The 115,343-nt window shown below is 64.7% G+C and carries 94 protein-coding genes and 1 riboswitch (1 of these 95 running past the window's edge); of the genes, 40 read left to right on the top strand and 54 right to left on the bottom strand.

Going from position 1 to position 115,343, the window contains the following annotated elements:
* Window positions 1-674, top strand: partial view of a 2-methylaconitate cis-trans isomerase PrpF gene (prpF, locus tag HV675_RS06050; RefSeq protein ID WP_175109902.1) — the 3' portion only. It extends 505 nt beyond the left edge of the window; only the last 674 of its 1,179 coding nucleotides appear in the window; its start codon lies off the left edge, out of view; the stop codon is at window positions 672-674.
* Here prpF and HV675_RS06045 read toward each other — a convergent pair.
* The 3 genes from HV675_RS06045 to serC all read right to left on the bottom strand — a co-directional run bounded on the left by HV675_RS06045 (window position 658) and on the right by serC (window position 3,426).
* Window positions 658-1,197 carry an ArsI/CadI family heavy metal resistance metalloenzyme gene (locus HV675_RS06045; RefSeq protein ID WP_175109900.1) on the bottom strand — a complete coding sequence of 180 codons (540 nt, stop codon included), beginning with the start codon at window positions 1,195-1,197 and terminating at the stop codon, window positions 658-660. The genes prpF and HV675_RS06045 overlap by 17 nt on opposite strands.
* A 20-nt stretch (window positions 1,198-1,217) precedes the next feature.
* Window positions 1,218-2,030, bottom strand: coding sequence for a class I SAM-dependent methyltransferase (locus tag HV675_RS06040; RefSeq protein ID WP_175109899.1), 813 nt, complete (start codon window positions 2,028-2,030; stop codon window positions 1,218-1,220).
* A gap of 298 nt (window positions 2,031-2,328) precedes the next feature.
* A complete protein-coding gene (gene serC / locus HV675_RS06035; protein ID WP_175109897.1) occupies window positions 2,329-3,426 on the bottom strand; it encodes a 3-phosphoserine/phosphohydroxythreonine transaminase in 1,098 nt (365 codons plus the stop codon).
* 417 nt (window positions 3,427-3,843) lie between these two features.
* Between serC and HV675_RS06030 the strand changes: the two genes are divergently transcribed.
* Window positions 3,844-5,283, top strand: a complete 1,440-nt coding sequence (locus tag HV675_RS06030; protein WP_175109895.1) for an ATP-grasp domain-containing protein — start codon at window positions 3,844-3,846, stop codon at window positions 5,281-5,283.
* A gap of 53 nt (window positions 5,284-5,336) precedes the next feature.
* Here HV675_RS06030 and HV675_RS06025 read toward each other — a convergent pair whose 3' ends face one another.
* Window positions 5,337-6,668: an MFS transporter gene (locus HV675_RS06025; RefSeq protein WP_175109894.1), complete on the bottom strand. Its 1,332-nt coding sequence runs from the start codon at window positions 6,666-6,668 to the stop codon at window positions 5,337-5,339.
* A gap of 212 nt (window positions 6,669-6,880) precedes the next feature.
* On the bottom strand, window positions 6,881-7,972 hold the full coding sequence (locus HV675_RS06020) for a tartrate dehydrogenase (RefSeq protein ID WP_175109892.1): 1,092 nt from the start codon (window positions 7,970-7,972) through the stop codon (window positions 6,881-6,883).
* A 149-nt stretch (window positions 7,973-8,121) separates the two neighbouring features.
* Here HV675_RS06020 and HV675_RS06015 point away from each other — a divergent pair, with 149 nt between their 5' ends.
* Window positions 8,122-9,042, top strand: a complete 921-nt coding sequence (locus HV675_RS06015; RefSeq protein ID WP_175109890.1) for a LysR family transcriptional regulator — start codon at window positions 8,122-8,124, stop codon at window positions 9,040-9,042.
* Window positions 9,043-9,197: 155 nt separating this feature from the next.
* Here the strand turns inward: HV675_RS06015 and HV675_RS06010 are convergent, their stop codons facing one another.
* Window positions 9,198-9,878 carry a FadR/GntR family transcriptional regulator gene (locus HV675_RS06010; RefSeq protein ID WP_377700465.1) on the bottom strand — a complete coding sequence of 227 codons (681 nt, stop codon included), beginning with the start codon at window positions 9,876-9,878 and terminating at the stop codon, window positions 9,198-9,200.
* Between the two features lie 308 nt (window positions 9,879-10,186).
* Here HV675_RS06010 and dgoD point away from each other — a divergent pair, with 308 nt between their 5' ends.
* The 3 genes from dgoD (at window position 10,187) to HV675_RS05995 (ending at window position 12,182) form a co-directional block, all read left to right on the top strand.
* Window positions 10,187-11,335: a galactonate dehydratase gene (dgoD, locus tag HV675_RS06005; RefSeq protein ID WP_175109888.1), complete on the top strand. Its 1,149-nt coding sequence runs from the start codon at window positions 10,187-10,189 to the stop codon at window positions 11,333-11,335.
* Between the two features lie 291 nt (window positions 11,336-11,626).
* Entirely contained in the window at window positions 11,627-11,929 is a 303-nt protein-coding gene (locus tag HV675_RS06000) for a hypothetical protein (RefSeq protein WP_175109886.1), read from the top strand.
* A 55-nt stretch (window positions 11,930-11,984) separates the two neighbouring features.
* Window positions 11,985-12,182 carry a YodC family protein gene (locus HV675_RS05995; RefSeq protein ID WP_175109885.1) on the top strand — a complete coding sequence of 66 codons (198 nt, stop codon included), beginning with the start codon at window positions 11,985-11,987 and terminating at the stop codon, window positions 12,180-12,182.
* Window positions 12,183-12,213: 31 nt separating this feature from the next.
* Here the strand turns inward: HV675_RS05995 and HV675_RS05990 are convergent, their stop codons facing one another.
* On the bottom strand, window positions 12,214-13,143 hold the full coding sequence (locus tag HV675_RS05990) for a CopD family protein (protein WP_175109884.1): 930 nt from the start codon (window positions 13,141-13,143) through the stop codon (window positions 12,214-12,216).
* A gap of 462 nt (window positions 13,144-13,605) precedes the next feature.
* Between HV675_RS05990 and HV675_RS05985 the strand changes: the two genes are divergently transcribed.
* From HV675_RS05985 to HV675_RS05970, 4 genes are all read left to right on the top strand, one after another.
* A complete protein-coding gene (locus HV675_RS05985; RefSeq protein ID WP_175109883.1) occupies window positions 13,606-14,337 on the top strand; it encodes a c-type cytochrome in 732 nt (243 codons plus the stop codon).
* 21 nt (window positions 14,338-14,358) lie between these two features.
* A complete protein-coding gene (locus HV675_RS05980; RefSeq protein WP_175109881.1) occupies window positions 14,359-15,657 on the top strand; it encodes a c-type cytochrome in 1,299 nt (432 codons plus the stop codon).
* A 138-nt stretch (window positions 15,658-15,795) separates the two neighbouring features.
* Complete coding sequence (trhA, locus tag HV675_RS05975) at window positions 15,796-16,416, top strand: PAQR family membrane homeostasis protein TrhA (protein ID WP_175109879.1); 621 nt, start codon at window positions 15,796-15,798, stop codon at window positions 16,414-16,416.
* Window positions 16,417-16,605: 189 nt separating this feature from the next.
* Window positions 16,606-18,228: a DEAD/DEAH box helicase gene (locus HV675_RS05970; RefSeq protein ID WP_175109875.1), complete on the top strand. Its 1,623-nt coding sequence runs from the start codon at window positions 16,606-16,608 to the stop codon at window positions 18,226-18,228.
* 81 nt (window positions 18,229-18,309) lie between these two features.
* Here HV675_RS05970 and HV675_RS05965 read toward each other — a convergent pair whose 3' ends face one another.
* Both HV675_RS05965 and HV675_RS05960 read right to left on the bottom strand, forming a co-directional pair.
* The gene (locus HV675_RS05965) at window positions 18,310-18,837 is read right to left on the bottom strand and encodes a hypothetical protein (protein WP_175109874.1); all 528 of its coding nucleotides are present in this window, start codon (window positions 18,835-18,837) and stop codon (window positions 18,310-18,312) included.
* 231 nt (window positions 18,838-19,068) lie between these two features.
* Window positions 19,069-19,896: a ferritin-like domain-containing protein gene (locus HV675_RS05960; protein WP_175109873.1), complete on the bottom strand. Its 828-nt coding sequence runs from the start codon at window positions 19,894-19,896 to the stop codon at window positions 19,069-19,071.
* Between the two features lie 443 nt (window positions 19,897-20,339).
* Between HV675_RS05960 and HV675_RS05955 the strand changes: the two genes are divergently transcribed.
* Both HV675_RS05955 and HV675_RS05950 read left to right on the top strand, forming a co-directional pair.
* On the top strand, window positions 20,340-21,119 hold the full coding sequence (locus HV675_RS05955) for a DeoR/GlpR family DNA-binding transcription regulator (RefSeq protein ID WP_175109872.1): 780 nt from the start codon (window positions 20,340-20,342) through the stop codon (window positions 21,117-21,119).
* Between the two features lie 316 nt (window positions 21,120-21,435).
* Window positions 21,436-21,633: a hypothetical protein gene (locus HV675_RS05950; protein WP_175109871.1), complete on the top strand. Its 198-nt coding sequence runs from the start codon at window positions 21,436-21,438 to the stop codon at window positions 21,631-21,633.
* A gap of 164 nt (window positions 21,634-21,797) precedes the next feature.
* Here HV675_RS05950 and HV675_RS05945 read toward each other — a convergent pair whose 3' ends face one another.
* The gene (locus tag HV675_RS05945) at window positions 21,798-22,175 is read right to left on the bottom strand and encodes a hypothetical protein (RefSeq protein WP_175109869.1); all 378 of its coding nucleotides are present in this window, start codon (window positions 22,173-22,175) and stop codon (window positions 21,798-21,800) included.
* Window positions 22,176-22,421: 246 nt separating this feature from the next.
* Here HV675_RS05945 and glpD point away from each other — a divergent pair, with 246 nt between their 5' ends.
* The 3 genes from glpD (at window position 22,422) to HV675_RS05930 (ending at window position 26,484) form a co-directional block, all read left to right on the top strand.
* A complete protein-coding gene (gene glpD / locus HV675_RS05940; protein WP_175109867.1) occupies window positions 22,422-23,987 on the top strand; it encodes a glycerol-3-phosphate dehydrogenase in 1,566 nt (521 codons plus the stop codon).
* Between the two features lie 180 nt (window positions 23,988-24,167).
* Window positions 24,168-25,670 carry a glycerol kinase GlpK gene (gene glpK, locus HV675_RS05935; protein ID WP_175109865.1) on the top strand — a complete coding sequence of 501 codons (1,503 nt, stop codon included), beginning with the start codon at window positions 24,168-24,170 and terminating at the stop codon, window positions 25,668-25,670.
* Between the two features lie 127 nt (window positions 25,671-25,797).
* Window positions 25,798-26,484 carry an HAD family hydrolase gene (locus tag HV675_RS05930; RefSeq protein ID WP_175109864.1) on the top strand — a complete coding sequence of 229 codons (687 nt, stop codon included), beginning with the start codon at window positions 25,798-25,800 and terminating at the stop codon, window positions 26,482-26,484.
* A gap of 86 nt (window positions 26,485-26,570) precedes the next feature.
* On the opposite strand, the gene ribB is transcribed toward HV675_RS05930, so the two are convergent.
* From ribB to HV675_RS05910, 4 genes are all read right to left on the bottom strand, one after another.
* Window positions 26,571-27,314, bottom strand: a complete 744-nt coding sequence (ribB, locus tag HV675_RS05925) for a 3,4-dihydroxy-2-butanone-4-phosphate synthase (RefSeq protein WP_175109863.1) — start codon at window positions 27,312-27,314, stop codon at window positions 26,571-26,573.
* 232 nt (window positions 27,315-27,546) lie between these two features.
* Window positions 27,547-27,748: riboswitch (FMN riboswitch) on the bottom strand.
* A gap of 66 nt (window positions 27,749-27,814) precedes the next feature.
* Window positions 27,815-28,585, bottom strand: a complete 771-nt coding sequence (locus tag HV675_RS05920) for a helix-turn-helix domain-containing protein (RefSeq protein ID WP_175109862.1) — start codon at window positions 28,583-28,585, stop codon at window positions 27,815-27,817.
* 125 nt (window positions 28,586-28,710) lie between these two features.
* Window positions 28,711-29,883 carry an MFS transporter gene (locus HV675_RS05915; RefSeq protein WP_175109861.1) on the bottom strand — a complete coding sequence of 391 codons (1,173 nt, stop codon included), beginning with the start codon at window positions 29,881-29,883 and terminating at the stop codon, window positions 28,711-28,713.
* Between the two features lie 75 nt (window positions 29,884-29,958).
* A complete protein-coding gene (locus HV675_RS05910) occupies window positions 29,959-30,363 on the bottom strand; it encodes a VOC family protein (protein WP_175109860.1) in 405 nt (134 codons plus the stop codon).
* Between the two features lie 109 nt (window positions 30,364-30,472).
* On the opposite strand from HV675_RS05910, the gene HV675_RS05905 reads away from it, so the two are divergent.
* From HV675_RS05905 to HV675_RS05850, 12 genes are all read left to right on the top strand, one after another.
* Complete coding sequence (locus HV675_RS05905) at window positions 30,473-31,432, top strand: LysR family transcriptional regulator (protein ID WP_175109859.1); 960 nt, start codon at window positions 30,473-30,475, stop codon at window positions 31,430-31,432.
* Window positions 31,433-31,770: 338 nt separating this feature from the next.
* Window positions 31,771-33,147, top strand: a complete 1,377-nt coding sequence (gene miaB, locus HV675_RS05900; protein WP_175109858.1) for a tRNA (N6-isopentenyl adenosine(37)-C2)-methylthiotransferase MiaB — start codon at window positions 31,771-31,773, stop codon at window positions 33,145-33,147.
* 50 nt (window positions 33,148-33,197) lie between these two features.
* Window positions 33,198-34,292 (top strand): PhoH family protein, encoded by a 1,095-nt coding sequence (locus tag HV675_RS05895; protein WP_175109857.1) that lies wholly within the window; start codon window positions 33,198-33,200, stop codon window positions 34,290-34,292.
* 60 nt (window positions 34,293-34,352) lie between these two features.
* A complete protein-coding gene (gene ybeY, locus HV675_RS05890) occupies window positions 34,353-34,868 on the top strand; it encodes an rRNA maturation RNase YbeY (RefSeq protein WP_175109856.1) in 516 nt (171 codons plus the stop codon).
* Window positions 34,868-35,662, top strand: coding sequence for a gamma-glutamylcyclotransferase (locus HV675_RS05885; RefSeq protein WP_377700464.1), 795 nt, complete (start codon window positions 34,868-34,870; stop codon window positions 35,660-35,662). Before ybeY ends, HV675_RS05885 begins: the two co-directional genes overlap by 1 nt.
* A 329-nt stretch (window positions 35,663-35,991) precedes the next feature.
* The gene (locus HV675_RS05880; protein WP_175109855.1) at window positions 35,992-36,888 is read left to right on the top strand and encodes a CorC family transporter; all 897 of its coding nucleotides are present in this window, start codon (window positions 35,992-35,994) and stop codon (window positions 36,886-36,888) included.
* Window positions 36,889-36,919: 31 nt separating this feature from the next.
* Window positions 36,920-38,722 carry an apolipoprotein N-acyltransferase gene (gene lnt / locus HV675_RS05875; protein ID WP_175109854.1) on the top strand — a complete coding sequence of 601 codons (1,803 nt, stop codon included), beginning with the start codon at window positions 36,920-36,922 and terminating at the stop codon, window positions 38,720-38,722.
* Window positions 38,723-38,990: 268 nt separating this feature from the next.
* Window positions 38,991-39,998 carry a glycine--tRNA ligase subunit alpha gene (glyQ, locus tag HV675_RS05870; RefSeq protein ID WP_175109853.1) on the top strand — a complete coding sequence of 336 codons (1,008 nt, stop codon included), beginning with the start codon at window positions 38,991-38,993 and terminating at the stop codon, window positions 39,996-39,998.
* A gap of 14 nt (window positions 39,999-40,012) precedes the next feature.
* Window positions 40,013-42,124: a glycine--tRNA ligase subunit beta gene (gene glyS / locus HV675_RS05865; protein WP_175109852.1), complete on the top strand. Its 2,112-nt coding sequence runs from the start codon at window positions 40,013-40,015 to the stop codon at window positions 42,122-42,124.
* Between the two features lie 11 nt (window positions 42,125-42,135).
* Entirely contained in the window at window positions 42,136-42,693 is a 558-nt protein-coding gene (gene gmhB / locus HV675_RS05860; RefSeq protein ID WP_175109851.1) for a D-glycero-beta-D-manno-heptose 1,7-bisphosphate 7-phosphatase, read from the top strand.
* A 40-nt stretch (window positions 42,694-42,733) separates the two neighbouring features.
* Window positions 42,734-43,492: a lysophospholipid acyltransferase family protein gene (locus tag HV675_RS05855; RefSeq protein ID WP_175109850.1), complete on the top strand. Its 759-nt coding sequence runs from the start codon at window positions 42,734-42,736 to the stop codon at window positions 43,490-43,492.
* A 56-nt stretch (window positions 43,493-43,548) separates the two neighbouring features.
* Window positions 43,549-44,406 (top strand): M48 family metallopeptidase, encoded by an 858-nt coding sequence (locus HV675_RS05850; protein ID WP_175109849.1) that lies wholly within the window; start codon window positions 43,549-43,551, stop codon window positions 44,404-44,406.
* A gap of 332 nt (window positions 44,407-44,738) precedes the next feature.
* Here HV675_RS05850 and gloA read toward each other — a convergent pair whose 3' ends face one another.
* The 7 genes from gloA to HV675_RS05815 all read right to left on the bottom strand — a co-directional run bounded on the left by gloA (window position 44,739) and on the right by HV675_RS05815 (window position 55,686).
* Complete coding sequence (gene gloA / locus HV675_RS05845; protein WP_175109848.1) at window positions 44,739-45,125, bottom strand: lactoylglutathione lyase; 387 nt, start codon at window positions 45,123-45,125, stop codon at window positions 44,739-44,741.
* 151 nt (window positions 45,126-45,276) lie between these two features.
* The gene (locus tag HV675_RS05840) at window positions 45,277-46,407 is read right to left on the bottom strand and encodes a porin (RefSeq protein WP_175109847.1); all 1,131 of its coding nucleotides are present in this window, start codon (window positions 46,405-46,407) and stop codon (window positions 45,277-45,279) included.
* 401 nt (window positions 46,408-46,808) lie between these two features.
* Window positions 46,809-49,760 (bottom strand): YadA family autotransporter adhesin, encoded by a 2,952-nt coding sequence (locus HV675_RS05835; RefSeq protein WP_175109846.1) that lies wholly within the window; start codon window positions 49,758-49,760, stop codon window positions 46,809-46,811.
* A gap of 178 nt (window positions 49,761-49,938) precedes the next feature.
* On the bottom strand, window positions 49,939-50,829 hold the full coding sequence (gene rsmA / locus HV675_RS05830) for a 16S rRNA (adenine(1518)-N(6)/adenine(1519)-N(6))-dimethyltransferase RsmA (protein ID WP_175109845.1): 891 nt from the start codon (window positions 50,827-50,829) through the stop codon (window positions 49,939-49,941).
* A gap of 20 nt (window positions 50,830-50,849) precedes the next feature.
* Window positions 50,850-51,848 (bottom strand): 4-hydroxythreonine-4-phosphate dehydrogenase PdxA, encoded by a 999-nt coding sequence (pdxA, locus tag HV675_RS05825; protein WP_175109844.1) that lies wholly within the window; start codon window positions 51,846-51,848, stop codon window positions 50,850-50,852.
* 17 nt (window positions 51,849-51,865) lie between these two features.
* Window positions 51,866-53,239 (bottom strand): peptidylprolyl isomerase, encoded by a 1,374-nt coding sequence (locus HV675_RS05820; RefSeq protein ID WP_175109843.1) that lies wholly within the window; start codon window positions 53,237-53,239, stop codon window positions 51,866-51,868.
* 80 nt (window positions 53,240-53,319) lie between these two features.
* Window positions 53,320-55,686, bottom strand: a complete 2,367-nt coding sequence (locus tag HV675_RS05815) for an LPS-assembly protein LptD (RefSeq protein ID WP_175109842.1) — start codon at window positions 55,684-55,686, stop codon at window positions 53,320-53,322.
* A gap of 237 nt (window positions 55,687-55,923) precedes the next feature.
* Between HV675_RS05815 and HV675_RS05810 the strand changes: the two genes are divergently transcribed.
* Window positions 55,924-57,069 (top strand): aminoglycoside phosphotransferase family protein, encoded by a 1,146-nt coding sequence (locus HV675_RS05810; protein WP_175109841.1) that lies wholly within the window; start codon window positions 55,924-55,926, stop codon window positions 57,067-57,069.
* Between the two features lie 3 nt (window positions 57,070-57,072).
* On the top strand, window positions 57,073-57,801 hold the full coding sequence (gene murU, locus HV675_RS05805) for an N-acetylmuramate alpha-1-phosphate uridylyltransferase MurU (RefSeq protein WP_175109840.1): 729 nt from the start codon (window positions 57,073-57,075) through the stop codon (window positions 57,799-57,801).
* 267 nt (window positions 57,802-58,068) lie between these two features.
* On the opposite strand, the gene HV675_RS05800 is transcribed toward murU, so the two are convergent.
* Window positions 58,069-60,000: an ABCB family ABC transporter ATP-binding protein/permease gene (locus tag HV675_RS05800; RefSeq protein WP_175109839.1), complete on the bottom strand. Its 1,932-nt coding sequence runs from the start codon at window positions 59,998-60,000 to the stop codon at window positions 58,069-58,071.
* A gap of 231 nt (window positions 60,001-60,231) precedes the next feature.
* On the opposite strand from HV675_RS05800, the gene HV675_RS05795 reads away from it, so the two are divergent.
* Window positions 60,232-60,627, top strand: a complete 396-nt coding sequence (locus HV675_RS05795) for an acyl-CoA thioesterase (RefSeq protein ID WP_175109838.1) — start codon at window positions 60,232-60,234, stop codon at window positions 60,625-60,627.
* A gap of 22 nt (window positions 60,628-60,649) precedes the next feature.
* Here HV675_RS05795 and HV675_RS05790 read toward each other — a convergent pair whose 3' ends face one another.
* On the bottom strand, window positions 60,650-63,850 hold the full coding sequence (locus HV675_RS05790) for a sensor domain-containing protein (protein WP_175109837.1): 3,201 nt from the start codon (window positions 63,848-63,850) through the stop codon (window positions 60,650-60,652).
* 198 nt (window positions 63,851-64,048) lie between these two features.
* Window positions 64,049-64,525: a nitrate reductase associated protein gene (locus HV675_RS05785; protein WP_175109836.1), complete on the bottom strand. Its 477-nt coding sequence runs from the start codon at window positions 64,523-64,525 to the stop codon at window positions 64,049-64,051.
* 236 nt (window positions 64,526-64,761) lie between these two features.
* On the opposite strand from HV675_RS05785, the gene fdhD reads away from it, so the two are divergent.
* Window positions 64,762-65,598, top strand: coding sequence for a formate dehydrogenase accessory sulfurtransferase FdhD (gene fdhD, locus HV675_RS05780; RefSeq protein WP_175109835.1), 837 nt, complete (start codon window positions 64,762-64,764; stop codon window positions 65,596-65,598).
* A gap of 69 nt (window positions 65,599-65,667) precedes the next feature.
* Here fdhD and HV675_RS05775 read toward each other — a convergent pair whose 3' ends face one another.
* The 17 genes from HV675_RS05775 to HV675_RS05695 all read right to left on the bottom strand — a co-directional run bounded on the left by HV675_RS05775 (window position 65,668) and on the right by HV675_RS05695 (window position 87,560).
* Entirely contained in the window at window positions 65,668-66,432 is a 765-nt protein-coding gene (locus tag HV675_RS05775; RefSeq protein ID WP_175109834.1) for an enoyl-CoA hydratase, read from the bottom strand.
* Window positions 66,433-66,670: 238 nt separating this feature from the next.
* Complete coding sequence (locus tag HV675_RS05770) at window positions 66,671-67,873, bottom strand: acetyl-CoA C-acyltransferase (protein WP_175109833.1); 1,203 nt, start codon at window positions 67,871-67,873, stop codon at window positions 66,671-66,673.
* 23 nt (window positions 67,874-67,896) lie between these two features.
* A complete protein-coding gene (locus HV675_RS05765) occupies window positions 67,897-70,335 on the bottom strand; it encodes a 3-hydroxyacyl-CoA dehydrogenase/enoyl-CoA hydratase family protein (RefSeq protein WP_175109832.1) in 2,439 nt (812 codons plus the stop codon).
* Window positions 70,336-70,459: 124 nt separating this feature from the next.
* A complete protein-coding gene (locus tag HV675_RS05760) occupies window positions 70,460-72,253 on the bottom strand; it encodes an acyl-CoA dehydrogenase C-terminal domain-containing protein (protein ID WP_175109831.1) in 1,794 nt (597 codons plus the stop codon).
* 59 nt (window positions 72,254-72,312) lie between these two features.
* A complete protein-coding gene (locus HV675_RS05755; RefSeq protein WP_175109830.1) occupies window positions 72,313-72,918 on the bottom strand; it encodes a TetR/AcrR family transcriptional regulator in 606 nt (201 codons plus the stop codon).
* A 250-nt stretch (window positions 72,919-73,168) separates the two neighbouring features.
* Window positions 73,169-74,425 (bottom strand): phospholipase D-like domain-containing protein, encoded by a 1,257-nt coding sequence (locus tag HV675_RS05750; RefSeq protein ID WP_175109829.1) that lies wholly within the window; start codon window positions 74,423-74,425, stop codon window positions 73,169-73,171.
* Window positions 74,422-74,910, bottom strand: coding sequence for a dihydroneopterin triphosphate diphosphatase (gene nudB / locus HV675_RS05745; RefSeq protein WP_175109828.1), 489 nt, complete (start codon window positions 74,908-74,910; stop codon window positions 74,422-74,424). The genes HV675_RS05750 and nudB overlap by 4 nt, the downstream gene beginning before the upstream one ends.
* Before the next feature lie 196 nt (window positions 74,911-75,106).
* Window positions 75,107-76,909 carry an aspartate--tRNA ligase gene (aspS, locus tag HV675_RS05740; RefSeq protein ID WP_175109827.1) on the bottom strand — a complete coding sequence of 601 codons (1,803 nt, stop codon included), beginning with the start codon at window positions 76,907-76,909 and terminating at the stop codon, window positions 75,107-75,109.
* A gap of 64 nt (window positions 76,910-76,973) precedes the next feature.
* Window positions 76,974-77,633 carry a DUF502 domain-containing protein gene (locus HV675_RS05735; RefSeq protein WP_175109826.1) on the bottom strand — a complete coding sequence of 220 codons (660 nt, stop codon included), beginning with the start codon at window positions 77,631-77,633 and terminating at the stop codon, window positions 76,974-76,976.
* 83 nt (window positions 77,634-77,716) lie between these two features.
* On the bottom strand, window positions 77,717-78,094 hold the full coding sequence (locus HV675_RS05730) for an FmdB family zinc ribbon protein (protein WP_175109825.1): 378 nt from the start codon (window positions 78,092-78,094) through the stop codon (window positions 77,717-77,719).
* Window positions 78,095-78,250: 156 nt separating this feature from the next.
* Complete coding sequence (gene ubiB, locus HV675_RS05725; protein ID WP_175109824.1) at window positions 78,251-79,828, bottom strand: ubiquinone biosynthesis regulatory protein kinase UbiB; 1,578 nt, start codon at window positions 79,826-79,828, stop codon at window positions 78,251-78,253.
* Between the two features lie 15 nt (window positions 79,829-79,843).
* Window positions 79,844-80,488 carry a ubiquinone biosynthesis accessory factor UbiJ gene (locus HV675_RS05720; RefSeq protein ID WP_175109823.1) on the bottom strand — a complete coding sequence of 215 codons (645 nt, stop codon included), beginning with the start codon at window positions 80,486-80,488 and terminating at the stop codon, window positions 79,844-79,846.
* A 178-nt stretch (window positions 80,489-80,666) separates the two neighbouring features.
* Window positions 80,667-81,668: a Tim44 domain-containing protein gene (locus HV675_RS05715; RefSeq protein ID WP_175109822.1), complete on the bottom strand. Its 1,002-nt coding sequence runs from the start codon at window positions 81,666-81,668 to the stop codon at window positions 80,667-80,669.
* 37 nt (window positions 81,669-81,705) lie between these two features.
* Window positions 81,706-82,437 carry a bifunctional demethylmenaquinone methyltransferase/2-methoxy-6-polyprenyl-1,4-benzoquinol methylase UbiE gene (gene ubiE / locus HV675_RS05710; protein ID WP_175109821.1) on the bottom strand — a complete coding sequence of 244 codons (732 nt, stop codon included), beginning with the start codon at window positions 82,435-82,437 and terminating at the stop codon, window positions 81,706-81,708.
* A gap of 87 nt (window positions 82,438-82,524) precedes the next feature.
* Entirely contained in the window at window positions 82,525-82,944 is a 420-nt protein-coding gene (locus tag HV675_RS05705; RefSeq protein ID WP_175109820.1) for a gamma-butyrobetaine hydroxylase family protein, read from the bottom strand.
* Window positions 82,945-82,951: 7 nt separating this feature from the next.
* Window positions 82,952-83,380 carry an HIT family protein gene (locus HV675_RS05700; protein WP_175109819.1) on the bottom strand — a complete coding sequence of 143 codons (429 nt, stop codon included), beginning with the start codon at window positions 83,378-83,380 and terminating at the stop codon, window positions 82,952-82,954.
* 34 nt (window positions 83,381-83,414) lie between these two features.
* Window positions 83,415-87,560: a DUF3683 domain-containing protein gene (locus tag HV675_RS05695; protein ID WP_175109818.1), complete on the bottom strand. Its 4,146-nt coding sequence runs from the start codon at window positions 87,558-87,560 to the stop codon at window positions 83,415-83,417.
* Between the two features lie 660 nt (window positions 87,561-88,220).
* Here HV675_RS05695 and ilvA point away from each other — a divergent pair.
* The 4 genes from ilvA to HV675_RS05675 all read left to right on the top strand — a co-directional run bounded on the left by ilvA (window position 88,221) and on the right by HV675_RS05675 (window position 92,889).
* Window positions 88,221-89,744, top strand: a complete 1,524-nt coding sequence (gene ilvA / locus HV675_RS05690; protein ID WP_175109817.1) for a threonine ammonia-lyase, biosynthetic — start codon at window positions 88,221-88,223, stop codon at window positions 89,742-89,744.
* 48 nt (window positions 89,745-89,792) lie between these two features.
* Window positions 89,793-90,695: a 5'-nucleotidase gene (locus tag HV675_RS05685; RefSeq protein ID WP_175109816.1), complete on the top strand. Its 903-nt coding sequence runs from the start codon at window positions 89,793-89,795 to the stop codon at window positions 90,693-90,695.
* Window positions 90,692-91,516: an NADPH-dependent 7-cyano-7-deazaguanine reductase QueF gene (gene queF, locus HV675_RS05680; protein ID WP_175109815.1), complete on the top strand. Its 825-nt coding sequence runs from the start codon at window positions 90,692-90,694 to the stop codon at window positions 91,514-91,516. The genes HV675_RS05685 and queF overlap by 4 nt, the downstream gene beginning before the upstream one ends.
* 164 nt (window positions 91,517-91,680) lie before the next feature.
* Complete coding sequence (locus HV675_RS05675; RefSeq protein ID WP_246270109.1) at window positions 91,681-92,889, top strand: cytochrome P450; 1,209 nt, start codon at window positions 91,681-91,683, stop codon at window positions 92,887-92,889.
* A 244-nt stretch (window positions 92,890-93,133) separates the two neighbouring features.
* On the opposite strand, the gene HV675_RS05670 is transcribed toward HV675_RS05675, so the two are convergent.
* The gene (locus HV675_RS05670) at window positions 93,134-94,294 is read right to left on the bottom strand and encodes an NAD-dependent formate dehydrogenase (protein ID WP_175109814.1); all 1,161 of its coding nucleotides are present in this window, start codon (window positions 94,292-94,294) and stop codon (window positions 93,134-93,136) included.
* A 291-nt stretch (window positions 94,295-94,585) separates the two neighbouring features.
* Between HV675_RS05670 and HV675_RS05665 the strand changes: the two genes are divergently transcribed.
* Complete coding sequence (locus HV675_RS05665) at window positions 94,586-95,524, top strand: AraC family transcriptional regulator (RefSeq protein ID WP_175109813.1); 939 nt, start codon at window positions 94,586-94,588, stop codon at window positions 95,522-95,524.
* Between the two features lie 184 nt (window positions 95,525-95,708).
* On the opposite strand, the gene HV675_RS05660 is transcribed toward HV675_RS05665, so the two are convergent.
* From HV675_RS05660 to HV675_RS05650, 3 genes are read right to left on the bottom strand one after another with little or no spacing between them, the layout of a single operon-like run.
* Window positions 95,709-96,095, bottom strand: a complete 387-nt coding sequence (locus HV675_RS05660; protein ID WP_175109812.1) for a RidA family protein — start codon at window positions 96,093-96,095, stop codon at window positions 95,709-95,711.
* A 32-nt stretch (window positions 96,096-96,127) separates the two neighbouring features.
* The gene (locus HV675_RS05655) at window positions 96,128-97,627 is read right to left on the bottom strand and encodes an N-acyl-D-amino-acid deacylase family protein (RefSeq protein ID WP_175109811.1); all 1,500 of its coding nucleotides are present in this window, start codon (window positions 97,625-97,627) and stop codon (window positions 96,128-96,130) included.
* Window positions 97,628-97,630: 3 nt separating this feature from the next.
* Window positions 97,631-98,521, bottom strand: a complete 891-nt coding sequence (locus tag HV675_RS05650) for a MurR/RpiR family transcriptional regulator (RefSeq protein WP_175109810.1) — start codon at window positions 98,519-98,521, stop codon at window positions 97,631-97,633.
* 184 nt (window positions 98,522-98,705) lie between these two features.
* Here HV675_RS05650 and HV675_RS05645 point away from each other — a divergent pair, with 184 nt between their 5' ends.
* Window positions 98,706-99,983, top strand: a complete 1,278-nt coding sequence (locus HV675_RS05645) for an amino acid deaminase (RefSeq protein ID WP_175109809.1) — start codon at window positions 98,706-98,708, stop codon at window positions 99,981-99,983.
* A gap of 126 nt (window positions 99,984-100,109) precedes the next feature.
* Here the strand turns inward: HV675_RS05645 and HV675_RS05640 are convergent, their stop codons facing one another.
* Together HV675_RS05640 and HV675_RS05635 are read right to left on the bottom strand one after the other, a co-directional pair.
* Window positions 100,110-100,574, bottom strand: coding sequence for a MarR family winged helix-turn-helix transcriptional regulator (locus tag HV675_RS05640; protein WP_175109808.1), 465 nt, complete (start codon window positions 100,572-100,574; stop codon window positions 100,110-100,112).
* A 36-nt stretch (window positions 100,575-100,610) separates the two neighbouring features.
* Window positions 100,611-102,206 (bottom strand): MFS transporter, encoded by a 1,596-nt coding sequence (locus HV675_RS05635; RefSeq protein ID WP_175109807.1) that lies wholly within the window; start codon window positions 102,204-102,206, stop codon window positions 100,611-100,613.
* Window positions 102,207-102,354: 148 nt separating this feature from the next.
* Here HV675_RS05635 and HV675_RS05630 point away from each other — a divergent pair, with 148 nt between their 5' ends.
* Window positions 102,355-103,188, top strand: a complete 834-nt coding sequence (locus HV675_RS05630; protein WP_175109806.1) for an EcsC family protein — start codon at window positions 102,355-102,357, stop codon at window positions 103,186-103,188.
* Here the strand turns inward: HV675_RS05630 and HV675_RS05625 are convergent.
* The 7 genes from HV675_RS05625 to HV675_RS05595 all read right to left on the bottom strand — a co-directional run bounded on the left by HV675_RS05625 (window position 103,158) and on the right by HV675_RS05595 (window position 112,195).
* Window positions 103,158-104,126: an alpha/beta hydrolase gene (locus tag HV675_RS05625; RefSeq protein ID WP_175109805.1), complete on the bottom strand. Its 969-nt coding sequence runs from the start codon at window positions 104,124-104,126 to the stop codon at window positions 103,158-103,160. The genes HV675_RS05630 and HV675_RS05625 overlap by 31 nt on opposite strands.
* Before the next feature lie 308 nt (window positions 104,127-104,434).
* On the bottom strand, window positions 104,435-104,869 hold the full coding sequence (locus tag HV675_RS05620) for a CHRD domain-containing protein (protein ID WP_175109804.1): 435 nt from the start codon (window positions 104,867-104,869) through the stop codon (window positions 104,435-104,437).
* A gap of 96 nt (window positions 104,870-104,965) precedes the next feature.
* Window positions 104,966-108,868 carry an ATP-binding protein gene (locus HV675_RS05615; RefSeq protein ID WP_377700456.1) on the bottom strand — a complete coding sequence of 1,301 codons (3,903 nt, stop codon included), beginning with the start codon at window positions 108,866-108,868 and terminating at the stop codon, window positions 104,966-104,968.
* Window positions 108,869-108,897: 29 nt separating this feature from the next.
* Complete coding sequence (aqpZ, locus tag HV675_RS05610; protein WP_175109803.1) at window positions 108,898-109,650, bottom strand: aquaporin Z; 753 nt, start codon at window positions 109,648-109,650, stop codon at window positions 108,898-108,900.
* A gap of 241 nt (window positions 109,651-109,891) precedes the next feature.
* Complete coding sequence (locus HV675_RS05605) at window positions 109,892-110,533, bottom strand: response regulator (RefSeq protein ID WP_175109802.1); 642 nt, start codon at window positions 110,531-110,533, stop codon at window positions 109,892-109,894.
* A gap of 192 nt (window positions 110,534-110,725) precedes the next feature.
* Window positions 110,726-111,406 carry a response regulator gene (locus HV675_RS05600; RefSeq protein ID WP_175109801.1) on the bottom strand — a complete coding sequence of 227 codons (681 nt, stop codon included), beginning with the start codon at window positions 111,404-111,406 and terminating at the stop codon, window positions 110,726-110,728.
* Window positions 111,407-111,562: 156 nt separating this feature from the next.
* Complete coding sequence (locus HV675_RS05595; RefSeq protein WP_175109983.1) at window positions 111,563-112,195, bottom strand: response regulator; 633 nt, start codon at window positions 112,193-112,195, stop codon at window positions 111,563-111,565.
* An 877-nt stretch (window positions 112,196-113,072) separates the two neighbouring features.
* Here HV675_RS05595 and HV675_RS05590 point away from each other — a divergent pair.
* Together HV675_RS05590 and HV675_RS05585 are read left to right on the top strand one after the other, a co-directional pair.
* Complete coding sequence (locus tag HV675_RS05590; RefSeq protein WP_175109800.1) at window positions 113,073-113,996, top strand: hypothetical protein; 924 nt, start codon at window positions 113,073-113,075, stop codon at window positions 113,994-113,996.
* Between the two features lie 505 nt (window positions 113,997-114,501).
* A complete protein-coding gene (locus HV675_RS05585; RefSeq protein ID WP_175109981.1) occupies window positions 114,502-115,137 on the top strand; it encodes a c-type cytochrome in 636 nt (211 codons plus the stop codon).
* Window positions 115,138-115,343: the final 206 nt, after the last annotated feature.

Genomic DNA, 115,343 nt, shown 5'->3' with positions numbered 1-115,343 from the left:
TCGATCCGGCCGGCGACGCGGACCCCGATGCGCCGGACACCGGCATGTTCCCAACCGGCCGCGCGCTCGACACGCTCGATGTGCCCGGCATCGGCGCACTCGACATGACGATGATCAACGCCGGCAACCCGGCGATCTTTATCGATGCCGCGGCACTCGGCCTGACGGGCGCCGAATTGCAACGCGATGTCAACGGCCATGCCGCATTGCTCGAAAAAGCGGAAGCGATCCGCGCGCATGCCGCCGTGCGCATGGGCCTCGCACGCACTCCCGAAGAAGCGACGACGCAGCGCCCGCACACGCCGAAGCTCGCGTTCGTCGCGCGGCCGGCGAGTTATATCGCATCGAGCGGCAAGCCGGTCGATGCGGCGACGCTCGATCTCAACGCGCGCATCTTCTCGATGGGCAAGCTGCATCACGCGATGACCGGCACCGGCGCGATTGCAATCGCAGTCGCCGCGGCGATACCGGGCACGCTCGTTCACCGCGTCGCGCCCGGCGACGGCGGCACCGTGCGCTTCGGCCATCCGTCCGGCAGCCTCGCGGTCGGCGCGCAGGCTGCACAGAAGGACGGCAGTTGGATCGTGACGAAAGTGGTGATGAGCCGCAGCGCGCGGCGGCTGATGGAAGGCGTGGTGCTCGTGCCGGACGCCGTGTTCAGCGGCGGCGCCTGAACGCGATCGTGACCGCCGACTGCTGCTGCGGTGCGCAGCACGACGCGTTGCTGTTCGCCGCGGCAGGGCCGCCATCGGGATCGGTGTTCGTATCCGTATCAGCGGCATCCGCGGTGGCGGCGGCAGCGGCCGCGTCGTGCCGCGACTCGCCGTAGGTCGGCGCGGTGTTCAACGTGCGGAACGTTTCCCACGCGACGCCTTGCGGATCGACGGTCCACGATTTGTCGGAGATCGCATAGCAGCATTGCGTCGCCGTCTGTTCCTCGGCCGCAATCTCCGCGAGCGCGAAGCGATTGCGCATTTCGGTCAGTTCTTCTTCGGTTTCGACCTGAATGCCGAAATGATCGATACCCGAGCGCGCGAGGCGCTGCGAGATCGCAAAATTTACCGCGGGGTCGGTCAATTCCCACTTGCAGTAGTCCTGCTTGCGCACAGTCGGCTCGACGCCGCCAAACATCGCGCTATAAAAACGGATGCTCTCCGTCAGGTCTTCGACTGAAACGTGTATGTGCATACGCTTCATGGTTGTCGCTCCACAGCAGTTCAGGGCTTCGTCGCGCTCGCCAGCACGCACGGCAGCGGCAGGCTGATCTCGTCGCCGTTGCGATACGGCGCGCAGTCCTCGAGAACGGACTTTTCGATCGACGCGAGGGCTTGCGGCGTCTGCGCTTTCAGCAGCGCGCCCACTCGCACGCCACCATGCAACATCATGTGAAACGCGGTCTCGGGCGCGCGCGTGTGTAGCGTCTGACTCACTTCGACGACCAACGGTTCGACAAATCCCACCGCGCGTAACGAACGTTTGCACTCGCCCCCGTCGCTAAAGCGCGAAAACGGCGGCCCCGGCGGCAGCGGCACGTCCAGACGTCCATATGTTTCGACCGCCTTCAAAACCATCCCGAAACCGATCGCGCGGTCCGGCGGCGACCAGACGGTGAAGGCCAGCCTGCCGCCGCTCTTCAGTACGCGGAACCCCTCGGCGAGCGCCTTGTCCGGATCCGCGAAATGCAACAGGCCGAAGCTGATGCCGACCGCGTCGAAGCTCGCGTCGGCAAACGGCAGCGCATCCGCGCTGCCGCGCTGGAATTCGACATCGGGAAACGCGGCGGTTGCCTCGTCGATCATCGCCTGCGCGAAGTCGAGACCCACCGCCTTGGCGCCGCGCTGCGCGGCGAGACCCGCGACATAGCCCGGCCCGGTCGCGACATCGAGAAAACGCGTGCCCGCGCGAACGTCGAGCGCATCGAGCAATGCCCCGTTGGATTGCGTCGTCACTCCGCCGAAACGCGGTATGTACGCAGACGCGACCTGCTCCCATCCGTTGTGTTCGAAAATGGTGAAGTCGTCCTGGTTCATGCGGGTAGCGTCCTTCTGATGGGTGACATGGGCAGCCTGCGCCGCCGGTCATGATATGTGATCGTAAGGGGACGCGCGACACGCGTCCAGTCCGCGCCGGCCGGCGGAGCTTTTTGACAATTAACATTGGGAAAGATCGGCGCGCGTGTCGGACCCGAAGACGAATCGACTGACGCGAACCGGCCGCGCGATTGCGGCATTCGGGGCGCACCGATTATTGCGGGGTGTACCCGCAATCAAACGGCGTGCTAGTTAGCGTTCCGTGACATCAAGCTTGCACCGGATGCACGGAAAACGTTTAGACATGTTGCACAGTGAACTCATTCAACACATCGCAGAGCAGATCGACCGCCGCTTCGGAGACCGCGTTGTACAGCGATGCGCGCAAACCGCCCACCGAGCGGTGGCCTTCGAGACCGACGATGTTCTGTGCCCGCGCCGCAGCAATAAAGGCCTGATCAAGGCGTTTGTCACCGAACGTGAACGACACGTTCATATGCGAGCGCCAGCGCGCCTCCGCATGAACCGTCACTGCGTCGCCGAGCGCATCGAGTGTCGCGTAAAGCCGCTTCGCCTTGCTTTCGTTGACGCGCTGCATGGCTTGCAAACCGCCGATGTCGAAACGCAACCAGCGCGTGACCAGCATCAGCACATAAATGGCGAACACCGGCGGCGTGTTGTAATTCGAACTGTGCAGAACGTGAGTACGGAAATCGAGGATCGCAGGCAGTCCATCCGGAATGCGATCGAGCAGCGAGCGCTTGATCACCGCAACGGTGACGCCGGCCGGCCCGAGGTTCTTTTGCGCGTGCGCGTAGATCATCGAGTACGCGTCGGTGCTGATCGGTTTCGACAGGAAGTCCGACGACATGTCGGCGATCAGCGGCGCGGCGATCTCGCCGGCGCCGTATGCCGGGAACTGCAGACCTTCCACGGTTTCGTTCGACACGTAGTGCAGATACGCGGCCGACGGCGCGATGTCGAGCGCACGCAGGTCCGGCAACTGTTTGTAACCGGTCGTCCTGCCATCCCACGCCACATTGCGCTTCGTCACCTTCGCGGCCTCGACCGTCGCTTTCGCGCTCCAGTAGCCGGAGGTCACATACTCGGGCGGCGCGACGGCGCGGGCCGCGAAATTCATTGGAATGGTCGCGAACAGCAGGCTGCTGCCGCCTTGCAGAAACGTAATCGCGTAGTCGTTCGACACGCCGAGCAGATGCCGCAAGTTCAGTTCGGCCTCTTCGAGCACCGAGCGGAACCATTCGGACCGGTGGCTCATGCCGAGCACCGACATGCCGGTGTCCGGCAATTCGACGATCGCATCGCGGGTTTGCGCAAGCACGGTCTCGGGCAGCGCGCCGGGACCGCCGGAAAAATTCAAAGCGTTGGATTTCATGATCGATCCTGCAGACGCGCAACACGTGCAGCCGGGTGTCGGCGCAACGCGAGCCCGATTCGAGCCACTAGACGCTAGCCACGATACCAAGGTCGACCGCAACCCAAATCCGTGAACAAAGGGCCGATTTCATGCCTGTTCGCGCGAGCCCGCCGCACGCGCACGCCATAAGGTGACGGACGTTGCGAAAGGCCGCCCAGCCGTTTCTTACAGGCGTCTTGTGGACGTGGGCGCGCACCGACAGGTGCGCTTCAGGCGCACGCCGCGAAATTGAAAGCCGCTGTAAGCCATGCCATGCATGGCGTCGCGCACCCAGCAGGCGGCTTTCTTGCGCGCTACGGCTGCGCCGCGTTGCGTTGCGCGGTATGCACGATGCTTGTTGTAACCGGTGTTTCAACTGTATTCCGAAGGATCGATATGGCGCTCCCCGCGCAAGCCGCCGACGGCCTCACGCGTCAACCATCGGCCGCCAACAACCCAGACATGCAAAAGACGATCGCAATACTCGAGGCCGCGCTCGATGCAGACCCGCTGAACATGGGATTGCACGCGGCGCTCGCGGAAACATTGCGCGACGCCGGCAACGAAGGCGGCTACCTCGCGCATCACATCGCGGTGCAAACGTCCATCGCGATCACCACGTCGGCGAGCGAAGCCGGCGCGAGTGTCGAAGCCATCGAGGCGATACGCTCGGCGTTGCCGCTCTACAACCTCGCCACCGCGTATTCCATTCGCGGCGATTACGCGGCGGCAAAGCACTGGTTCGAGCACGCATTGACGATCGAACCGGACCTCGCCATCGCGCATCAGAATCTCGCGGCCGTGCTCGACTTTCTGAAAGAGCCCGACGCTGCGCAAACTCACCGCAGCCGCGCGTACAGCCTGCAGCGCGTATTCGTCGAAGCCGCGGAGCATGCGCCGCGCCGCGTGCTGATTCTGTGCGCGGGCCGCACGTCGGGCAATGTACCGTTCGACACGTTGCTGCCGGTGGACAGAAGCCACCGGATCAAATACGCGATCGACTACGCAAACGAAATCGAAGACTTTCAGCTGCCGCGCTACGACCTCGTGTTCAACGCGATCGGCGAGCCGGATGTCGCGCAGCCGCTGCTGAAGCGCCTCGAAACGTTCGCGCGCCACTGCGGCCGTCCGCTGCTGAATCAGCCTGCGGCGGTCATGAACACGCAGCGTCACCGGCTGCCCGAACTGCTCGCCGGTCTTGACGATGTGCTGGTCCCGCCTTGCATGCGTATCGACGTCCCGCCCGTGTCGCCCGACGACCTCGCCGCGCACCTCGATGAAGGACGGATCGGCTTTCCGCTATTGCTGCGGCCGCTCGCGAAGCACGGCGGCGAAGGCGTGTCGCTGCATCAATCGTTCGACACGCTGTGGCCCGCGGTTCAGGCGCTCGATGCGCCGTGCTATCTGACGATGTACCGCAACTATCGCAACGCGGATGGGCATTTCCGCAAGTACCGCAGCATCTTTGTGGACCGCGAGCCGTTTCCGTACCATCTCGCGATCGGCCCGCAATGGATGGTCCACTACTTCTCGGCGGAGATGACGCAGCACCCGTGGAAGCTCGACGAAGAGCGCCGCTTTCTGGAAGACCCGCGCACCGCGCTCGGCGAACGCGCGACACGCGCGCTTGCGGCCGTCGCGCGGCGGCTCGACCTCGACTATGCGGGCATCGACTACACGCTGCTCGACGACGGACGCGTGCTGGTGTTCGAAGCGAATGCCACGATGCTCGTGCATCGCGAAGCGACCGATGGTGCGCTCGCGCACAAGAACGCGTTTGTCGAGCGGATCGTTCAGGCATTCGAAGCGATGCAGGCCGCGCGCTTGCGCAACTAGCCGCTACTGCGTAAAAAGCGGCACGTGCTTCGATGCGCGTGCCGCCTGCGGTATTACAGTCCCGATCCGGTCACGGCCGCCGCACGTTCGCTGCGGCGATTCATCATCAGCGTCAGCACCGCGGACAACGCGACAAACGCGGCGACCACATAGAGCCCCGCCGCATAGCCGCCGGTCAGCGACTTCAGCCAGCCGATCACAAACGGCCCGACGAAGCCGCCGAGATTGCCGACCGAGTTGATCATCGCGATCCCGGCCGCGGCGCCCGCGCCCGACAGGAACGAAGACGGCATCGCCCACAGCGGCGCCTTCGCCGCGCTCACGCCGACGTTCACGATAATCAGCGCGAACACCACTTCGACCACCGTCTGCGAGATGCCCGCGAACGCGAGCCCGAGCGCCGCGGCGACGCACGGAATGATGACGTGCCACGCGCGCTCGTCCTTGCGGTCCGAATGACGCGCCCACAGCACCATGCCGAGCACCGCGAGCGCATTCGGAATGGCATTGAGCATGCCGGTGCCGAATGCGCTGAAGCCGAATTGACGAATGATCTGCGGCGCCCACAAGCCGAGCGTATACAGCCCCGCCGATGTGCCGAAGTAGATCATCGACATCACCAGCACGCGCGGATCGGCGAGCGCGCGCCACGCGCCCGCGGTGTGCCCCGCGTGACGGCCGCGCTCGCGGCTTTCCTCGCGCAGCGTACCGACCAGCCAGTCGCGTTCATCCGGCGCGAGCCACGGCGCCTGCTCCGGCTTGTCGATCAGCACCTTGAGCACCGCGAAGCCGAGCAGCACGGCCGGCACCGCTTCGATGATGAAGAGCCATTGCCAGTTCGCGAGGCCGCCCATGGTCGGCAGTTCCATCAGCGCGCCGGAGATCGGCGAGCCGAGCGCGCTCGACAGCGGCGCTGCCGCCATGAATGCGGCGGCGGCCACCGCGCGCTGCCGCGCGGGAAACCACTGGCTCAGGTAAAGAATGATGCCGGGGAAGAAGCCGGCTTCCGCGACGCCGAGCAGAAAGCGCAGCACGTAGAACGACGTGGCGCCGGTCACGAACGCGGACGCCGCCGACACGAGACCCCAGGTGATCATCACGCGCGCAATCCATAAGCGTGCGCCGACCTTGTTCAGGATCAGGTTCGACGGCACCTCGCACAGGAAATAGCCAAGGAAAAAGATACCGCCGCCAAGGCCGAACATCATCGGCGTGAGACCGATCGCCTTGTTCATCGATAGCGCGGCGAAGCCGACGTTCACGCGATCGAGAAAACTGACGAAGTAAAGCAGCATCACGAACGGCAGGATGCGCCAGGTGAGCTTGCGCACGACGCGCGCCTGTAATGCGTGCGCGTCACGTTCCCGCGTTTGCAGATCGGCCATGCCATGTCTCCGGTTGGCCGCGCCGTGGCCTCCGTGGGCCCGGCGCGATTATTTTTGGTGCTGAGGTGGAAATGCTCCTTGAGATGCGGTGTGCGCCGCTTGCGTCACTGCGGGATCGCAAACGGCGCGCGCGGGCGGACATCGTCTGTGCGATGTGCTGCTCCACGCGCGTCGCGTCAAAACGTCTACGGCGTGGTACGAGGCTGCGGCGGTCAGGCCGCCAGCGCCGGGCGCGCATGCGCGGCGATGTGCTGGCACACCGCGTCGGTCACTTGCGCGGTCGTCGCGTTGCCGCCGAGGTCGCCGGTGTGCAGCGACGGGTTCGCGGTCACCTGTTCGATCGCGTTCATCACGAGTTTCGCCGCGCCCGTTTCGCCGAGATGCTCGAGCATCATCACGACCGACCAGAAGGTGCCGACCGGGTTCGCGAGACCCTTGCCCATGATGTCGAACGCGGAGCCGTGAATCGGCTCGAACATCGACGGGTAGCGGCGTTCCGGATCGAGGTTCGCGGTCGGCGCGATGCCGAGGCTGCCCGCGAGCGCGGCGGCGAGATCGCTGAGGATGTCCGCGTGCAGATTGGTCGCGACGATCGTGTCGAGCGACGCGGGGCGGTTCACCATCCGCGCGGTCGCCGCGTCGACCAGTTCCTTGTCCCACTTCACATCCGGAAACTCGCGCGACACCTGCAGCGCGATCTCGTCCCACATCACCATCGCGTGACGCTGCGCGTTGCTCTTCGTGATCACCGTCAGCAACTTGCGCGGGCGCGATTGCGCGAGGCGGAACGCGAAACGCAGCACGCGTTCGACACCGGCGCGCGTCATGATCGACACATCGGTCGCGACTTCGATCGGATGTCCCTGGTGCGCACGGCCGCCGATGCCCGCGTATTCGCCCTCGGAGTTTTCACGCACGATCACCCAGTCGAGATCGGCGGGCTTGCAGCGCTTGAGCGGCGCGTCGATGCCGGGCAGGATGCGCGTCGGCCGCACGTTCGCGTACTGGTCGAAGCCCTGGCAGATTTTCAGGCGCAGGCCCCACAGCGTGATGTGATCGGGAATATGCGGATCGCCGGCCGAGCCGAACAGAATCGCGTCCTTGTCGCGCAGCGCGTCGAGGCCGTCGGCCGGCATCATCACGCCGTGCTGGCGGTAGTAGTCGCCGCCCCAGTCGAAGTTTTCGAACTCGAAGCGAAACGCGTCGCTGCGCGCGGCGAGCGCTTCGAGCGCCTGCCGGCCGGCGGGCACGACTTCCTTGCCGATGCCGTCGCCGGGAATGGTTGCGATGCGATAGGTCTTCATGCCGGGGTGTCTCCTACGAGTGGCGCAGCCGGACGGATGTGCGTGCGCTGTGTGATGAGGGGTAGATGCATCGTAGGGATTCGACGCCCGTTGCGCGCGCTGCTAGACTTAAACCACCTTTAACTGCAGGTTAACAATCCGGGGCGAACATGAGCGGCTCGGCACCACCCTCGGTACAACCGGCGGACCTCGCGTTTTTCTCCGTGCTCGCGGGGCGCGGCAGTCTCACGGCGACGGCGCGCGAGTTGGGCATCACCACGGCCGCCGTCAGCAAGCATCTCGCGCAGATGGAAGCGCGCGCCGGCGTCGCGCTCGTCAATCGCACGACGCGCCGCATGAGTCTCACCGCGGAAGGCGAGATCTATCTGACGCACGCGCGCCGCATTCTTGGCGAGATGGATGAACTGTCGCAGTTGTTAGGCGGTGCGCGCGCCGAACCGAGGGGCTTGTTGCGCGTGAACGCGACGCTCGGCTTCGGCCGCAGCCATGTCGCGCCGCTTATCTCGCGCTTTGTGCAACGCTTTCCGGAAGTGGACGTGCAGTTGCAGCTATCGGTGGATCCGCCGCCGATCAGCAGCGACACCTACGACGTGTGCATCCGTTTCGGCGAACCGCCCGATGCGCGCGTGATCGCGCGTCGTATCGCGCCGAACCGGCGACTGTTGTGCGCGGCCCCCGCGTATTTCAAGCGGCACAAGATGCCGAAAGTACCCGCCGATCTCGTGCATCACAACTGCATCGGCATTCGCCAGGGCGACGACGGTTACGGTATCTGGCGTTTGACGAGCGGCCGCGGCGCGACGCAGAAAACCGCCACGGTGCGCGTGCGCGGCAATCTGACCACCAACGACGGCGAGATTGCGGTGAAGTGGGCGCTCGACGGTCACGGCATTCTGATGCGCGCGGAGTGGGACATCGTCGACTATTTGCACAGCGGCGCGCTGGTGGCTGTGCTGCCCGAGTATCGAACGCCGGATGCGGATATCTTTGCGGTTTATGCGCCGCAGCATCAGATGTCGGCGCGGGTGCGGGTGTTTGTTGATTTCTTGACGGCGGAGATGGGGGCGTAGCGCATAGGTGGCGTGTGTGCCGTGCGGCGGCGGCATGTGGCATTCGTATCGTCTTCGCGTGGCGTTCTCATCGCCTTGTCGCGTCGCTGTTGCATCGCCGTTGCATCGCCGCGGCATCGCCATTGCATCGCATGAACGTCGCCGCCGACGTTACGTCACGCTTCGATCCGCCCTCGCGTCACACCGAGCAAGGCGGCCATCGCATCGCGCGCACGCGGCGCATTGCGATCGCGGATCGCTTCGAACACCGCCGTGTGTTCGTCGAGCGACGCATTGAACACATCGGCGCGTTTCGCATTGAGCCTCAACTGCGCTTCGAGCGTGCGCTCGATCAGTGTGCCGAGCGGAATCAGCAATTCGTTGCTGCATGCGGCAAGCACGCTCAGATGAAACTCGAGATCCGCGCGTACCCATTCGTCGACATTGCGTGCCGCGACCATCGCTGCGTGTGCGTCATCGAGCGCGGCAAACGACACATCGTTATGCGACGCGGCCGCGAGCCCCGCCGCATACGGCTCGATCATCTCGCGCATCTCTTGCAGTTTCAGCGCGAAATCGACTTGCGGCGCGACACGCGAGTACCAGTCGAGTACATCCGCGTCGAGCAGATTCCACGCATCCCTGGGCCGCACGCGCGTGCCGACGCGCGGCCGCGATTCGATCAGCCCTTTCGACGTCAGCGTGCGCAGCGCTTCGCGCAACACGGTGCGGCTCACGCCGAAACTCTCCATCAATTCGGCCTCGCGCGGCAGGATCGATTCCGGCGCGAAGTCGCCGCGCAGGATGGCGGTGGCCAGTTGATGGGTGACGCGGCCGTGCAGATCTTGCTGGATGATGGTTCTCCTGTTCGATGCCGCGTCGCTCCGGGGTTGGCGCTTTGGCGCCTGGCTGGAGTCGTGCGGAGAGTCGACCGGAGTCGGCGCTTTAGCGCCTGCTTCGGTCCTATGTCGCGCGAGTCCGGGTTAGCGCTTTGGCGGTTAACCGGACTCGCGCGGCGCGTTAAAAGCGTCGAGCTTCGAGCGTCCCAAATAATACTATTAATAGTATTTAAACGCGATTTTGTTGTAGCATGTGGCTCCCCGACCTTCGCGGTCCAACGCAACCCGGATTCGGCTTCGCCCGCCACACCCACAGGAGACGCACCATGAAAATCACCCGCATCGAAACCTTCATCGTCCCGCCGCGCTGGTGCTTCGTGAAGATCGAGACCGACGAAGGCATCGTCGGCTGGGGTGAGCCGGTCGTCGAAGGGCGCGCGCATACGGTCGCGGCGGCGGTCGACGAGCTGTCCGACTACCTCGTCGGCAAGGACCCGCGCCTGATCGAAGACCACTGGCAGGTGATGTACCGCGCCGGCTTCTACCGCGGCGGCCCGATCTCGATGAGCGCGATCGCCGGCGTCGACCAGGCGCTGTGGGACATCAAAGGCAAGTTTCACGGCGTGCCGGTGCACACGCTGCTCGGCGGCCAGGTGCGCGACAAAATCAAGGTCTATTCGTGGATCGGCGGCGACCGGCCGAGCGATGTCGCGAACAACGCGCGCGCGGTGGTCGAGCGCGGCTTCAAGGCCGTGAAGATGAACGGCTCCGAAGAACTGCAGATCATCGACACGTTCGACAAGGTTCAAGGCGTGATCGACAACGTCAGGGCCGTGCGTGAAGCGGTCGGGCCGAACGTCGGTATCGGCGTCGACTTCCACGGCCGCGTGCACAAGCCGATGGCGAAAGTGCTCGCGAAAGAACTCGATCCGTTCAAGCTGATGTTTATCGAGGAGCCGGTGCTGTCCGAGAACGTCGAGGCGCTGCGCGATATCGTGAACCAGACCAGCACGCCGATCGCGCTCGGCGAGCGCCTCTATTCGCGCTGGGACTTCAAGCACATTCTCGCGGGCGGCTACGTCGACATCATCCAGCCGGACGCGTCGCATGCGGGCGGCATCACCGAATGCCGCAAGATCGCGTCGATGGCCGAAGCGTACGACGTCGCGCTCGCGCTGCACTGCCCGCTCGGTCCGATCGCACTCGCCACCTGCCTGCAGCTCGACGCGGTCAGCTACAACGCGTTCATTCAAGAACAGAGCCTCGGCATTCACTACAACCAGGGCAACGACCTGCTCGACTACATCAGGAACCCGGAAGTCTTCAAGTACGAAGGCGGCTACGTGTCGATTCCGCAAGGCCCGGGCCTCGGCATCGAAGTGAACGAAGAGAAAGTGCGCGAGATGGCGAAGGTCGGCCACCGCTGGCGCAATCCGGTGTGGCGCCACACAGACGGCAGTGTCGCCGAATGGTAAGCACGGCAAGTTGAGTCCGCACTGAAGCAACGCTGTTCGAACGCCGCCCGCGAGGCGGCGTTTTCATTGGTGAAACGCGCAGTCCGCATTTTTCCGCGCGATGTTTCGCCGGCGTTACATTTTTGGCGTAACGGCCGTAACGCACGCGCTGCGACGCGCGCTTCGTCACGCGTCATGAGTTGCCGGGGCCTTGCCGCGCAACGCTTTGCGGCATGCTAGCGCAGCACGCGAACAATCTGGCTCGGTCTTTGCTGAATGGTCTTCGATACGACCATTCACAGACCGGGCATCATGACTGAATTCATTCCGGACTATCTGATCCGCCAGCAGGCCGCCGTCGGCGCGCTTGTCGTATTCGGCGTGCTGCGCGTGATTTTCGCGGCGCTCGCCTATGAACGCGGCTGGCGCATTGCCATCGTCGAACGTTGCTTCATCGGCGCTGGGGTGCTGTATTGCTTGCCACAGCTATTCGATCTGTTCACGTACGTGTATAACGCTCATGCCGCGTCCGCCGAACTCGAAGGCAAGGCCGCGGGTTGCGCGATCGCGCTGTTCTGCGCGCCGATACTGGGCCATCGGCTGGGCTTCGAATGAGGCTCAGGGTCGTGCGACAACTTCGACGCGATACAAAGAAGAATGAGGAGAGAGCGTGCCGCATACCACGCCGTACCGTCCTGGGGACGTCTTTACATTGAAATCCGGTGGCCGCCTGATGACGGCCACATGGGTCGGCCCGGTGGCGTTCGCGCCGGGCACCTGGTTGATCTGCGAATGGCTCGACGACGCGGGCAAGCCTCAGCAGGGCATGTTCGATGCGGTGACCCTCGAGCCTATCGTTCACGTTTGATACGAACACGGCGGCCGACACCGCTCGACGCTCACCCCAGCGTCGCAAAAGCCGGCGCGCTGTCGGCGAGCACCGCCGCGGCGGCAAAAACGCCGATCATCACCAGCGCTTCCAGATGAAGCAGATTCGCAAACGTGTGCGCGTCCATCGTCGATGCGGTCCGGCGTAGTCTCGGCAACGCGGAAAAGCGATTGAGCCCGCCGAGCACAAGCGCCAGCGCGACGAGCGCGAGCTTGAGCATCAGCACATGGCCCCACGTGCTCTGTTCGATCGCCGCAAGCGAAGCGCCGGAACCTCGCACCCCATTGAACGCACCCGTCAGCAGCACGAACAGTGCCGCAAAGAGCGACATGTTCGACACCTGCACCGCCGTGCGGATCAGCACACCGCGCGCGACCGACGCGCCGAGCGCCGGCAGCACCGAGAATCCCGCCGCGAGCACCAGCCCGCCCCACACCGTGGCGACCAGCACATGCACCGTATGCAGGCCGACCGCCGGCGACACGGGCCCCGCATCGGCCGCATGGCCCAGCGACGCCTTGCCCGCCGCAATCAGGATCACCGCGAGCCACAACAGCGCGTTGCGCAACATGCCGGTGTGACTCGCGAGCGACGTCAGCAGCAACAGCGCCGCGCCGCCGAACGCGACCGCCCACGCATGACCGACGTGCGTCTGCGCGAGCACGGTCGGCACGACGCCGAGCGCGGCCGGCAGACTCACTCCGCCAATCGTCGCCGACGCATACAGCAGCCAGCCTGCATCCGCGAGCAGCAGCACGATCGCGGCGACCTGCATCGACCGTTGCGCGCGCAACCATGCGGGCCGCGCCGGCGCGACGTTGGTCTGCGCATCTTTCGCGAGCCACGCGGCAAGCAGCGCCGTGCCGACCGCGAATGCAAACGCGACATTCATGAGCGCGGCCATCGCGACCTGCCCGAGCCAAAGTCCGTTCATGGTCATAGGAGGCTCGACGAACCGGCAGCGCGCACGAGGACCGCGCGGTGGAGTGACGGACAAACGCATATGCAAACGGACAGGCAGGCGGCAGCGTAGAGGGTCATCAAAGGCGGATTGAAAGGAAGCGGGAAAGAACGCGGCTGGCTGCACGTCGCGCCGTGGTCGGATAACATGCGGGGCGCCGCAAGAAAGGCGTCATCTTAAAGGAAGCGCGGTGCGCTGCCGAGACTTCGGCGGATCGCTTCGCGCTTTGCCTTGTCTGGCAAAGGTGACGGCAAAGGGCAAGCAACGTCTGCGAATAATGCGTCAAACTGTCGCACAGCATGGTTGGGGGCGTGAACTTTGCCCTATGTGGCAAATAGTCATCATCAATCATCGATGATAGAATGCTGCGTCGCCGCAGCGCCCGCTGCCCTTCCGTCGTTATACCGAGCCAGTTCGAAGCTCGGTCAGGTCCCCGATTTCATGGAGTTACGCGTGTCTTCAAGACGCATTTTCCGCCCGCTGCTCGCCCTTCTGTTGATTGGCAGTGCAGGCGTCTATAGCGCTGCGAAAGCGCAGACTCAAGCCAAAGCCCCGGATACGATGGAATCGCGCGTGCAGGGCTGCACCGCATGTCACGGCACGCATGGCCAGGGCACCGACAACGACTACTTCCCGCGTCTGGCGGGCAAACCGGCGGACTACCTGTACAACCAGTTGAAGAATTTCCGCGAAGGCCGCCGCAAGTACCCGCCGATGAACTACCTCGTCACGTATCTCTCGGACGACTACCTGCATCAGATCGCCACGTACTTCTCGCAGCAACGCCCGCCGTACCCCACGCCCAACAAGCCGACCGTGTCCGATTCGACGCTCGCGCGCGGCCGTCAGATCGTGCTGAACGGCGACGCCTCGAAGCAGATCCCCGCATGCGCGGCCTGCCACGGCAAGGCGCTGACCGGCATGGAACCGGCTATCCCGGGCCTCGTCGGCCTGCACTCCGACTACATCAGCGCGCAGCTCGGCGCGTGGCGCTCGGGCACGCGCCACGCGATCGACCCCGACTGCATGCACACCATCGCCACGCGTCTCACCGATGACGACGTGAACGCCGTCGCTGCGTGGCTGTCCACGCAGCAGGCTCCGCAAAACCCCGTGCCGGCTCCGGCCAACTCGTTGAAGACTCCGCTTGCCTGCGGCAGCGAACCGCAATAAGGCACCGGGAGAGACCATCAAATGAAACGCAAGTCCCTGTTCGCCCTTTCGGCTGTCGTCGTCGTTGCGGCCGCCGCGCTCGTTCCGGTCCTCTGGTCGGGCGGCGACAACCTGCACAACGGCGCCGCGATGGCGGCCACGCCGGCCGACCAGGCCGCGCTGATCAAGAAGGGCGAGTACCTCGCCCGCGCCGGCGACTGTATCGCGTGCCACACGGTACGCGGCGGCAAGGAATTCGCCGGCGGCCTGCCGATGGCCACGCCGTTCGGCACGATGTTCACGCCGAACATCACGCCGGATGACGAATACGGCCTCGGCAAGTGGACCTCGGACGACTTCTATCGCGCGCTGCATACCGGCCGTTCGAAGGACGGCAGCCTGCTGTATCCGGGCTTCCCGTTCACGAGCTACACGAAGGTGTCGCGCGCCGACTCGGACGCGATGTATGCGTACCTGCGTTCGGTTCCGCCGGTGCACGTGCCGAGCCGTCCGCACGAACTCAAATTCCCGTTCAACAACCGCAACCTGCTGATCGGCTGGCGCACGCTGTTCTTCCGTGAAGGCGAGTACAAGCCGGATCCGACCAAGTCGGTCGAGTGGAACCGCGGCGCGTACCTGATCGAAGGCCTCGGCCACTGCGGCATGTGCCACACGTCGATCAACGCGATGGGCGGCCCGGTGAACTCGGCGGCGTTCGCAGGCGGTCTGATCCCGCTGCAGAACTGGTACGCGCCGTCGCTCACGTCGAACAAGGAAGCGGGCCTCGGCGACTGGGACATCAAGGACATCTCCGACCTGCTGAAGACCGGCGTGTCGCAGCGCGGCGCGGTGTTCGGCCCGATGGCCGAAGTCGTGCACAACAGCCTGCAGTACATGACGGACGACGACATCCACGCGATGTCGACGTACCTGAAGACCATCCCGCAGAAGGACGAAGCGCCTGAGCATCTGCAGCTGGAAACCAGCGAACAGTTCGGCAGCGAACTGTTGAAGCAAGGTCAGAAGATCTACGCTGACAACTGCGCGAAGTGCCACGCAACAAACGGCCTCGGCATGCCGCCGGCGTTCCCGCCGCTGGCGAACAACCAGTCCATTCAGATGCCGTCGGCGGTCAACCCGATCCGTATGGTACTGAACGGCGGTTATCCGCCGAGCACGGGCGGCAATCAGAAGCCGTACGGTATGCCGCCGTTCGCACAAGCGCTGTCGAATCAGGAAGTGGCTGCGGTCGTGACGTACATCCGGATGTCGTGGGGTAACCACGGTACGCCGGTGTCGCCGCAACAGGTCAGCGAACTGCGCTCGGCGCCGCTCGACTAGGCGAAGCCGAACGTATCAGGGCGCGGCCATCGGAGAATCGCGGGCCGCGCCTTTTGTTTTTTGCCGGTTCATGCGGTACGTCCCGCGTGGGCCGGCCCATAAAGCGTTGTTTGCTTTGAGTGTTCGGGGAGAAGCGCCGTGCCAGTCGGCGAGCGTCTGAACTGCATCACCCACCTCGTCGGTGCGCTGTTGGCGGCGGCGGGGCTGGCGACGCTCGTCACGCTCGGCGCCCTCGACGACGATCCGTACAAAGTGGTCAGCTTCAGCGTCTATGGCGCGATACTGTTCGTGCTGTACGCAATCTCGACGCTCTATCACAGCGTGCGCGCGCCGCGCATCAAAAGCGTGCTGCAGAAGTGCGATCATGCGGCGATCTATCTGATGATTGCCGGCAGTTACACGCCATTTACACTGGTTACGTTGCGCGGGCCGTGGGGTTGGTCGCTATTCGGCGTAAGCTGGGGGTTGGCCGGGCTCGGCATCGTGCAGGAACTCACGCTCGGGCGACGCACTCGCAGCGTATCGATGGTGCTGTACGTATTGATGGGATGGCTCGCGCTCGTCGCCATCCGCCCGCTCGTCGAAGCATTGCCGGCAGCGGGCACCGCGTGGCTCGTCGCCGGCGGCATCATTTATAGCGCCGGCATCTACTTCTTCGTCAACGACGAGCGCATCCGGCACGGACATGGTATCTGGCACCTGTTCGTGCTCGCCGGCAGTCTGTGTCAATTCGTCAGTGTCGCGCGCTATGTTGCATGATAAGCGTTGCGATAGATGCAACTTAACGCCAGTCGACGTGTCTGCTTAGCGCGTTGATGCATTCGGCACGCACCGTGCGTGCCGCCGATTTTTACGCGAACGGCGTCGGCCGGGTTGCTGGATGAGCCCCGCCGGACGAGCCGGTTACGGTGCCACCACCGTTCGCCACATCCGCATTACAAAGAGCTTATGTCTTTTGATTCTCTCGGCTTGTCCGAACCGTTGGTCCGTGCTGTTCAAGAACTCGGCTATACGTCCCCTACCCCGATCCAGCTGCAAGCCATCCCTGCTGTGCTCAACGGCGGCGATCTGCTCGCCGGCGCGCAGACCGGCACCGGCAAAACCGCCGGTTTCACGCTGCCAATCCTGCAACGGCTGTCCACCAGTGCGTCGAATGCAGCGTCCGGCAAGCGTGTGGTCCGCGCGCTGATCCTCACGCCGACTCGCGAACTCGCCGCGCAGGTCGAGGAAAGCGTGCGTGCGTACAGCAAGTACGTGAAGATCAAGTCGACGGTGATGTTTGGCGGCGTCGGCATCAATCCGCAAATCGATGCGTTAAAGCGCGGTATCGATATCGTCGTCGCGACACCTGGGCGTCTGCTCGATCACATGCAGCAGAAGACCATCGACCTGTCGCACCTCGAGATTCTCGTGCTCGATGAAGCGGACCGCATGCTCGACATGGGCTTCATTCACGACATCAAGCGCGTGCTCGCGAAGCTGCCGCCGAAGCGGCAGAACCTGCTGTTCTCCGCCACCTTCTCCGATGAAATCAAGGCGCTCGCCGACAGCCTGCTCAACTCGCCGGCGCTGATTGAAGTCGCGCGCCGCAATACGACGGCCGAGACGGTCGCGCAGAAGGTGCACCCGGTCGATCGCGACCGCAAGCGCGAGATGCTCACGCATCTGATCAAGCAGCACAACTGGTTTCAGGTGCTGGTGTTCACACGCACCAAACATGGCGCGAACCGCCTTGCCGAACAGTTGACGAAGGACGACATCAGTGCGCTTGCGATTCATGGCAACAAGAGCCAGTCGGCACGCACGCGCGCGCTCAGCGAGTTCAAGGACGGTACGCTGCAGGTGCTGGTCGCGACCGATATCGCCGCGCGCGGCATCGATATCGACCAGTTGCCGCACGTGGTCAACTTCGACCTGCCGAACGTGCCGGAAGACTACGTGCACCGGATCGGCCGCACGGGCCGCGCGGGCGCGACGGGCGAAGCGTTGTCGCTGGTATGCGTCGACGAACTGCAGTTGCTGAAGGACATCGAGAAGCTGATCAAACGCACGGTGCCGCAGGAAGTGATTCCGGGCTTCGAGCCCGATCCGCATGCGCGGCCCGAGCCGATCCTGCGCCGCAGCCAGGGTGGCGGCGCGCGTCAGCCGCGTGAACCGCGCGAGGCTGGTGCGCGGCAAAACGCGCCGCGCCGCGAAGGCGGCGCGGGGGCGCAAAAGCAGAAGCAGAGCAAACCCGCCACTGCAAATGCGCAGCCGAACGGACAACATAAGCAGCCGCGCAATGCGCAGCAACAGGGCAGCGGCAAGCCGCACGCGCAGCAGCCGGCCAAGCCGCAAGGCGCACGGCCCGCGAATGCGCCCGCTCCGGCTCGCAAGGACAGCGTGCGCCATGACGCGACGCGCGCGCATGAAAAGCCGCGTTCAAGCACACATGACCACGCGGCCACGCACGCTCAGCGCAAGCAAGGCGGCAATCCGGGCGCGCTGCTCGGCGGCGCCAAGCCGCACGGCGATGCGCCGAAGGGGCCGAAGCGGCCGAATCCGGCGCGCGACACCCGGCGCGGCGACTGAACTTCGTTGAGCGACGGAACACAACGGTGATCGCAGCGGTGGTCGCGTCTCATACGCGATCGCCGCTCGAGCATCGCCTCGTCAGATGCGCCCGGCCGCTTTCTTCAGATACTCGACCTGCTGCGTCCAACGTTCGAGCGTCGCGTCCTTTCCCGCGGCGAGTTCGAACATGATGCCGCTCGTGAGTCGCGCGTAATTCACGCGCTGTGCCTCGCCGGTATCGATCGAACCGCTGAAGCACACGAGACCGCCCGATGCATCGCGGTCGTCATCCGCGACCGGCAACGGCTCGAACGCCATCTGCAGTTGATAGAACGCATCGTCGAACACGAAGGTGAGCGCGGCGCGCCGGTTCTCTGCGAGCGCACGCGCGGCGCGCGCCTGCGGCCACAGCGCGACGCACAGGCGGCGCGAGTCCGGTGCGTACAGTTCGCCGATCCCGAGCAGCGATGTCCGGAGATGCCCATTCGCGTCGGCTGTCACCAGCGACCCCGTAAAGCCTATCTTCGATGCGAGCGCCGTGCCATCGAAAAGCGCGCGCAAGGGGTCGGGCCATTCGTCGAATACGTTCAGTTCAAGGCCGCTTCTGGACGCTGCGGAATCGGTCATAGCAATCTCCATCGATGCGGACCCTGCGCGGGCCCATATGTGCCTGTAAGTGCTGATCCCTGCCAATGTGCCGACGTGCCGATGACACGTATCACGCACGCAGGTTAAACACTCGACGTAAGCGGGCCGCACAAGCAAATGGCCCGCTCGCGCGGGCCATTTGCTTGTGCGGCTAACGGCAAGTATGCCGCGTTACCGGTGTACGGAGTGAGCCAGGTCTCTCATCAACTCTCAACGAAAGAACACATGCTGCGCGATCTTCTCGAGCGGATAGTGCACGCCCGGCTGAATCCTGGCAGGCAGATCGAGTGGCTTGAGCAGCATCTTCACACACATCTCCGCCGACAGGTTGCGGCGCACCAGACTGCTCACGCGCGCGGCCCGTTCCCTGTTGTAGGCCGGATCGCCGACGCGCTCGGGGTAGCGGATCGCGAACACATGCCGCAATGCGATTTCCGAGTCTTCGTTCTTGATCTCCATCACGCGGCGCAACAGCGCGCCGAGAACAGCGAGCCGACCGTTGCCTTCGATCCTGTTGTACTTTTTAAAGTATTGGAAAAAGTGTTTGTAATGCCGGACCTCGTCGGTGCGGATATTGTCGGTGATCTGCTTGAGCACCGGTTCGTCCGAACACTTGCCGATCGCGCGATAAAGCGTCGCGGTGCCGGTCTCGACAACGCAACGCGCGACCATCTCGAGCGCGCGCGTCTTTTCGAATTCTTCGACGCCGCAGGTTTTCGAATACTCTTCGAAGAATTGACGGAACGCGGTGTCCCAGTCGAACTCGGGCCACACGTGCGCGATGTACATCTTCAGCGCACGGCCATGCTGCAGTTCCTCAGGCTCCCACTCGGTGTTCAGCCACGCGGAGACTTCCGGGTCGCCGTTGAAGAACGTGCTGAGGTTGCTTGTATAGAGGTCTGTACCGCTTTCGATAAACGAAGCCGCGCACAGCAGCAGCAGCAAATCCTCGTTCGCGACGGCGCGCTGGCGGTCGATCCGGCTCAGGTCGATATCTTCGATTCGCCAGGGCATGACATGGGTCGCTTTAGTGTGCATCGATTGTTCTCCCTAAACTGGATCGGATCGTTGAACGAAGCATGCCCCAACCACGAGCGCGCTGACCGGTCGACTTGCGTCTTTCTCCCAAAATGCACGACATCCTGAAGCAACAGTTTATTTTTTCTTTCATCTTAGCTGCAGATTCGCAAAATTGCAGAACACCCGAGCACAGACCATGCCGGGAGACTCGAGGTTCCTGTGATGAAACGGCCGATTGTGCAAATGCGTCATGACCGCAGTGCCGCATTCAATGCACGCGTCATCCGGATGCTTGTCCGGCCTCGCCATGCACACGTCAATCAGCACGCGTCAAGAATGGTAAAAGAACCTTGGCGGATCGCGGACGGAACCCCTGCGAATGGCTTATCCGCCGGACGCCTTACAATACGCGCAAGCCAACCCTTGCCCGCCGCGCCACCATGCGGACCGACCGACAAGCCATGACCCGAGACCCGCGCCTCACGCTAAACGCACGCCAACAGGAGCTGCTCGAGTGGGTGCAGCGCGACGGCTTCGTGACGGTGGACGACCTCGCCGCCCACTTCGACGTGACGCCGCAGACCATCCGGCGCGACGTCAACTGGCTCGCCGATATCAACTTGCTGCGCCGCTATCACGGCGGCGCAAGCCTGCCGACCAGCTCCGAAAACGTGTCGTACAGCGCGCGGCAACGAATGTTTCATGACGAGAAGCGCCGCATCGCAGCACTCGTCGCGACGCATATCCCCGATCAGGCGTCGCTGTTCATCAACCTCGGCACCACCACCGAAGAAGTGGCGCGCGCATTGAACCGGCATCGCGGCCTGCATGTGATCACCAACAATCTGAATGTCGCGAGCATGATGAGCGGCTATCCGGACTGCGAGGTGCTCGTGACGGGCGGCATCGTGCGGCCGTGGGACAAGGGCATCGTCGGCGAACTGGCGATCGACTTCATCCGGCAGTTCAAGGTGGACTTCGCGATTATCGGCACGTCGAGCATCGAGACCGACGGCACGCTGCGCGACTTCGATACGCGCGAAGTGCGCGTCGCCGAAGCGATCATCCAGCATTCGCGCACCGTGTTTCTCGCCGCCGATCATTCGAAGTTCGGCCGGCCGGCGCTGGTGCGCCAGGGCCATCTGGACCAGATCGACTCGCTCTTCACCGATCAGCCGCCCCCCGCCGACATGGTCGAAACCATCGCCACAGCGGGCACCCAGGTGTTCGTCGCCGGATAGCGGCGCTGCGCGTTGCGCGCTACGCGGCAGACGAACCATGCTGCGGCGCACGCGAAACCTGCAGTGAAATCGTGATACGAGCCGCTCGCGCCGACCGCCTGCGGCGCGCGCCGCTGTCAAATGGAAAATTTACTGGGGCCGATTTGGCGTTCCCGCGGCAGTTGACTAAACTCCAGTTCCCCGACGTGCTTATCGAGCGTGCCGGCCACGAAAGCTCAACCTCAAAGCCTGATCCCAAAAGGATCGCCGCCCGTACAGCAGGCCCTGCGGGAGCGGCGCGAAGGCAGCCCGAGTATGCTTGAAATGGAGAGAAACGATGCTGAGTCCGCATGAATTCGCCACATTGTTGCTCGTGAAAGACGCGCCGAACCAGGTCGACATGGAGCGCCAGGAACTCGACGCGCTGCTCGAACGGCAGCTCGTCCAACTCGAACAACTCGCGTCGGGCCGGCAGCAATGGCGCATCACCGAGAGCGGCGATTCCGCACTCAGAGCCATCAAGCGTTTTTCATAGATTCCCCGGCAATCTTGCCGGTCGCGGATTGGACCTGTCAGCGCGTTTGCAACGGACGCGCGAACGCACGGGTTCACGGACGGTCACGCGGCGCCCGCCTTTGAGGCCTGCCCGCCTGACCGTTTTCTTATGCGCGTTCTTCGCTGCGCCGTTCGCCGCCCCGCTCAACCGGTGCGCAGCGTCGGATCGACCGCCGAACGCCAGCTGAGCGCCTTCGCGCGCTGGTTGTTGAAGAACACCACCCAGAGATCGCGCACCTGCGGATCGCTGCTCGTGCCGTGCGCGGTGTACTGCTGCGCAATCGACTGCTGGAACGCGCAGTAATTCTCCTGCGACAACCCGCCGCGCTTATGCGCGACGTACGCATCGAACAGCGTCACATAGACGGACTGCGCGTCCTGCCCATAGTCGACCGCCTGCGGACTGCACATCTGCTGCAGCGCCTCGAACGACGGCGCGCCCGGCGACGTGCTCGTCAGACTCGGTGTGCTGACGCAACCCGCGACGAGCGCCGCGGCTCCGATTATCCAGATTCCACGCATCTTCTCTTCACCTCGAAATGGCTGGTGTCGTGAGTATCGTCCGACGCCGCCGAAGTTGCCACCAGCCTCGCACTCGCGTTCCGCCGTCGCCCACCTGCCGCGCGTGACGCGTGAAGCGATCACGCACTGCGTTGGCGGCGCGCGAACTTTACTTTTTCGAATGTGTTCGTTAGAGTTCGAAAACGAACACACAGTTTTCGATAAGCTTTCTTGAACCCTTCTTTCCACCAGAACGAGGGCCGGCCGGTGGCGCAAGACTCCCCTTTCGATCTGCTTGTCGTGGGCGGCGGCATCAACGGCGCGGGCATCGCGCGCGACGCGGCCGGGCGCGGGCTGTCGGTGCTGCTGTGCGAACAGGACGACCTCGCCGCGCACACATCGTCGGCCAGCACGAAGCTGATTCACGGCGGCCTGCGCTACCTCGAATACCGCGAGTTCGCGCTTGTGCGCAAAGCGCTGCAGGAACGCGAAACGCTGCTGCGCGCCGCACCGCACATCATGTGGCCGCTGCGCTTCGTGATGCCGCATATGCCGGATCTGCGGCCGGCGTGGCTGATTCGCGCGGGGCTCTTTCTGTACGATCATCTGGCGCGCCGCGAATTGTTGCCCGGCTCGCGCGGCGTCGATCTGCGCAGGCATCCGGCCGGCGCGCCGCTCATCGCGTCGATCCGGCGCGGCTTCGTCTACTCGGACGGCTGGGTCGACGATGCACGGCTCGTCGTGCTCAATGCGCTCGACGCGCGTGAACGCGGCGCGCGCGTGATGACCCGCACGAAGCTGGTCACAGCGGCGCGCGCGAATGGCCTCTGGCGCGCGCAGCTTGTGCGGTCGGACGGCACGACGCTCGGCGTGCAGGCCCGCGCCATCGCGAATGCCGCGGGACCGTGGGTCGGTCGACTGCTGCAAGACGCGATCGATCGCACCGCGCAGCACGACGCCCACCACGCGTCGAACTACGCGGTGCGGCTCGTCAAGGGCAGTCATATCGTCACGCGACGGCTCTTCGGGCACGACCACGCTTACATTTTTCAGAACCCCGACAAGCGCATCATCTTCGCGATTCCGTACGAGCGCGATTTCACGCTGATCGGCACGACCGATATCGAATACCACGGCGATCCGGCGCGCGTCGCGATCACCGCGGAAGAGACGCAGTACCTGTGCGATTCCATCAATCGCTATTTCAGGCAGCCGATTTCACCGCGCGACGTGTACTGGTCGTATGCGGGCGTGCGGCCGCTGCTCGAAGACGAAAGCGCCGAAAGCGCAAAAAACGCGTCCGCGGTCACGCGCGACTACCGGCTCGAACTGGATGCACCCGACGGCGCCGCGCCGCTGCTGTCGGTGTTCGGCGGCAAGATCACCACGTTTCGCAAGCTCGCTGAAGAAGCGCTCGACGACATCACGCGCGCGCTCGGCACGCCCGCGCCCGCGTGGACGGCCGGCGCGCCGCTGCCGGGCGGCGATATCGCGGATGCCGATTTCGACCGCTTTGCCGCGCAACTCGCGCAACGCTACACGTGGCTGCCGTCCGCGCTCGCGCATCGCTACGCGCGCGCATACGGCACGCGCGCGGAGCGTGTGATCGGCGAAGCGGGTTCGCTCGCCGACCTCGGGCATGCGTTCACGCCTGACCTGTACGAAGCCGAGCTGCGTTATCTGCGTGAAGTCGAATGGGCGCGGACCGCGTACGACGTGCTGTGGCGACGCACAAAGCTCGGCTTGCATGTCGAGCCTGACACGCGGGACGCGGTGTCGCGCGAGATCGATGCATGGTTCGCACGCGAGACGTCCGCACCGCAGCACCTATAACTCCAACGCACGCGAAAGCACACAAACGTACACAAGCGCCCACACGTGCACCCGCACGCCCGAACCCGCGCGCCACGGCCAACGGCACGCGTGCCACAATCGGGCACGCAGCGCACCGCACCGCAAGAACACCCGCGCCCGCGCCGACGATGCCGCGCACACACGGAGGAGAGACACGACATGCCAAACCAATACATCCTCGCGCTCGACCAGGGAACCACCAGCTCCCGCGCAATGCTGTTCGACCACAATGGCAATGTCGTCTCGCTCGCGCAGAAGGAGTTCGAACAGATCTATCCGCAGCCGGGCTGGGTCGAGCACAATCCGCAAGAAATCTGGTCGACCCAGGCGGGCGTCGCTGCGGAAGCCGTCACACGTGCGGGCGTCGGCGGTTCGGCGATTGCGGCGATCGGCATCACGAACCAGCGTGAGACGACCATCGTCTGGGACCGCGAAACCGGCCAGCCGGTGTACAACGCGATCGTCTGGCAGGACCACCGCACCGCCGACTTCTGCGACCAGTTGAAGGCGCAAGGTCTTGAAGCTACCGTGCGCGCGAAAACCGGCTTGCCGATCGACTCGTATTTCTCGGCCACGAAGATCCGCTGGATTCTCGACCACGTCGAAGGCGCGCGCGAAAAAGCGCGGCAAGGGCGGCTCGCGTTCGGCACCGTCGATAGCTGGCTCGTCTGGAACTTCACGAAGCGCGGCCTGCACATCACCGACGTCACCAACGCGTCGCGCACGATGCTCTTCAATATCCACACGCTGCAGTGGGACGACGAACTGCTCGCCGCACTCGATATTCCGCGCAGCATGCTGCCCGAGGTGCGGCCGTCATCCGAGGTATACGGGCGCGCGCAGAGCACCGTGTTCGCCTCGGGCATTCCGCTTGCCGGCATCGCCGGCGACCAGCATGCCGCCCTCTTCGGCCAGCTCTGCACGCAATCGGGCATGGTGAAGAACACCTACGGCACCGGCTGCTTCCTCGTGATGAACACCGGCAATCAGCCGATCGAATCGAACAACAACCTCGTCACGACGATCGCATGGCAGATCGGCGAACGCGTCGACTATGCGCTCGAAGGCAGCATTTTTATTGCGGGCGCGGTCGTGCAGTGGCTGCGCGACGGCCTCGGCCTGATTCGCAGCGCCGCGGAAATCGAAACGCTCGCGGGCGGCGTCGCGCATAGCGACGGCGTGTACCTGGTGCCCGCGTTCGCCGGGCTCGGCGCGCCGCACTGGAATGCACGCGCGCGCGGCACGCTGTTCGGCGTCACGCGCGGCACGACGTCCGCGCATATCGCGCGCGCGGCGCTCGATTCGATCGCGTATCAATCGCTCGATGTATTGAAAGCGATGGAGGCGGATTCAGGCATCCGCATCGGCGAACTGCGCGTCGACGGCGGCGCGAGTGCGAACAATCTGCTGATGCAGTTTCAGGCCGATCTGCTCGGCGTCGACGCGGTGCGGCCGCGGGTCGTCGAGACCACCGCGCTCGGCGCCGCGTATCTGGCTGGCCTCGCCGTCGGCTACTGGAAGGACGTCGACGCGCTGCAAAGCCAGTGGCAGCTCGAGCGCCGCTTCACGCCGGCGATGGCGCGGCCGGATGTCGATAGCTGCATCGCGGGCTGGCAGCGCGCCGTGCGCGCGTCGAAGGCGTGGGCAGACGATACGCACTGACGCCACACTCACGCCGCCCTCACCCGCATCGCAACGCCGCGCCAGCGCACCGCGTATCATGTCGTTTTCCTGTCCGGCGCCTGAATGCGCGCGGCGTCGCGCCGCTTGCCGCCTCTGCGTTCTCCGTATGATCGACCACCTCATCTGTGACTGCGACGGCGTGCTCGTCGATAGCGAAGTGATCGCCGATCGCGTGATGCACAGCACGCTATCCGCGATGTATCCGGACCTGTCGTTCGACGAAATCATCAAAACCGCGTTCGGCCAGAAGACGTCCCGCTTTCTCGAAAGCGTCGAAGCGGCGTTCGGCATCACGTTGCCCGCGAACTTCGTGAAGACTGTCGATCGCAACGTGGAAGCCGAATTGGCCCGCTCGTTGAGCGCGGTCAGCGGGGTGCGCGATGCGTTGCAACGCGTGCCGCTGCCGGCCGCGGTGGTATCGAACAGCCGGCTGGCGCGCGTCAGCGCGTCGCTGGAGCGCGCGGGTCTCACCGCGATTTTCGCGGAGCGGGTATTCAGCGCGGAACAGGTCGAGCGGCCCAAGCCGTTTCCGGACGTGTATCTGCACGCGGCGCAGACGCTTCGCGTCGCGCCCGCGCGATGCCTCGTGATCGAAGATAGCGTCGCGGGGCTCAGCGCGGCCCGCGCGGCCGGCATGAAGACGATCGCGTTCGTCGGCGCGAGCCATATTCCCGATGGCTACGCCGACGTGCTGCGCAAGATGGGCATCACGCGGATCATGCAGCATATGGACGAACTGCCCGCGCTCGTTGCCGCGGGAATGCAAGGCGCGTTCGGCGACGTGCAGTCGTAGCGCGCGGGTCTGCCTGTCCTCGCGCGCTGCTCGGCGCGTCTTTCAGCGCGTCTTTCAGCGCATCTCCCAGCGAGTCTCGGCCCGCCTCAGGCCGCCTCGGCCGACAACTCCCGCGCCGCCGCGAGCGTCTCGCGAAACTCGACCAGTTCGGCGATGGTCAGCATCGGCATCGCGTGCTGCGCGGCGAAACGCTCGACCTGCGCGCCGCGCATCATCGTCCCGTCGGCGTTCATCAGTTCGCACAGCACGCCGGCCGGCTTCAGGCCCGCGAGCGTCACGAGGTCGACTGTGCCTTCGGTATGGCCGCGCCGCGCGAGCACGCCGCCCGGCATCGCACGCAACGGGAACACATGGCCCGGCCGCACGATATCGGCAGGCTTCGCGCGCTCGGCAATCGCCGCGCGAATCGTCGTTACGCGGTCGGCGGCCGACACGCCGGTCGACACCCCGTCGCGCGCTTCGATCGACACCGTGAACGCGGTGCCGTTGCGGCTTTCGTTGTTCGATGTCATCGGCGGCAACTCGAGCGCGCGAATTCGCTCGTCGGGCAGACACAGGCAGACGATGCCGCTGCATTCGCGAATCAGCAGCGCCATCGTCCCGGCGGTCAGGCGTTCCGCGGCAACGATCAGGTCGGCTTCGTTCTCGCGGTCGTGATCGTCCTGCAGCACGACCGCGCGACCCTCGCGCAGCGCTTGCAGCGCAGCGGCGATACGCGGCGGGATGGCGTGACCGGCAAGCAACGGGAGATCGGCGAGCGCGTCATCGGCTCGAACCGCGGGCTCGGGGAAAGTGGAAACAGAAGCAGCTGGGATAGCAGTGAAGGACATGTGAAACGCTCCTCGCAAAGGTTCGGGCGAAAAACGTTTCAGGGCATTGCAAACAGACAAACGCATCCTGCCGGCGCATCACAATGCACATGCACCGCATCCGCAACCCGCCTGGAATGAAACCGGAACGCATCCAGGAACAAAGCCGGAAACAGATCCAGGAACAAGCATCAGACAAGCGCGGAACAAGCCACGAACAACCGGCACAGCAAGGACGAACAGATGACTATCTGCACATCTTCTTTCATCCGGACTCTGACCGTCGGCTCTGGCATCGCACCAGATCTGCTGACCTCACGCATGCTTCGAACCACCGACGACTATCGAAGACAGATGCGCAAGCGCTCGCGGGCTCGCAGCCGGCGCGCACTCGATACGTGCAACGCCGCCTGCATACCGCCGGTGGGGAATTTCGCCCCGCCCTGAAGACGTACTGATTGCCGGAACTCATTTTCCGGCGGGCCAAGCATACAACAACCGTCGCAATCGCGCTGAACGGTTCAATCCGGCCCATGCGCCGGTATATGCGCCTGCGCATGCGCAGGCAACTGCGCGGGCCCGAGCGCCGCTGAATGCGCAGCGGCAACAGCAGCCGGCACCCCGGCCGGCACCGCGATGTCCCAGCGCGGCGGTGTCTCCGGATTCACCGTCACACGAAACGCGCGCGCTTCGGTATCGCCCGGATTGCGCAGCGTATGCGGCTGGTCGGCATCGAACACGATCGCATCGCCGGTCGCGAGCAGCTGGCGCCGGCCATGTACGATCACCTCGAGCGTCCCTTCGCTCACGACCAGATTGGCCGTCGTGCCCGGCGCACGGAGCCTGCCCGGCTCCGTATGCAGCGGCGCGATACGCAACTCGTGAAACTCGGCGGCGACCGGTTCATCGTCGGGATAAAGCGCACGCGTCGCGAAGCGACCATTGGATGTCAGCAGCCTCGCCGCGCGCTCGGCCGGCAAATGCTCGAAGCCGTGCACCGCATAGCGCCGCAAAAACGCCGACACCGACACTTTCAACGCGCCGGCAATCTTGCACAGCACCTTGATGGACGGCACGCTGCGCGCCGATTCGATCTGCGCGAGCATCGCACGCGACACGCCCGACAAACGCGCCAGCGCATCGAGCGACAACTGCCGCTCCGCACGCAAGCGGGCGAGATTCACGCCGACTCGTTGCTCGAGCGCGCCGGCCGGTTCCGCGGCGGCGGCGTGCCCGTCAACTTCATCGGCATCGATGGTGGGATCGCGCACGAGCGCGAGCGGGGAATGCATGACGTGCCTCCTTGCGCGCCGCCGCGACGCGGCGCGAACTTCGATGGAGGCAAGCCTAGCATCGGCCTTTCGGGCGCCCAACCAAGATATCGTCACACCGATATCACGTTTGCGCGCGCATGCATCTAGCACGCTTTCGCGCGCGACCCGATGGTTGCGGGCGCATCGAGTCGCGCGGCAACCCACGTCAGCACCAGCGCCGCGACCGCGACTGCCGCCGCCACCCACGGCAACGTATCGAGCCCATACCCGTGGCCGATCGTGAGGCCGCCGAGCCACGCGCCCGCCGCGTTGCCGATATTGAATGCGCCGATATTCAGCGTCGACGCGAGATTCGGCGCGGCCGCCGCCTTCTCGACCACACGCATCTGCAGCGGCGGCACCGTCGCGAACGCCGCGATGCCCCATACAAATACCGTCACCGCCGCGGCGACCTGTGCATGACTGGTGTGCGCGAATACCGCCATCACAATCGCGAGCGCAGCGAGAATGCCCATCAGCGACGGCATCAGCGCGCGGTCCGCCAGCTTGCCGCCGATCGCGTTGCCCACCGTCAGGCCGACGCCGAACAGCACGAGGATCAGCGTCACGCCATGCGGCGTGAAGCCGCTCACCTGTTCGAGAATCGGCGCGATAAAGGTGAACACCACGAACACGCCGCCGAAGCCGAGCACCGTCATCGCGAGCGCGAGCCACACCTGCGGCTCCCGCAGCACGCGCACTTCGTGGCCGAGTCCGGCCGGTCCGGTGTCGTGGCGATTCGGCACGAGCGCGGTCACGCCGCCGAGCGACAGCACGCCGAGGCCGCTCACAATCCAGAATGCGACGCGCCAGCCGAACTGCTGACCGATAAACGTGCCGAACGGCACGCCGAGCACATTGGCAAGCGTGAGGCCGGTGAACATCAACGCAATCGCGCTCGCCCGCTTTTCCTGCGGCACCAGCGATGCGGCCACCACCGCGCCGATGCCGAAGAACGACCCGTGCGCGAACGACGTGACCACCCGCGCGACCATCAGCACACCGTAGCTGGGCGCGATCGCGCACAGCACATTGCCGACGATAAAGACGCCCATCAGCAATTGCAGCGCGATCTTGCGCGGCATGCGACTCGTGATCACCGCGAGCAGCGGCGCGCCGACCGCGACGCCGAGCGCGTAGCCGCTCACCAGCAGACCGGCCGACGGCAGCGACACCGACAGGTCGCGCGCCACATCGGGCAGCAGCCCCATGATCACGAATTCGGTCGTACCGATTGCGAATGCGCTGATCGCCAGCGCCAACAGCGGAATAGGCATGTTCAACAAACTCCAGATAGGGAATCGGTCTGATCGGAACCGCGCAGCGACACGCGTCGACGACGCGACAAGACGTTACGAAGACGCGTGCTGCGCGGCCGTCACGAATTCGATGACGACGCCCGGCGAGAGCGCGACGAACAGTTGAACTTCACCGGTGAGCGGCACGTCCGCGCGCTGATAGCCGACGCTCGCGGCGTCCATGCGCGCGATCAACGCGCGCCATGCGTCGCCGCTGTCGATGCGAAACGCGATGTGATCGATGCGCGGCACCGGCCGCCCGGAGACGTCGTCACCAGGCAAATGAGCAGGCAACGTCGCATCGACCAGATGAATGACCGGCCGCCCGGCCGCATACAGCCACGCGCCGCCGACACGAAACGGCGGACGCGCGCCTTCAGTCAAGCCGGCGACGTCGACGAAAAAGCGGCGTGCCGCGTCGAGGTCGGACGTGACGATGGTTGCGTGGTCGAGATTCATCGCTGCATCTCCGGGTTTTCACCAATGCGCGCATTGTCGCCGCAAAGTACGGTTTTGATAATTGACGTAGCATTTGAAGGATTTTCAAATATTTCTTGAAAGCGATGCGATGGACAATCTCGGAGATATCCGGCTCTTCGTCGAGGCCGCGCAGCTGGGCAGCCTGTCCGCCGCGGGGCGCAAGCTGGGCCTGACGCCCGCGGCGGCCAGCGCGCGTCTCGCGAAGCTCGAAAGCGGCCTGAAGGTGCGTCTGTTCGATCGCACCACGCGCCAGTTGCGGCTCACCGACGAAGGCCGCGTCTATCTGCAAGGCTGCCGCCAGGCGCTGAGCGCGCTCGACGACGCGCAAACCGCGCTGCAAGCGGGCCAGAACGTGGTGCGCGGCAAGGTGCGCATTGCCGCGACCTCCGATTTCGGCCGCAACCTGTTGATGCACTGGCTCGACGAATTCAACACGCTGTACCCGGACGTGACGTTCGGCCTCGCGCTGTCGGATGCGCTATCGAATCTTTTGCAGGAAGACATCGATCTGGCCATCCGCTTCGGCGTGCCGGCGGACAGTTCGCTGGTCGCGCGGCGGCTCGCACCGAATCCGCGGGTGGTGTGCGCATCGCCCGAGTACCTCGCGAAACACGGGCAGCCCGAGCATCCGCGCGACCTCGCGCGCTTTCACTGCATCGTGCTGTCCACTGCGTCGGGGCCGGTCAACGAATGGCGCTTTACGCGCGGCAATCAGACCGAGGTGTACACGGTGCCGCTCGACGCGGCGCGCGAGACCAATGACGGCGCGGTCGCGCGCGAATGGGCGCTGCGCGGTTACGGGATCGTCGTGAAATCGATGTGGGATGTGGAGGCGGATCTGCGCTCGGACGGCCTGCGCGTGCTGCTGCCGGGCTGGCGCTACCCGGATGCGCCGCTGCATGCGCTGTATCACCGCAACCGGTTCATGGCGCCGCGCGTGCGGGTGCTGCTCGATTTCCTCGCCGAGCGCTTTACGCGCACGCTCGCCGAACTCGAGGCGCGCTGCGGGTATCCGGATGCGCCGCGCGAGGCGGCCGGGTCCGGCTAGTCATCCCGCCGCGCATCCCACGGCGCATCCGAACACGCATCCCACCGCGCATCGCGCCCCATCCGCCGCGAGCGCTGCAAACCAACCCGACTTCCGCGGCAAAACCAGCGCCGGAAAAGGCGCGCAGCGAAAGGCTATAATGTTGGACTCCACCGCAAACACGCCCTTCATCCGTGCCCGCATCGACGCCTGTGGTCCGCACGTGCCGGATGGCGCCGCGGCGGCCGGCAGCACGTTCGCGCAGCAATCGGCCCGCATGCAGGCTTCCGCGCACGTTTGCGCCCCACATCGATTTGAACGACGCCCCCAGGTCAACTACTGCGAACGGCGAAACCCAGATGACCAAGAAAGTTTATGTAAAGACCTTCGGCTGCCAGATGAACGAGTACGACTCCGACAAGATGGTCGACGTGCTCGGCGCCGCTGAAGGCCTCGTGAAAACCGACTCCCCGGAAGACGCGGACGTCATTCTGTTCAATACCTGCTCGGTCCGCGAAAAAGCGCAGGAAAAAGTCTTCTCCGACCTCGGCCGTGTGCGCGAGCTGAAGGAAGCGAACCCGAACCTGCTGATCGGCGTCGGCGGTTGCGTCGCGAGCCAGGAAGGCGCGTCGATCGTTGCGCGCGCACCGTACGTCGACCTGGTGTTCGGCCCGCAGACGCTGCATCGCCTGCCGCAGATGATCGACGCGCGCCGCGCGAGCGGCCGCGCGCAAGTCGACATCTCGTTTCCCGAGATCGAGAAGTTCGACCACCTGCCGCCGGCGCGCGTCGAAGGCCCGAGCGCATTCGTGTCGATCATGGAAGGCTGCAGCAAGTACTGCAGCTATTGCGTCGTACCGTACACGCGCGGCGAAGAAGTGTCGCGGCCGCTCGACGACGTCCTCACCGAAGTCGCGGGCCTCGCGGACCAGGGCGTGCGCGAAGTGACGCTGCTCGGCCAGAACGTGAACGCTTATCGCGGTGCATTGACTGTCGGTTCATCCGACATCGCGGACTTCGCGACACTGATCGAATATGTCGCCGAGATTCCGGGCATCGAGCGGATCCGCTATACCACGTCGCATCCGAAGGAATTCACGCAGCGCCTGATCGACATGTACGCCAGGGTGCCGAAGCTCGTCGATCATCTGCATCTGCCGGTGCAGCACGGCTCCGACCGCATTCTGATGGCAATGAAGCGCGGCTACACGGTGCTCGAGTACAAGTCGGTCATCCGCCGGCTGCGCGCGATCCGCCCGAACCTGTCGCTGTCGACCGACATCATTGTCGGCTTCCCCGGCGAGACCGAGGACGATTTCGCGAAGACCATGGCGCTCGTGCACGAGATGAGCTACGACACCAGCTTCTCGTTTATCTACAGCCCACGGCCGGGCACGCCCGCCGCGAATCTGCACGACGACACGCCGCGCGAACTGAAGCTGCAACGGCTGCAACATTTGCAGGCGACCATCGAGGAGAACGTGGCGCGCATCAGCGACGCGATGGTCGGCAAGGTCGAGCGCATTCTGGTCGAACGGCCGGCGCGCAAGGACCCGACCACCGAGCTCGCCGGTCGCACCGAGAACAACCGCGTGGTGAATTTCCCGGCGCCGCTCGAATCGCATGCGCGGCTGATCGGCCAGATGATCGACGTGAAAATCGTCCGCGCGTACCCACATTCGTTGCGTGGCGAACTCGTGCTGACCCACGAGGACGCCCCCGAGACCACTCACTGAGCGACCGGTCACTCACCCGCGCCGCGCACCGACAGGATCGAACCATCGCCTTGAAGACCACTCAGCAACATCTGGAATTCACTGCCCCGCGCGACGACAATGCGCGGCTCGCCAACCTCTGCGGCCCGCTCGACGAAAATCTGCGGCAGATCGAACAGGCGCTCGACGTCACGCTGCAACGTCGCGGCCACCGGATCAGCATCCGCGGCCGCGGTGCGAAAATCGCGCTGAACGCGCTCGAAAATTTCTACAACAGCGCGCGCGACCCGCTGTCGGTCGACGATATCCAGCTTGCGCTCGTCGAGTCGCGTCATGCCGGCAGCGCCCCGAACAACGGCGGCCGCACGAACGGCAACGATGAACTCGACACGCGTTTTCGCGGCGACCCGGATCATCCGTTCGACGAACCGGCGCACGACGGCGGCGAAGACATCGAAGAACTCGGACCGAAGCTCTATACGCGCCGCGCGGATTTGCGCGGCCGCACGCCCGCGCAGCGCGACTACCTGAAGCAGATCATCTCGCACGACGTGACCTTCGGCATCGGGCCCGCGGGCACCGGCAAGACGTACCTCGCGGTCGCGTGCGCGGTCGATGCGCTCGAGCGCGATCAGGTGAAACGCATCGTGCTCACACGCCCCGCGGTCGAAGCCGGCGAACGGCTCGGCTTCCTGCCGGGCGACCTCGCGCAGAAGGTCGACCCTTACCTGCGGCCGCTCTACGACGCGCTGTACGACCTGCTCGGCTACGACAAGACCGCGAAGATGTTCGAGCGGCAGATGATCGAAATCGCGCCGCTCGCGTATATGCGCGGCCGTACGCTGAACCATGCGTTCATCATCCTCGACGAGGCGCAGAACACGACGCCCGAGCAGATGAAAATGTTCCTCACGCGGATCGGCTTCGGTTCGAAGGCCGTCGTGACCGGCGATACGACGCAGGTCGATTTACCGCGCGGGCACAAAAGCGGATTGATCGAAGCGCAGCAGGTGCTGTCGAACGTGCGTGGCATCGCGCTCACACGCTTTACGAGCGCGGACGTCGTGCGGCACCCGCTGGTGGCGCGCATCGTCGAAGCCTACGATGCGCACGCGCAGCTGATTGACGGCAACGGCCGCACCCAGACCGAAGGGAAAGCGCAGTGAATGCGCTGCAGTAAAGACTCGTGGTGAAGACCGGCAGTAAAGACTCGCAGTGAAAACCGAATGAATCGCGCGCCGAAACTTTCATTGAACCTGCAGTTCCCCGCCGCGAAGGCGTGGCCCGGGCACAAGACGCTGCTGCCGCGCGCCACCGTGGCGGGCTGGATCAAGGCGGCGCTGTTCGCCGACGCACAGCTGACCGTGCGCTTCGTCGACGCCGACGAAGGCCGTACGCTCAATCGCACGTATCGCGGCAAGGACTACGCGACCAACGTACTGACCTTCGCGTATGCGGAATCGGAAGACGATCCGGTCAGCGGCGATCTGATCCTGTGCTGCCCGGTCGTCGAACGGGAAGCAGCCGAGCAGCATAAACCGCTCGCCGCACACTATGCGCATCTGCTGGTTCACGGTACGCTGCATGCGCAAGGCTACGACCACGAAAACGACGCGGACGCGGAGGAAATGGAAGCAATCGAAAAAGAGGTGCTCGCCCGCCTCGGCTTTCCGGACCCTTACCAGAGCGACCGGGGCAACCAAGGTCACCAGACGTCCCAGGCTCCCCTGGATCGCGGGTAATCGTGACCGCGCGCGATCCCGACTCCTCACCGCTCAGGCCGCCCGGCTGCCTCGGCTATCCGCCGGCGCTCGGCGAATCGCGGTTGCTGTCGGACGACGAACTGCGCGCGTCGATGAACCGCGCACTCGACCGTTGGGACCGCGCGCGCGACCTGTGGCTGTTCGGTTATGGCTCGCTGATCTGGAACCCGGGGCTGCCGACCGCCGAAGCGGTCCGCTCGCGCGTGCACGGCTATCACCGCGGGCTCTACCTGTGGTCGCGCGTGAATCGCGGCACGCCCGAACAACCGGGGCTCGTGCTCGCGCTCGATCGCGGCGGCTCATGCAGCGGCATCGCATTTCGCCTGCCGGCCGACGGCGCGCTGCCGCATCTCGAAGCACTCTGGCGGCGTGAAATGGCGATGGGCTCGTACCGGCCCGCATGGCTGCCCTGTGCACTGACCGACGGCCGTCGCGTCGACGCGCTCGCATTCGTGATGCGCCGCGATGTGCCCAGTTACACCGGCAAGTTATCCGATGACGTGGTGAGCACCGTGTTCGACTGCGCGTGCGGCCGTTATGGCACGACGCTCGACTACGTGAGCCGCACCGTCGAAGCGCTGCGCAGGAGCGGCATGCCCGATCGCGCGCTCGAGGCGCTGCTTGCGCGCTGCAAGCGGCAAGCGGAGCAAGCGGGCGCGAAGCGCGACGAGACAGACGCACGGGACGCACCGGACGCACCGGACGCGCGCGGCGGCGAATCGAACCCACCCGCCGCCGGTGCACGCGGGAACGGACGCGGCACTGGACGCTGAACGCCGCACGCTGACCGTTCCTGACCACGCATTAAATTTCTTCACCTACGGCGACGGATTTATCCGTTAGGATAAAAAGACGGACCGCATCGTCCGCGTGCCGGACCGGCTTACCTGATCATTGTGCGGATAACTGCGCGGATAACTGCGCAGGCACCCGCGGCGAACAACCGCACCGGCTCACCGCCAGCAGCGAGCGAACGCCCGTGCGCAAACGCGCAGCCGTGCCGCCGCGGGCGGGCGTCCGGCGCGGTACACGGACCTGCCATGTGCGTGGTGTATCCTTAACACTCTGCAACAGCGCGCCGGGCTGAGCCGGGCGCACCACCATGAACGACACGTATCCCAGTCGACGATCCTCCAGCGACAAACCCACCGAAAAGCGCTCGCTGCTCGAGCGACTGACCGACTTCATCTCGCCCGAGCCCGATTCCCGCGGCGAACTCCTCGAAATCCTGCAGGACGCGCACGAACGCAACCTGATCGACGCCGATTCGCTTTCGATGATCGAAGGCGTGTTCCAGGTGTCGGAGCTTTCCGCGCGCGACATCATGGTGCCTCGCGCGCAGATGGACGCGATCAACATCGCGGATACGCCGGCCGACTTCATCCCGTTCATGCTCGAAAAGGCGCACTCGCGCTACCCGGTGTATGAAGGCAATCGCGACAACGTAATCGGCGTGCTGCTCGCGAAAGACCTGCTGCGCTACTACGCGGAAGAAGAATTCGACGTGCGCGGCATGCTGCGGCCCGCGGTGTTCATCCCCGAGTCCAAGCGCCTGAACGTGCTGCTGCACGATTTTCGCGTGAACCGTAATCACATTGCGATCGTCGTCGACGAATACGGCGGCGTCGCGGGGCTGATCACGATCGAAGACGTGCTCGAGCAGATCGTCGGCGACATCGAGGACGAATACGACTTCGACGAGGAAAGCGGCAATATCATCGCGTCGCCAGATGGACGCTACCGTGTGCGCGCGCTGACCGAAATCGAGCAGTTCAACGAAGAATTCGGCACGCATCTGTCCGACGAGGAAGTCGATACGATCGGCGGACTCGTCACGCATCACTTCGGGCGCGTGCCGCATCGCGGCGAGAAAGTGCGCCTCGGCGACCTGATCTTCGAAGTGCAGCGCGCCGACGCGCGGCAAATTCACATGCTGCTGGTGCGCAAGGATCCGCTCGCCGGACAGCGCGAGCGCGACGCGCAACACGTGCAGACCTGATCGCCCCACCGAACCACGCAACCGAAGAACAATGGCCGACCCGATCCCTTCCCGTCTGCGCCGCGGCGTGACGCCCGACGAAGCCGCAGCGGGCGGCCGCGTCTTGCCGCGCTGGCATTACCTCGCGGCGCTCGTCGCGGGCGCCGCCAATACGCTGTCGTTTGCGCCGACGCCGCACGGCGGCTGGCTCGAACTCGCGATTTTCGTGTTCTTCCATGCGCGGCTCACGCGCGCGACCGGCTGGAAGAGCGCCGCGCTGACCGGCTTTGCATTCGGCTTCGGCAACTACGTGACGGGCGTCTGGTGGCTGTACGTGAGCATGCACGACTACGGCGGCATGGCCGCGCCGCTCGCGGGCGCGGCGCTCGTGCTGTTCTCGATGTATCTCGCGCTCTATCCGGCATTGGCGGCCGGCGTGTGGTCGTTCTGCGCCGGCCATGCGCGCAACGGCAACGCCGGGCGGGCCGACGCGATGCCGTTCTCGCCGACCTGGCACGGCGCATTCGCGTTCGCGAGCGCGTGGGCGCTCGGCGAGTGGCTGCGCGGCACGATATTCACCGGCTTCCCGTGGCTCGCCAGCGGCTATGCGCAGGTCGACGGCCCGTTTGCCGGCTTTGCGCCGCTCGCCGGCGTGTACGGCGTCGGCTGGGTGCTCGCGTTGACGGCCGCGCTGCTCGCGCAGGCGCTGCTGCGCACGCGCGGCAACAGCAGCGGCAACGCGGCAAGCGCCGCGCTTGCCGCAACGGATACCGCAGCCAGCGTACGCAAGACGCGCAACGCGGGCGTCGTTGCGCCCGTCGCGATCGCCGTCGCGATGCTCGCCGCAGGCCTGCTGCTGCCGCTCGCGTCGTGGACGCAGCCGGCCAACGCGACGCTCAGCGTGCGCCTGCTGCAAGGCAACGTGAAGCAGGAAATGAAATTCGAACAGGCGGGCGTCACCGCGGCAATCAACGAGTATCAACGAATGATTACCTCGAAGCCCGCGGATCTCATCGTCACGCCCGAAACGGCGATACCGGTGCTCGCGCAGTACGTGCCGAACGCGTTCGCGGTCGCGGTGCGCGCGTTCGCCGATTCGACCGGCACCTCGATCCTGTTCGGCGCGATCGGCGGCACGATCACACCGGACGGCCGCATCGCCGACTACACGAACAGCGTGTTCGGCATCACGCCGAACACGCATGACGTGTATCGCTACGACAAGCATCATCTCGTGCCGTTCGGCGAATTCGTGCCGTGGGGCTTCCGCTGGTTCGTCAACCTGATGAACATCCCGCTGGGCGACTTTGCGCGCGGCGCGCCGGTGCAGAAACCGTTTTTCGTGCATAACCAGCCGGTGTCGGTCGACATCTGCTACGAAGATATCTTCGGCGAAGAGATCGCGCGCTCGGTGCGCGAGAACGCGACGCCGGCCGGCGTGCTGATCAACTCGACCAACCTCGCGTGGTTCGGCGATACGATCGCGCTCGACCAGCACCTGCAGATCGCGCGGATGCGTTCGCTCGAGACCGGCCGGCCGATGCTGCGTGCGACCAACACCGGCACGACCGCCGCGATCGATGCACACGGCAACATAATCGCGCGGCTGCCGCCGTTCACCGAAGGATCGATCGACGTGACGATTCAGGGCACGTCCGGCGAGACTCCTTATGTGACGAGCGGCAACAACACAGTGCTCGCGGTATCGCTGTTGCTGCTCGCGTTGGGTTTCGCATTCGGGCCGTCGCGCGCGGATCGCGGCGCGAAACGAAACCGGCGTGAAGCAGGCCGCAGTGACAGCAGCGCAGCCGCGGACGCGGACACCGGCGACGCGCGCGCCGACGGCCCACGCTAAAGAATCGACGCACACGCGAATCGACACACGCGGCCGCGCGAAACGGGGCGCGGCAGGCGGCCTGAATCACCAGTCCGGTACGCACCCGGATGAACCGCGGGCCGCAAGCGCCTGCCGAAAGTCTCAACGCCACGCCAATCCGGTAAAATTCAGGGTTTTAGCACCGGGCCGCGCAACGGCCCGCTGCCGGACCGGCGCCGATGTCAGCGCAGCCGTCTCCCGCGGCGGTTCGAATGCGCGCCGCACTCCCCCGCCGGAAAGGCACTTCATGCTCACGTTTCAGCAAATCATCCTGACGCTGCAGTCCTACTGGGACAAGCAGGGTTGCGCGCTGCTCCAGCCAATCGACATGGAAGTCGGCGCCGGCACCTCGCACGTCCATACGTTCCTCCGCGCGGTCGGCCCCGAGCCGTGGCGCGCGGCCTACGTGCAGCCGTCGCGGCGCCCGAAGGACGGCCGCTACGGCGAGAACCCGAACCGCCTGCAGCACTATTATCAATATCAGGTCGTGCTGAAGCCGGCGCCCGAAGACATTCTCGACCTGTACCTCGGCTCGCTCGAAGCGCTCGGCTTCGACCTGCAGCAAAACGACGTGCGCTTCGTCGAGGACGACTGGGAGAACCCGACGCTCGGCGCATGGGGGCTCGGCTGGGAAGTGTGGTTGAACGGCATGGAAGTCACGCAGTTCACGTACTTCCAGCAGGTCGGCGGCCTCGACTGCAAACCGGTGCTCGGCGAAATCACATACGGCCTCGAGCGCCTCGCGATGTATCTGCAAAAGGTCGAAAACGTCTACGACCTCGTCTGGACCGAGTGGGAAGAGCAAGGTCCGAACGGACCGGAAACGCGCCGCCTGTTTTACGGCGACGTGTACCACCAGAACGAGGTCGAGCAGTCGACGTATAACTTCGAGCACGCGAACGTCGAACTGCTGTTCACGTTCTTCAACAGCTACGAGGGCGAAGCGAAGCGGATGATGGAAGCGCAATTGCCGCTGCCCGCGTACGAACTCGTGCTGAAGGCCGCGCACACGTTCAATCTGCTCGATGCGCGCGGCGCGATCTCGGTTACCGAACGGGCGGCGTATATCGGCCGCATCCGCAATCTGTCGCGCCTCGTCGCACAGGCTTATTACGATTCGCGCGAGAAGCTCGGCTTCCCGATGCTCGGCAATCCGGTGCACGCGGTGCCCGGCCTCGAGACCGACGAACAGGAAGCCGCGAAGCCCGCATGGGCGCCGCCGCTGAAGATCGAGCCGACGTTCGATAAAGACTGACGAGACAAGAACACATGACGCAATCCCAACACGCCACCCTGCTCGTCGAACTGCTGACCGAGGAACTGCCGCCGAAAGCGCTCGCGCGTCTTGGCGACGCGTTCGCCGAAGGCATTGCGCAGCGCCTCGCGGCGCGCGATCTGATCGAAGGCGAGCTGTCGTTCGAAGGCCATGCCACGCCGCGGCGCCTCGCGGTCACCGTCCGCAATGTGCGCACCGTCGCGCCGGAAAAACACGTGCGCGAAAAGGTGCTGCCGGTATCGGTCGCGCTCGATGCGAACGGCCAGCCCACCGCACCGCTCGCGAAAAAGCTCGCCGCGCTCGGCTTTCCTGATTTTTCGGTCAGCGATCTCGAACGCGCGTCGGACGGCAAGGCCGACGCGTTTTTCCTGCGTTATGCGGCGCCCGGCGCGACGCTCGCGGACGGCCTGCAGGCCGCGCTCGACGAAACGCTCGCGAAGCTGCCCATTCCGAAGGTCATGACCTATCAGCGCCCGGACGGCACCAACGTGCAGTTCGTGCGCCCCGTGCACCGCCTCACCGTGCTGCATGACCACCAGATCGTGCCGGTCGCCGCATTCGGCATCGATGCGGACGACACCACGCTCGGCCACCGCTTCCTGTCCGAAGGCTTCGTGCAGATCCAGCACGCGGATGCATATGCGCAAACGCTGCGCGATCGGGGCCACGTGGTCGCGAGCTTCGCCGGCCGCAAGGAAGCGATCCGCTCGCAGCTGCTCGCGCAGGCGAACGGCGATCAGGTCGTGATGCCCGACGCGCTGCTCGACGAAGTGACGTCGCTGGTCGAATGGCCGGTGGTCTATGCGTGCCGTTTCGAGGACGAATTCCTGCAAGTGCCGCAGGAATGTCTGATCCTGACGATGCAGACCAACCAGAAGTACTTCGCGCTCACCGACGCAAACGGCAAGCTGCGCTCGCGCTTCCTGATCGTCTCGAACATCGCGACCGATACGCCGGACGACATCATCGAAGGCAACGAGCGCGTCGTGCGCCCGCGCCTCGCCGATGCGAAGTTCTTCTTCGAACAGGACAAGAAGAAGCCGCTCGCGGAGCGCGTGCCGCTGCTCGCGAACGTCGTCTATCACAACAAGCTCGGTACGGCGCTCGCGCGCGTCGAACGTATCGAAGCGCTCGCGGGCGAGATCGCCGCGCTGACGGGCGCCGACGTCGCGCTCGCAAAGCGCGCCGCGCGTCTTGCGAAGGCCGACCTGCTGACCGACATGGTCGGCGAGTTCCCCGAACTGCAGGGCACGATGGGCACGTACTACGCGCGCCACGACGGCGAGCCCGAAGAAGTTGCGCTCGCGTGCTCCGAGCACTACCAGCCGCGCTTTTCCGGCGACACGCTGCCGGCCACTGCGACCGGCACCACGGTTGCGCTCGCCGACAAGCTCGAAACGCTGGTCGGCATCTGGGGCATCGGCCTGCAGCCGACCGGCGAAAAAGACCCGTTCGCACTGCGCCGCCACGCACTCGGCGTGCTGCGCATCCTGATCGAAAAGCAGTTGCCGGTCGATCTGCTCGAATTGCTGCGCGCCGCGCACCGGCAGTTCGCCGGTGTGCCGAACGTTGCGGATTCAACGGCCGCGCTCTACGAGTTCTTTATGGACCGTCTGCGCGGCATGCTGCGCGAGCGCGGCTATGGCGCGCTCGAAGTCGACGCGGTGCTCGCGTTGAACCCGACGCGTCTGGACGACGTCGTCGCGCGCCTGAACGCCGTGCGCGAATTCGCGGCGCTCGCCGAAGCGGCCTCGCTCGCGGCCGCGAACAAGCGGATCTCGAACATCCTGAAGAAGTCCGACAGCGTCGCCACCGATGGCACGCGGGCAGTCGTGCAGGCCGCGCTGCTCGTCGAAAGCGCCGAACAGGCGTTGCATGCGCAGCTCGAGCAGGTCGCGCCGCGCGTGCAGTCGCAACTCGCGCTACGCGAGTACACCGGCGCGTTGTCCGCGCTCGCGGCGCTGCGCGAACCGGTCGACACGTTCTTCAACGACGTGATGGTCAACGCGGACGATCCGGCGCTGCGTGCGAACCGTCTCGCCCTGCTCGGCGCGTTGCACCAGCAGATGAACTGCGTCGCGGATATTTCGCGGCTCGCCGTCTGAGTACGCATACCATGGCTATCGCAAAGAAACTGGTGGTGCTCGATCGGGACGGCGTGATCAACGTCGATTCCGAAGCGTTTATCAAGTCGCCGGACGAATGGGTGGCGCTGCCCGGCAGTCTCGATGCGATCGCGCGGCTCAATCAGGCCGGCTATCGCGTCGCGATCGCAACGAACCAGTCCGGCATCGGGCGCGGCCTGTTCGACATGGCCGCGTTGAACGCGATGCACGAAAAGATGCACCGGATGGCGGCGACCGTCGGCGCGCGTATCGACGCGATCTTCTTCTGCCCGCACACGGCCGAAGACCAATGCGAATGCCGCAAACCGAAGCCCGGCATGCTGAAGATGATCGCCGAGCGCTACGACGTCGATCCGAAGGGCACGCCCGCGGTCGGCGATTCGCTGCGCGATCTGCAAGCGGCCGCCGCGCTCGGCTTCACGCCGCATCTGGTGCTAAGCGGCAAGGGCCGCCGGACCTTCGCCGCCGGCGGCTTGCCCGAAGGCACGCGCATCCACGACGACCTGCGCGCGTTCGCTTTGGACTTCCTTGCTGAAGAACAGGAGTGATGTGCAGGCTGCGCATCCTCGCTACCCGTTGAACTGACCGATGCGCTTTTTACGCTCACTGCTGCTATTGATTTTCTTCATCGTCTTCACGATTCCGTACGCGATCGCCTGCTTTATCGCGTTTCCATTCATGCAGGCGGACCGGCGCTACTGGATGGCGGTCGGCTGGTGCCACGTGGTGCTCGAGGTGCTGCGCCATCTGAACGGCATCGGCCACACGGTGCAAGGCCTCGAGAATCTGCCCGACGGACCGGCGGTGCTGCTGTCGAAGCATCAGTCCGCCTGGGAGACGGTCGCCTTTCCCGCGGTGATGCCGCGGCCGCTTTGCTACGTGTTCAAACGCGAACTGCTGTATGTGCCGTTTTTCGGCTGGGCGCTCGGCCTGCTGAAGATGGTTCACATCAACCGCAAAGAGGGCAAGCATGCTTTCGCTTCGGTAACGCGGCAGGGCAAGCAGCGCATGGAAGAAGGCGCGTGGGTCATCATGTTTCCCGAAGGCACGCGCACGCCGACCGGCAGACAGGGCAAGTACAAGACCGGCGGTTCGCGCTTCGCGGTCGCAACCGGCGCACCGGTCGTGCCGATCGCCCATAACGCCGGACGTGTGTGGCCGCGCAACTCGTTTATCAAATATCCGGGTATAGTCACGGTGTCGATCGGCAAGCCGATTGACACCCGCGGGCTCACGCCCGACGAAGTGAACATGCGCGTCGAAACATGGATCGAAGCCGAGATGCGCCGCATCGATCCCGCGGCATATGGCGCCGGGCACAATGCGCCTGCCGCCGCGCAAATCTGACGCGCGTACGCCGCCTCTTCGTCATCGAGACGGCGTTCTAGCGTGAAGCGAGTCCGATGCAGAAGTCTTCCAAACCGCAACCCGCTGCGGCGCTCGATAGCCGGCAACTCGATCTGCCACTCTTCGAAGAGCCTGGCGTATCCGATGCGCCGTCACCGCAGAAACCGGCGGTTCCCCTCGCGCCCGATGGTACGAAGCTGCGCCACATCACGCTGGGCGCGCAGTCGCTGTACTACCACCTGAAGCGCTCGTCGCGCCGCTCGATCGGCTTTGCGATCGACGGCACCGGTCTCACGATCACCGCGCCGCGCTGGGTCACGCTGACCGATATCGAAACGGCGATCACGGAAAAGCAGCGCTGGATTTTCGCGAAGCTCACCGAATGGCAATCGCGTGTCGAACAGCGCGCGTTGCCGCGTGTCGACTGGAAGGACGGTGCACAGGTGCCTTATCTCGGACAGCCGGTGCGGGTGTCGCTCGGCGCGCCGGACGGCACGCTGCGCTTCGATGAGGAACAGGCGCTGCTCGCGCTGCCGCTGCCGCTGCAGGCGGAGCCGCAGCAGATCAAAGACCGTGTGCAGGGCTGGCTGCAAAGCGAAGCGAAGCGCCTGTTCGGCGAACGCCTCGCGATCTATGCGGAGAAGCTCGGCGTCAATTACCGCGCGTATGCGCTGTCGTCGGCGGCGACGCGCTGGGGCAGCTGCTCGAGCGACGGCAAGATCCGCCTGAACTGGCGGCTGGTTCACTTCCCGCTGTCGATCATCGACTATGTCGTCGCGCACGAACTCGCGCATCTGCGCGAAATGAACCATAGCCCGCGCTTCTGGCAGACCGTCGAATCGATTTTCCCCGAGTTCCGCGAAGCGCGGCAAACGCTCAAGCACCATCCGCCGGAGCTGTTGCCGGCGCTTTGAAGCGGCGTGCGCGATTACGCCGGACTATGTGTCTGCTTGTGCCGCGCTTGTGCCGCGCTTGTGTCGGCTTACGCTCGATCGCTTGCCCCGCGCTTCCGCGCTTGATCACACGTGCTTGCTTGTGCCTGCTTGTGCCTGCTTGTGCCTGCTTGTGCCTGCTTGTGCCTGCTTGTGCCTGCTTGTGCCTGCTGGTGCCTGCTGGTGCGCGCTCATGCCTGATTACGCGCACAATCGCGTGCGCGTGAGCGGCGATGCAGGCAGATGCACGGCGCGGCGCAGCGCGCGCCTATGCCGCATGCCCGATACCCCGTTGCATGCCGCTCGCCAAGCCATCAAGACTTCTTCTGGATGAATTCGATCTTGTAGCCGTCCGGATCGGTGATGAACGCGATCACCGTCGTGCCGTGTTTCATCGGGCCGGCCTCGCGCACCACCGTGCCGCCCTGCGCCTTGATCTTTTCGCATGCGGCGTACGCGTCTTCGACTTCGATCGCGAGGTGGCCGAAAGCGCTGCCGAGGTCGTACGATTCCGTATCCCAGTTATGCGTCAATTCGATGACCGTGCCGTCACGCTCATCCGTATAGCCGACGAACGCCAGCGTGAACTTGCCGTCCGGATAGTCCTGGCGGCGCAGCACTTTCATGCCGAGCAACTCGGTGTAGAACTTGATCGAGCGGTCGAGATTGCCGACGCGAAGCATGGTGTGGAGAAAGCGCATCGTGAACTCCTGATTGCGTGATGTCGAGGACGTAAATGTACCGAAAAAACCGCATCCTCGCCGAGTGATGGGCTGACTTCGAGGTCGCTTCAGGTTCGCTTCACGTTCACTTCGGGGTCAACCTCGGACTCGCCCGGAACGCCCCCAAGCGCTAGAACAGATGCCGCAAGCCCGCCATCAAACCGATTTGCGTGCTCTTCTGCGCAAGCCCGACGGCATTCACACCCTGCAGTTGCGCGCCGATCAGGCCGCCGCGATACACCGCGTAATCGGCTTCCACATAGACGTCGGTGCGCTTCGAAAGGTTATAGTCGGCGACGAACTGGTACTGCCACGCCGAGCCGTCCTGCGCGGCGGTTTTACCGTCCTGCCAGGTGCGCCATACGTTGAGTGCGAGATGCCACGCGTCGTCGAGCGCCTGCGTGATGCCGCCGAGTATCATCCGGCGCCGCGAGAAATCGGTGTACTTGAGCGCAGTGAGCTGGGGCGCGCTAAACGGCCCGTTGGCGAAGTTCGAGAAGCCCGGATCGGCGCGATTGACGATATAACCGAGCGCGAAGCGCGTGCCGTCCCACACATAGGCGCCGCCAAAGGTCCACGCTTTCGCGGTGCTGCCGTTCAGCGAATCGTGCGACTCCTCGTACGCGCCGCCCAGGTTGAGCGGGCCGCCCTTCGGCGCATAAGCCGCCGCGGCGCCGTACTGCGAGCCGTACGACATGTGTCCGGCGACGCCGCCGAATGCATACGCGGTCGCCAAGGTCACGCCATTGAAGCGCGCCTGATACTGCACCTGGTTGCTGGTCCAGATGCCGCCCGACATGGTCACTTCCGGCTGGAAACTGAAGTCGTATGGAATCCACGGATTGCTGCCATAGCCGCCGATCGTGATGCCTTCGATCAGCACGTTCGGCTGCCGACCGAAGATCAGCCATCCATACGAAGCCGACTGCACGCCGACTTGCGCCTCGTTGATGAACGGCAACGTCAGGTCGCTCTGTCCGGAATTGATATAGAAGCGGTTTTCGAGCCTGAAAAACGTGGACCAGCCGCCGCCGAGGTCTTCGCTGCCCCTCAAACCCCAGCGGCTTTCGCTCAGGCCGCCGGTGCCGAGACCGAGCGTCGAATCGCCAGCCGTGTTCGTATGGGTCAAGTAGCGCACGCTTTCATCGACGATGCCATACAACGTGACGCTCGTTTGCGCATGCGACGGCGCCGCGGCCAGCGCCGATAGCAGTGCAGCCGGCAACAGCACGTAGGCGGTCCACCTGCTGGGCTTGGTCATGCCGTCTCCTTGTCGTACGGGACGTGCTTATGCGGGCTGAATCGGTCCTGTGTGGCGCAGCGCCTTCAAGGTCTTGCGCGCGGTTGCGCGTGAGTCGACAACGGGAATTCGCGAATGATGCCTGATGAAAGGCGGAAAGTGCGAAATATGTAAGGTGTGCGACGCGTGCGGGCGGACGGATGCAAACAGGGTTCCGTTTTGCCGCCGCTGTCCGATGAAATGCGAGGAGGGGAAGATAAAGTTTGGAGCGCGCACCCGGGCTTGTAAATGGAAAGCGCGCGCTCCGGAATTCAGCGGGTGGCATGTAGCCGATATGTGCCCGGTATGTGCCCGCGGCAACGGCGACGGCGTGGCGTGGGCCGCTACGCCGCCGCGGCATTACCGGCTGACGGGCTGGGCGCTCACCACTGGAAACCCGCGCCCGCGACCACGCCGACGTTGCCGTTGGTGCTGGTGTTGCCCGACAGCTTCACGACGAACCTGTTGTTCTGCGTCACATACGACGCGCCGAACGCGGCGCCCGACTGACCGCCATAACGCGCACCGGCAAGCGCGACCATCGTCTTGCCCGGCTGGGTCGGCTGCGGCAGGCCGGCGACCGCCATGGCGGCCGCGGTGCCCGCATTCGCGCCCTTCGCGACGCTGTTGATCTGGCCTTGCAGGCCGGAGATCTGCTGGTTCGTGTTCGCGACCGTGGCATTCAACTGGTTCACGTTCACCGCATCGGTGCCCTGTACGCCTGCCGCAACGTTGACGATCTGACGTTCCGCCTCCGGTGCGCCTACCGACACCGTATTGTCGCGGCTCGCCACCGCGTTCGCGCCGAGTGCGACCGAATTGTTCGCGGTGGCGCTCGCCTGCGAGCCGAGCGCTACCGAAGCCGTGCCCGACGCCTTCGCGCGATCGCCGAGCGCGGTCGATGCGTTGCCGGCCGCGCTTGCGCCGCTGCCCGCTGCGAACGAATTCGAACCGGTCGCCGTCGCGGGTCCGCTCGCCATGCCCGATGCAATCACGGACGACCCGTTCGCGCTGTAGTTTTGCACGGCCTCGCCAAGCTTCTCGACCTGCTGGTTCGTCGCGTACAACTGCGCGCCGGTAACGGCGTCGGTGCTGGTTGCACTCAGATCGGCATCCTGCAGATTCGACAGCGCGACGCGTGCGGTCGCCGCTGCTCCGCCGAGCGTCACGCGGTCGCGCGCGGTGCTGTCGTAGGCAATGGCGTTGGCCGCATCGTCCGGCGTCGCGACGCCGATGCCGGCAGCCAGCGGCGCCGCCTGCAGCAGCGCGCCTTTGACTGTCTGGCCAGGCAGCGCCGCAGCGATCGCCGCGTTCATCTGCCCAAACGTCACCGCATCGCTGTAGTTCACGCCGTCCGCGACGTTGACGATGCGGCGCTTGGCCGTATTCGAGCCCACCGCGAACGTATTGGCCTGGTTGGTGGACGAACCCGCGCCGATCGCAATCGAATTGACCGCGGTCGCGCGCGCGTTCGCCCCCATGGCCAGCGCGTTGTCGCCGGTTGCCTGCGCGAATGGGCCGATCGCGACAGCGTTGTCGCCCGACGCGTTCGCGTCCTGGCCGCTCGTATCGCCGAACTTGATGAACTTGAGCTTCGTCGAGATATCGGCCGCCGCCGCCGATGCGTCGGTGATTCGCTGATCGAGCGCATCGACTGCGCCGTCCACGCCGATCACGGTGTCGCCGCCCACTGTGTATCGGGGCATCGTGATGCTGCCGTCCGGGGCGACGATGGAACCGCCGCCGAGCGCCGCGGCCATGCTGCTTGCCGAACCATATAGCTGCGAGCCGTTGATCGCGTCCTTGCTGCCCGCGCTGACGGCGCCTGCTTTCACGTTCGTGATGGTCGTACCGGCCAATCCGCCGGCGAGCGTGACCACGCCTTTGGTCGCGTCGTCATACGCGACGAACGCGTTGGTCACGTTGCCCGACGTATCGATGGTCGCGCCGGCCGCCTTCAACTGCGCAAGGTTCACCGCGTCCGTGTCCGCCGTACCCTTGGCCACGTAGGTGATTTGCCGTTGCAGCGACGCATTGCCGACCGCCACGCTGTTCGCGCGGTCGCCAGTCGAGTTCGAACCGAGCGCCACACTATTGGCAACCGTCGCCTTCGCGCCTGCGCCAAACGCGCCGGTGTTCGCCGCCGTCGCCTGCGCGTTGGCGCCGACCGCCGTCGAATAGTTCGAGCCGGCGCCGCCATTGGCGAGCGACGACGCGCCCAATGCCACATCGCCCGCCCCCTTCGCCGCCGCGGCGTTGCCCATCGCCACCGTCCAGTCCGCCGACGCCGACGCGGTCGTGCCGACGGCCACCGCGCTCTGGCCGTTGGTGCTGGCCGCAGCGCCGATCGCCATCGCATTCGTACCGCTTGCCGTCGAATCCGCGAGCGTCGAGTTCACGTGGAAGTATTTGATCCCCGCGTTGCCGTTGGTGATGTTGTTCACCGTGTTCGTCACGTTTGTCACGTTCGCGTTCGTCGCATTGAGCTGCGCGCCGTTCACCGCATCCATGCTGGCCGCGCTTAGCGTACCGGCCTTCACGTTCGTGATGGTGGTGCCGGCCGTGCCGCCGGCGAGCGTGACCTTCCCTCTGGTCGTGTCGTCGTACGCGACGAACGCGTTGGTCACGTTGCCCGACGTGTCGATGTTCATGCCGGCCGCCTTCAACTGGCCGACGTTCACTGCATCGGTATTGTTGATGCCCGCGGACATGTTGGTGAGGCGGCGCGTCAGCGTGCCGGTGAGATTCTGGTTCAGGAGTGCCGTATCCGACGAGTTGCCGTCGCCGCCGTCACTGAACGTGCCCTTCAGCGGACTGTCGCCGACGCGTCCTAGAGAAACCGTATTGGCTTCGCTTGCCACCGAGCCGGTACCGAGCGCGACACTATTGTTCGCCGCGCCGGCGACGTACGACGCCGCACCGAGCGCGCTTCCGAAATACGCGTAAGTCTGGTTGCTGAAGCCGAAGCCCGACGCGAAGCTGACGTTTGCCGGCACGTAGCCGTAGGCGCCGACCACCGTCTCCGCCAGATTGTGCGGCGCGTCTTTCACACCCGCGTTCGCAAAGCAGCCGCCGACCACCGACCATGTACCGCTACCCGCATTGGTCGTCGTACAGTTCGTTCCGGTTGCCTTGTCCGTGTCCGCAATCGTAATGGCGCTCGCGAACGACTGCCCCGGCGCATACAGCGCGGCGACACCCAACGCAATCATCGCCATGCCGGTCGTGAGCTTCGCGCCCGGCGACCTCTGCTTCGACTGGGTTCCAGGATTGTTCAAAGCGGCTAGCTGGAACGGCATCGCGCCATTCCGTACCGATCGACGGTTCTTTTTCATTTTCTAATCCTAAATAGTTTGACCGGGTCAAGAGACGTTTGACCGTCTGCTTGCTGTTACTGGGTATCAGTACGGGCTGAAGTATAGGAACCCAGTGACCAGCGGCCTTATAGGACTAGTCCGAAAACTCCACCGCTCGTTTATTTAGGATTGCAACGCAAACAGGATAGAAAAGCGATCAGTCAGGCGACTTCGCTTGACCGCGCGACGCCGACAACGCCTGCGCCACGCGCACATACTCGGCGACCGGCACGTCCTCCGCGCGCCGCGCAAGATCGAAGCCGTGCGCATCGAAGTCGACGGCATCGCGAAACGCCGACAGCGTATTGCGCAACATCTTGCGTCGCTGGGAGAACGCGGCCGTGACGAGTTCGCCCAGCGTCGCTTCGTCGACGTCCGGCAATTCGTGCGACGCGTAAGGGATCATCCGCACGATCGCCGAGTCGACTTTCGGCGGCGGCTGGAATGACTCGGGAGGCACGTCGAGCAGCTTGTCGATCACGTAGCGGTACTGCAGCATCACCGACAGCCGGCTGAACGCCTTGCTGCCCGGCTCCGCGACCATCCGCTCGACGACTTCGTTCTGCAGCATGAAGTGTTGATCGATCACGCTGCGCGCGAAGGTCGTCAGGTGAAACAGCAGCGGGCTCGAAATGTTGTACGGCAGATTGCCGACGATGCGCAGCGACGGCTTCGCATTTGATGCATCCGTCGCGCCGGACCCGTCGCCGTGACCCGGCGCCGCGAGCGCGCTGAAATCGAACGCGAGCGCATCGCCTTCATGCAGTTGCAGCCGCTCGCCGAATTTCGTCTTGAGCCGGCCGATCAGATCGCGATCCAGCTCGACCGCGTGCAGCGGCGATTCGGGCGTCGCCAGCCGGTCGATCAACGGTTCGGTCAATGCGCCGAGGCCCGGCCCGATTTCGACCATCCGCTCGCCGCGCTGCGGACGAATCAGCTCGACGATCGAATCGATCACGCCGTGATCGACCAGAAAGTTCTGGCCGAACCGTTTGCGTGCGAAATGGCCCTGGTGCTGCCGGCCCGCGTGCTGTCTGCTGGATGACATCGAAAAAGTGCTGGAGAGAATCAGGCGGCGCGCCGGTGGCGCGCCATCGACACCGCGGCATCGATCGCGGCGACCAGGCTGCCGGCGTCCGCGCGGCCGGTGCCGGCGAGGTCGAGCGCGGTGCCGTGATCGACCGACGTGCGGATGATCGGCAAGCCGAGCGTGACGTTGATGCCTTCACCGAACGTCGCGTACTTCAGCACCGGCAAGCCCTGGTCATGGAACATCGCGAGCACGCAATCGGCTTCGGTCAGATAGCGCGGCTGGAACAGCGTGTCGGCCGGATACGGTCCGCGCGCGTCGATGCCCTGCGCGTTCGCCTGCTTGAGCGCCGGCGCGATCACGTCGATTTCTTCGCGGCCGAGATAACCGTTCTCGCCCGCGTGCGGATTGAGGCCGGTCACGAGAATGCGCGGCGCGGGCAAGCCGAAATGACGGCGCAGGTCGTGATCGATGATACGCAGCGTGTCGACGATGCCCGCCACGCTGAGCGCCGCCGCGACGTCCTTCAGCGGCAGATGCGTGGTCGCGAGCGCCACGCGCAGCGGCCGCTGGCCGGTGCCCGCGAGCATCATCACGACATGCGGCGTATGTGTGCGCCCGGCGAGATATTCGGTGTGGCCGGTAAACGGCACACCGGCATCGTTGATCATGCTCTTTTGCAGCGGCGCGGTGACGATCGCATCGAAGCGACCGGCGAGCGCGCCGTCGATGGCCGCATCGAGCAGCGCAAGCACGTAGCGGCCGTTCGCCGCATCGAGCTTGCCCGGCTGCGACGGCACGCCAAGCGGGTGATGTTCGACCGTAATGCGCCGCCCTTGCAACGCATGCCAGTCGACGCCGACCGCCTGCGCGCGATCCGCCAGCAGCGCCGCATCGCCGAGCACGGTGAACCGGGCGTCGGGCCAGTGCGCGCCGGCCGCCGCGAGCGCTTGCGCGGTCAGCTCGGGACCGACGCCGGCCGGTTCACCGGTCGTGATCGCAATCTGCAACGCGGCGCTCGAGGAGGCGGTCGTCATGGTTCGAATGGTTAGCGTTACTGCACCAGCGCAGGCGTGGTCTTGTAGTCGACATACGCGGTGTCGCGCAACTCGCGCAGCCAGTCCGCGTACGCCTGCTCCGCCTTGCGCTGGCCGATCGCCTGGCGCGCGAGGTCCATCTGCTGCGCAACCGACCCTTCCGCTTCGCGGCGGCCGAGCACCTGGATCAGGTGGTAACCGTATTCGGTACGCACCGGGTCGCTGATCTGACCGTCCTGCAGGTTGTTCATCGCACGCTCGAATTCCGGCACCGTCTCGCCCGGACTCACCCAACCGAGGTCGCCGCCTTGCGACGCGGAACCGTCCTGCGAATAGGTGCGCGCGAACTTGTCGAAGTCGCCGCCGCCCGACTGGATTTCCTGCTTGATCTCGAGCAGTTTCTCGCGTGCCTGCGGCTCGGACTGCCCGTCGCCGACACGCAGCAGGATGTGACGCACGTGCGTTTGCACGAGCCTTGCCGAATCGCCGGTCACGGTTTGGCCGCCGGCGCGGCGATCAACCAGCCGCACGATCTCGAAGCCGTCACTGGTGCGGATGACCGTCGGGTTCACCTGGCCCGCGCGCAGCGTCGAGGCCGCCGTGACGAACTCCGGCGGCAGCTTCGACGGCGGCTGAAAGCCCATGTCGCCGCCGCTTTTCGCGTCCGCGGCCTGCGAGTTCGATTTCGCAAGCTTCTCGAAATCGTCGCCGCTACCGGCCACGGCCTGTTTCAGGAGATCGTCAGCTTTCTTCTGCGCGGCTTCGATATCGGTCTGCGACGCATTGAGCGGCGCCTTCAGGAAGATATGCTCGATGCGCAGGTCGCTCGACATGCCGGCGCTCGGCCCGCGCTGGCTCGCGATGTAGTTCGCGACTTCGGCATCCGACACGGTGACCTTGCTGTCCACTTCCTTCTCGCGCAGCCGCGACAGGACCAGTTCGGTTTTCGCATCGCCGGTGAAGGTCGACCAGGGCACGCCTTCCGCCTCGATACGCGCGCGGTACACCGCGAGCGTCATGTTGTTCGCCTGCGCGAGCCGCTCGAGCGTGCGCTGCACGGTCGCATCGTCGACGGTGATGTTGTCTTCGCGCGCCTTTTGCAGCTGGATGCGCTCGAGCACCATCTGGTTGAGCACCTGCTGGCGCAGCTGGTCCGCGGGCGGAATCGGCGCGTGCTGCTGGTTCAGCCGGCGCGTGATCAGCCCCATGCGCTCATCGAGCTCGCGCTGCGTGATCACGCCGTTGTTGACCACCGCGGCGATCGTGTCGACCGTCTGGCCACTGCCGCTCGACAGCGCCTGCGCATGCGCGGGCCCCGTCGGCATGAAGAACGCGGCAGCCGCGAACCCGGTCGCGAGCGATGCCAAACGAAGCTTTTTCATGATTCCCACAGATACTCCAATGATATCGGGCTGTCCTGCCGGAGGCATTTTCCGCCCGTCTCGTCGTATTTTATAAGCGGCCGAAACCGTCACTGAAAATTGTTGAAGCGGGACTCGGGCGCCGGCGGCGGCGGCGGCGGTGTATAGCCGGCGATGCTCGAACGGAACGCCGTCACGAGCCCGTTGTCGACGCTCGACAGGCCCTTCAACGTCAACTGGGCGAGAAAGCGCGTCGCGGAAGTCGCGAGGCCCGAGGTGTTGACGCCGTTCGCGTAGCGCTGCACGCCGATGCCAAAGGTCCAGCAGTCCGCGTCGTACTGCATGCCGAGCAGGCCGTCGACCAGTTGCCGGTCCCGCAGGTCGTAGTTGACGCGGCCGACCACGAACACACGATGCGACAGCGGCCATTGCCCCGAGACCAGGATCTGGTTGATCGGCTGGTTCTCGAGCGTCGTGTTCGCGCGCGTGTAACGGTAGCCGAGGTTGATCACCTTGCCCGTTTCGGGACTGAACCCGAAACCGATGCTCGACTTCACCAGCTGATTGTTGTCGGCATTATATTGGAACGCGGTTTCGGACGCGAAACCGGCGCCGAGCTTGATCGATGCGCCCGCGATCAGGTCCGAATGGCGCGCGGTGGTCTGCGATTCGCCCGGAAAGAGCGTGACGCGCTGGTCCGTAAAGTAGTACTGCTGGGCGATCACGAAACGCGCGCGCTCGTCGCCGGTCGCCGCATTGATGAAACGCGTGGTGAGCGCGGCGGTCAGGCGGTTCGCATCCGCGATGCGGTCTTCCCCGACGAACGTGTTCGGCGTGAAGATTTCGGCGAGGCCGAAGTCGGAGTCCGCGGTGTCGAAAAGCGGCGCGGCGTCCTGGTTGCGAAACGGCGTGTACACGTAGTACAGGCGCGGTTCGAGCGTCTGGATATAGTCCTGCCCGAAGATGCGCACCGACCGGTCGAAGATCAGCCCGGTATCGAACGAGAACGTCGGAATCGCTTCGGTGAAGTTCTTCGGCTGGCCCGCCACCGAGTTCGTGCCGAGGTTGCTCAGGTCATACGACGCGAAGTGGTACTGCACCTTCGGCGTGACGAAATAGCCTGGCCCGACGACCGAGTACGACAGGTACGGATCGAAGACGACGCGCTGGCCTTGCGTCATGTTGTCGGCCGTGATGGTGAAGCGCGAGTAGTCGGCCATCGCGCCGAAGTCGAAGCCGTCGACGTTGTACTTCGAATACTTCACGTTCAACTGCGGCTCGCGGCCATACGGCGGAGTCGAGCCCTGCAGCGTCTGCCAGTGCTGCTCGCGCGCGAGCACGGACCACGGCCCGTTGTTGTACGTGAGGCCGGCCTCCTGCTGGTACAGCAGCTGCGTGCCGTTCAGGAACTGGCTCGTCGATGACGACAGGTCTTCCGGGTAGGTGTTGTCGGAGACCCTGTTGTAGTAGACGTAGCCCGCGAACCCATTGCCGAACGACTGGCTGTGCTGGATATAGATCGCGTAGCGGTTGGTCTTCGTGATCGCGTCGTCCGGCAGGAACTGGCCGGTGAACGTACCGCTATACGTCGGCGACAGATACCGGAAGTTGACGTCCGTCAGCACGCCGCGCCGCGAAATGATGGTCGGCGTGACCGTCAGGTCGCGGTTCGGCGCGATATTGAAGTAGTACGGCAGCGACAGTTCGAGGCCGTTGTTCGAGCTGGCCGTAAACGTGGGCGGCAGCACGCCGCTCCGGCGATCGCCGGAGAGCGGAAACGACAGCCATGGGCTCGCGAAGATCGGCACGCCCTGAAAGAACAGCACGCCGTTGTGCGCGACGCCTTCGTCCGCGCCGGTGTCGAAATCGAACTCGGTGCCCTTGATGTACCACGACGGGTTGGTTTCGCACTGGCACGCGGTGTACGTGCCGTTCGAAAACACCGAGCGTTCGTTGTCGAGCAGGTCGACGCGCTCCGCGCTGCCCGAACCGCCGGTCATCGTGAAGTGGTACTTCGGCGCGGTCATGTAACCTTCATTCGACTCGAGCTTCATGTGCGCCTCGGGACCGACGAACAGCGCGCCGTTGCCGCTCACGTGCACATGGCCGTACGCGTCGGCCATGTCGGTATCCTGATCGTAATGCAGCGCGTCCGCCTTGATGGCCGACGCGCCCTGGCGCACCTCGGCTGAACCTTTCGCCGCCATGTCGCGATCGGCCGTGCCGGTGGTCGAATCGCCGAGCACGAAGGTCGCCGCGCGCTCGCCGCCCGGCACCGTATGGTCTTCGAGCTGCGAGGCGAGCCGCAGGCCCCACGGCGTGTCGAGCGCCTGCGCCTGCGCCGCCTCGCCCGCCAGCTGGGCGTGTGCAAGCGCGGGCAAGAGACCGGGCACGGCAACCAGTGCCGCGACGAGCCGCCTTGTGCGCGGCAAGCCGTCGCACGAGGATTGAGTTGGGAAAAGCTTTCTAGGCGGCATGTATTCGTTTGGCGAATCGGCCCGGCCATCAGCTCATGCAGTCACCGTTACCGCCTGCACAAGCGCTCCGGCGACGCGGATCGCTGAAGTCGGATTGCGCAAATTGTGTTCGATCTGATCCAGCGGTGAGGCGGGCGGTCAAACGAGATATGCGAAGGCTGGCGCGAGCCGCGTCAAAAAAGTCGTGGGGTATTATATGGCAAGACGTTCTTTATCCCGCTTTTGACCCAGGTTTTCATGACGCCGAGCTCAGCGCCCGCCTCCGCTTCAGGTCCCCACGCCCCTTCCGCCCGCCTCGAGCAGTTGACCGCCTGGCTTCGCACGCTCGCCGACCATTACGGTCTCGATCTCGCCACGCTCGCCCCCGCCTCCGCTGACGCCAGCTTTCGCCGCTATTTCCGGCTCGCGGCGCGCGGCGACGCATGGTTCGGTGCTTCCGGTGCTTCCGGTGCTTCCGCAGGCTCAGCTTCGCCGGCTGCGAGTGCGCGGTCCGCCGCTCAGGCGCCGGGCGCGGCCGCCACCGTGATTGCGGTCGACGCGCCGCCGCCGGAGAAATGCCGCGAGTTCGTGCAGGTCGCGGGGCTCCTCGAAGCCGCCGGTGTGCATGTGCCGCGCGTACTGGAAGCGGATTTCGACGCGGGTTTCATGCTGGTCACCGATCTGGGGACAAAGCCGTATCTGACCGCGCTCAACGAAGGCGATGCGCGCCGGCTGATGCGCGACGCGCTCGATGCGCTGATCCGCTGGCAGTCGAGCACGCGCGAAGGCGTGCTGCCGCCGTTCGACGAAGCATTCATGCGCCGCGAAATGGAGCTGATGCCCGAATGGTTCATCACGCGCCATCTGGGCGGCGAGGTCGACACGGCCACGCGCGGGGTGCTCGATCGCACGTTTGCGCTGCTGGTCGCAAGCGCACGCGCGCAGCCGCAAGTATTCATGCTGCGCGACTTCATGCCGCGCAACCTGATGATCGCGCAGCCCAATCCGGGCGTGCTCGACTTTCAGGACGCGGTGCTCGGACCGATCACCTATGACGTCGCGTCGCTGCTGCGCGACGCGTTTCTCAGCTGGGACGAGCCATTCGAGCTCGACTGCTTCGCGTACTACTGGGAGCACGCGAAAAAGGCGGGCCTGCCGGTCGATCCGGACTTCGGCGAGTTCTACCGGCAGCTCGAATGGATGGGACTGCAGCGGCATATCAAGGTGCTGGGCCTGTTCTGCCGGATCAACTATCGCGACGGCAAGCCGCACTATCTGGGCGATCTGGCGCGCTTCATCGGTTACGCGCGCAAGGTCGCGCAGCGCTATGCGCCGCTCGCGCCGTTCGCCCGCCTGCTCGACGATCTCGAAGGCCGCGCGGCCGAGGTCGGCTACACGTTCTGACCGATGACGACTCCGGCCACGCAAACCACCTTGAGCACCGCGATGATTTTCGCCGCAGGCCGCGGCGAGCGGATGCGGCCGTTGACGGACAGCTGTCCGAAGCCGCTGCTCGAAGCGGGCGGCAAGCCGCTGATCGTCTGGCAGATCGAGCGGCTCGCGGCGGCAGGGCTGCGCCGGATCGTGATCAATCACGCGTGGCTTGGCGAGCGGATCGAGGCCGCGCTCGGCGACGGCTCGCGCTGGGGTGTCGAGTTACGCTATTCGGCCGAAGGCGACGCGCTCGAGACCGCCGGCGGGATTGCGCAGGCGTTGCCGCTGCTCGAATCCGCGGGCCGCGCGGAAGTGTTTGTCGCGGTGGCCGGCGATGTCTATGCGGACTTCGACTACACGTTGCTCGATACGCATGCGGGGCGGCTCGCGGCGTTGCCGGCGCCCGGCATGCATCTGGTGATGGTGCCGAATCCGGCATTTCATCCGCACGGCGATTTCGTGCTGCGCGACGGCAGGCTGTCGCTCGACGGCGCGCCGCGGCTCACGTTCGGCAGCATCGGCCTGTATGACACGCGGATGTTCCGCGCGCTGCCGCGCGGCGCGCGGCAGGCGCTGACGCCCTATTACCGCGACACGATCGCGCAAGGCCGCGCGAGCGGCGAGCTCTATGACGGGCGTTGGGAGAATGTCGGCACGGCCGCGCAGTTGCAGGCGCTCGATCGCGAACTGCGGGCGGGATAGCGGGTCGTGTCAAGCGCGCTTTTGTGCGACAACCCGAGTCGGGGGCACGGTGCGGCGAGTAGCGGTCGGTGAGCGGTGAGCGGTGAGCGGTGAGCGGTGAGCGGTGAGCGGTGAGCGGTGAGCGGTGAGCGGTGAGCGGTGAGCGATGAGCGGTGAGCCGTGAGCGGTAAGCCGTGAGCGGTCGGCGATAGGCAGCAAGTGGCTACCAATAACCGACACCCAGCAACCGCTCTCCGGCAAGCAGCAAGCCGCTGCCGGGATAAACACCTAGCGCACGCCGCGCTCCTCGCCGACGTGTGCTTCAGCATCGCCCTCTTCTTTCGCCCCGTCTTCTTTCGCCCCGTCTTCTTTCGCCTTCTCCGCGCGCTGCTGCTGCAGCGCCCACATCTGCGCAAAGAGACCGCCCATCCGGATCAGTTCCGCATAGGTGCCGCGCTCGACAATCCGCCCACGGTCCATCACGATGATCTGCTGCGCGTGCACGACCGTCGACAGTCGGTGCGCGATGATCAGCGTGGTCCGTTCACGCGCGATCAGGTCGAGTTCGTGCTGGATCGCGCGCTCGGAACGCGAATCGAGCGCCGACGTCGCTTCGTCGAATAGCAGGATCGGCGGATTCTTCAGCAGCGTGCGCGCGATCGCGACGCGCTGCTTTTCGCCGCCCGACAGTTTCAGTCCGCGCTCGCCGACCGGTGTGTCGTAACCGCGCGGCAGACTTTCGATGAAATCGTGAATATGCGCGGCGCGCGCCGCGGCCACCACTTCGTCGCGGCTCGCGCTCGGCCTGCCGTACGCGATGTTGTAGTAGATCGTGTCGTTGAAGAGCACGGTATCTTGCGGCACGATGCCGATCGATGCGCGCAGCGATTCCTGCGTGACATCGCGAATATCCTGGCCGTCGATCGTAATCGCACCGCCGCGTGCCCGGTCGAGATCGTAGAAGCGGAACAGGAGCCGCGCGAGGGTCGACTTGCCGGAACCGCTATGGCCGACCACCGCGGTCGTCGTGCCGGCGGGAATCGTGAAGCTCACGTCGTACAGGATCGGGCGCGCCGCCTCGTAACCGAAATTCACGCCGCTGAAGCGCACTTCGGCGCCGCTCACCGCGAGCGCCGGCGCGTGCGGCACGTCGGCCACTTCGCGTGGCGCATCGAGCAGCGTGAACATCCGGTCCATGTCGGTGAGACTCTGCTTCAGTTCGCGGTACACGACGCCGAGAAAATTCAGCGGAATGTACAGCTGCAGCATGAACGTGTTGATCAGCACGAGGTCGCCGAGCGTGAGCCGGCCGGCCATCACGCCCTGCGTCGCGCGCCACAGAATGAACACGAGGCCGAGGCCGATAATCGCCTGCTGTCCGAAATTGAGCGCGGACAGCGAGTTCTGCGATCTGATCGCCGCGGCGCGATAGCGCTTCAGGTTCTCGTCATAGCGCTGCGCTTCCCAATCCTCGTTGCCGAAATACTTGACCGTTTCGAAGTTGAGCAGCGAATCGATCGCGCGCGAGTTCGCCCGCGAATCGAGCTCGTTCATCGTGCGGCGAAAATGCGTGCGCCATTCGGTCACTTTCACCGTGTACGTCACATAGGCCGCGAGCGCGATCAGCGTGACGATCGCGTAGTACGCCTCATAGCGCACGACGAAAAAACCCAGCACGAGCCCTACTTCGACCAGCGTCGGCAGGATGCTGTACAGCGAATACGAAATGAGTTGCGTGATGCCGCGCGTGCCGCGCTCGATATCGCGCGACATGCCGCCGGTCTGCCGGTCCAGATGAAACCGCAGCGACAGCGCATGCAGGTGGCGAAACACTTTCAGCGCGAGTTGCCGCACCGCGCTTTCGGTCACTTTCGAAAAGAGGATTTCGCGCAGTTCGGTGAAGAGCGACGTCGAAAGCCGCGCGATCGCATACGCGACGACCAGCAGCCCGACGCCGCTCAACAGCACGATGCCCGGCGCGTGTTCGGCGCGCCCGAGCGCGGTCAGATGCTGGACCGACGCGAGGCTGTCGACGATGCGCTTCATCACGACCGGCACGCCGAGATTCGCGACCTTCGCGCCGATCAGACAGCTAAGCGCGAACACCACGCGCCATTTGTAGGTGGCGAGATAGGGCAGCAGCGACACGATCGTTTGCCAGTCGTTGCGCGGCTGGTTCGAGATCGGCGCGGGCTCTCGGAGTGGGGCGAGACGGCGCATCGATGTTTTATGTGGGAACACGCGGGCGGGCTGAACGTACGGCTCGAACGCGTAGACCGGATGGATCAGACAACCGCAGCCACCCCGTTGCATCGCTCGCGCGGCCCGCCTGACCAGGGCGTGCGCTTTCCCGTACAATTCCTGATCCCGCTATTGTCGCAGAAGCCGGCTTGCCCTGCTCCCGGTGCATTTCTCCCGCAACGCGCCGGTTCATTCTTCCCTGGACGCCCCATGACCGACCTCACCCAACTCCCGCAGAAGGCCTGCGCCTTGCGCGTGATGCCGCAACCTTCCGATGCGAACGTGCACGGCGACGTGTTCGGCGGCTGGATCATGGCGCAGGTCGATATCGCGGGTTCGATTCCGGCCAGCCGGCGCGCGAACGGGCGGGTCGCGACGGTCGCGGTCAATTCGTTCGTGTTCAAGCAGCCGGTATTCGTCGGCGACCTGCTGAGCTTCTATGCCGATATCGTGAAGACCGGCAACACGTCAGTGACGGTATCGGTCGAGGTGTACGCGCAGCGCATGAGCTTCGCGCAGGAAGTGGTGAAGGTGACCGAAGCCGTCCTCATCTATGTCGCGACCGACAGCGACCGCCGGCCGCGCGCATTGCCGGCGCTCGATTGAGCCCGCGTCACGCATCGCAAGTTCAGGCGTTCAAGGGCGCGGCGCCCGCGCCCTGCTGCAGCATGCCCGGAATCGCGTCACGCGGCAGCGGCTTCGCAAAGTAAAAACCCTGCATCTCGTCGCACGCGCGCTCCTTCAGAAAATCGAGTTGCGCGGAGGTCTCGACGCCTTCCGCGATCACCTGCATCTTCAGCGAATGCGCGAGCGCGATGATCGCCGACGTGATCGTCTCGTCATCGTTCGAGACACCGATGTCCGACACGAATGAGCGGTCGATCTTCAACCGGTCGACCGGGAAGCGTTTCAGGTAGCTCAAGCTCGAATAGCCGGTGCCGAAGTCATCGATCGCAAGGCCGATGCCGAGCGCGTGCAGTTCGTTCAGCATCGTCACCGCTTCTTCGGCATTGCGCATGATCGTGCTCTCGGTCAGCTCGAGCTCGAGATACTGCGGCGCGAGCCCGGTTTCCGCGAGCACCTGCTTGACGAGTTTCGCCACATTGCGCTGCTGGAAATGCCGCGCGGACAGGTTCACCGACACCCGCGCGGGCGGCAGGCCCTCGTCCTGCCACGCCTTGTTCTGCCGGCACGCTTCGCGCAGCACCCACTCGGACAGCGGCCCGATCAGCCCGCTTTCCTCCGCGACCGGAATAAACGACGACGGCGGCACGAGGCCGACCTCCGGGTCGCGCCAGCGGATCAGCGCCTCGACTCCGACAATCTGCCCGCTGTTGATATCCACCTGCGGCTGGTAATGCAGCAGGAATTCGTTATCGCGCAGCGCGCGGCGCAGCCGCCGTTCGAGGTTCATCCGCGCGCCCGCGCTCGCGTTCATCTCCGGCTGATAGAACTGGAACGTGTTGCGGCCCATGTCCTTTGCGCGGTACATCGCGAGGTCGGCCTTCTTCATCAGCGTTTCGGCGTCGTCGCCGTCCTGCGGGAAGAGGCTCGCACCCATGCTGCAGCCCACGTACAGTTCGGTGCCGTCGAGCCATACCGGCTCCGAGATGCTCGCCCGCACGCGCTCCATCCATGCGATCAGCGACTGTTCGTCCGACGTATCGGACAGCACCACGACGAACTCGTCGCCGCCATGCCGCGCGACGGTGTCGGTTGCGCGCGCGCACCGCGCGAGCCGGTCCGCCACGACCGCGAGCAGCCGGTCGCCGACGCTGTGCCCGAGGCTGTCGTTGACGTTCTTGAAGCCGTCGAGATCGATAAACACCACCGCGACACCGTTCTGATGCCGCTGCGCGACGACCAGCGCATGCTGCAGCCGGTCGCGCAGCAGATTGCGGTTCGGCAGACGCGTGAGGCCGTCGTAGTTCGCCTGATACTCGAGCTGCTCCTGATAGCGGATCAGCGCGGTCACGTCGTTGATCACGCCGATGTGATGCGTCGTTTCGCCGTCCGGGTTCGGCACCGGCGCGACATACAGCTGATTCCAGAACAGCGCGCCGTCCTTGCGGTAATTGCGCAGCACCGCGCTCACCTCGCGGTTCGCCGCGAGCGCCTGGCGAATCGCCGCGACACCTTCCTGATCGCGGTCGTCGCGCTGCAGCAGCCGGCAATCCTGGCCGATCACTTCGGCCGGATCGTAGCCGGTGATGCGCTTGAACGCGGGATTCACATACTCGATCACGTTGCCGCCTTCCGCCGGCCCGGTGATCAGAATCGCGTTCACGCTCGCGTCGAGCGCGCGGCTTTGCAGCCGCAGCGCGAGATCGGCGCGCTTGCGCTGGGTGATATCGGTGTACGAGCCGAGCACGCCGATCACGCGGCCGTCGCTATCGGTGAACGGCAGCTTGCTGCTCACCGTCGTGCGGTACTGGCCGTCGATCACCAGATCGAATTCGTAGTTCATCTTCGGCACGCCGGATTCGATCACTTCGGCGTCGTGCTTGCGCACGTCGTCGGCGAATTCGCGCCACGGCAGATCGTCGTCGCTCTTGCCGACCACCTGCTCCGGGTACGCGAGGCCGGCATCGCGCGCGAACGCCATGTTGCAGCCCAGATAACGGGACTCGCGATCCTTCCAGAACACGCGCTGCGGGATGTTGTCGATCACCGTTTCGAGCATCTGGTTCGAGCGCTGCGCTTCGGCCTCCGCATTGATCTGGTCGGTCACATCCGCAGCGAGCACGAACATCGCCGAGCGGCTCATAAACGTGAGCGGGTGATACGAAATATCCGCGCTGATCAGCGAGCCGTCCTTGCGCCGGTGATGCCAGATGCCCGCGACGGTGCGGCCGGTGCGCGGCGCGGCGTCGCTGCGCTGCAGATGCGTTTCGAGACGCGCGATCTCCGACGACGGGCGGATCGCGCGAATCGTCATCTCGAGAAACTCCTCTTCCGTGTAGCCGTATTGATGGACTGCCGCCGCGTTCACCGCGAGAAAACGCAGCGATTCGCGATCGAAGATGTACATCGGCACCGGGTGCTCGTCGAACATGCCGCGAAAGCGCTCGTCATGGCGCCGCAGCGCCCGCGCGACGCGCAGCCGTTCGCGCTCCTTGCTTTCGCGCGCACCGAACGTGTAGATGAGCAGCGCGCTGCCGGCCAGCATCGTGACGACGAGCAGCAGCGTCGCGCGCTGCGTGTCGCGGGTCGATTCGGCGAGCTTGGCTTCGAGCGCGACATCTTCGCGCCGCCGCAACGACGCAAGGCCGGACTCGAGCCGGTCGACATCCATGCCCAGACGCGTGTAGGCGGCTGCCGCCCATGCGTGCTGACTGTCCGATACCAGGTTATCCGATACCCGGTCCGCAAGCGGGTCCGGCGCGCGGTCCGGCGCGCGGTCCGGCGTGATGGTCGGCGCGCTGGCCGGCGCAGCTTCGCGCGCGCGGGTCAGCGCCTCTGCGATGCTTTTCTGCAGGACTTCGCTGTCCGCGGTGAGCGTGCCGAACATCGCGAGCATCGGCGGGTCGTCGGCCAGCTGCGTGCGCAGCGTCTCTTCGAGGCGCGTCATTGACGCGGTCATCGCGCGCGCCGCGCCGTCCGGCACCGGCACACCGGCGGTCTGGTAGTGCCCGAGCAGCGCGAGGCTGTCTTCGATCTGCGCGCGATACGCGTCGAGGTTCTGCCGGATGCTGGTCGAGCGGATCGTACGTGCATCGAGGTCGCGCTGCGCGCAGATCTGCGTATACGCGATGAATGCATTGCCGCCGACCGCCGCGGCAACGATCGCGACGTTGATCAACAACCGCTTCGAGAGAAATGAATTCATGGGTTCCGAAGGTCGTTCGTCCTGCGGGCGGCGCGCGTCGGCCAAGGTCGTTCGTTTTTCGCGGCAGGCGGGCGCATCGATGCGGCGTGCGTTGCCGCGCCTGATCGGGCACCTTCGCGCGCCAACCCATGGATAACGGCAGTGATCGGAATGGATTGAGGGTAGGACAACAAAAAAAGCAGAAATAATGCGGGAAATTCAGCGGGCGAGGCCGAATTCCTTCATTGCCGGCACGAAATCATGATTCCCTTCCGGCTTGCGCGACAGCTTCGCGAGCACGTAACGCTTGAACGGCTCGAGTTGCGCCCATTGTTCGAGGTTCGGCGCCGCCACCTGTGCAACGTTTGCCTGGTGCAGGACGCCGTCCGGCACCGTGCCGGTATCGCGCCACGCGGGCGCGTCTTCCGGCGTGAACCAGTCGGGTTCGACGTTCGCATGCGTGCGCAGCATTTCGTACAGCGCATGATCGAAGTTCGGTTCGATCGCGGTGTCCTCGTCGACCGGAAAGCGCGCGAGCAGCGCGCGGTCTTCGTGCGGCAGCATCTGCCATTGCGGCAGCGAAATGCGCAGCCCGAAACGATCGAGATTGAAACGCACGCACATCGGGATGAAGGTGAGATTCTCCGAAGACTCGACTTCGAAGTGAAACAGCTGGGGCGCTTCGTTCAGTCCCATGGCGGATCCTCGGAGGTGGGGGCCGGAAGTGACGGATCGCAAACGGCGGATGGCGCCTGCACGGCGCCGCATCGGCTGATGCACGCCGCGCAGGCCGGGCTCGCTTGAGGTATTTTAGAACCTTATTGGCTGCAGGCCAGAGATTGGGTGGCCCACCGGGCGCCCATTGCAGTCCGCTGGCGGACTGGCAGCAAACCGCCAGCAGCGCCGCATCAGCCAGCCACGAGGAGCCACGCTTGAACCCACTGGAAACCGCCGGACAGCCCGGCACGATCGAACAGCCGGTGCACCGGCACCGCAACGGCACGATCGACGATGTCGACGACCACGTCGGCCAGGAGTGGCCGGTCGCGCTCGTGTTCAACGGCATTTCGCATGCGGTGATGATGTGCACGCCGCGCGATCTGGAAGCCTTCGCGGTCGGGTTTGCGGTGTCGGAAGGCATCGTCGATCGCAACGCCGACATTCAGGACATCGAGGTCGAACTGCACGAAAACGGCAACGCGGACAGCCCCTTGCCGTATGCGGAAGTGCAGCTGACTGTCGTGCAGCAGGCATTCGTCGCGTTGAAGGAGCGGCGCCGCGCGCTGGCGGGCCGGACCGGCTGCGGCGTATGCGGCATCGAAAGCATCGACCTGCTCGATTTGCAGCCGGAGCGGGTGCCCGATACCGGCTTTTTGCAGCGCCTCGCGCCCGATGCGATCGCCCGCGCGGCGCGCGAACTGCCCGCGCATCAGGCATTGACGCGCCTGAGCGGCGGCCTGCATGCGGCCGCGTGGTGTGATGCGTCCGGCGCGATCCGCCATGCGTTCGAAGATGTCGGCCGCCATAACGCGCTCGACAAGCTGATCGGCCAGCTCGTGCTCGAGCGCGCCGATACCAGGGAGGGCTTCGTATTCCTGTCGAGCCGCGCGAGTTACGAGCTGGTGCGCAAGTCGGCGCGCGTCGGCGTGCCGATGGTTGCGACGATCTCCGCGCCGTCGTCGCTGGCGATTGCGATCGCGCGGCAAGCCGGCATACGGCTCGTCAGCTTTTGCCGCGAAAACAGCTTCGTCGATTACGGCACGGTGTGACCGATCGCCGCGCTGGCGGCGCACGTCACGCGCGGGTAGCGCGAGACGTGCGCGACACGCGAAAGCTGGCTACGAAACCGACCGAAAGTCCGGCTTGCGCTTCTCGAAGAACGCATTGAACGCTTCGCGCGCCGCCGGCGCGAGCAGCATCTTCGCGAAGTGGACCACCTCGTCGGTCATTTGCGTCTGCACTTCATGCTGGCTGGCGCGCTTCATCAGCGCTTTCGTGACGCGCAGCGACGAAGGCGGCAGCGCAGCGAGCTTCTGTGCTTGCTGCAACGCGAATGAATCCACCTCGGCGGCCGGCAGCACGCGGTTCACCAAGCCCATCCGGTGCGCCTCGTTTGCATCGAACGCCTCGCCGAGCAACAGCTTCTCGGCGGCGGCCTGATAGCCCGCGACCCGTTGCAGCAGCAACGATGAGGCCGCTTCCGGGCACAACCCGAGCTGCGTGAACGGCAACGCGAAGATTGCAGTATCGGCCGCATAGACGAGATCGCAATGCAGCAGCATTGTCGTGCCGATGCCGACCGCCGCGCCCTGCACCGCGGCGACGAGCGGCTTTTCCGCGCAGCTGATCGCGCGCAGGAAGCGAAACACCGGCGCATCGTCGCCGACCGGCGGCGTTTTCAGAAAGTCTTCGAGATCGTTGCCGGCGCTGAAGACGCCCGCGCTGCCGCGCAAGAGGATCGCGCGCACGGTGTCGTCCGCTTGCGCTTCGACGAGCGCGTCGGCCATCGCCTGGTACATCACAGCGGTGATCGCGTTCTTTCTGCCGGGCCGGTTGAGCGTGATTGTCATCACGCCACCGGCGCGTTCGACCAGAATGTCCATGGCGTTTCCTTGTGCGGCGAGTTGGCCGGCGTGGCGCTTTGGCACCTGTCCGGTTTCGTGCCGCGTTAGGCCGGGTTAGTGCTTCAGCGCCTATCCGGACTTGTGCGGCGAGTTGGTGGGAATGGGCGCTTTAGCGCCTGCTCCGGTTTCGTGCCACGCCAGTTCGCGTCAGTACGCGCTGGTTCGTGTTAGCGCCCCGCGCCGCTGGTCGTACCCGTGCGGCGCGTTGCCTGATTCCCTACATCCGCTCAATAATCCCCGCCGCACCCATGCCGGTGCCGACGCACATCGTCACCATCCCGTACTTCAGGTTGCGGCGGCGCAGCGCGTGCACGACCGTCGACGCGCGGATCGCGCCGGTCGCGCCAAGCGGATGCCCGAGCGCGATCGCCCCGCCGATCGGATTCACCTTCGCCGGATCGAGCCCGAGGTCCTGGATCACCGCGAGCGCTTGCGCGGCAAACGCCTCGTTCAGCTCGATCCAGTCGATGTCATCCTGCTTCAGCCCCGCGGCCTTCAGCGCGGCCGGAATCGCTTCCTTCGGCCCGATGCCCATGATTTCCGGCGGCACGCCACGCACCGCGAAGCTGACAAAGCGTGCGAGCGGCGTCAGATTGAACTGCTTGAGCACCTTCTCCGACACGACGATCAGCGCGCCCGCGCCATCGGATGTCTGCGAGCTGTTGCCGGCCGTCACCGACCCCTTGTTCGCGAACACCGCGCGCAGCTTCGCGAGTCCTTCGAGCGACGTATCCGGACGCGGGCCTTCGTCGAGCGAGACTTCGCGCGTCTTCACGCGCACCTCGCCGGTCGCGAGATCCGGGAAACGCTCGACAATCGTGTACGGCGCGATCTCGTCCTTGAACTCGCCCGCCTGCTGGCCCGCAAGCGCGCGTTGATGCGATTGCAGCGCGAACTGGTCCTGCGCGTCGCGGCTCACCTTCCAGCGCTCGGCAACGCGCTCCGCGGTCAGTCCCATGCCGTATGCAATGCCGACGTCCTCGCCGCGATCGAAGATATGCGGCGACAGCGACGGCTTGTTGCCCATCATCGGCACCATCGTCATCGATTCGCAGCCGCCCGCGATCATCGCGTCCGATTCGCCGACGCGAATGCGGTCCGCCGCCATCGCGAGCGCGGTGAGGCCCGACGCGCAGAAGCGGTTGACGGTCACGCCGCCGACCGTGTTCGGCAGCCCCGACAGCAGCGCCGCCATACGCGCGACGTTCAACCCCTGTTCGGCTTCCGGAATCGCGCAGCCGACGATCGCATCCTCGATCACGCCCGTATCGAGCCCCGGCACCTGAGCGACCGCCGAGCGGATCGCGTGCACCAGCAGCTCGTCGGGGCGCGTGTTCCTGAATAGCCCGCGCGGCGCCTTGCCGATCGGCGTGCGCGCCGCGGCGACGATATAGGCGTCCTGCAATTGCTTGTTGCTCATGTTCTCGCTCCTTGGTTCGCCGCTCAGTTGCGCACCGGCTTGCCGGTTTGCAGCATGCCCATGATCCGTTCCTGCGTCTTCTGCGTGCCGACCAGTTCGACGAACGCGCGGCGCTCGAGCGTCAGCAGCCATTCCTCGTCGACCAGACTGCCCGCTTCGACGTCGCCGCCGCAGATCGCTTCGGCGATGCGGCTTGCGATCAGATAGTCGTGCTCGCTGATAAAGCGGCCATCGCGCAGATTGACGAGCGATGCCTTGATAGTGGAGATGGCCGAGCGGCCCGCGACCGGCACCTGCGTGACGCGCAGCGGCGGACGGTAGCCGGCGTCGGCCAGCGCGCGCGCTTCCAGCTTCGCGACCTCGAGCAATTCGAACACGTTGAAGACGATCGTGTCGGTCGGTTTCAGATAGCCCATCGCGCGCGCTTCGAGCGCGGAGCCGGAGACCTTCGCGGTCGCGGCGTACTCGAACGGCTTCTGCAGGAACTTCAGCAGATCGCTGCCGCTCGCGCCGGTCAGGCTCGCGGCTTCGGCCGCGCGCAGCGCGGCCTCTTTCAGGCCGCCGCCCGCCGGCACGAGGCCGACGCCGACTTCGACGAGACCGATATAGCTTTCGACGTGCGCGACGCGCTTCGCGCTTTGCAGCATCAGCTCGCAGCCGCCGCCGAGCGCGATGCCCGACACTGCGGTGACGACCGGCACGCTCGCGTATTTCACGCGCAGCATGGTCTGCTGGAACTTCTGCACGAACGGTTCGATGCCTTTCGCGCCGCCCTTCATGAACGCGGGCAGCGCCTCTTCGAGATTCGCGCCGGCGGAGAACGGGCCGCCCGGCGTGCCGAGCTTCAGCGACGTCGGCTGCCAGATCACGACGGCCTTGTAGTCTTTCTCGGCAAGTTCGATTGCCTGCACGAGGCTGTCGAGCACGGCCGGCCCCATCGTGTTCATCTTGCTCCTGTACGACACAATGACGACATCGTCTTCGCCCGCGCGGTCGTCGACCCATGCGCGCAGGCTGTCGTTTTCGAACAGCGTCCTGCCATAGGTGCGCGGGTCGCCGCCGGTCTCGCCGACGAGCGGCGCACGGAACACCTGCCGGTCGTAGACCGGCAGCGACGAGCGCGGCACAAAGCGCTTCGCCGCAGGCGACCACGAGCCCTGCGCCGTATGCACGCCGCCCTTCTCCGCGACCGCGCCGTCGAATACCCACGCGGGCAGCGGCGCGTTCGACAGCGCGCGGCCGGCGGCGATATCGTCGCGCACCCATTCGGCGACCTGCTTCCAGCCGGCGCTCTGCCAGCCCTCGAACGGCCCTTCGTTCCAGCCGAAGCCCCAGCGCAACGCGAAGTCGAGATCGCGCGCGTTGTCCGCGATCGATTCGAGATGCACGGCGATGTAGTGGAATACGTCGCGGAAGATCGCCCACAGGAACTGCGCCTGCTTGTGGTCCGATTCGCGCAACAGCCTCAGGCGCTCGGCCGCCGGCCGCTTCAGAATGCGGCCGATCAGATCATCCGCCTTCGCGCCGCTTTCGACGTAATCGCCGGCCTGCGGGTCGAGCACCTTGATCGTCTTGCCGTCCTTGCGATAGAAGCCCGCGCCGCTCTTCTGCCCGAGCGCGCCCTTCTTCACCAGTTCGGCAAGCACCGCGGGCGTCTCGTAGACCGGAAAGAACGGATCGTCCGCGAGCTTGTCCTGCATCGTTTTGATCACGTGCGCCATCGTGTCGAGGCCGACCACGTCCGCAGTGCGGAAGGTGGCCGACTTCGCGCGGCCGAGGCGGCTGCCGGTCAGATCGTCGACCTCGTCGAAGCGCAGGCCGAACTTCGCCGCTTCGGCGATGGTCGCGAGAATCGAGAAGATGCCGACGCGGTTTGCGATGAAGTTCGGTGTGTCCTTCGCGCGCACGACGCCCTTGCCGGCCACGCTGGTCATGAAGGTTTCGAGCTGATCGAGAATCGCGGGCTGCGTATGCGCGGTCGGGATCAGTTCGGCCAGATGCATGTAGCGCGGCGGATTGAAGAAGTGCACGCCGCAGAAACGCGCTTTCAGCTCGTCGGAAAAGCCCTGCGACAGTTCGGTGATCGACAGGCCCGACGTGTTCGATGCGAAGATCGCGTGCGGCGCGAGATGCGGCGACACCTTTTTGTACAGGTCGTGCTTCCAGTCCATCCGCTCGGCGATCGCCTCGATCACGAGGTCGCATTCGGCGAGCTTCGCGATATCGTCGTCGTAGTTCGCGGGCTGAATGTACTGCGCGTCGTCCTTCACGCCGAACGGCGCCGGCGACAGCTTCTTCAGGTTGTCGATCGCCTTCAGCACGATGCCGTTCTTCGGCCCTTCCTTAGCCGGCAAATCGAATAGCAGCACCGGCACCTTCGCGTTCACGAGGTGCGCGGCGATCTGCGCGCCCATCACGCCGGCGCCGAGCACGGCGGCCTTGCGAATGATCAGATTGCTCACGTCGTTTCTCCGGAGAGTCATGCAATGTTGCGCGGCAAGCCGTGCTGCGAGACATTCGGTGCGGCTGCCGCGTGATTCGGTGGTGCTGTCCGTCGTGTCGACCGCGGTGTCGTCCGCTGTGTCGTCAGAAAAGCGCTGCGTCGATTTCCATCAGCGTCTTCGCGCCCGCACGCGCCGCGCGGATCGTCGACGCGGTTTCCGGCAGCAATTTCGCAAAGTAGAAGCGCGCGGTCGCGAGCTTGGCCTTGTAGAACGGATCGTCGTCGCCGGACGCCTGCTGATCGAGCGCAATGCGCGCCATGCGCGCCCAGAAATACGAGAACACCAGATGCCCGACCGTGCGCAGATACGGCACCGCGGCCGCGCCGACTTCGTCGGGGTTCTGCATCGCCTTCATGCCGATTTCCATCGTCAGCTTCTGCACCTTGTCGCCGATATCCGCAAGCGGATTGATGAACTCCTGCATCTCGGGCTTCACGCCCTCTTCGTCGATGAAATCGGTGACGAGCTTGCCGAACATCTTCAGCTTCGCACCCATGTCGCCGAGCACTTTGCGGCCGAGCAGGTCGAGCGACTGAATCGCGTTCGTGCCTTCGTAGATCATGTTGATGCGTGCGTCGCGTACGTACTGCTCCATGCCCCATTCGGCGATAAAGCCGTGACCGCCATACACCTGCAGCGCAAGATTGGTGCCTTCGAACGCGTTGTCGGACAGGAACGCTTTGAGGATCGGCGTGAGCAGCGCGACCAGATCGGCGGCCTCGGCGCGCGCCGCGGCGTCGCCATGCGACAGTTCCTTGTCGATCTGCAGCGCCGCCCAGTATGAAAACGCGCGCGCGCCTTCCGCATACGCTTTCTGCGTGAGCAGCATGCGGCGCACGTCCGGGTGCACGATGATCGGGTCGGCCGCTTTCTCGGGCGCTTTCGGGCCGCTCAGCGAGCGCATCTGCAGACGGTCTTTCGCGTACACGAGCGCGTTCTGGTATGCGACTTCCGTGAGGCCGAGGCTTTGCATGCCGACACCCAGGCGCGCCGCGTTCATCATTACGAACATCGCGTTGAGCCCCTTGTTCGGCTCACCGACCAGCCACCCTTTCGCGTTGTCGAAGTTGATCACGCAGGTCGCATTGGCATGAATGCCCATCTTGTGCTCGATCGAGCCGCACTTCACCGCATTGCGCTTGCCCGGCTCGCCGGCGGCGTCCGGCAGCAGCTTCGGCACCACAAAGAGGGTAATGCCCTTCGTGCCGGGCGGCGCGTCCGGCAAACGCGCGAGCACCAGATGCACGATGTTCTCGGCCAGATCGTGCTCGCCGCTCGAGATAAAGATTTTCGTGCCGGTAATCGCGTAGGAGCCGTCGCCGTTCGGCTCGGCCTTCGTGCGCAGGATGCCGAGGTCGGTGCCGCAATGCGCTTCGGTCAGACACATCGTGCCGGTCCACACGCCCGACACGAGCTTCGGCAGATAGGTTTGCTGCAATTCCGGCGTGCCGTGCGCGTGCAGGCATTCGTACGCGCCGTGTGACAGGCCCGGGTACATCGCCCACGCCTGACTGGCCGAGTTCAGCATTTCGTAAAGCGCGTTGTTGACGAACTGCGGCAGCCCCTGGCCGCCATACGCGGGGTCGCATGCGAGCGCCGGCCACCCGGATTCGACGTATTGCCGGTACGCTTGCCTGAATCCTTTCGGCGTGGTGACAACGCCATCGCCCTCGTAAGTGCAGCCTTCCTGGTCGCCGCTGTGGTTCAGCGGAAACAGCACTTCGGAACAGAACTTGCCGGCCTCTTCGAGCACCTGGTTGATCGTGTCGGCATCGAGCTCCGCGTGCTTGGGCATCTGTTTGACTTCTGCCTCGACGTTCAGCAGCTCGTGTAGCACGAATTGCATGTCGCGCAAGGGCGCGGCGTACTGTCCCATGTGTCTCTCCAGTCCGGAATGGTGGCCCGAAGGCGCCGCCCGCGTCGCGACGTGCAACGCTAACGGCTGGCGTCTTCGCTTTGGTACGAAACGATCAGCTTTTCCAGCGCGGCCCACGTGAGGCGCACCGCATCGGGCAGATGCAAAAAGCGCGCGTCATGATGAAGACCCAGGGTGAAGCTATACAGTTCGAACAACATCAGCGGCGGATCGGTATCCGCGCGCAGATGCCCTTCGTCGATCGCCTGCGAAATGGCGCGCATGAGCGCCGCGCGCCACATCGTCACGCTCGATACCAGTTGCTCGCGCACCGGGTTGTCGGGCCGGTCGTCATACTCGACCGCCCCGCTGATGTAAATGCAGCCGGTCGTCACTTCCTGGATGCGTTTCTCGATCCAGCGCGAGATCATCGAGCGCAAACGCGGCAGGCCGCGCGGCTCGCGCAAGCTCGGAAAGAACACCTCGTCCTCGAAACGGCGGTGGTATTCGCGCACGACTTCGACCTGCAGGTCTTCGCGCGATCCGAAATGCGCGAACACTCCGCTCTTGCTCATCTGCATCCGCTCGGCCAGCAAGCCGATCGTCAGACCTTCAAGTCCGTCGCGGCTTGCGAGGTCTAGCGCTGCATCGAGAATTGCGGCTCGCGTCTGTTCGCCTTTTCGCATAGCTATTACCGTCTGATTGGAAGAACCGGGAAATCGAACGGCCGTACTATTATTGGAGGCGGCCGTCCAGGAAACAAGGACTTTATTAGAAACGGGTTTCTAACCAGGTTTTCAATTTTCCGTCATTCATCTTCCGCGCGATGCCAAATTTTTAGAGTTATTTGTCTGCATTTTTCGTTGTTGTTTGTCATCGCTTTCGGGGTGGGTTCCGGCGAGCGCAGGCGCGCGGCGGTCTGCCGGATTGACGCGTCTAGTCGTAACCGCCGACGGTCAGCAGCTTCATCAGCGCCCGGTAGCTCTGGTAAGCGATCCAGCTGAGGAATTGCTCGGAGAGCGGTCGGGCCTCGTAATGCGCGGCGTCGATTGCGCGGGAGCCGGCAAACGCGGCGAGAATCGCGCCGCGCAACTGGTCGAGTTCGCGATGCAGCACCAGCACGACATTCGCTTCGTTATTGAGCACGAGGCTCAATGCGTCGAGATTCGACGAGCCGACGGTGCCCCAGTTCGAATCGACCACGGCCACCTTGCCGTGCAGCATCGTCCGCTCGTATTCGGCGATCTTCACGCCCGCGCGCAGCAATGAGCGGTACAGGAACGGCACCGCGTAGTCGAGTATCGGGAACTCCTTGCGGCCGATCACGAGCCGCACGTCGACGCCGCGCTGCGCGGCGAAGATCAGCGCGCGCCGCAGCTTCCTGCCCGGCATGAAGTACGGGTTCGCGAGCAGCACCTCGCCGCGCGCCTGGCCGATCGCGGTCAGATACGCCTTTTCGATCGCACGGCGGTTCACGATGTTGTCGCGTGCGACGAATGCGACCGATGGGTCGCCGGCAGTGCGCATGTCGCCGCTGCGGACACGGCGCCGCGCACGCACGAACTGATCGGTGACGGCTTCCGCATTCGCGTTTTGCGCGTCGGGCGCCGGCTTCGGCCGGTGGCCGAGCCGGATGCGGCGCCACTGCAGATCGAATGCGACGCGCACGTCCGCCACCACCGGACCGCACAGCTCGACCGCAAAATCCCAGCGCGGATGCGGCAGCCGCACGCCGTTCTGATCGTAGTCGTCGACGATATTGATGCCGCCGCAGTACGCATACGTATCGTCGATGGCCGCGAGCTTGCGGTGCGTGCGCGAGAAGCCGAAGCGGCCGAACAGATGCGGGTTGTAGATCCGATGCTCGATGCCCGCCGCGAGCCACTCGTCGAAGATCGGCAGGCGCGCGGTGCCGATGCCGTCGGTGATCACGCGTACGTGCACGCCGCGCGCGGCGGCGCGCAGCAACGCGGCGGATACCGCGTGGGCCGCGGCGTCGTCGGCGAAGATATAGGTTTCGAGCGTCACGATGCGGCTCGCGGCATCGATGCGCGCGATCAGCGCGGCGAAATACGCGTCGCCGGAACTGAAAAGCCGCACGTCGTTGCCGGTGGTAAAGCGGTAGCGCGACCCGTAACGCCGGCCAAGCAGCTTCTGTCCGAAATGGGCGAGACGGCGCTGGCCGCCGCTCATGCGAGACGCCCGTTGCCGCGGCCGCTCACGCGCTCGGGCAGTTGCAGGATCGCGTCGCGGTTCGACCATGAGAAGCAGACCGCCGCCGCTTCCTCGTAAGGCAGCCACATGTGCGCGGTGTGCTCGCGCGGTGCGAGGATCACTTCGAGGCGGTGCGGCACCTGCAGGCTGAACCAGTGCTCGGTGTTGATCGTTACGCCTTCGGCGTAGCGATGCCGCCATTCGGGGAAGATCTCGAACTGCACGTGGTGATGCAAGTCGACCAGCGCGTCGCGCGGCACCGTCTGCGTGCCGACGATAATGCCCGTCTCCTCGGCCACTTCACGTGCCGCCGTTTCCGCGAACGGCTCGTCCGGGTAGTTGCGCGCGCCGGTCACCGATTGCCACAACGCCGGGCGATCGGCGCGTTCGATCAGCAGCACGTCGAGCTCGGGCGTGTAGATGACGACGAGCACGGATTCGGGAATCTTCGGCGGTTTCGGCATGGGTCGTCAGTCGGGGAAAGCGTCGGCGACGCAGGTCGATGGATCTGAAGCTTCAGTGAGTCTTCACCGCGAATGTAACGCAAAAAGCGAAAAAGGCGCCATCAGGCGCCTTTTCGTGCGTGGCTTTGGCCGCTTCTGCATGGCGCGCTCAAGCCCAGCGAGCGGTTCGTTCCCCGCTCAGGTCACTTTTATCGCGTCATTGCGCCTTTTGCTCCGACTGGCGCAGACGGATATGCAATTCGCGCAATTGCCGCTCGTCGACTTCGCTCGGCGCCTGCGTGAGCAGATCTTGCGCACGCTGCGTCTTCGGGAACGCGATCACGTCGCGGATCGAGTCGGCGCCGGCCATCATCGTGACGATCCGGTCGAGGCCGAAGGCAATACCGCCGTGCGGCGGCGCGCCGTACTGCAGCGCGTCGAGCAGGAAGCCGAACTTCAGGCGCGCTTCTTCCGCGTTGATCTTCAGCGCGCGGAACACCTTGCTCTGCACGTCTTCCTGATAGATCCGCACGGAACCGCCGCCGATTTCCCAGCCGTTCAGCACCATGTCGTACGCCTTCGCGAGGCAGCGGCCCGGGTCGGTTTCGAGGTACTCGAGGTGCTCGTCCTTCGGGCTCGTGAACGGATGATGCGCGGCGACGTAGCGGTTTTCTTCCTCGTCGTATTCGAACATCGGGAAGTCGATCACCCACAGCGGCTTCCAGCCCGATTCGACGAGGCCGTTCGCCTTGCCGAACTCCGAATGGCCGATCTTCAGACGCAGAGCGCCGAGGCTGTCGTTGACGACTTTCGCGCGATCGGCCGCGAAGAAAATGATGTCGCCATCCTGCGCGCCGGTGCGCTCGATGATCGCCGCAACCGCCGCGTCATGCAGGTTCTTCACGATCGGGCTTTGCAGACCGTCACGGCCCTTCGCGACTTCGTTGACCTTGATCCACGCGAGGCCCTTCGCGCCGTAGATGCGCACGAACTCGGTGTAGCTGTCGATATCGCCGCGCGACAGTTCGCCGCCCTTCGGCACGCGCAGCGCCGCGACGCGGCCGTCCTTCGTATTGGCCGGCGCGCTGAACACCTTGAATTCGACGTCCTTCACCGCGTCGGTGAGGTCGGTGAATTCGAGCTTCACGCGCAGGTCCGGCTTGTCCGAGCCGAAACGGCGCATCGCTTCCGAATACTGCATGACCGGGAACGGATCGCTGAGTTCGACGCCGATGGTTTCCTTGAACACGTGGCGGATCATCGCTTCGAACAGATCGCGAATTTCCTGCTCGCGCAGGAACGACGTCTCGCAGTCGATCTGCGTGAATTCCGGCTGACGGTCCGCGCGCAGGTCTTCGTCGCGGAAGCACTTGGTGATCTGGTAGTAGCGGTCGAAGTTCGCGACCATCAACAACTGCTTGAACAGCTGCGGCGACTGCGGCAGCGCGAAGAACTGGCCCGCGTTCACGCGCGACGGCACGAGGTAATCGCGCGCGCCTTCCGGCGTGCTCTTCGTGAGCATCGGCGTTTCGATATCGATAAAGCCTTGCGCGTCGAGATACTTGCGCACTTCCATCGCGACGCGGTAGCGCAAACGCAGATTGTGCTGCATCTGCGGGCGGCGCAAATCGAGCACGCGGTGCGTGAGGCGCGTGGTTTCGGAGAGGTTGTCGTCGTCGAGCTGGAACGGCGGCGTGACCGACGCGTTCAGCACGATCAGCTCATGGCACAGCACTTCGATCTTGCCGCTCTTCAGCCCGGCGTTGATCGTGCCCTCCGGACGGTTGCGCACCACGCCCTTGATCTGCACGCAGAACTCGTTGCGCACGCCTTCGGCGGTCTTGAACATGTCGGCGCGGTCCGGGTCGCACACGACCTGAACGAGGCCTTCGCGATCGCGCAGGTCGATGAAGATGACGCCGCCGTGGTCGCGGCGCCGTTGCACCCAGCCGCACAGCGATACGCTTTGGCCGAGCAGATGTTCGGTCACCAGACCGCAGTATTCAGATCTCATCGACATGATGTTTGTCTTTCGTTTTGCGTGAGTGAACGGTGCGCAGCGCGTGTCGCGCCACGCACCGGTATTACATGGGTGGCTCGACGGGCGCGCGGCGCGCCGGCGACACCGGCTGCGGCGCGGGCGGCGCGACGACGCCCATCGAAACGATGTACTTGAGCGCCGCGTCGACCGTCATGTCGAGCTCGACCACGTCGCTTCTCGGCACCATCAGGAAGAAACCCGACGTCGGGTTCGGCGTGGTCGGCACATACACGCTCACGCACTCTTCCTTCAGGTGATTCACCACGTCGCCGCCGGGAATGCCGGTCAGGAACGCGATGGTGTACGAACCGCGCCGCGGGTATTCGATCAGCAACGCCTTGCGGAACGCATTGCCGCTCGATGACAGCAGCGTGTCCGACACCTGTTTCACGCTCGTGTAAAGCGGACCGACGACCGGAATGCGCGCGACGACCAGCTCCCACCAGCTGACGAGCTTCTGCCCGACGAAGTTCTGCGTCAACAGCCCGACGACGAAGATGAAAGCTAGCGTCAGGAGCGCGCCGAGGCCCGGCAGCTGGAACCCGAACAGATGCTCGGGGCGCCATGCCTGCGGCAGCAGCAACAGCGTCTGATCCATCGTGCCGATGATGAGGCCGAGCACCCACAGCGTGATGGCAAGCGGCACCAGCACCAGCAGGCCGGTCAGGAATACCGATTTGAGCGTCGTCTTTTTCGTCGTCATTTGCATCGCCGGAAATCCGCGCGGACGTTGCCTCGCGCGGTGCGGCCACCGCCCTGCGGGCGGCTAACCGCTGGTGTACTGCTCTAACTGCTGCTTGCGCCGCCCGATGCGGCCGGCGTGGCGGCCGGTGCGGAAGCCGCGGCGGATGTATCGGATTGGCCGCCTTCGGACGACGGCGCGGTCGCGCTGCCGCCTTCGCTTTTGCCGCCTTCGCTCTTGCCTGCGCCGCCTTCTCCGCTCTTGCCGGCTTCATTCGACGCGTTCGATGACTTCGAGTTGCCGCCACGGAAGTCCGTGACATACCAGCCCGAGCCTTTCAGTTGAAAACCCGCGGCGGTGACCTGCTTGCGGAACGCGTCGGCGCCGCACTCCGGGCAACGCGTCAACGGGGCGTCGCTCAGTTTCTGGAGCACGTCTTTCCCGAAGCCGCACGACTCGCAACGATAAGCGTAAATCGGCATGACCTTTGTCCCTACAGAAATCCTGGAAGCGCTTGCAAAGCCTTGAATTATAGCCGCAAACGGTGTGGGCTCCCCGAAAATCGGGGCGCGGGCCGGCGCGCTCGCGCATTCGGGGAATTGTCTGAAGGCGGCACCGCGCGCCGCACCGCAAGCGGCTCAACCGCCGTACGCGAATGCGATCCAGGCGCGCGCGAGCACCGCGCCGACGCCGACCGCGACGCCGAACATCAGCAGCCCCTGCAGCAACCGGTTGGTCCGCTTCTGCTCGAGCAGAATCTGGCGGATCGTTTCGTCATTGATGCCGCGCTGCGCATCGTGCCGATGCGCGAGCACCTGGTGCACGAGACGCGGCAGTTGCGGCAACGTCTTGCTCCACTGCGGCGCTTCGATCTTGAGCCGCTCGTACCAGCCGCGCAAGCCGATCTGCTCGTTCATCCAGCGCTCGAGATACGGCTTCGCGGTCTTCCACAAGTCGAGTTCCGGGTCGAGCGAACGGCCGAGGCCCTCGACATTGAGCATCGTTTTTTGCAACAGCACCAGCTGCGGCTGAATCTCGACATTGAAGCGCCGCGATGTGGAGAACAGCCGCATCAGCACCTGGCCAAGCGAGATGTCTTTCAGCGCGCGGTCGAAGTACGGCTCGCAGACCGCGCGGATCGCGCTTTCGAGTTCCTCGACGCGCGTGTTCTGCGGCACCCAGCCCGATTCCAGGTGCAGCGTCGCGACGCGATGGTAGTCGCGCTTGAAGAACGCGAGAAAATTCTGCGCGAGATAGTTCTTGTCGAAGTCCGACAGCGCGCCGACGATGCCGAAGTCGAGCGCGATATAGCGCCCGAAATGCGCAGGATCGAGGCTCACCTGAATGTTGCCGGGGTGCATGTCCGCGTGAAAGAAGCCGTCGCGGAACACCTGCGTGAAAAAGATCTCGACGCCTTCGCGCGCGAGCTTCGGAATATCGACGCCCGCCGCGCGCAGCGTCTCGACCTGGCTGATCGGCACGCCGACCATGCGCTCCATCACCAGCACGTTGGGCGTGCAGAACTCCCAGTACATTTCCGGCACGAGCAGCAGCTCGAGCCCGGCGAAATTGCGCCGCAGCTGGCTGCCGTTGGCGGCCTCGCGCATCAGGTCGAGTTCGTCGTGCAGATATTTGTCGAACTCCGCGACCACTTCGCGCGGTTTCAGACGCTTGCCGTCCGCCCACAAACGCTCGGCCCACACGGCGATGTCGCGCAGCAGCGCCAGGTCCGAATCGATCACGGGCAGCATGTTCGGGCGCAGCACCTTGATCGCCACCGACTTGCCCGCGTGCTGGCCAGCTTTCACGGTCGCAAAGTGCACCTGCGCGATCGATGCGCTCGCGACCGGCACCCGCTCGAAATCATCGAACAGCACATTGACCGGCGCGCCCAGCGCTTTCTCGATGATCGAGATCGCGACGTCGGAGTCGAACGGCGGCACCTGGTCCTGCAGCTTCGCGAGCTCATGCGCGATGTCGGGGCGCAGCAGATCGCGCCGCGTCGACAGCACCTGGCCGAACTTCACGAAGATCGGCCCGAGGCTTTCGAGCGCGAGACGCAGCCGCAGGCCCGGCGGGTCTTCGAACTTGCGGCCGATCGTCGTAATGCGCAGCAGCAGGCGCACGCGACGATCGTTGATGCGGCTCAGCATCATCTCGTCGAGGCCGAACCGGATGACGGTAAAGAAAATCTTGAGAAAGCGCAGAAAACGCATGGTTGAGCCCGGTGACTAGCGCGTGCCGCGCGCGTTGGCGGCGGCACCCGGTGCGGCGTCGCCGCGGGCTTCGACCTTTTGTTCAAGGCGCTCGATGCGCTTTTCGACCCGCGCAAGCGTATCGCGGGCGCGCGCGAGTTCGGCGTTGAAGCCGTCGAGCGCGCTGCGCCGCACGAGTTGCGGGTTTTCGTCGAGCAGGTATTCGGCGATCGAGTCGAGCAGATTGCGCCCGGTGCGCCGCGCCTGTTCGCTTGCCGTGCGCGCGAGCGATGCGATCCGCCATGCGGGAGCGTCGCCGATCAGCCGCGCGAGGTCTTCTTCCGGCTCCCAGCGCAGATGCTCGGCAAGCTTCGCGATCAAGGTCGCGAATTCCGCGTCGCCTTCGATCTTCACGTGCTTCATCACCGCCGCCTGGCCGCCTTGCAGAAACACCGGCAGCGCATCGGCCGGCACCGCTACCGTGACGTCCACCTGGGGCGCCGCGCTTGCGTCGACCGCGGCCACATAGCCGTCAGGCTGCACGAGCAGCATCATGTCGACCGGGGAACACGTCAGCCGGGCGATCTTCCCGGCATAGGGGGCGAGGCGCTCGCGAGCCCACGATTCGCGGGCGAGCAGATGGTTGACGGCAGCAGCGAAGGGCTTGGCGGCAAGGGTCATCGGGTGGTGAATTAAAAAACCCGCGCAGGCGGCGTGCCCACGCGGGTTCCTATTGTAACGTCCGTTGTCTTTCTGGCCGCTTCGGCCGAACGGCCTATGCGACGGTGTATCGGGCGGCGGATGCGGCAGTAAGCGCGGTCGCCGCTAAACGTCGCCTCGCCGCATATCCGCAGCCGGTTCAGTGATGCGTGACCTGCTGGATACCCGCCAGCAGCCAGCCTTCACCGGACTTCGTCGACCGCGACAGATTCCAGATTTCGACGAACGGCTCGGCCGCACCGCCGACCGTCTCGCGGATCAGCCCGGAGAAGCGCACGCTCGCGAGATATTCGCTGCCGCGATCTTCGACGCCGAGCAGTTCCGCATTCAGTTGCACGACATCGGTCTGGTTGCGCGCCTCGCCGCGTGAATCGAGGTCGATCTTCACCTCGGCGAACATCTCGGGCGTGGTGAATTCGCGGATATCGGCCATGTTGCCCGCATCCCAGGCTTCCTGCAGACGCACGAAGTACACCTTCGCGTTGCGCAGGAACGCTTCCGAATCGAAGTTCGCCGGCACGGCCGGCGCGGCTTCGAGTTGCGGCGTGGTGAGCGGATTGCCTCGCGGCTCGAGATACGTGCCGCTCGGCGGCGCCGTATAGCGCGGCTCCTGCGAGTAGCCGCTGCCGCCCGCATTGAGCGTCGGCGCGCCGCCCGCGTACGCCGGCGTACCCGCATCGCGTTTGCGGCCGAAGAATTTGCGGATCAGCCAGATCGCCACCAGCGCGATCAGCGCGATGACGAGGAAGTTGGCCATGGCGCCGGCGAACGCTTCGCCCAGCCCGAAGTGCGACAGCAGCGCCGCGATGCCGAGACCGGCCGCGAGGCCCGCGATCGGTCCGAGCCAGCGCGAGCGGTTAGGCTGCACGGCGGGCGCCGGCGCCGGCGCGGGTTGCGCGCGCTGCATTGGCGCGGCCTGGCCGGGCTGCGCCGGCTGGGACGGCGGCGGCGTGGTCTGCCGCTGCATCATCGACGAGTCGGATTGCCGGCCGAAACTGCGCCCGCCCCCCATGCGCCGCGCTTCCGCGTCGAGCGACGCGAGCGTGCCGGCGGTGAGCACACCGACCATGGCGAGCAGTCCGATTCTCCTCGCCCATGGCCGCACAACCTTACGATGAGATAACAGAGTCGAAGCGGACATTTCTGAAAATTCCTTAAGAAACGAGAGGTTAGGGACGCTAATACTTTGTCCCGGTATGCAAGGCTACCACGCCAGCTGACAAATTGTAATATTTGACGCCATCGAGGCCCGCTTGTTCCATCATCGTTTTTAAAGTTTCCTGATCCGGGTGCATCCGGATCGATTCGGCGAGGTACCGATAGCTCTCCGCATCTTTGGCAAATCGCTCGCCAAGCCACGGCAAGACCTTGAACGAATAGACGTCGTACGCCTTCTTCAGCGGATCCCACACCTTCGAGAACTCCAGCACGAGCAGGCGGCCGCCCGGCTTCAGCACGCGCCGCATCTCGGCAAGCGCGATGTCCTTGTGCGTCATGTTGCGCAAGCCGAATGCCACCGTCACCACATCGAAGTAGTTGTCCGGAAACGGAATTTTCTCCGCGTCGCAGAGCAGTGCGGGCGTCACCACGCCCTTGTCGAGCAGGCGGTCGCGGCCCACGCGCAGCATCGATTCGTTGATGTCGGTATGCCAGATTTCGCCGCTGGGCCCGGCCTGCTTCGCGAACGCCTTCGACAGGTCGCCGGTGCCGCCCGCAATATCGAGCACCTTGAAGCCCGGCCGCACATTCGCCTGGGCGATGGTGAACGCCTTCCACGCGCGGTGCAGCCCGCCCGACATCAGGTCGTTCATCAGGTCGTAGTTGGACGCGACGGAGTGGAACACGCCCGCCACCTTCTTCGCCTTGTCCTGTTCGTCGACCGTCTGATAGCCGAAGTGGGTTTTGCTCATCGCGCTTGTCCTTTCGCGTTTTTTGACGATTGTTGCGCCGCATCGTAGCGGCCGGGCGAATGGTACCAGCCCGTATCGGCCGCTGCGTCAGTGGCGGTGGCCGTGGCCATGCGCCGGTGATGCGTCCGGCATCGGTGCATCGCGGTCGACGCCGGCTGCGGCGAGGCCGTCCAGATACTCGCGCCACAGTTCGTCCTGGCGCGTGGCGAGATCCCACAGCAGATCCCACGAATAGATGCCGGTCGAATGGCCGTCCGAGAAGGTCGGCTGCAACGCGTAGTTGCCGACGCCTTCCAGCGCGGTGATCGTCACCTCGCGCTTGCCCGTTTGCAGCGTCTCCTGGCCGGGCCCGTGGCCGCGCACTTCCGCCGACGGCGAGTACACCCGCATCAGTTCGAACGGCACCCGGTACGACTGGCCGTTCGCATACTGCAGTTCCAGCACGCGCGATAGCGCGTGCACGACGACGCCGGTCGGCACCGGTGTGTCGGGAGTCAGTCCACCCATGGTCGCCTCACGCGAGAGCCTGTTCGATTTCGCCGCGCACCGCGTCGCGCAGCAGCGTCGCCCGCGCGCGGCGCTGCGAGAGCAGCGCTTCCGACACGGTCCGCTGACGCGGCGCCCAGATCGGCAGCGGGAAATGCGCGTCGTTGGAAAAGCGCGGAATGACATGCCAATGCACATGCGGCACCTGGTTGCCGAGGCTCGCCAGGTTGACCTTGACCGGATTCAGGACGCGTCGCATCGCGCGTTCCACGGCGTTCACCGCGCGCATCATCCGGTCGCGCTCCGCATCGGCCAGGTCGGAAAACTCGGCCACATGCTGGCTCCAGATTACCCGGCAAAACCCCGGGTAGTCGTGTTCGTCGGCGAGGACGACACGCAGCGTGTCGTCCTGCCACAGAATGTCGCCGCCGTCTTCACGGCAGAAGATACAGTCCATCGTCGCCCTCGAGCGCATACCGTCATGCGTGCCATTAGACCAGCACGCGCTCGATTCCGCCATTGTTCGCGCGGGCAACGTAGTCGGCCATCCAGTTTTCGCCGAGCAGATGGCGTGCAATTTCGACAACGATATAGTCCGCTTCGATGTTCGCGTCTTCGTTGTAGCGCGACAGGCCTTGCAGGCACGACGGGCAGCTGGTCAGAATTTTCACGTCGGTCGTGGCGCCGTTTGCTCCACCGCTTGCCGCGCCATTGGCTCCACCATGTGCATGGCCGTTCGGCTGCGGTCCGTCGCCCGCCTTGAGCACCGAGCCGGGCGCCGCGCCGGCCGCGCCGGCGGCCGCATTCGCCATATTGATTGCATTCGAGCCAGCCTCGGCAACGAGCGGAATGCCGCGCAGCTTCGCCGCACCCTTGCGGATCTCTTCTTCCTTGCGGAAACGCACCTGCGTCGACACGTCCGGGCGCGTGACCGCCAGCGTGCCGGACTCGCCGCAGCAGCGGTCGTTCTTCTCGATCTTGTAGCCGTCCTGTTCCGAGCCCATCAACTGGTTGACGAGTTTGACCGGGTCCATCGTCTTGATCGGCGTGTGGCACGGGTCGTGATACATGTAGCGCGTGCCCTTCACGCCGTCGAGCTTGATGCCCTTCTCCAGCAGGAATTCGTGGATGTCGATAATCCGGCAGCCCGGGAAAATCTTGTCGAATTCATAACCGGCGAGCTGGTCGTAACAGGTGCCGCACGACACCACCACCGTCTTGATATCGAGGTAGTTCAGCGTATTCGCGACGCGGTGGAACAGTACGCGGTTATCGGTGACGATCTTCTCGGCCTTGTCGTACTGGCCTGAGCCGCGCTGCGGATAGCCGCAGCACAGGTAGCCCGGCGGCAGCACGGTCTGCACGCCTGCCTCCCACAGCATCGCCTGCGTCGCGAGGCCGACCTGCGAGAACAGGCGCTCGGAGCCGCAGCCCGGGAAGTAGAACACCGCTTCCGAATCGACGGTGGTCGCCTGCGGATTGCGGATGATCGGCACGATCTTGTTATCTTCGATGTCGAGCAGCGCGCGCGCCGTTTTCTTCGGCAGGTTGCCCGGCATCTTCTTGTTCATGAAATGAATGACCTGCTCGACAACCGGCGGCTTGCCGGTGGTCGCGGGCGGATGCGCGGTCTGCTTCTTCGCGAACTTCTTCAGCACGTCATTGCCGAGGCGCTGCGCCTTGTAGCCGATGCCCATCATCGCGGTGCGCGCGAGATTGATGGTCTGCGGGTTGGTCGCGTTCAGGAAGAACATGCCCGCCGCGTTGCCCGGGTTGAACTTCTTCTTGCCCATCTTGCGCAGCAGATTGCGCATGTTCATCGTCACGTCGCCGAAGTCGATCTTCACCGGGCACGGCGTCGCGCACTTGTGGCACACCGTGCAGTGATCGGCGACGTCGTTGAATTCGTCCCAATGTTTGATGGATACGCCGCGGCGCGTCTGCTCCTCGTACAGGAACGCTTCAACCAGCAACGACGTGGCGAGAATCTTGTTGCGCGGGCTGTACAGCAGGTTCGCGCGCGGCACGTGCGTCGCGCAGACCGGCTTGCACTTGCCGCAGCGCAGGCAGTCCTTCACCGAATCGGCGATCGCACCAATATCGGATTGCTGCATGATCAGCGACTCGTAGCCCATCAGGCCGAAGCTCGGCGTATAGGCATTGCGCAGGTCCGCGCCTTCGAGCAGCTTGCCGGCATTGAAGCGCCCGTGCGGATCGACGCGCTGCTTGTACGCGCGGAATTCGGCGATCTCGTCATCGGTGAGGAATTCGAGCTTCGTGATGCCGATGCCGTGCTCGCCGGAAATCACGCCATCGAGCGTTCGCGCGAGCTTCATGATGCGCGCGACCGCCGTATGCGCATCCTGCAGCATCTCGTAGTTGTCGGAATTGACCGGGATGTTCGTATGAACGTTGCCGTCGCCGGCATGCATATGCAGCGCGACGAACACCCGGCCGCGCAGCACCTGCTTATGGATGGCCTGCGCTTCGTCGAGGATCGGCTTGAACTCGCCGCCGTTGAAAATTTGCCGCAATTCCGCGCGGATTTCCTGCTTCCACGATACGCGGATCGTGCGGTCCTGCGTGACGTCGAACACCGTCACGCCCGGCTGCGCATCGACACGGTCCGCGAATTTTTCCGCGAGCGGCGCATAGCCGAGCCCAACCAGATAGTGCTGCGCTTCGCGCAATGACAAATCGAGCCTGTCGCGCAGGAACGTCCAGCGCGCGCGAACCTGGTTCAGCAACTCGAGCGCATGCTGCACACGGTCCTCGAGCAGTTCGGCGCTCGGAATTTCGTTCGCGTCGTCGCTCTTGCCGAGCGGCAACTTGCCGGCCTTGAAAAACGCTTCCAGCGCATCGACCAGTTGCAGCTTGTTCTTGATCGACAGCTCGATATTGATGCGCTCGATGCCATCCGTGTACTCGCCCATCCGGTTGAGCGGAATCACGACGTCTTCGTTGATCTTGAACGCGTTCGTATGCTTGGCGATCGCGGCGGTGCGGCTGCGGTCGAGCCAGAAGCGCTTGCGCGCCTCCGCGCTCACCGCGACGAAGCCTTCGCCGCTCTTGCCGTTGGCCATCCGCACCACTTCGGAGGTGGCGGCCGCCACCTTGTCGGCATCGTCGCCGACAATATCGCCGATCAGCACCATCTTCGGAAACGCATTGCGTTTGGACTTGGTCGCATAGCCGACCGCGCGCAGATAGCGTTCGTCGAGATGCTCGAGGCCCGCGAGAATCGCGCCGCCTTCGCGCGACGTTTCGAACAGGTAGTCCTTGATTTCGACGATGCTCGGAATGGCGTCGCGCGCCTGGCCGAAAAATTCCAGGCAGACGGTGCGCGTATGCGCGGGCATCTTGTGCAGCACCCAGCGCGCGGACGTGATGAGGCCGTCGCAGCCTTCCTTCTGCACGCCGGGCAGGCCGGCGAGGAATTTATCGGTGACGTCCTTGCCGAGGCCTTCCTTGCGAAAGCGCCGCCCTTCGATTTCAAGCGACTCGGTGCGCAACAGCTTCTCGCCCGGCGCGTATTCGCCGTCGAACCACTTCAGTTCGAAGCGCGCCACGGGAATGTCGTGAATCTTGCCGCGGTTGTGCTCGAGACGCGTGACTTCGAGCCAGTTGCCTTCCGGGTCGACCATCCGCCACCACGCGAGATTGTCGAGCGCGGTGCCCCACAGCACCGCCTTCTTGCCGCCCGCGTTCATCGCGATGTTGCCGCCGATGCACGATGCGTCGAGCGACGTCGGATCGACCGCGAACACATAGCCCGCCTGTTCGGCCGCCTCGGTCACGCGGCGCGTGACGACGCCCGCGCCCGAGTAGATGGTCGGCACCTGGCGCTCGACACCCGGCAGATCGGTCAGCTCGACCGCGCCGAGCTGTTCGAGCTTCTCGGTATTGATGACCGCGGAAAATGGCGTGAGCGGCACCGCGCCGCCCGTATAGCCGGTGCCGCCGCCGCGCGGAATGACCGTCAGCCCGAGCTCGAAGCACGCTTTCACGAGACCCGCGATTTCGTCTTCGCTATCCGGCGTCAGCACGACGAACGGATACTCGACGCGCCAGTCGGTCGCATCGGTCACGTGGGACACGCGCGACAGGCCGTCGAAACGGATGTTGTCCTTCTGCGTGCGGCGGCCCAGCTCGCGCAGCGCGCGGCGCCGCAGTTCGGCGCTTTGCTCGAACTCGTTCGCGAACGATTCGACCGCGCGGCGCGCCGCGGCCACCAGCAACTCGACGCGCGCCGCGCGATCGACGCCGGCGTCGTCGCCATGTGCGGTCAGATCGGCACGGCGGCGCTTTTCGATCTCGGCCAACCGGTGATGCAGCGCTTCGGTCAGCAGCTTGCGGCGCTTCGGGTTGTCGAGCAGATCGTCCTGCAGATACGGGTTGCGGCGCACCACCCAGATATCGCCGAGCACTTCGTACAGCATCCGCGCGGAGCGGCCGGTGCGGCGCTCGCTGCGCAATTCGTCGAGCGCGGCCCATGCCTCTGCGCCGAGCAGACGGATGACGATTTCGCGATCGGAAAACGACGTGTAGTTATAGGGAATTTCGCGCAGGCGCGGTGCGGGATCGATGGCCACTGCGTGAGGGGCGCCGTGCGGGTCGAATACTTGAGGTGCGTTCATGGTTGGACGACTCGGTGGGTCAGCCAAACTGCGCCGCCGGGATTCTCATTAGGCGACGGCGCCGGCTGACGATGCGCGTGGGGCGCAATGCTGGGAATTCTTATCGTGGGCGAAGCGGGTTGCAGCGGACGAACTCACGCCGGCCGCTTCGCGGCGCTCAGATATCAACTACACGATCGTGCATGCCGCACGTGCCGCTGCGCCGCGGGTCGAGACTCGCGCGGGACGGGCACCAGGTGGGCGATCCGAGGCTGCCAGTGCATCTTTCGATCCTTGTTCTAAAGGATGATTCTACCGCATCATCCTGGTGCGCGTTGACGCCTCTATGACGGCGTCAGGGGGATTGGCGGCATCGGTTGCATCCGTCGCGCCCCGGGAATTTGCCGACCGCCCGGTCGGCTTTGAGGTCGACTCTGACGTTGGCTTTCCGGCTGGTAGTCAGGTCGGTTTCGATTCGGCTTACAGGGCGGCTTGCAATCACGACTGCGGTCGCGCTTGCAGTCACGCTTGCAGTCACATCGCGCGCTTCACGCGGCAAATCGGCCAGCCAAGCCGAGCATCCCGCGTGCCGCGCGCCATCGCCCGCCGGTCTGAGCGTGCACGTATGGCGCTATCATTGACCTTTTCCCGTCCTGTCCAGCGCATCGCGCCGTGAATCGCATGGCTTCCAACGACTATCTAAAGAAAATCCTGACCGCGCGCGTCTACGACGTCGCCCGGGAGACCGAACTCGAACATGCGCGCAACCTGTCCGCCCGGCTGCGCAATGCGGTTTACCTGAAGCGCGAAGACAACCAGCCGGTCTTCTCGTTCAAGGTGCGCGGCGCGTACAACAAGATGGCGCACATTCCGGCCGACGCGCTGTCGCGCGGCGTGATCACCGCATCGGCGGGCAATCATGCGCAAGGCGTTGCGCTGTCGGCGGCGCGCCTCGGCGTGAAGGCGATCATCGTCGTGCCGGTCACGACGCCGCAAGTGAAAGTCGATGCGGTGCGCGCGCATGGCGGCCCGACCGTCGAGGTCGTGCAGGCCGGCGAGTCGTATAGCGACGCTTATGCGCATGCGATGCAGCTTCAGGAACAACACGGACTCACCTTCGTGCACCCGTTCGACGACCCGTATGTGATCGCCGGCCAGGGCACCGTCGCGATGGAAGTGCTGAGCCAGCATCAGGGGCCGATCCACGCGATCTTCGTGCCGATCGGCGGCGGCGGTCTTGCGGCGGGCGTCGCGGCGTATGTGAAAGAAGTGCGTCCGGAGATCAAGGTGATCGGCGTGCAAACCGACGACTCCTGCGCGATGGCGCAATCGATCAAGGCCGGCCACCGCGTCACGCTGAACGAAGTCGGTCTCTTTTCGGACGGCACGGCGGTGAAGCTGGTCGGTGAAGAAACGTTCCGGCTGTGCCAGCAATACCTCGACGAAGTGCTGACCGTCGATACCGATGCGCTGTGCGCGGCAATCAAGGACGTGTTCCAGGATACGCGCAGCGTGCTCGAACCGGCCGGCTCGCTTGCGGTCGCAGGCGCCAAGCAATATGCGGAGCGCGAAGGCATCGAGAACCAGACGCTGATCGCGGTCACCTCCGGCGCGAACATGAACTTCGACCGGATGCGCTTCGTCGCCGAACGTGCGGAAGTCGGTGAAGCGCGAGAAGCCGTGTTCGCGGTGACGATTCCCGAAGAGCGCGGCAGCTTCAAACGCTTTTGCGAACTGATCGGCACACGCAGCGTGACCGAGTTCAACTACCGGATCGCCGATTCGAAGTCCGCGCATATTTTCGTCGGCGTGCAGATCAGAAGCCGCGACGAGTCCGCACGCATCGCGGCATCGCTCGAATCGCACGGGTTCGCGACCGTCGATCTGACCGGCGACGAACTGTCGAAGCAGCACATCCGTTATATGGTCGGCGGCCGTTCGCCGCTCGCGCACCATGAGCGCCTGTTCCGCTTCGAGTTTCCGGAACGGCCCGGCGCGCTGATGAAGTTCCTGTCGTCGATGGCGCCGAACTGGAATATCAGCCTGTTCCATTATCGGAATCAGGGCGCGGACTACAGCTCGATCCTCGTCGGCATTCAGGTGCCCGCCAGCGAAGACAGCGAATTCGCCCGCTTTCTGGCGACGCTCGGCTATCCGCATTGGGAAGAAACCGCGAACCCGGTGTATCGGCTGTTCCTCGCGTAAGCGCTGCGCGGCAGCGGCGTATCGCAAACCGGCTCGAACGACTTCATTATGGCTTTCACGCTCGAAGACAAACTGGTAGTGGCGATTTCGTCGCGCGCGCTGTTCGACTTCGAGGAGGAGAACCGCGTGTATGAGGAAGGCGACCTGCGCGCGTACGAAGCGCTGCAGCGCTCGCGCCTCGATGTGCCCGCGAAGCCCGGCGTCGCATTCCCGCTGATCCGCAAGCTGCTCGCGCTGAATGCAGGCGCACGGCGCGTCGAAGTCGTCATTCTGTCGCGCAGCGATCCGATCAGCGGGCTGCGCGCGTTCAGCTCCGCCCGCGAGCATGGCCTGGCGATCGAGCGCGGCGTGTTCACGCGTGGACGCGCGCCGTTCGGGTATCTGCAACCGCTCAACGCATCGCTGTTTCTTTCCGCGAATCGGGATGACGTGCGCGACGCGCTCGCGGCCGGCTTTCCCGCCGCGCGCGTGCTGCCCGAATCGGCGCGCATGGCGAGCAAGTATCCGCACGAAATCCGCATCGCGTTCGATGGCGACGCGGTGCTATTCTCGGACGAAGCGGAACGCGTGTTTCAGCGGAACGGGTTGCAGGCGTTCGTCGGTCACGAGATCGACAACCGCAATTTGCCGCTTGCCGACGGGCCGCTCAAGCCGCTGCTCGAAGCGCTGCACCGGCTGCAAAATCTCGCGGACGCCGCCGCGCCGATGCGGATTCGCACCGCGCTCGTCACCGCACGCTCCGCGCCTGCGCATGAGCGCGCAATCCGCACGCTGATGGCCTGGAACATCGAAATCGACGAAGCGATGTTTCTCGGCGGCCTCGAAAAAGGCGCATTTCTGCGCGAGTTCGAGCCCGACTTTTTCTTCGACGATCAAATTCGCCACTGCGAATCGGCCCGCGACGTCACCGCGACCGGGCATGTCGTCAGTGGCATCGTGAATGCATCATGACACCCGATCAATCTCCGCTCGGCAAACCGTCCACCTATACCGAACAGTACGACGCATCGCTGCTCTTCCCGATTGCGCGAGGCGCCGCGCGCGAGCAGATCGGCATCGTCGCGCGCCTGCCGTTCTTCGGCACCGATATCTGGAACGCGTACGAACTGTCGTGGCTCAATACCCGCGGCAAGCCGCAGATCGCGATCGCGACGTTCTATGTGCCGGCCGATTCGCCGAATATCGTCGAGTCGAAATCGTTCAAGCTCTATCTCGGTTCGTTCGCACACACAACGTTCGACTCGATCGACATCGTGCGCGATACGATCAAACGCGACGTGTCCGCCTGCTGCGGCGCAAGCGTTTCCGTGCATCTGTACGGCCCTGCGGAATTCGGCAAGCTCGCGCTCGAGGAATTCGACGGGCTGTCGCTCGACCGGCTCGATCTCGACACGGACATTTACCAGCCCGACGCGTCGCTGCTGAAGGCGGCGCACGGCGAAGCGCCGGTCGAGGAAACGCTGTATTCGAACCTGCTGAAATCGAATTGCCCGGTGACCGGTCAACCCGACTGGGGCAGTGTGCAGATTCACTACGTCGGTCCGCAAATCGATCAGGCGTCGCTGTTGCGCTACATCATTTCCTATCGGAATCACACCGGCTTTCATGAACAGTGCGTCGAGAAAATGTTCGTCGATGTGCTGAACGCCTGCCAGCCCGTGAAGCTTGCGATTTACGCGCGCTATACGCGGCGCGGCGGCCTCGACATCAATCCGTTCCGCACGAACTTCAATGTGCCGATGCCGGACAATCTGCGCACCGCACGACAGTAGCCAATCGCGAAGCCAGTCACGCAATCGTCCGGCTGCCTTTCCTGCACGCGCACGGCGGCGCGTCATCGGTCATGAGCGTGCCCCGATTCATCCATCATTGCCCGAGGAATACAGTTGACCGACGGGTGTTGTCATCGATGTCGGTGCGTATGCACCTCAATCCGATGAGTACGCCGATGAAGCTCGCCGATTTCCGCACCCCTTCGTTTTTCGAGAACCCTTACCCGCTGTACGAACAACTGCGCGCCGCAGGCCCGTTCGCGACGATCGGGCCGAAGCAGCTGGCGAGCGGACATTACGAGATCGTCGACAAGCTGTTGCACGATCGCCGCGCGGGCAAGGACTACCTGCATAGCGTGCAGTTGCGTTACGGCGAGGAGGTCGCGCGGCGGCCGCTGTTCCAGAAAGCGAACGCCAGCTTTATCCTGATGAATCCGCCGGAACACACGCGCCTGCGCAGCCTGATGATGCAGGCATTCAACGCGCGGCAGATCGAAGCGATACGCGACACGGCGCGCGAAACGGCAGACCGGCTGATCGACGCATTCATCTCCGAAGGGACCGTGGACCTGCTGTCCGGCTATGCGTTGCGGCTGCCCGTCGAAATCATTTGCCGGATGCTGAACGTGCCGCTTGCGGATGCCGCCTTGATGGCCGGCGCGAGCGTCCAGGTGGTGCGCCTGCTCGACGTCGCCCCGTTGCCGCTCGACCAGTTGAACGTGGTGAGCGCGCAGTATGACGTGCTGGACCGGTATTTCACCGACCTCGTGAACGCACGCCGCGCGCAACCCGGCGACGACCTTGTTTCGGCATTGATCAACGCGGAGGAAAACGGCGAAAAGCTGTCCACCGAGGAAATCGTCGCGAACGTGATCCTGCTGTTCGTCGCCGGGCACGAAACCACGGCGAATATGCTCTGCAATGCGCTGATCGCGCTGCACCGTCATCCGGAACAACTGGCGCGCCTGAAGCGCGACCCGACGCGGATACCGAAGGCCGTGCTCGAGTGTTTGCGCTACGACTCGTCCGTGCAGATGGCGCCGCGTGTCGTAATGGCGGACATCGAGATTGCGGGCACGACCGTGCCGCACGGCACGGTGCTGCTGCTGATGCTCGGCGCGGCGAATCGCGACGCGTCGAAGTTCAGGAGCCCGGAGCGGCTCGATATCGGTCGCGACGACGCACGGCCGATATCGTTCGCCGCCGGCATTCATCATTGCCTCGGCTACCGGCTCGCGTTGCTGGAGCTCGAAATCGGGCTCGAAACGCTGCTCACCCGTCTGCCGGCGCTCACGCTTACGAATCTCGACAACCTGCATTGGCAACAGCGCAGCAATCTGCGCGGTGTCGAATCGCTGACGGCGAGCTGGTAACCCGCGTCGCCACGCACCCGCCGGGCACCCCCGGCGAGAGCCGGCCCGCGCCTTATCGACGCCGGCACACAGTGTCCGCCCATTCTGGCGCGCACACCGCATGCCGGTTTCCCCCGCGGCCGGGCCGGCGACACGTAGAGTCGCACGGACCCGGCGCAAAAACTATCGGGCAGCGTCGAATCGCTTGCAGGACATTTCTGACACGGCCGCAGGCATCGCAATGGAACGCGATGCGAGTCGCGTTTCAGTCCAGCTTGTATGACCCTGCGCCCGTCCCCGCGAGATTGCCGCCGTCGACAATCAGGTACTCCGAACGGATCGGCCGCTTGTCGAAGAAGCATTGCAGAATCTCGAGCGTGCCGGACGCATAGCGATATTGCGCGGACAGCGAGGTGCCCGAGATATGCGGCGTCATGCCTTCGTACGGCATGCGGCGCCACGGATGATCGACCGGCGCCGGCTGCGGATACCAGACGTCGCCCGCGTAGCCGGCGAGCTTGCCCGATTCGAGCGCCCGCACCACCGCATCGCGATCGCACAGCTTGCCGCGCGCCGTGTTGATCAGGTAGCTGCCGCGCTTCATCAGGTCGAACATCTTGTCGTCGAACATATGCTCGGTCGACGGATACAGCGGCATCTGCAGGTTGACGACATCGCATACCTTGACGAGCGACATCGGCGTCTCGTGGTACGTCGCGTTCAGTTCCTTTTCAATCTCCGGCGACAGGCGGTGCGGATCGTAATAGTGCAGATGCACGTCGAACGGCTTCATCCGGCGCAACACGGCGAGACCGATGCGGCCCGCGGCGATCGTGCCGAAGTGCATCCCTTCGACGTCGTAGCTGCGGCTCACGCAATCGGCAATGTTCCAGCCGCCGTTGGCCGCGTACTGATGCGACGGCAGATAGTTGCGGACCAGCGAAAGCGTCATCATCACGACGTGCTCCGCGACGCTGATGCTGTTCGAGAACGTCACTTCGGCAACCGTTACGCCATGCTTCGCGGCGGCTTTCAGATCGACGTGATCGGAACCGATGCCGGCCGTGAGCGCAAGCTTGAGCTTCTTCGCCTTCGCGAGGCGCTCGGCCGTCAGATACGCGGGCCAGAACGGCTGCGAGATGACGATGTCGGCGTCGGGCAGATGCCGGTCGAAGGTCGAATCGGCGCCGTCCTTATCGCTGGTCACCACCAGTTCATGGCCGTGGCTTTCGAGGTACTTGCGCAGACCGAGCTCGCCCGATACGCAACCGACCAGTTCGCCCGGCTTGAAGCCGAGCGGACCTTCCGGCGACGGCACGGTCTGCCCGTTCGGATAGCCCTTGATGTCCGGCACGTTGTTGCGCGCGTACTTCGGCGGATAGCCGGTAACCGGGTCCGGATAGAGCACGCATAAGACTTTGGCCATTCTTCTCTCCTAAAGGTCACAGATGTCTTGTCAGTGCCGACTGCACTGCCCGATCAGTCTGCGGGCAGGCATGGAGCGATTGATTTCGGATTCGCACGGTTGGCCGCCAGACACGTCGGACTGCGTTCCCGCATACGGGCAAACGCTAATTTCCCGCATGCCGGGTGAAACTAGCGTTATATTTCGCCGTATATCTCGCTATGCCGGCCGCCGTAGCTTTTACCGCATCGTTCGCCCGTCTTTTACCGCATCGTTCACCACAAGCTGGCCAGTTGGACAGGAGACCGTTTCATGCAGACCGATGGCAGGCACGCCAACGCATTCCAGGCGCGTGCGTCGTTACAGCAGGTATTGGCGGATGAGCACGCGTGGCGAGAAATTCCGCACTGCACAAACGAGGCGGCGAAGAGCGATGTCGTGATCGGGCACTGGACCGACGAGCGCGTCGTGCGCCGTGAACTGACCGCGCCGATGTCCGAGCAGCACTACACGGTGAGCATCCTGCTCGGCAAGGCCACCGTCGACTGCTACAAGAACGGCCGTCTGCTCGATCGCGGCACGGGCGGCATGGGCGGCGTGCAATTGACCGCGCCCGGCGAACAGGTGACATGCAGTTTCCGCGGGGCCAATGAGGCGATTCATCTATTTCTGCCGAGCGAACTCGTCGAATCCGAATACGGCAGTCTGCGCACGAATGCGTCGGCGCTACGGCTCGAGGACCCCGCCTTTCGCGTCGACCCCGCACTGGTGCCGATCGCGCGCTCGCTCGCGGCAACGCGCGACGATGCACGTCGGGACAATGTCGTGTCGATCGACGGGATGGTGCAAGGCATTCTGCATCACGTGCTGTCGCGCTATGCGCACGAGCGGCCGGGCGCATCGGAAACACACGGACTGTCGGAGCCGCGTTTGCGACGCGTGATCGACTATATCGACGCGAATCTCGCCGAACCGGTCACGCTGCACGATATCGCGCGGCAGGCGGGATTGAGCCGCATGCATTTTGCGGCGCAATTCAGGCTTGCGACGGGTCGCACGCCGCATGCGTTCTTGCGGGCAAGACGCATTGAACGCGCGAAGGCGCTGCTGATGCGCGGTCTGCCGATCGTGGATGTCGCGCTTGCGGTGGGATTTCAGGGGCAGGCGCACTTTACCGCGGTGTTCAAGGAACTGGATGGTTTGTCGCCGGGACGGTGGCGTGAGCATCAGGAGAGTCTCGGTCGCGCATGACGGGCTCCGTGATGATTGTTGCGATCCATTGTTTAGGTATGCAGGCGTTCGAGCGGACGGATGACGGACGAATTCGCGTATCAGCGCTGATTCATTCATCGGCGCGTCGGCGAAATACGCGAATCCGCTTGCCGACTAACGGTTCGTCACCCGAGTCTCCCTCGTATGCGAACACCCACCACGCTCAACGCTTCACCGCCTTATACGCAACACAATCCACTTCAACCTTGCAATCGATCACCATGCTCGACACCACGCACGCGCGCGCAGGCGGATGCTCGCCGAAGTACTCGCGAAACACCTTGTTGAACGAAGCGAAGTCGCGCGGATCGTCGAGCCACACGCCGCAGCGCACGACATGCTCGGCGCCGTAGCCGGCCTCTTTCAGAATGGCAAACACGTTCTGCAGCGCCTTGTGCGACTGCTCGACAATCCCGCCGTTGATCACTTCGCCGTTTTGCATCGGCGTCTGTCCGGACACATACAGCCAGCCGTCCGCTTCGACTGCCCGCGCAAACGGCATATGCTGACCGCCCGTGCCCTTACCGCCTTCCACGCCATAACGCTTCATCTTTCGCTCCCTGTCTGGTCATCAGATTCGATTCAGAAATCGTGTTGCGCGTCATGCGCCGCGCGGTCGCCCGTCGCGGGCCGCGCACCGCGCGCCACAAAACGACCGGCGCGCTCGCCGGTCGGCGCACCGTCGCGATACGACAGCACGCCGCTCACCCACACCGCTTCAATGCCGTCGGCTGCCTGCTGCGGCTTGTCGAAGGTCGCCGCGTCGCGCACACGCGCCGGGTCGAACAGCACCAGATCGGCGTGATAGCCGACCTGCACTTCGCCACGCTGCGTCAACCCGAAGCGACGCGCAGACAGGCTCGTCATCTTGCGCACCGCCTCTTCGAGCGGAATCAGCCGCTGGTCGCGCGCATAGTGGCCGAGCACGCGCGGAAATGCGCCCCATAAACGCGGATGCGGCAACGGATCGTTCGGCAAACCGTCGGAACCGATCATCGTCGCCGGGTGCGACAGGATGCGCCGCACGTCGTCTTCGGACATGTTGTGATACACGGCGCCCGCCGGCTGCAGGCGCTGTGCGGCTTCCTGCTGCGTGACGCCCCATTCGTCCGCGATGTCCCTGATCAGTTTGCCCGCCATGGCCGGATGCGGCGTCGACCAGGTGACGGTAATGTCGATGTCGCCGGTCACCTGCTTCAGGTCGAGCGTCGACGAACTGCGGCTGTACGGGTAGCAGTCGCAGCCGATCGGCTGCATGCGCCGCGCGCCTTCCAGCGATTCAAGCACTTCGGCGCTGCGTCCCCAGTTGGTCGGCCCCGCGCACTTCAGATGCGAAATCACCACGGGCACGCGCGCATGGCGGCCGATCCGGTATGCCTCGTCCATCGCGTCGAGAATCGCGTCGAACTCGGTGCGCATATGCGTCGTGTACAGCGCGCCCGCCTCGGCAAGCGGCGCCGCGAGCGCCATCACCTCTTCGGTCGGCGCCGCGAACGCGGCGCCATATGCAAGCCCCGAGCTGAGTCCGAGTGCGCCGTGCGCCAACGCTTCAGTCAGTTGCGCACGCATCTGTTCGATCTCCTGCGGTGTCGCCGCGCGATCGAGCCGGTCCATCTGATTGTTGCGCAATGCCGTGTGACCGATCAGCGCCGCGACGTTGACCGCCGGCCGCGCCGCATTCACCGCATCGACATACGCGGCGAAGGTCGGATAGCTGAACGCGTCGCGCGTGCCGAGCAGATTCATCGGGTCCGGCGGATCGCCTTTCAGCGTAACCGGCGAAGCACTGATTCCGCAGTTGCCGACAATCACCGTCGTCACGCCCTGCGTGATCTTCGGCAGCATCTGCGGCGCGCGGATCACATGCGTGTCGTCGTGCGTATGGACGTCGATAAAGCCCGGTGCGAGCGCGTGGCCGTTCGCTTCGATTACCTCTTCGGCCAGCCAGTTCGACAGATTGCCGATGGCCACGATACGGCCGTCGCGCACGGCGACATCGCGTTCGACCGGCGGCACGCCGGTGCCGTCGTAAAGCTGCGCGGCTACGATCAGCGTATCCGCGGCTTCAGGATGCGAATGCATGGATCAGTCTCCTATCGGTTGACGATCGCCGCCGCCGCGATGCGCGTCGAGCACATGTTTCATACGGCGCAGCAACTCGCGGCTTTCATCGCCCTGACTGACCGCGAGTTCGGTGACGAGCACGTCGATGGCCATCAGCATCGCGTAACGCGATGACGACGGCTTGTAGATGAAATCGGTTTCGAACGCCACGATCGGAATCAGCCAGTCCGCGAGTTTCGCGAGCGGCGACGCGGGTGCGGTCAATGCGATCAGCGTCGCGCCATAACCGTGCGCGAGCCGGCAGCTATCGACCATGTCGGGCACCCGCCCGGTTGCCGACAACGCGATCACGACGCAATCGCGCGACACGGTGCTCGCCACCATCCGCTGCAGCAATCCATCCTGATACGTGGCGACCGGCCGCCCGAGACGCACCAGCCTGAACCGCATTTCGTCGGCGAGCGCGGTGGAGCCGCCGCCCATGCCGTACACGTAAATCATGCGGGCGGCGCGCAGCGCGGCGGCCGCATCGGCAAGCGGCGCCTGCAGCAGCAGTTGATGATGATGCGTCAGCGTGGTTTGCACTTCATCGAACACGCGTGTCGCGATATGCTCTTGCGCAGCGTCCGGTGCGCCGCGCGGCAGAAAGCGCTGACCGACCGCCGCCGCCTGCGCGAGCCGCAGCTTCAGCTCGCGCACGTCGCGGCAGCCGACGGCTTTCGCAAAGCGCGTCACGGTCGCGATGCTGACGTCCGCGCGCTGCGCCAGTTCGCCGATGCTCGCGTGCGACGCGCTCGTCAGATCGTCGAGAATCAGCGCGGCGACCTTGCGTTCGGCCGCGCGCAACTCGGGTGCGCATTCAGCAATGCGCGCGACGATGTCGAAGGCGAGCGGTTCGGCGCTAGAGTTCATTGAAGTCCGCCATTGGCCGCACCGGCCGTGGCAAGCAGGACGCGAGCCGCGATACGGCGGAAAACGCCGCGCGGCGCGCAGGCAGTGCGTTGGTAATAAATAACATTTCGTTGAGCATCGTACTTTCTGTAACATGACGAAGTCAACTTTGCCGCGATACAACCGCGCGATGGAGTAGCACGCAATGAAAGTTACAAACTATCAAGGACCGACAATCGATCCGTTCAGCAAAGGTCTCGGCAATGTCCCGGGAACCAGCATTCAGCTCACCGACGCGGGCCGCCTCGAATGGAACCTGCTCGACGAAGACGTGAGCCTGCCGGCCGCCGTGCTGTACGCGGATCGCATCGAGCACAACCTGAAGTGGATGCAGGCGTTCGTCGCCGAATACGGCGTGAAGCTCGCGCCGCACGGCAAGACCACGATGGCGCCGCACCTCTTTCGCCGTCAGCTCGAAACCGGCGCATGGGGCATCACGCTTGCCACCGCGCATCAGGTGCGCGCCGCGTATCACGGCGGGGTATCGCGCGTGCTGATGGCCAATCAGCTGGTCGGCAAGCGCAATATGTTGATGGTCGCCGAACTGCTGAGTGATCCGGACTTCGAGTTCTACTGTCTGGTCGATTCGGTCGCGGGCGTCGAACAACTCGGCAAGTTCTTCGGCTCCGTACGCAAGCAGCTGAACGTGCTGATCGAGCTCGGCGTGCCGGGCGGCCGCACCGGGGTGCGCAATGGCGAACAGCTCAAAGCGGTGCTCGATGCGATCGCACACTATCCGGATTCGCTGCAGCTTGCCGGCATCGAGCTGTATGAAGGCATCTTGAAGGAAGAGCACGAGGTGCGCGCATTTCTACGCGCCGCGGTCGAGACCACGCGCGCGCTGCTCAATGCGGGCCGCTTCGCGCGCAAGCCGGCCATTCTGTCCGGCGCGGGCTCCGCGTGGTACGACGTCGTCGCCGAGGAATTCGCGCAAGCCGCCGACGCGAGCCAGATCGAAATCGTGCTGCGTCCGGGCTGCTATCTGACGCATGACGTCGGTGTCTATCGCAAGGCGCAGACCGACATTCTGGCGCGCAACCCGGTCGCGAAGAAAATGGGCGAAGCCCTGCTGCCCGCGTTGCAGTTGTGGGCGTACGTGCAGTCCATTCCCGAGCCGGACCGCGCGATCATCGGCTTCGGCAAACGCGATGCCGCGTTCGATTCAGGCATGCCGGAACCCGCGCGCCACTTTCGGCCGGGCCACACCACACCGCGCGACGTCAAGGCAAGCGAAGGTTGGGAAGTGTTCACCATGATGGATCAGCATGCTTACATGCGGATTCCGGCAGGTGCGGACCTGAAAGTCGGCGATATGATCGCGTTCGACATTTCGCATCCGTGTCTGACTTTCGACAAGTGGCGTCAGGTGCTGGTCGTCGACCGGTCGTATCACGTGACGGAAGTGATCGAAACGTTCTTTTGACCGCGCCGTCCATAAAGCAACGGCGGCATCGCTGCCGCCGTCTTTTTGCCTGAATCCGTTCGCCAGGGTTGGTTCGCCCGGATCCGTTCGATCCGCTTCGTTCGCGCTCTTCAGCGCATCGACGCGTCAACGCCCCGCTTCGGCCTCGCGCGCCGGTACGCCCACGGCGACCTCCGCGATGCGCGCTTCAAGCATCCCCAACGCGCTCGACAACGCCGCGAGCGCATCCTCGGGCAATCCCGCCAAAGTCTCGTGCAGGAACGCATTGCGGCTCGGCAGGCTCGCTTCGATCGCCGCACGGCCCGCATCGGTGAGCTGCACGTTCGTTACGCGATTGTCGCGTTCGTCCATACTGCGTGCGATCCAGCCGAGCGCTTCGAGCAGTTTCAGTTGCCGCGTGAGCGCGCCAGGGTCGACGCGCAGCCGTTCGACGAGTCGCTTTTGCGACGACTCGCCTTCCTGCTCGTGCAGCGCGAGCAGAATCCGCCAGCGCGGCATCGGGTGACCCACTTGCGCCTCGAACGCCGACATAAACGCGCGATACGTGCGGCCGAACTGATGAAGGATCGCGATCCGGTCCTGTTCTTCCATGAGATTGCCACCCGGCTCAAGTCGTCAATACGTGAATCACTCGGCGGCGACCGTCGGTTCGAGCTTGCGCGACAGCTTCACCGGCGGCACGCGCCGGCTCTGCCAGATCGACACAACCGCGACCACCGTCGCGATCGCCAGACCCATGTGAATCGCGCCCACCAGCGACGTGCGCGCGGCTTCGAGCAATGCCGCGCCGCTATGGCCCGCGCGCGTCAGCTGGTCGAGCAGATGCGCCTGCGCGCCGCGATCGATCAGGATCTGCGGATCGCCGAGGTCCGCATACCAGTGCCCCGCGTGGTCGCGCTCGAGCGCATTGCGCACACCGCTCGCATACATTTGCGTGACGAGCGTGCCGGTGATCGCCGTGCCGATCATCCCGCCGATCATGCGCAGCGATTGCAGCAGCGCGGTCGCAATGCCGAAGTGTTCGCGGCCCGCGGTCTGCTGCGCGAAGATCGTCAGGTTCGGCAGCACGAAGCCAAGACCCAGCCCCGCGAGCACCATCAGCAGCATCAACAGCGCGTGCGGCATCGTGCGGGTCGCGATCGCCACGCCGCAACACGCGACGGCCAGCAGCACACATCCTATATACAGCATCGTATTCGGATGACGGATACGCGAAACGACCCGTCCATTCGCGATGCTGCCGATTGTGATGAACACGACGAGCGGTGTGATCACGAGTCCCGCTTCGTTCGGCGACATGCCGAAACCGCCCTGGAACAGCAGCGGCGCGTAGAAGAGGATGGAGAACATCGAGAAGCCGGCAAGTACGGCAAGCACGAAGAGCGCGTTAAGACTCCTGTTCTGGAACATATCGACGGGAAGAATGGCTTGCGCAAAGCGCTTCTCCCACTGCCACAATGCATACGACGACGCGACGCTGACCGCGAGCAACGCGCCCGACGACCCGTTGAAGCCGTGTTTCGACAGCCGTTCGACAAAGAGTTGCAAGCTGCCGAGCGCGAGCGCGATAAGCAGCGCGCCGGGCCAGTCGAGGCGCATCTTGCCCTTGTGAACGACGTGCCGCAAATGCGGCAGATAGCGCCAGACGAAGAACAGCGAAATCAGACCAACCGGAAGGTTGACGTAAAACACCGAACGCCAGCCGCAATACTGCGTAAGGAAACCGCCGAGCGACGGGCCGACCGCATTCGCAATGCCGAACGCGGTGCTCATCAGCACCTGCCAGCGCAGACGCACGACCGAATCGGGAAAGAGGTCCGGGATGCACGCGAACGCGGTGCCGACCAGCATGCCGCCGCCGATGCCCTGCAAGCCGCGCGCAATGACCAGAAACAGCATGCTGTTCGCCGCGCCGCATAGCACGGATGCGCCGGTGAACACGATGATCGACGCGATCAGAAACGGCTTGCGGCCGTAATAATCGCCCAGCCTGCCGAAGATCGGCACGGTGATCACCGACGTCAACAGGTACGCGGTCGCGACCCACGCGTACAGCTCGAAGCCGCGCAGTTCGGCGACGATGGTCGGCAGCGCGGTGCCGACGACGGTCTGATCGAGCGCGACCAGCATGGAAACGAACGAAACGCCGAGCATCGCCAGCAGCGATTCCCGGAAGGGTAAGACTTGCCCACTCGAATGGTGAGCGGCGGTGTGAACGGCCATTTTTTGTCGACACAACAGTTGACAAGTCAACGATATGGAATCATACCATGGACCCGGGCTCTAACCTTGCAGGAGCCTGCCCGCGGCGCGACGCGGATAGCACACGCGACGGTCATCCGGCCGCCGCGACGCGAGCTTGAGGAGTTTCATGGACCCGATTTCGTCAGAAGAACCCACCCTGTCACCCGACGACCTGGACGCGCTGCGGCGCGCCAAGCACGAGCTCGAAAGCCCGGCGCTTGCGATGAAGCTCGCGAGCATCGTCGGGGCGCCGCTCGAAAAACTGATTGCGCGCATGCCGGCCGCGGCCAACGAAAAGATCAACGACGCAACGCAAACGGCGCTGCGCAAATGCCTGCAAATCGCGTTGCGCACATTGGGCCGCGCGGTGCCGCTCGCGGCAAACGACAAGCCGAGCAATCTGCTGCACAAGTTCGCGGTCGCCACGACCGGCGCGGCGGGCGGCGCATTCGGCCTGTTCGCATTGCCGGTCGAGCTGCCGGTCACGACGACGCTGATGTTCCGCTCGATCTGCGATATTGCGCGCAGCGAAGGCGAAGACCTCGCGTCGATCGACACGCAGCTGCAATGCCTGACGGTGCTCGGCATGGGCGGCACGTCGAAAGCGGACGACGACGCCGATTACGGCTACTTCATCATGCGTGGCGCACTCGCACAGGCGGTGTCGAAGGCGTCGTCGGAAATGGCGACGAAGGGATTCACGTCACATGGGTCGGCCGCGTTGCTGCGGCTCTTGAACACGATCGCGTCGCGCTTCTCGGCGCAGGTCAGCGAACAGGTCGCCGCAAAATCGATTCCGGCGATCGGCGCGGTGCTCGGTGCGATGGTCAATACCGTGTTTATGGACCACTTCCAGCATGTCGCGCATGGACACTTCACGGTGCGCCGGCTCGAGCGGCGTTACGGACTGGACGCGGTGCAGGCCGCGTATCAGACCATCGAGGTCGCGCTCGATCGCTGAGTGTCGCCGCGTACCGGCGTCACGCGGCGCACGAAAGCCGCGGCATCATCGAGCGCGCGTCGCGCTTCGGGCAGAAACGGCGTCCACAATTGCCACCCGTGCGGCATCTTCGGCCAGACCTGCAGTTCGACCGCGACGCCCGCCTGCGTCGCGCGCGCGGCGACCCGGCGCGCATCGTCGAGCAGCACCTCGGTGCTGCCCACCTGAATAAACAACGGCGGCAGGTCGCGCATGTCCGCGTACAACGGCGACGCGTGCGGATGCGTCGCGGACGCCTCGCCCAGATACAGCTTTGCTGCGCGCGCAATCGACGGGCCGCTGAACATCGGGTCCGCACCGTCGTTCGTGCTGAGCGACGCACCGGTTGCGGCGAGATCGGTCCACGGTGAGAACAGCACCGCGCCGGCCGGCAGCGGGTCGCCGGCGTCGCGCAAGGCGACCAGCGTCGCGAGCGCGAGGCCGCCGCCTGCCGAGTCGCCGGCCAGCACAACGGTTTGCGGCAGCGCGCCCGCCGCGATCAGTCGGCGGTATGCCGCGAGCGCATCGTCGAGCGCCGCCGGGAAGCGGTGTTCGGGTGCAAGCCGGTAGTCGAGCGAGAAAAGACGCGCGCTCGCGCGGGTCGCAAGACCGAACGACACGGCGCGATGCGTGCTCGGCGAGCAGAAGTAGTAGCCGCCACCGTGCATGTACAGGATGGTCGGAATGGCCGGAATATGCGCGGCGCTCACCGTGCCTTCAGGATCGAGCCATTCGCCGCGCAACGGCCAGTCGCGCTCGCCGTATTGCTCGCGCAGTTGCCAGCCCCGGGGCACGCGCGGCGACCACGCGCGTCGCGCGGTCAGCGCCCGCGCATGCTCGGCGCTGATCTCGAGGCGCCGCGTATGAGGCAGGAACTGCCGGCGCAGGAACCAGCAAGCCAGTGCGCTTTGCCAACTCATCGGAACACGCTCCGTCGACGGTCATCGACACATGGTACGTGTATTCGCGCTGATGGTTCGACGCTGGAGGTCAGTCAGGAAAACGGAAAGGCCGGCGAAACGTAGTTCGTCTGCCGGCTTCGAGTTCTGACGATACGCTGTTCGGTGTGCGAGCCACGCGCGACGTTCGGTGCATCGACGCCGCGCTGGCTATGTGGCCGGTTGTCGCCGGATTCGATCTGCTGGCCGCGGTTTGCCAGCCGCGGTTTGCCAGCCGCGGTTGCCAGTCTCAGTTGCCAGTCTCAGTTGCCAGCCTCGGTTCGCGATCCTCAGTTCGCCGGCATCACCTGGCCGCGAATCTCGCCCATCGGATTCTGTGCAGTGTGGATGTTGAAGTACCACTGGCCGGCCAACAGGTCCGTCACCTGCTGTTCCGTGAGCGTCGAGGCGCCCTTGATCGGAGTCGGCAGCGCCTTTTTGTCGATTGGAATCACAATGCCCGCGTTCTGTCCGACCGGCGCCGGGCCATGAAAGTGCGCGGCGGTGGCCGGTCCGGACAAGCCTTCGTACGTCACGGTCCATTGCAGCGACTTCATCGCCGTATCGAAGGTCGCGTTCAGCATGCCGTGGCCGTGGCTCACACGCGGCGGCACCTCGCTCGACGGTTCGAGATCCGCCGTCAACGCAACGGTCTCCGCGAACGCGGCGCTCGATGCGAACGCGAGCACTATCGCAGCCAGCTTCAACTTACGTATTGCGATCATGACTTTCTCCGAATTCACTACGGTACGTTGCGAACACATACTAGTTGAATTCGAAGTCACGCACATGGCAGTGCCGCGCGCCTTCACCGCGGGACGCTACGGCAGCAGCGCCGCCTGTCCTTCGATACCGTCGAGCATCGCGTTGCACTTGCGAACGAGTGCAAGGCCGTCTGCGCGCAGACGCTCGGGTTCGCTATCCGCCATGCCGAGGCGATACTCTTCGAGCACACTGAAAAGCGGCGGGTATTGCAGCACGCCGACCGCGCCGGCGACGCGATGATGCCATGCACGCAATGCCACGAGGTCCGGTTCCTCGAGCAGCGGCGGCAGCGCGCGCACATCGTCGCGCACCGACGAGATGAACGAATCGAGCAACGCTTTCACCGTCGACTCGCTGCCCCATATCCGCGTCAGATGCGCGAGGTCGACGGGTACGAATGGCGCGGCAACGCGGCTCTCGGACTGCGCCGCCGGCGGACTGAAAACACGCTCGGCCGGCGGCCCGTCATCGCGCAGCGCTCGACGCGCATCCGCACCGCCCGCGTCCTGCGCCGGATGACGATTGCCATCCGCCGCCATCCAGCGGCTCAGGTGTTCACGCAAGGTCGCGAGGCGGGTCGGCTTGATCAGACAGTCGTCCATGCCCGCATCGCGGCACGCTTTCAGGTCCTCGGGCGCCGTGTTCGCGGTAATGCCGATGATCGGCAGCCTTGATGCGCTGCCTGCGCCATCTGTACCATCTGCGCCGTTCGCTTGTGCTTCTTTTTCGCGCACCCGGCTGGCCAGTTCGTATCCCGAAAGATTCGGCATATGGCAATCGGTGATCAGAAAACCGTAGCTGCCGCATTCGAGCGCCTGCAACGCCTCTTCGCCATCGTTCACCACGTCGCACGCGAAACCGAGCAACGCCAGTTGATGCCGGATCAATTCCTGATTCACCGGATGGTCTTCGGCGACCAGCACGAGACGGCCGCTCGCGATCGCGCGTTCCCGGTCGGGCAGCGTCAGTTGCGCGACCGGCGCGCCGCGCGCAGGCGCGGGCTTCGGCGCGAGGCCGGTCAGCGCGGCCGCGCACGCGGCGCCGAGACCGCGCCACGAGATCGGGTTGATGCTGACGCGCACGGAATCGTCGACGATCCGGTAGCCGGTCGGCTTCGGTTTTTCGGTGAGACGAATCACGCGTGAATGCGGCAACGCATGCGCCGGCAAGTCGAAGCCTTCGCCGACGAACACCAGATCGAACGCGGCCAGCGTCTGCGGCTCACGCAATTCCGGCGCGCCGGACGATGCCGCGCGCAATTCGATGCCCAGCGCCGCGCCGAAATGCAGCAGCGCCTGCTGGACCTGCGTGTCCGCCACCGCGACAAGGCCGCGCTTGCCGCGTAAGCCGCCCACCGTGTAGCGGCGCGAATCGACCGGCATCAGCAGTTGCAGCGTCATGCGCGTGCCGACCTCGGGCGTACTGGCGAGCTCGAGCGTCCCGCCCATCAGATCGACCAGCTTGCGGCAGATCGTGAGTCCGAGGCCCGTGCCGCCGAAGCGGCGCGTGGTCGACGTCTCCGCCTGCACGAACGGCTCGAACAGACGCGCCTGCACGTCGGGCGCAATGCCGATACCGGTGTCTTCGACGATGATCTGGATGGTCTGACCGGCGTCGGTCTCCTGCATCACCGCAACGTGCACATCGACCTCGCCCGACGGCGTGAACTTGATCGCGTTGCCGAGCAGATTGAAGAGAATCTGCCGCAAGCGCACGCTGTCGCCCCGCACCCGCGCCGCTACCCGCGGCTCGATGTCGACGCGCATTTTCAGGCCTTTTTCATGCGCGCGCGCGGCGAGCAGTCCGACCGCCGTATCGACCAGATCGCGCAAATCGAGCGGCTCGGTTTCGATGGTGAGCCGCCCTGCTTCGATCTTCGAATAGTCGAGCAGATCGTCGAGAATCTGCAGCAGCGCGCCCGCCGATTCGTGAATCATCCGCAGCATCTCGCCCTGGTCGGCGTCGAGGCGCGTGCGTTCGAGTACTTCGACGAGCCCGAGCACGCCGTTCATCGGCGTGCGGATCTCGTGGCTCATCATCGCGAGGAAGTCGTCTTTCGCGCGCGACGCGGCTTCGGCGAGATCGCGGGCGCGCGCAAGTTCGTCGGAGCGCAGCCGCTCCGCGCTCGCATCGACCCAATAGCCGCTCCAGACCGTGCCGCCGTCCGCCTCGCGGCGCGGCACGAGTTCCGCGCGCACCCAGCGCGAATCGTCGATGCTCATCATCCGGAATTCGACATGGATCGGTTCCGACGTGTTTGCGGAACGCTCGAGCGCGGCCATCACGCGCGGCCGGTCTTCCGCACAGACGCGGCCGAAGTTCACCGCGCCGCCGCGCATCAGCGTGCCGCTATCGCGCACGAGCCAGTACTTCGTGTCGCCGCCGATATACGGGAACGAGTACGCGCCATCCGGCGCGCGACGCAACTGGAACACCACCGCGGGCAGCGAGCGGGTGACGTCGAACAGGCGCCGCTCGGTTTCGCGCGCGAGCATCTCGGCGCGGCGAATGTCGGTGATGTCGACGAGCGTGCCGAGCACGCATGACGGCGCGCCGTCGACACCTTCGCAGATGCACACCGAGAAGAATCCGTGCCGGTGATAACCGGCGTGATCGGCGAACTGCAGCTCGGCCTCCGCACGCTCGCCGGTCGCGAGCGAATGTTGCATCAATTGCTCGAGACGAACGCTGTTTTGCGCGCCCCACGCGTGCACGTCGGTGCTGGTCCGGCCGATCACCGCCGCGCGGCGCAATCCGGACAGCCGCTCGAACGCCTGATTCACCGCGATATAGCGGCCCTTCAGATCTTTCGCGACGAGTGGGTACGGCACCATTTCCATCATCGTCTGCTGAAAGTTCAGCTGGGCTGCAAGTTCGCGCTCGGTCTGCTCGCGACGCCGCACTTCCCGTTGCAGCAGTGAATACGCGCGCAACGTCACCAGCAACGTGACGCCGATGCCGATCAGGAGCGGCAACAGACGCAACGCCGTCACGGTCGGATTGCCGTTCGTCCGCGCGCCGCCCGCCAGCACCGCGGAGGCCGGATGCTGCGCCACCGCGCCGGCGATCCAGCGCGTGCGGATCGCCGTGGCCTGCGCGGGCGGCAACGCCGCGAGCGCGCGATTGAGTTCATCGCGCCACGCACTCCGGCCGCGCGGCACCGCAAAGCGCAACTCGCTGCGGCGCCGCTCTTCGAATACCACTTTGAGCGCGGTGAATTCAGGCGTGGCGAGGTAATGCTGCACCGCCGGCGTGTAGCCGAAGTAGATGTCGTCGTCACCTCGTTCGAGCGCGCGCAGCGCCGACGCCGTGTCTTCGAACGCATCGATCTGCGCGCGCGGAAAACGCTCGTGCAACACGCCCTCGAGCAGAAACCCGCGCTCGACCGCCACCCGCACATCGCCGTTTTGCACGCGATCCGATGCATCGACGTCGCTTGCGCGCGCAACCACGGATGTCGATGCATCGAAATACGGCGCGGAAAACGCCACGCAGTGCTCGCGTTCCGGCGTGCGCGCGAGGCTCATCAACACGTCGACCTGATTCGCGCAGGCCGCGGCCAGCAGTTGCGGCATGTCCGCGAAGGTCTTCACGTCGAATTCGACATCGGGGCCGGCAAGCGCACGCAGGTAGTCGACGCTCAATCCGGTCAGCTCGCCCTGGTCGAACTCTTCGAATGGCGACCAGCCGCTCGCGAGCACGCCGATGATCATTCGGCGCGGCAGCGCGTGATCGGCACGCACATCGGGTGATGAGACCGCCTTCGTTGCTGCAGGTGCTGCAGGTGCTGCGGTTGCTGCAGGTACGGCGGGCGCGGCGGGTACGACAGGCGTGGCAAACAGCATCCGGTAGACGCTGAACGCGGCGACAAGAATCAGCGCGCGCAGCGCCCAGCGCCGCAATGAACGACCGGTGGCGCGGTAGAAGCCGGCGCGCGGCGGGTGATTCTTTTGCTTCATGCCGCGCACGCTTTGCCGATGCCGCCGCATCAGCGCAGATCGCGGGGCGCGGCCCCGGCGTTGCGCCAGTCGATCGCGGCGACGGTGTCGCGGCCCATCAACGGGTACGCCAGACCGGCGAGCAGGCCGCCCGCCATCGGCGCGGCCCAGAAGAGCCACAACTGATCGAGCGCCCAGTCGCCGACGAAAAGCGCGACTGCAGTGGAGCGCGCCGGGTTGACCGACGCGTTGGTCACCGGCGTTGCAATCAGATAGATCAGCGCGAAGCAGGCGCCGACCACGAGCGGCGCGAACGAAGCCGACGCCTTGCGCGTTGACATCGCGAGATGCACGAAGACGAATACGAACGACATCGCGAATTCGACCGCGAGTGCGGCATGCAGCCGATAGTCGGATGGCGAATGATCGTCGTAGCCGTTCGCGCCGAAGGTGCTCGAACTCAACTCGAAGCCCGGGCGCCCGCTCGCGACATAAGCGAGCAGCGCAGCGCCGACCAGCGCGCCGATCAATTGCGCCGCGATGTACGGCAAAAGATCACGCACCGGAAAGCGCTGCGCGGTTGCGAACCCGACTGTCACCGCGGGATTGAAATGCGCGCCGGACACGCGTCCGAGCACCGCCATGGCCGTCGTCAACGCCAGACCGAACGCAAACGGCACTTCGAGCACACCCCAGCCTTGCTGCACCGCGCCCGCGTTCAGCACCGCGCTGCCGCAACCGACGAACACCACCCAGGCCGTACCGGCGCCTTCGACCACCAACCGTTTACCCAGGCTTGCCATTGCGATTTCCGTCCATGCATCACGTGTCGACAAAGGCCAGCCTGCGATGGCGAACCTTCAGAATCGCGCCACTCGCACGTCGTTGTGCATGACAGATCCTTCCCGGGCGCGGCGCGTCCGGCGAGGCGGGCGCGACCGCAAATTGTCGAATCAATACCCGGCGACGTTAATCGGACTATTCTTAAATGAGCGAATCGCTGAACACGCACTACCTGTTACCGCACGATCGCTGCTTCAGTCATCAAGTCAAACCGATCTGCCGCGCGTACGCGATCAGGCTGTTTTCGGTTTCGAGTCCGAGCTTGCGCATCGCATTGCGTTTCTGCGTGCTGATCGTCTTGCCGCTGCGCGACAGCCGCGCCGCGATCTGCTGGATCGTCATGCCTTGCGCGTACATCCGGAACACCTCCCATTCGCGCGCGCTCAATACCGCGGCCCCCGGTTGCGGCGCGGCGGCCTCGCCGATCGCCTTGCGCGCGTGGCTGGAGAGAAAGCGGCGGCCCGCATACGCCGCGTCGACTGCGGCAATCAGCGAAGCGGCCGCGTCGCGTTTGTCGACGATCGCCGCGATGCCCATCTGCAGCAGGCCGGCTAGCGTTCTCGGCTGATGGATCATGGTCAGGATGACGACCGGCAGATGCGGCATGGCGCGCAGCGTGCGCCGCAGAAACAGGATCGCATTGCTCTCGCCGTCGATGCCCGGCATGCCGATGTCGGATACGACCAGATCGCACGGACAGGTGTCGAGCAGTTCGGCGAGCCCGAGCGTATCGTGCGCGACGCCGACCACGGACATATGCGGGACGTTATCGAGCAGGCACCTCACGCCCGCGCGGACACAGCTGTGATCATCGGCCACGATGATCCGGATAGTCTGATTCATGTTCTTTTTGTGTGACTGTGGACAGCCCCCGCGCACTGCGCTTCCCCGGGATCTGTGCCACCTGGTGTGCCTGCCTCCCGTCGCACGGCGATGGGCCTGCTGTCCGGCGCCGCACCGCGAACGGCAGTCGACGGTGCGGACGAACCGCAGGCGCAACGCGGCAACGGTCCATGCGCGCGGACCGCGCGCGGCCTACGGACGGTCGCCGGAGACGACGCCGTGTTCGACGGCGAACCTGAAGAGGTCCGCGTCGCTGTGCAGCGACAGCTTGCGCATCGCCGTGCACTTCTGCGCGCTGATCGTCTTGACGCTGCGGCCCAGCCGCGCCGCGATCTCGGTGACGCCGAGACCCGACGCGTAATGCGTGAGGACTTCCAGTTCGCGCCGCGACAGCATCTGCCTCACGTAGTCGAGCCGGCGCGCGATGGTTGCGTCCGCAAGCAGTGTGCGGATCGCCGGTCCGAGATAGCACTCGTGTGCGAGCGCCGTGATGATCGCCACGTGGATCAGGTCGATGCGGTCCCGCTTGCTGACCACCGCGCCCACGCCGAGCGCGATGACTTTCTGCAAGGCCTCCGCTTCGGTTTCCATCGTCAGGACCACGAGCACCACTTCGGGAAAGCGCGTCCGGAACTGGCGAACCATGTCGAGACCGTCGCCGTTCGAGCCGCCGGGCATATACAGATCCATCACGACCAGATCGCACGACACTCGCCCCGCTTCGGCGAACAACTGCGAGGAATCTGTCGCGCGTCCCACAATTTCCATGTTGGGATACGTCGACATCAGATTCTCGATCGCCAGCAGCACGAGCGGATGATCATCGGCGATGATCGTTCGGACTGGCGCGGTAATGTCGTTCCTGGCATTCATTGAAAGAGCTCCTTTGATCCGTGTCCTAAGGCCAAATGACGGAGCGTTGGCTGGATCCGGCGAGAATTGAGCATTTATCGCCAGACAGACATAAGATTGCTCCGAAATAGCAATGAGAAAACGCGAAAACACATTCGATGGTTAATTGATATGGCATCACGTCAGCCCGTGCGCGCGGACAAAAGCAAAGAGCCCGGGATCGTTGCTGACGCCAAGCTTTGCCATTGCATCGCGCTTTTGCCGGCTGACCGTGCGTACGTCGCGACCGAAGTGCTGCGCGATCTCGGAGATCGAATGGCCGCGCACGAACATCCGCAGCACCTCGGTCTGACGCGGCGACAGTTCGCGCATCGGCGACATGCCGAGCGTCTCGCCGCTGGCGTTGGAGAGCGCCTCGAGCACCGAGCGGCTGACATGCGAGCGTCCGGCGCCTGCCGCGCGAATCGCGGCGGCGAGTTCGTCCATCGACTCGATCTTGTTCAGCATGCCGAGCACACCTGTGGCCATGATCGAACGCAGAATGGCCGCATTGGTCAGGCTCGTCAGCACGACGATGCGCACCTGCGGCCAGTGGCTGCGGATACGCCGGATCAGCCGCAGACCGTCTTCGGCGTCGCCGGACTCGTTCGGCATGGCGAGGTCGGTCACGAGCACGTCGCAGGCGGTGGCATGCATTACCTCGAACAGCGACGACGGACTGGTTGCCTCGCCGACCACGCGCACGTCGCCCTGAGCGGCGAGCGTGGCCTGAATGCCCAGCAGAACGAATGGATGGTCGTCGGCCAGAATGACGCGTAGCTTCACGGATGCTCCCTCGGTATTTGTTTGTTGTGTGTGCTGCCGACGCGCTTCGTCCACACCGGTTGGCGAGCGAGGGGTCGACAGAGATTGCGGCCTATCGGACTTTCGGCCACCGGACTTTCGGCCACCGGACTTTCGGCCACCGGGCTTTCGGCCAGCGGCCTTTCGGGCGGCGGCCTTTCGGGCAGCGGAGCCGGCGGCCGGGTGCGGGCGATTGCGGGGACACGCGCGACCACGGAGCGCACACGAACAAAAGTGCTTGCGACTGATTGCGCTTACGGACCAATAGGGGGCGGCAAAAAAGCGTGTGGGAATCGGAGTCAAAACATGATGCTTAAATATTGAGAACCAGAAGACTCCGATTCGTCAAAGATTCGAAAGAAACATTAAAATAACCGATCAGGATTACCAAGTTAACCAATTTAATTTCATTGTCCAAATTTTCCTTTTTATTCGAAGGAACGTCTGAAAAATCATGGTGATTCTTCTGAAACAATCTGTCACCCATATGGAAGAAATCTGGAGAAACAAGACGCAGCGGCCGATCGTCTCGTCGATTCCTACTAATCCCTCAGTTGATACGCGTATGGAATAGGCACCAATCTGCACGCCCGAGCTCACTGTGGCAAAGTGTCGGCAATTAAGCGATCAACATCAGGTTCGTCTTAGTTGATGGATTGTTAAATAAGACAAACCTTTGCAATACCTTGCTTTCGGCTTAATCCCCAATGGGGAGGAAGTGCCGCTGTCCCGTTCGATGCCAACCGACTTTGACGTTTCTTTTGCTTTGCTGACACGCCGGGCGACACGCTCCGGACTGCTCCGCCTGCTCGGCCCGCTGCTGGTTGCGGCCGGCGCTTGCCACATGCAGCGCGCGAGCGCACAGGAGTTCGCGCTGTTTGGCGGCGCGCTCACCGGCACGGGGACGCACACCTATTCGTGGGCGTTCGACTACCAGGAAGGACTGGGCAAGTACGCGGCGCTCGGCATCACATGGCTCAACGAGGGGCACCTGCCCGCCCACCATCGGGACGGCCCGAGCGTGCAGTTGTGGGGACGCCTGCCGCTCGAGAACCGGCGCTTCGTGCTGTCGGCCGGCGTCGGACCGTATCGTTATTCCGATACCACCAACGGCGGCCCGGACGGGTTCATGAACGACCACGGCGTCGGCGCATTGATGAGCGTGCGGGCCGCGTACTACACATCGGATCGCTGGATCATGCAGGTGCAACTGAATCGCGTGCAGATCAGCGGCGGTCCGAACACGACAGGCGTGCTGTTCGGCATCGGCTATCAGCTCGACGCGCCTGACGAACCGGGACCGCGCGACCGCCCGCTTGCGCGCACCGACCGCGTCACGGGTAACGAATTCACCGTACTCGCCGGGGAGACGATCAAGAACAGTCTCAATTCGGAATCGGGCTTCTCGACGAGCGTCGAATACCGGCGCGGCCTTTTCAAGTATGTCGACTGGACCGCGAGCTACATGCACGAAAACGTCCCGGCGGCGGTGCGGCGCAACGGGCTTGCATCGCAGCTGTGGCTCACGCGCGCGTTCTTCAACGAACATCTGACGCTTGCAGCGGGAGTGGGCCCGTACTACGCAATCGACACGTTCAATGGGCCGGGCTCCGCCGGCATCAAAGGCACCATCTCCGGGCTCATCTCGCTTTCCGCGAGTTACCGGCTAAGCAAACACTGGCTCACCCGCGTCACGTGGAACCGCGTGGTCACGCGCACGAGCCTCGACGCGGACCTGATCCAGGCCGGCATTGGCTATCGGTTCTGATTATTGCACCGGCCTTCGCGTGCGCCTTCGTGCGCGCCGGGAGCCCACTGCGGCGAACCGGGCAAGCCGCCGACGAGCGCGGCGATGCCAGGCGCGTGGGAGCCCCGCGGCGGCGTACGCCGGCGCGCCGGAGCAAGCGGGTCCCCCATGCGCGCTCGGCATTCGCGGCCGCTCGCAGGAACACAAACATGTCATGCACATGACGGCGCCCGCCAATTACCTCGCACTTGTTCGACATGGATCAACTAACCTTCGTTGAAAGCAGCATCGATGACACGTATGATGTTCCGAACTCGCAGTAGCAGTCCTGCGCAATGCGCGGGGCGTGCGCATGGGTAAGCAACAAAAATTCACAGCAAGAAGCCAACCCTAACTTCCTACGAGGCTCGTCGTGCGTCGCGGAATTGTCGGCATATCGGTCGTGCTTTTCCTCTGCCTCGTGCTAGCCGACGCGGCCTTTCCTGCTGCCGCTGCCGAGACGGACAGCCCGGCGGCAACCGCGAGCATGCCCGCCTCGATGCCTTCCGCAATGGACGAACGGATGCATGCGTGCACCACCTGTCACGGCGTGCAGGGCCAAGGCCGCAACAACGATTACTTTCCTCGCATCGCCGGCAAACCCGCAGACTATCTGTTCAACCAGTTGATCGCATTTCGCGACGGCGGCCGCACCTATCCGCCGATGGGCTATCTGCTCGCGTTTCTGCCCGACCCTTACCTGCATAAGATCGCCGAATATTTCGCCGCGCTGCAGCCGCCCTACCCGAATGCGGATACGCAGCCGCTGCCCGCCGACGTGCTCGACTACGGCAAGAAGCTCGTGATGCAAGGCGACCCGTCGCGCCAGCTGCCCGCGTGCGCGGCCTGTCACGGCGCGCGGCTCACCGGAACGCAGCCCGGCATTCCCGGCCTGCTCGGCCTGCACGCGAGCTATATCGTCGGGCAGATGGGCACCTGGCGCTCGGGCACGCGTCACGCAATCGCCCCCGATTGCATGCATACGATCGCCGTCAAGCTCACCGACCGGGACATCACCGCGGTATCGGGTTGGCTCGCGCGGCAGCCCCGGCCGAACGATCCAACGCCCGCGCCGAAGCAAACCGGCCGGCTGCCGATGGCATGCGGGAGTCAACCGGAATGAAGCCGATCTTCCAACCCGCTGACGCGAAGCCGCGAGTAACCCGATCATTCGTGGCCCGCTCGTTCATGACGCGCTCGTTCATGACTCGCGCCGTCCTCACCTTCGCCGTACTCGCCTGCGCGGCCGGCGTCGCGCGCGCACCGTTCGTGCATACCGCGCACGCCGCCGAATCCGCGGCGCCGGGCGCAGCGGCGGCGAGCCCGGCC

Source organism: Paraburkholderia solisilvae (assembly GCF_902859875.1).
Classification (GTDB): Bacteria; Pseudomonadota; Gammaproteobacteria; order Burkholderiales; family Burkholderiaceae; genus Paraburkholderia; species Paraburkholderia solisilvae.
Note: the sequence above shows the minus strand (reverse complement) of the source record. Positions and strands in the feature narration are given on the sequence as shown.

Coding starts and splice junctions, on each gene's coding strand:
- HV675_RS06045 (WP_175109900.1), bottom strand. CDS start 1,197: ATGAAGCGTATGCACATACACGTTTCAGTCGAAGACCTGACGGAGAGC.
- HV675_RS06040 (WP_175109899.1), bottom strand. CDS start 2,030: ATGAACCAGGACGACTTCACCATTTTCGAACACAACGGATGGGAGCAG.
- serC (WP_175109897.1), bottom strand. CDS start 3,426: ATGAAATCCAACGCTTTGAATTTTTCCGGCGGTCCCGGCGCGCTGCCC.
- HV675_RS06030 (WP_175109895.1), top strand. CDS start 3,844: ATGGCGCTCCCCGCGCAAGCCGCCGACGGCCTCACGCGTCAACCATCG.
- HV675_RS06025 (WP_175109894.1), bottom strand. CDS start 6,668: ATGGCCGATCTGCAAACGCGGGAACGTGACGCGCACGCATTACAGGCG.
- HV675_RS06020 (WP_175109892.1), bottom strand. CDS start 7,972: ATGAAGACCTATCGCATCGCAACCATTCCCGGCGACGGCATCGGCAAG.
- HV675_RS06015 (WP_175109890.1), top strand. CDS start 8,122: ATGAGCGGCTCGGCACCACCCTCGGTACAACCGGCGGACCTCGCGTTT.
- dgoD (WP_175109888.1), top strand. CDS start 10,187: ATGAAAATCACCCGCATCGAAACCTTCATCGTCCCGCCGCGCTGGTGC.
- HV675_RS06000 (WP_175109886.1), top strand. CDS start 11,627: ATGACTGAATTCATTCCGGACTATCTGATCCGCCAGCAGGCCGCCGTC.
- HV675_RS05990 (WP_175109884.1), bottom strand. CDS start 13,143: ATGACCATGAACGGACTTTGGCTCGGGCAGGTCGCGATGGCCGCGCTC.
- HV675_RS05985 (WP_175109883.1), top strand. CDS start 13,606: ATGGAGTTACGCGTGTCTTCAAGACGCATTTTCCGCCCGCTGCTCGCC.
- HV675_RS05980 (WP_175109881.1), top strand. CDS start 14,359: ATGAAACGCAAGTCCCTGTTCGCCCTTTCGGCTGTCGTCGTCGTTGCG.
- HV675_RS05970 (WP_175109875.1), top strand. CDS start 16,606: ATGTCTTTTGATTCTCTCGGCTTGTCCGAACCGTTGGTCCGTGCTGTT.
- HV675_RS05965 (WP_175109874.1), bottom strand. CDS start 18,837: ATGACCGATTCCGCAGCGTCCAGAAGCGGCCTTGAACTGAACGTATTC.
- HV675_RS05960 (WP_175109873.1), bottom strand. CDS start 19,896: ATGCACACTAAAGCGACCCATGTCATGCCCTGGCGAATCGAAGATATC.
- HV675_RS05955 (WP_175109872.1), top strand. CDS start 20,340: ATGACCCGAGACCCGCGCCTCACGCTAAACGCACGCCAACAGGAGCTG.
- HV675_RS05950 (WP_175109871.1), top strand. CDS start 21,436: ATGCTGAGTCCGCATGAATTCGCCACATTGTTGCTCGTGAAAGACGCG.
- HV675_RS05945 (WP_175109869.1), bottom strand. CDS start 22,175: ATGCGTGGAATCTGGATAATCGGAGCCGCGGCGCTCGTCGCGGGTTGC.
- glpK (WP_175109865.1), top strand. CDS start 24,168: ATGCCAAACCAATACATCCTCGCGCTCGACCAGGGAACCACCAGCTCC.
- HV675_RS05930 (WP_175109864.1), top strand. CDS start 25,798: ATGATCGACCACCTCATCTGTGACTGCGACGGCGTGCTCGTCGATAGC.
- ribB (WP_175109863.1), bottom strand. CDS start 27,314: ATGTCCTTCACTGCTATCCCAGCTGCTTCTGTTTCCACTTTCCCCGAG.
- HV675_RS05920 (WP_175109862.1), bottom strand. CDS start 28,585: ATGCATTCCCCGCTCGCGCTCGTGCGCGATCCCACCATCGATGCCGAT.
- HV675_RS05915 (WP_175109861.1), bottom strand. CDS start 29,883: ATGCCTATTCCGCTGTTGGCGCTGGCGATCAGCGCATTCGCAATCGGT.
- HV675_RS05910 (WP_175109860.1), bottom strand. CDS start 30,363: ATGAATCTCGACCACGCAACCATCGTCACGTCCGACCTCGACGCGGCA.
- HV675_RS05905 (WP_175109859.1), top strand. CDS start 30,473: ATGGACAATCTCGGAGATATCCGGCTCTTCGTCGAGGCCGCGCAGCTG.
- miaB (WP_175109858.1), top strand. CDS start 31,771: ATGACCAAGAAAGTTTATGTAAAGACCTTCGGCTGCCAGATGAACGAG.
- ybeY (WP_175109856.1), top strand. CDS start 34,353: ATGAATCGCGCGCCGAAACTTTCATTGAACCTGCAGTTCCCCGCCGCG.
- HV675_RS05880 (WP_175109855.1), top strand. CDS start 35,992: ATGAACGACACGTATCCCAGTCGACGATCCTCCAGCGACAAACCCACC.
- lnt (WP_175109854.1), top strand. CDS start 36,920: ATGGCCGACCCGATCCCTTCCCGTCTGCGCCGCGGCGTGACGCCCGAC.
- glyQ (WP_175109853.1), top strand. CDS start 38,991: ATGCTCACGTTTCAGCAAATCATCCTGACGCTGCAGTCCTACTGGGAC.
- glyS (WP_175109852.1), top strand. CDS start 40,013: ATGACGCAATCCCAACACGCCACCCTGCTCGTCGAACTGCTGACCGAG.
- gmhB (WP_175109851.1), top strand. CDS start 42,136: ATGGCTATCGCAAAGAAACTGGTGGTGCTCGATCGGGACGGCGTGATC.
- HV675_RS05855 (WP_175109850.1), top strand. CDS start 42,734: ATGCGCTTTTTACGCTCACTGCTGCTATTGATTTTCTTCATCGTCTTC.
- HV675_RS05850 (WP_175109849.1), top strand. CDS start 43,549: ATGCAGAAGTCTTCCAAACCGCAACCCGCTGCGGCGCTCGATAGCCGG.
- gloA (WP_175109848.1), bottom strand. CDS start 45,125: ATGCGCTTTCTCCACACCATGCTTCGCGTCGGCAATCTCGACCGCTCG.
- HV675_RS05840 (WP_175109847.1), bottom strand. CDS start 46,407: ATGACCAAGCCCAGCAGGTGGACCGCCTACGTGCTGTTGCCGGCTGCA.
- HV675_RS05835 (WP_175109846.1), bottom strand. CDS start 49,760: ATGAAAAAGAACCGTCGATCGGTACGGAATGGCGCGATGCCGTTCCAG.
- rsmA (WP_175109845.1), bottom strand. CDS start 50,829: ATGTCATCCAGCAGACAGCACGCGGGCCGGCAGCACCAGGGCCATTTC.
- pdxA (WP_175109844.1), bottom strand. CDS start 51,848: ATGACGACCGCCTCCTCGAGCGCCGCGTTGCAGATTGCGATCACGACC.
- HV675_RS05815 (WP_175109842.1), bottom strand. CDS start 55,686: ATGCCGCCTAGAAAGCTTTTCCCAACTCAATCCTCGTGCGACGGCTTG.
- HV675_RS05810 (WP_175109841.1), top strand. CDS start 55,924: ATGACGCCGAGCTCAGCGCCCGCCTCCGCTTCAGGTCCCCACGCCCCT.
- murU (WP_175109840.1), top strand. CDS start 57,073: ATGACGACTCCGGCCACGCAAACCACCTTGAGCACCGCGATGATTTTC.
- HV675_RS05800 (WP_175109839.1), bottom strand. CDS start 60,000: ATGCGCCGTCTCGCCCCACTCCGAGAGCCCGCGCCGATCTCGAACCAG.
- HV675_RS05795 (WP_175109838.1), top strand. CDS start 60,232: ATGACCGACCTCACCCAACTCCCGCAGAAGGCCTGCGCCTTGCGCGTG.
- HV675_RS05790 (WP_175109837.1), bottom strand. CDS start 63,850: ATGAATTCATTTCTCTCGAAGCGGTTGTTGATCAACGTCGCGATCGTT.
- HV675_RS05785 (WP_175109836.1), bottom strand. CDS start 64,525: ATGGGACTGAACGAAGCGCCCCAGCTGTTTCACTTCGAAGTCGAGTCT.
- HV675_RS05775 (WP_175109834.1), bottom strand. CDS start 66,432: ATGGACATTCTGGTCGAACGCGCCGGTGGCGTGATGACAATCACGCTC.
- HV675_RS05770 (WP_175109833.1), bottom strand. CDS start 67,873: ATGAGCAACAAGCAATTGCAGGACGCCTATATCGTCGCCGCGGCGCGC.
- HV675_RS05760 (WP_175109831.1), bottom strand. CDS start 72,253: ATGGGACAGTACGCCGCGCCCTTGCGCGACATGCAATTCGTGCTACAC.
- HV675_RS05755 (WP_175109830.1), bottom strand. CDS start 72,918: ATGCGAAAAGGCGAACAGACGCGAGCCGCAATTCTCGATGCAGCGCTA.
- HV675_RS05750 (WP_175109829.1), bottom strand. CDS start 74,425: ATGAGCGGCGGCCAGCGCCGTCTCGCCCATTTCGGACAGAAGCTGCTT.
- nudB (WP_175109828.1), bottom strand. CDS start 74,910: ATGCCGAAACCGCCGAAGATTCCCGAATCCGTGCTCGTCGTCATCTAC.
- aspS (WP_175109827.1), bottom strand. CDS start 76,909: ATGTCGATGAGATCTGAATACTGCGGTCTGGTGACCGAACATCTGCTC.
- HV675_RS05735 (WP_175109826.1), bottom strand. CDS start 77,633: ATGACGACGAAAAAGACGACGCTCAAATCGGTATTCCTGACCGGCCTG.
- HV675_RS05730 (WP_175109825.1), bottom strand. CDS start 78,094: ATGCCGATTTACGCTTATCGTTGCGAGTCGTGCGGCTTCGGGAAAGAC.
- ubiB (WP_175109824.1), bottom strand. CDS start 79,828: ATGCGTTTTCTGCGCTTTCTCAAGATTTTCTTTACCGTCATCCGGTTC.
- HV675_RS05720 (WP_175109823.1), bottom strand. CDS start 80,488: ATGACCCTTGCCGCCAAGCCCTTCGCTGCTGCCGTCAACCATCTGCTC.
- HV675_RS05715 (WP_175109822.1), bottom strand. CDS start 81,668: ATGTCCGCTTCGACTCTGTTATCTCATCGTAAGGTTGTGCGGCCATGG.
- ubiE (WP_175109821.1), bottom strand. CDS start 82,437: ATGAGCAAAACCCACTTCGGCTATCAGACGGTCGACGAACAGGACAAG.
- HV675_RS05705 (WP_175109820.1), bottom strand. CDS start 82,944: ATGGGTGGACTGACTCCCGACACACCGGTGCCGACCGGCGTCGTCGTG.
- HV675_RS05700 (WP_175109819.1), bottom strand. CDS start 83,380: ATGGACTGTATCTTCTGCCGTGAAGACGGCGGCGACATTCTGTGGCAG.
- HV675_RS05695 (WP_175109818.1), bottom strand. CDS start 87,560: ATGAACGCACCTCAAGTATTCGACCCGCACGGCGCCCCTCACGCAGTG.
- ilvA (WP_175109817.1), top strand. CDS start 88,221: ATGGCTTCCAACGACTATCTAAAGAAAATCCTGACCGCGCGCGTCTAC.
- HV675_RS05685 (WP_175109816.1), top strand. CDS start 89,793: ATGGCTTTCACGCTCGAAGACAAACTGGTAGTGGCGATTTCGTCGCGC.
- queF (WP_175109815.1), top strand. CDS start 90,692: ATGACACCCGATCAATCTCCGCTCGGCAAACCGTCCACCTATACCGAA.
- HV675_RS05675 (WP_246270109.1), top strand. CDS start 91,681: ATGAGTACGCCGATGAAGCTCGCCGATTTCCGCACCCCTTCGTTTTTC.
- HV675_RS05670 (WP_175109814.1), bottom strand. CDS start 94,294: ATGGCCAAAGTCTTATGCGTGCTCTATCCGGACCCGGTTACCGGCTAT.
- HV675_RS05665 (WP_175109813.1), top strand. CDS start 94,586: ATGCAGACCGATGGCAGGCACGCCAACGCATTCCAGGCGCGTGCGTCG.
- HV675_RS05660 (WP_175109812.1), bottom strand. CDS start 96,095: ATGAAGCGTTATGGCGTGGAAGGCGGTAAGGGCACGGGCGGTCAGCAT.
- HV675_RS05655 (WP_175109811.1), bottom strand. CDS start 97,627: ATGCATTCGCATCCTGAAGCCGCGGATACGCTGATCGTAGCCGCGCAG.
- HV675_RS05650 (WP_175109810.1), bottom strand. CDS start 98,521: ATGAACTCTAGCGCCGAACCGCTCGCCTTCGACATCGTCGCGCGCATT.
- HV675_RS05645 (WP_175109809.1), top strand. CDS start 98,706: ATGAAAGTTACAAACTATCAAGGACCGACAATCGATCCGTTCAGCAAA.
- HV675_RS05640 (WP_175109808.1), bottom strand. CDS start 100,574: ATGGAAGAACAGGACCGGATCGCGATCCTTCATCAGTTCGGCCGCACG.
- HV675_RS05635 (WP_175109807.1), bottom strand. CDS start 102,206: ATGGCCGTTCACACCGCCGCTCACCATTCGAGTGGGCAAGTCTTACCC.
- HV675_RS05630 (WP_175109806.1), top strand. CDS start 102,355: ATGGACCCGATTTCGTCAGAAGAACCCACCCTGTCACCCGACGACCTG.
- HV675_RS05625 (WP_175109805.1), bottom strand. CDS start 104,126: ATGAGTTGGCAAAGCGCACTGGCTTGCTGGTTCCTGCGCCGGCAGTTC.
- HV675_RS05620 (WP_175109804.1), bottom strand. CDS start 104,869: ATGATCGCAATACGTAAGTTGAAGCTGGCTGCGATAGTGCTCGCGTTC.
- HV675_RS05615 (WP_377700456.1), bottom strand. CDS start 108,868: ATGAAGCAAAAGAATCACCCGCCGCGCGCCGGCTTCTACCGCGCCACC.
- aqpZ (WP_175109803.1), bottom strand. CDS start 109,650: ATGGCAAGCCTGGGTAAACGGTTGGTGGTCGAAGGCGCCGGTACGGCC.
- HV675_RS05605 (WP_175109802.1), bottom strand. CDS start 110,533: ATGAATCAGACTATCCGGATCATCGTGGCCGATGATCACAGCTGTGTC.
- HV675_RS05600 (WP_175109801.1), bottom strand. CDS start 111,406: ATGAATGCCAGGAACGACATTACCGCGCCAGTCCGAACGATCATCGCC.
- HV675_RS05590 (WP_175109800.1), top strand. CDS start 113,073: ATGCAGCGCGCGAGCGCACAGGAGTTCGCGCTGTTTGGCGGCGCGCTC.
- HV675_RS05585 (WP_175109981.1), top strand. CDS start 114,502: ATGCCCGCCTCGATGCCTTCCGCAATGGACGAACGGATGCATGCGTGC.